We start from the raw sequence: 115,343 nt of genomic DNA, 5'->3' as shown, positions 1-115,343 counted from the left end.
GCGATGAATACCGCGGCCATCCCGATCATGCTGTGCATGAACGCGACCAGTTCCGGCATCTTGGTCATTTCTACGCGCTTGGCCATGATCGAACCGGCGGTGCCGCCGACGAGCAGGCCGACGATGACGTAACCGATACCGGCGGTGGCAAGCTCAGCGCCCAGCTTATAGATGAGGCCCACGGTAGTGAGGATCGCCAGCGCCATGCCGAGCATGCCGTACAGATTGCCGCGCCGCGACGTGGTCGGGTGCGAAAGGCCTTTCAGGGCCTGGATAAAGCAGATGGACGCGATCAAGTAGAGCGTCGTTACAAGGTTCATGCTCATTACTTGGACGCCTCTTCTTTTACCGCTTTCGGGGCTTTTTTCTTGAACATCTCAAGCATCCTGCGGGTGACCAGGAAGCCACCAAAGACGTTCACTGCCGCCAGCGCTACGGCCAGGGTGCCCATGGTCTTGCCCAGAGGTGTGACGGTCAAAGCCGCCGCCAGCATGGCGCCGACGATTACGATCGCCGAGATGGCGTTGGTCACGGCCATCAACGGCGTGTGCAGTGCAGGTGTAACGTTCCACACCACGTGATAACCGACATAAATCGCCAGCACGAAGATGATCAGGTTGTAGATACCGGGGGAGATAAGCTCTTCCATCGTCTGAATCCCTGCTTAGGCGTTTTTGCGGATGACTTGGCCGTCGCGGCACATCAGGCACGCGGCGACGATGTCGTCTTCGAGGTTCACTTCGAACTGGCCTTCTTTGTTGAAGATCAGCTTCAGGAAGTCCAGCAGGTTGCGTGCGTACAGGGCCGAAGCGTCTGCCGCAACTGCACCGGCCAGGTTGGTCGGGCCGCAAATGGTTACACCATTTTCGACCACCACCTGATCCGCCACGGTCAGCGGGCAGTTGCCGCCCTGAGCCGCTGCGAGGTCGATGACCACGGAACCTGGCTTCATTTGCGCCACGGTTTCCGCGCTCAAGAGTGTCGGTGCCTTGCGGCCCGGAATCAGTGCGGTGGTGATGACGATGTCAGCCTGTTTGGCGCGCTCGTGCACGGCCAGGGCCTGGCGCTGCATCCAGCTCGCAGGCATCGGGCGTGCGTAACCGCCGACACCGACGGCGCATTCACGCTCTTCATCGGTCTCGTAAGGCACGTCGACGAACTTGGCGCCGAGGGATTCGATCTGCTCTTTAACCGCAGGACGCACGTCAGACGCTTCGATCACCGCGCCCAGACGTTTCGCCGTAGCGATTGCCTGCAAACCGGCAACACCGGCGCCTAGAATCAGCACGCGCGCCGCTTTCACGGTGCCTGCAGCGGTCATGAGCATCGGCATGAAGCGTGGATAGTGGTGAGCGGCCAGCAACACGGCTTTATAGCCGGCGATGTTGGCTTGCGAAGACAGCACATCCAGGCTCTGGGCACGGGAGGTGCGCGGCGCAGCTTCTAGTGCGAACGCGGTAATGCCGCACTCAGCCAGCTTGGCGATGGTTTCATTGCTGAACGGGTTGAGCATGCCCACCACAACGGTGCCGCTCTTTATCAGAGCGAGTTCGCTGTCGCTGGGGGCGACCACCTTGAGAATCAGCTCGGCACCAAACGCATCGTTGGCGCTGCCAATGGTTGCGCCTGCCGCTTCATAAGCACTGTCGACGACGCTGGCGCTAATGCCGGCGCCGCTTTGAACAGTGACCTTATGACCCTGGCCGATCAGCTTCTTGATGGTTTCCGGGGTTGCAGCAACCCGTGTTTCACCCGTCTGGGTTTCGAGAGGAACACCAATGTGCACGTCAAATCTCCTGCGTGATCTTATTGAGTAAACCCAGGCACTTCGGATGGTGCGGCTGGGGCGGCCGATCAGCACGATCCCGCCAAATTTGGGCGGGGCGCGGCATTTTGCAGGCGAACTTTGTGGCCTTCAAGGGATTATGACGCGTGACGGAAAATTAACTACAAGTCACCCAGTGACCGAATGTCGCACTGACCGGGTCAATCCCTTGCAGGCCGTGCCTTGTAAGGATTTTGGCCGAAATTCAAGAATTTACCCATCGGCACGGTGAATGAGGTGGTATTGCTGCTGAATAGCGGCTCAAGGCCACGTCTTCAGGCGCTTGTGGGACGTTTGTACCTCTTTCGATACAGTCTGCGAATATGCGACAAATACTTATATCTGTAGGGCTTTTGATTTGCTGACTACGAAGTCAATTAATAGCGCTGAGCCTTTATCCCTCTAGGCTGTAGCTTTGTGCCTGATTCACCAGCCAGTCGCGAAATGCCTTCAAAGACGCGGATTCGACCTTTCGCTCGGGAATCATCAGGTAATACGCCTTGATGCTGGACAGCGCCTGAGCGTTGGCAATCACCAGGCGCTTCTCCGCCAGTTCGCGTTGAATCAGGAACGGCGGGATCAAGGCGATCCCCATGTCATGCATCGCCGCTTGGGCAAGCATGGAGAATAGCTCGTAGCGCGGTCCTGTCATGTCGCGCGGGATATTAAGGTTTTGCGAGTTGAACCATTGGCGCCAGGCATAGGGGCGGGTGGTCTGTTGCAGCAGGGGCAGTTCGGCAATTTCAGCGGGTGTGAGGTTTGTCTTTTTGCCGAGTAGGTTGGGGCTGCACACCGGCATCGGATTCTCGCCCATCAGTCTGTGGGATTCAGTGCCTGACCAGTCCGCATCGCCAAAATAGATCGCCGCATCGAAGTCGGTGTCGGCAAACAGGAAGGGGCGGGTGCGGTTGGTGAGATTGACCGTCACTTCCGGGTGCTTTTGCTGGAAGTCTTTGAGCCGTGGCAGTAGCCATTGGGTGCCGAAGGTCGGCACAACCGCCAGTTCAATCACGTTGGTGCCCTGCTGGCCCATCACGGACAGGGTGTCGCGCTCAACGGCATCCAGTTGGGTGGCGACCCGGCGGCTGTAGGAAAGTCCGGCTTCGGTCAGCTTCACTCCGCGTCGTGAGCGTCGGAACAATTCCACGCTCAGGAACTCCTCAAGGCTGGCGATCTGTCGGCAAATCGCGCCTTGGGTGAGTGAAAGTTCCTGGGCTGCCTTGGTAAAGCTCTCGTGGCGTGCGGCCGCCTCAAAGCTGATCAGAGCCGTTGTGCTGGGAATTTTTCTGCGCATGTACATCAACCTCACTAATACGTCGAATAAAACCTGTTTCGCGACGTTTCGGAGTGAGAAATTAGCACAACAGTATGCAAAATCCTCGTTTGCCGTGACGCCGAACCGGGCCTAGGATCAGTCCACGTTATTTGACCCGATTCGAGAGGACACACTCATGGGCGGTAAAGCTAGCTTCAACTGGATTGATCCCCTGCTGCTGGATCAACAGCTCACCGAAGAAGAACGCATGATCCGCGACACTGCCGAGCAATTCGCTCAGCAAAAGCTCGCGCCCCGTGTTCTTGAAGCATTCCGTCATGAGAAAACCGATCCGGCAATCTTCCGCGAGATGGGCGAAGTCGGCCTGCTGGGTGCAACCATTCCCGAGCAGTACGGTGGCAGCGGCCTGAACTACGTCAGCTACGGCTTGATCGCCCGTGAAGTCGAGCGCGTCGACTCGGGTTATCGCTCGATGATGAGCGTGCAGTCCTCTTTGGTGATGGTCCCGATCAATGAATTCGGTACTGAAGCCCAAAAGCAGAAGTACCTGCCAAAACTTGCAACGGGCGAATGGATTGGTTGCTTCGGTCTGACCGAGCCTGACCACGGTTCCGACCCGGGCGCGATGATTACTCGTGCACGCAAAGTGGAAGGCGGCTACAGCCTGACCGGCAGCAAGATGTGGATCACCAACAGCCCGATCGCCGACGTGTTCGTAGTCTGGGCAAAGGACGATGCCGGCGACATCCGTGGTTTCGTTCTGGAGAAGGGCTGGAAAGGCCTGAGCGCTCCGGCGATCCACGGCAAGGTCGGCCTGCGTGCGTCCATCACCGGTGAGATCGTCATGGACAACGTGTTTGTCCCTGAAGAGAACATCTTCCCTGACGTCCGTGGTTTGAAAGGCCCTTTTACTTGCCTCAACTCTGCGCGTTACGGCATTTCCTGGGGCGCTTTGGGTGCTGCGGAGTTTTGCTGGCACACCGCTCGCCAATACACACTGGATCGTCAGCAGTTCGGTCGTCCGTTGGCCGCTACTCAACTGATCCAGAAGAAACTGGCCGACATGCAGACCGAAATCACCATGGCGCTTCAAGGTTGCCTGCGTCTGGGTCGCATGAAAGATGAAGGCACTGCGGCGGTCGAGATCACTTCGATGATGAAGCGCAACTCCTGCGGCAAGTCCCTGGACATTGCTCGTATGGCGCGTGACATGTTGGGCGGTAACGGTATCTCCGATGAATTCGGCGTGGCTCGTCACCTGGTCAACCTGGAAGTGGTGAATACCTATGAAGGTACGCATGACGTCCACGCATTGATCCTTGGTCGTGCGCAGACCGGCATCCAGGCGTTCTATTAATTGGAGAACAGCCATGGGCGCGCTTTCGCATCTACGGGTACTGGATTTATCGCGGGTGCTGGCCGGACCGTGGTCCGGGCAGATACTGGCGGACCTTGGCGCCGAGGTGATCAAGGTCGAGCGTCCGGGCAATGGCGATGACACGCGCGCCTGGGGGCCTCCTTTTCTGAAGGATGCCTATGGCGAGAACACCAGCGAGGCCGCCTATTACTTGTCGGCCAATCGCAACAAGCAATCAGTGACCATCGACTTCACGCGTCCGGAGGGGCAGAAGCTGGTGCGTGAGTTGGCGGCCAAGTCGGACATCCTGATCGAGAACTTCAAGGTCGGCGGTCTGGCGGCTTATGGGTTGGACTATGAGTCGCTCAAGGCCGCCAACCCGAATCTGATCTACTGCTCGATTACGGGCTTTGGTCAGACCGGTCCGTATGCCAAGCGCGCAGGTTATGACTTCATGATCCAGGGCCTGGGCGGCCTGATGAGCCTTACAGGTAGACCGGAAGGAGATGAGGGCGCGGGGCCGGTGAAAGTCGGCGTGGCGCTGACGGATATTTTGACCGGGCTCTATTCGACTGTGGCGATCCTGGCGGCACTTGCGCATCGGGATCATGACGGTGGCGGTCAACATATCGATATGGCGTTGCTGGATGTTCAGGTGGCTTGCCTGGCCAACCAGGCGATGAACTACCTGACGACGGGCAATGCGCCGAAGCGTCTGGGTAATGCACATCCGAACATCGTGCCTTATCAGGACTTTCCTACAGCAGATGGCGATTTCATCCTTACCGTGGGTAATGATGGGCAGTTCCGAAAATTTGCGGAAGTGGCCGGGCAGCCGCAGTGGGTGGATGATCCGCGCTTTGCGACCAACAAGTTGCGGGTGGCGAACCGGGCGGTGCTGATTCCGTTGATCCGCCAGGCTACGGTGTTCAAGACCACTGCTGAGTGGGTAACACAACTGGAGCAAGCGGGCGTGCCGTGTGGGCCGATCAATGATCTGGCTCAGGTGTTTGCCGATCCTCAGGTAAAGGCGCGTGGACTGGCTATCGAACTGCCTCACGTCCTGGCTGGAATGGTGCCGCAGGTGGCGAGTCCGATTCGTCTGTCCGAGACCCCTGTGGAGTATCGCAGTGCGCCTCCTTTGCTGGGTGAGCATACGCTGGAGGTGCTGCAGCGGGTATTGGGTCTGGATGCGTGTGCGGTGGCGGCTTTTAAGGAGGCCGGGGTGCTTTGAGAATTCCTTCTATATAGAGGGCGTGTTTTCGCTCTTCTATATAGAGAGAAACGGGCTGTTTTCCGGGCTTCTGCAAGTTATTGATAGAAAAGTGTAATTAAGGGTTGACGGCAGATTCTGGAAGTCTATAATTCGCCCCACTTCCGGCGCAGTCGAAACGGAAAACTCCTTGGTAAACAAAGAGTTACGCAGTTTTCGACAGTGAGTTGCTTCAGATCATCGAAGCCCAGAAGGAGTTGGTAAGGCAGTGTGTTTTCGCCTTATTGACGTTTCGATCGTCTCGGTCGAAAGCGGAGAAAAAGAGGTGTTGACAGCAGCGAGTAACGCTGTAGAATTCGCCTCCCGCTAACGAGAGATCGGAAGCGCAAGTGGTTGAAGTTGCAAAGGAAACTTTGAAAACTTCTGAAAATAACCGCTTGACAGATGCAGAGGACGCTGTAGAATGCGCGCCTCGGTTGAGACGAAAGATCTTAACCAACCGCTCTTTAACAACTGAATCAAGCAATTCGTGTGGGTGCTTGTGGAGTCAGACTGATAGTCAACAAGATTATCAGCATCACAAGTTACTCCGCGAGAAATCAAAGATGTAACCAACGATTGCTGAGCCAAGTTTAGGGTTTCTTAAAAACCCAAAGATGTTTGAACTGAAGAGTTTGATCATGGCTCAGATTGAACGCTGGCGGCAGGCCTAACACATGCAAGTCGAGCGGTAGAGAGAAGCTTGCTTCTCTTGAGAGCGGCGGACGGGTGAGTAATGCCTAGGAATCTGCCTGGTAGTGGGGGATAACGCTCGGAAACGGACGCTAATACCGCATACGTCCTACGGGAGAAAGCAGGGGACCTTCGGGCCTTGCGCTATCAGATGAGCCTAGGTCGGATTAGCTAGTTGGTGAGGTAATGGCTCACCAAGGCGACGATCCGTAACTGGTCTGAGAGGATGATCAGTCACACTGGAACTGAGACACGGTCCAGACTCCTACGGGAGGCAGCAGTGGGGAATATTGGACAATGGGCGAAAGCCTGATCCAGCCATGCCGCGTGTGTGAAGAAGGTCTTCGGATTGTAAAGCACTTTAAGTTGGGAGGAAGGGCATTAACCTAATACGTTAGTGTTTTGACGTTACCGACAGAATAAGCACCGGCTAACTCTGTGCCAGCAGCCGCGGTAATACAGAGGGTGCAAGCGTTAATCGGAATTACTGGGCGTAAAGCGCGCGTAGGTGGTTTGTTAAGTTGGATGTGAAATCCCCGGGCTCAACCTGGGAACTGCATTCAAAACTGACAAGCTAGAGTATGGTAGAGGGTGGTGGAATTTCCTGTGTAGCGGTGAAATGCGTAGATATAGGAAGGAACACCAGTGGCGAAGGCGACCACCTGGACTGATACTGACACTGAGGTGCGAAAGCGTGGGGAGCAAACAGGATTAGATACCCTGGTAGTCCACGCCGTAAACGATGTCAACTAGCCGTTGGGAGCCTTGAGCTCTTAGTGGCGCAGCTAACGCATTAAGTTGACCGCCTGGGGAGTACGGCCGCAAGGTTAAAACTCAAATGAATTGACGGGGGCCCGCACAAGCGGTGGAGCATGTGGTTTAATTCGAAGCAACGCGAAGAACCTTACCAGGCCTTGACATCCAATGAACTTTCCAGAGATGGATTGGTGCCTTCGGGAACATTGAGACAGGTGCTGCATGGCTGTCGTCAGCTCGTGTCGTGAGATGTTGGGTTAAGTCCCGTAACGAGCGCAACCCTTGTCCTTAGTTACCAGCACGTCATGGTGGGCACTCTAAGGAGACTGCCGGTGACAAACCGGAGGAAGGTGGGGATGACGTCAAGTCATCATGGCCCTTACGGCCTGGGCTACACACGTGCTACAATGGTCGGTACAGAGGGTTGCCAAGCCGCGAGGTGGAGCTAATCCCATAAAACCGATCGTAGTCCGGATCGCAGTCTGCAACTCGACTGCGTGAAGTCGGAATCGCTAGTAATCGCGAATCAGAATGTCGCGGTGAATACGTTCCCGGGCCTTGTACACACCGCCCGTCACACCATGGGAGTGGGTTGCACCAGAAGTAGCTAGTCTAACCTTCGGGAGGACGGTTACCACGGTGTGATTCATGACTGGGGTGAAGTCGTAACAAGGTAGCCGTAGGGGAACCTGCGGCTGGATCACCTCCTTAATCGACGACATCAGCTGCTCCATAAGTTCCCACACGAATTGCTTGATTCATTGAAGAAGACGATAAGAAGCAGCCCTGACGGGTTGTAGCTTGGTTGGTTAGAGCGCACCCCATGCTTTGTGGTAAAGAGCAGGGTGAGGTCGGCCTGATAGCTCAAAATTGGGTCTGTAGCTCAGTTGGTTAGAGCGCACCCCTGATAAGGGTGAGGTCGGCAGTTCGAATCTGCCCAGACCCACCAATTTTTGTGTGGGAACCTGTAGCAATACGGGGCCATAGCTCAGCTGGGAGAGCGCCTGCCTTGCACGCAGGAGGTCAACGGTTCGATCCCGTTTGGCTCCACCACTACTGCTTCTGTTTGTTGAAAGCTTAGAAATGAGCATTCCATGGTGATCATGGTGAATGTTGATTTCTAGTCTTTGGCTAGATCGTTCTTTAAAAATTTGGGTATGTGATAGAAAGATAGACTGGATAGCACTTTCACTGGTGTTTATTCAGGCTAAGGTAAAATTTGTGAGTTTAATCGCGAATTTTCGGCGAATGTCGTCTTCACAGTATAACCAGATTGCTTGGGGTTATATGGTCAAGTGAAGAAGCGCATACGGTGGATGCCTTGGCAGTCAGAGGCGATGAAAGACGTGGTAGCCTGCGAAAAGCTTCGGGGAGTCGGCAAACAGACTTTGATCCGGAGATGTCTGAATGGGGGAACCCACCTAACATAAGTTAGGTATCTTAAGCTGAATACATAGGCTTAAGAAGCGAACCAGGGGAACTGAAACATCTAAGTACCCTGAGGAAAAGAAATCAACCGAGATTCCCTTAGTAGTGGCGAGCGAACGGGGACTAGCCCTTAAGTGGCTTTGAGATTAGCGGAACGCTCTGGAAAGTGCGGCCATAGTGGGTGATAGCCCTGTACGCGAAAATCTCTTGGTCATGAAATCGAGTAGGACGGAGCACGAGAAACTTTGTCTGAATATGGGGGGACCATCCTCCAAGGCTAAATACTACTGACTGACCGATAGTGAACTAGTACCGTGAGGGAAAGGCGAAAAGAACCCCGGAGAGGGGAGTGAAATAGATCCTGAAACCGTATGCGTACAAGCAGTGGGAGCCCACTTTGTTGGGTGACTGCGTACCTTTTGTATAATGGGTCAGCGACTTATTTTCAGTGGCGAGCTTAACCGAATAGGGGAGGCGTAGCGAAAGCGAGTCTTAATAGGGCGTCTAGTCGCTGGGAATAGACCCGAAACCGGGCGATCTATCCATGGGCAGGTTGAAGGTTGGGTAACACTAACTGGAGGACCGAACCGACTACCGTTGAAAAGTTAGCGGATGACCTGTGGATCGGAGTGAAAGGCTAATCAAGCTCGGAGATAGCTGGTTCTCCTCGAAAGCTATTTAGGTAGCGCCTCATGTATCACTGTAGGGGGTAGAGCACTGTTTCGGCTAGGGGGTCATCCCGACTTACCAAACCGATGCAAACTCCGAATACCTACAAGTGCCGAGCATGGGAGACACACGGCGGGTGCTAACGTCCGTCGTGAAAAGGGAAACAACCCAGACCGTCAGCTAAGGTCCCAAAGTTATGGTTAAGTGGGAAACGATGTGGGAAGGCTTAGACAGCTAGGAGGTTGGCTTAGAAGCAGCCACCCTTTAAAGAAAGCGTAATAGCTCACTAGTCGAGTCGGCCTGCGCGGAAGATGTAACGGGGCTCAAACCATACACCGAAGCTACGGGTATCACTTAGGTGATGCGGTAGAGGAGCGTTCTGTAAGCCTGTGAAGGTGAGTTGAGAAGCTTGCTGGAGGTATCAGAAGTGCGAATGCTGACATGAGTAACGACAATGGGTGTGAAAAACACCCACGCCGAAAGACCAAGGTTTCCTGCGCAACGTTAATCGACGCAGGGTTAGTCGGTCCCTAAGGCGAGGCTGAAAAGCGTAGTCGATGGAAAACAGGTTAATATTCCTGTACTTCTGGTTATTGCGATGGAGGGACGGAGAAGGCTAGGCCAGCTTGGCGTTGGTTGTCCAAGTTTAAGGTGGTAGGCTGGACTCTTAGGTAAATCCGGGAGTCTAAGGCCGAGAGCTGATGACGAGTGTTCTTTTAGAACACGAAGTGGTTGATGCCATGCTTCCAAGAAAAGCTTCTAAGCTTCAGGTAACCAGGAACCGTACCCCAAACCGACACAGGTGGTTGGGTAGAGAATACCAAGGCGCTTGAGAGAACTCGGGTGAAGGAACTAGGCAAAATGGCACCGTAACTTCGGGAGAAGGTGCGCCGGTGAGGGTGAAGGACTTGCTCCGTAAGCTCATGCCGGTCGAAGATACCAGGCCGCTGCGACTGTTTATTAAAAACACAGCACTCTGCAAACACGAAAGTGGACGTATAGGGTGTGACGCCTGCCCGGTGCCGGAAGGTTAATTGATGGGGTTAGCTAACGCGAAGCTCTTGATCGAAGCCCCGGTAAACGGCGGCCGTAACTATAACGGTCCTAAGGTAGCGAAATTCCTTGTCGGGTAAGTTCCGACCTGCACGAATGGCGTAACGATGGCGGCGCTGTCTCCACCCGAGACTCAGTGAAATTGAAATCGCTGTGAAGATGCAGTGTATCCGCGGCTAGACGGAAAGACCCCGTGAACCTTTACTATAGCTTTGCACTGGACTTTGAATTTGCTTGTGTAGGATAGGTGGGAGGCTTTGAAGCGTGGACGCCAGTTCGCGTGGAGCCAACCTTGAAATACCACCCTGGCAACTTTGAGGTTCTAACTCAGGTCCGTTATCCGGATCGAGGACAGTGTATGGTGGGTAGTTTGACTGGGGCGGTCTCCTCCTAAAGAGTAACGGAGGAGTACGAAGGTGCGCTCAGACCGGTCGGAAATCGGTCGTAGAGTATAAAGGCAAAAGCGCGCTTGACTGCGAGACAGACACGTCGAGCAGGTACGAAAGTAGGTCTTAGTGATCCGGTGGTTCTGTATGGAAGGGCCATCGCTCAACGGATAAAAGGTACTCCGGGGATAACAGGCTGATACCGCCCAAGAGTTCATATCGACGGCGGTGTTTGGCACCTCGATGTCGGCTCATCACATCCTGGGGCTGAAGCCGGTCCCAAGGGTATGGCTGTTCGCCATTTAAAGTGGTACGCGAGCTGGGTTTAGAACGTCGTGAGACAGTTCGGTCCCTATCTGCCGTGGACGTTTGAGATTTGAGAGGGGCTGCTCCTAGTACGAGAGGACCGGAGTGGACGAACCTCTGGTGTTCCGGTTGTCACGCCAGTGGCATTGCCGGGTAGCTATGTTCGGAATAGATAACCGCTGAAAGCATCTAAGCGGGAAACTAGCCTCAAGATGAGATCTCACTGGGACCTTGAGTCCCCTGAAGGGCCGTCGAAGACTACGACGTTGATAGGTTGGGTGTGTAAGCGCTGTGAGGCGTTGAGCTAACCAATACTAATTGCCCGTGAGGCTTGACCATATAACACCCAAGCAATTTGCATGCTTTGAGCTGAAAAGCAGAAGAGGCACCAGATTGCGGTGTGTGAAGACGAAACGAACCGAAAGTTCGAGTAAAAACACACAAACTATCGCATACCCAATTCGCTGGAACGTCGAAAGACGCGTCAGCTCAAGAATTTCTTGACGACCATAGAGCATTGGAACCACCTGATCCCATCCCGAACTCAGCAGTGAAACGATGCATCGCCGATGGTAGTGTGGGGTTTCCCCATGTGAGAGTAGGTCATCGTCAAGATTAAATTCCGAAACCCCTATCTGCGTATGCAGGTAGGGGTTTTGTTTTAGTAGAAGTCACCAATTTTGCTGGCACGTTACCGCGTAACGGGCTGGTCACAGAATTTCTTGACGACCATAGAGCATTGGAACCACCTGATCCCATCCCGAACTCAGCAGTGAAACGATGCATCGCCGATGGTAGTGTGGGGTTTCCCCATGTGAGAGTAGGTCATCGTCAAGATTGAATTCCGAAACCCCTGTCTGCTAACGCAGACAGGGGTTTTGTCGTTTCGGGCTCGCTAAAAGCCCGATAGCCCGCCTCGGAGAAACAAAAAAGCCAGCCCCTGGAAATCAAGGGCTGGCTTTTTTGCATGCCGAGTATTTAGAACTGGTAACTGATCGTGGCAGCGACGTTGCGCTCCTCGCCCATATAACAGAAGTTCAAACTGGCGCAGGAGGCCACGTAGGACTCGTTGGTCAGATTGTTCGCATTCAGACGTACGTCAACACCCTTCAGGCCAACCTTGCCCAAGTCATAACCGACAGACGCATCGAACAACGTGTAGGAGGGCACCTTCATGGTGTTCTCCGCATCGGCCCAGCTGTAGCCGACATACCGCACGCCACCACCCAGTCGCAGACCATCAAGTGCCGCGCTGTCGAATTTATAGTCCGCCCAGACCGAAGCCATGTGCCGCGGTGCCCGGGTCGGAGAGTTGCCCTTGTTCTCGATTACATCCGTGGTCGTGCTCAAGGTGCTGATCATCGACTTCGAATATTCGATATCGGTAAAGGTGTAGCTCCCGAGCAGTTTGACGTTGTCGGTCAGCTGCAAGTGCGCTTCCAGTTCCAACCCTTGGGAGCGAACAGCGCCAACTGCGCGATAGAAGTTTTCCTGAGGCAGTTTCGTCGCCAGGTTTTCCTGATCGATGCGGAACAGCGATGCCGTGAACAAGTTGTCGGTTCCCGGCGGCTGATACTCCAGGCCGACTTCCCACTGTGTGCCATCGGTGAAGATAGATCAGGTCTACGCCTATGGCTGGACGACTCCGACCAGTAATGAGTTGAACCGCTACTACACTGGCGGTGATGAAAAGCTTCACGCTTTCATTGTCGATAACATGCTGCAAGCGGAGTTCTTCACCGGGGCAACCAAGCACACCGTGCTGATGGGGGCAGATTATCAGCGCCGCAAGACAGTGGTCGACTGGACCAGCGGCGGCCTTGCGTCGATTGATGCGTTCAACCCGGTCTACGGTAATTCGGATATCGAGTTCTATAGCCCGACCAGCTATTTGCGTCGCCTGGAGCAAACCGGCGTCTACCTGCAAGACCTGATAGTGATGGATAAGTGGCGCTTCTCTCTCGCCTGCGACAGGACTGGGTCGAAACCTCGGATGAGAATCGGCTGGCTGAAGCCGGGCGCCCAACGGGCACTGAAATCAGCGACAAACGAACCAAGCTGACGGGGCGTGCAGGTGCGCTTTATTTATTTGAAAGCGGTCTGGCGCCGTACATAAGCTACTCCGAGTCCTTCAACCCAAACTCCTACGCGGACAGCGCCGGTAATCCATTGGCACCACTCACCGTCGGCGCCAACGCGAAGCGCTTCTCCTTGTTGTGGTCGAACTGCGTGTCGGACTGATCCGCCAACCCCGTCAGGCGATAGGCGATGCGTTTGTCATCATCCACCGGACCGCTGAAGTCGAAACCCATGCCGCGCTGGCCTTGCGTTCCCGTCGTGGCTTGAACCTGATGATAGGCCTCGTAGAGCGGCTTCTTGCTGGTCAGCACCACCAGACCGCCCGGTGAACTGCGACCGTAGAGCACCGATGACGGTCCCTTGAGGATATCGACGCGTTCGAGGAAATACGGGTCCACCTGCATCGTGCTGTAGGTGCCGCTGTCACCCATGGATTTGAGGCCGTCGAGGTAGATATTGTCCACCGAGCCGTCGTTGAAACCACGCATCGCCACATAGTCATAACGATGGGTCGCGCCATAGGGATTGGTCAGCACGCCGGGGGTGTAGCGCATGGCCTGGGAAACGGTTTGCGAACCCTGGTCGTCCATTTGCTCGCGAGTTACCACTGACACACTTTGCGAGGTTTCCAGCAGCGCGGTGCTGGTTTTGGTGGCGATCTGGCTGTGTGTCGCGTTGTAGCCGTCCATGCTGCCCAGTGCGTTGCCGAGGGCAAAGCCTTTGATGTCGGTCGTAGGCAGTGCCAGCGCTTCGGTGACGGAGCGCAGCACGTAGCTGCCATCCCTGACTCACCGCCTCCAGGCCCGAACCGCTGAGCAGGTGGCTCAGCGCCTGATCCGCAGAGTATTCTCCTTGCACACCGGGGGACTGAAGCCCCGCCGTTTGCGAAGGCGTGGTCGATAACGTGATGCCCGCTGGCGCGCAAACTGATTGAGTACATCGCTCAATGGCCCGGCGGCAATGTTGTAGCGATGGCTGCTGACCGCGCTGCTCCCTGCCGCTACAGCGGATATCGGCAATAGACCCACACCCAGTGCGGTAGAGAACAACGCTGCGCGAATGGCGTGACGCAAGACGCCGGCATCCGCGGTGAAATTAGGAGAGTTCTTACTGATGTTGCGGACAGTCATTGTAGGTTCCGTAGGAAGTCGCTGAAGTCAGAGTTGATGTGCTTACTGACTAAGCCGGCCTCGCACGGAAAACCCGCCAAAAATAATTCAGGCCTGACGTTCCAGCGTCACCCACCAGCGGGTGCGGTAACGCAATTGCACCGGCAAGGTTTGCGGAAGGATGGCCAGTAGCTTGTCGGTGTTCGCCAATCGAAAAACCCCGGACAGGCGCAGGTCGGCAATGTCCGCCGCGCACGTCAGATATCCGTGCCGATAGCGTCCGACCTCCTGCAGGAAATCGCCCAGACGCATGTTGCGGGTGACGATCAGGCCGTCGACCCAGGCGCCGGCATCCATGTCCAGCGGTGGGGCCAGGCGCGCCTGTTGGTGATCGATCAGATAACTCTGGCCGGCCTGAACCTGAGTCGGCACGCCATCGGCAGGCAGTGGCGAATGGATCGCGACCATGCCGCTGGTCACACTGAGCCGCGTGCAGTCGGCTTCCTGGCGGAGGATGAAACGTGCTGCCACGCCCTCATACACACCCTGTCGACTTTGCACTCGTAGCGGTCGATCAAACGAAGATCCTTCATCGGCACCGCCGCACGTCACGATGATTTCGCCGCGGGCCAGTTTGATCAGTCGCTGCTGCGCGGTGTAGTCCAGATCCACCGCGCTCGCTGTATTCAGTTCCAGGCGCGTGCCGTCCGGTAGCTGGAAACCACGACGCTCGCCCGTAGCGGTGGCGAAATCGGTGGTCCACTGCTGCCAGCCCGTCACATCCCTGCCCAACCATGCAGCCGAACCCAACAACACCGCACCCGACAGTAGCTTCAAGGCCTGACGCCTGCCCAATCCTTGAACACTGTTTTCCAAGGTGTTGAAGGCGACGTGAGTACCGGGCACCGCACGCAGGTTGCTGCTCAGTTCGGCCTGAAGGGACTGCACCCGTTGCCAAGCCACTTCGTGCTCATGGTGTTCCGCCCGCCAGACATCGCATTGCTGACGCAGCCTGGAATTGCTCGCGTTGTTTCGCAGGCGCAGCAGCCAGTGGATGGCTTGCTTGACCACCTGTTGATGAGGCTCGCCACGGCGGCTCACTGGCAGGTTATCCACAGGCATCATGCTTCGTACCGCAGCAGGTAGCGCAGCCACGTGTTGAGCCAGCCGTGATGGCTACCGTAAAGCGCCTGTACTGCAAACTCAGGTGAGGACATGAACGCGACAGCCCGGATGTCACAAATGATAATTAGTCGCATTGTTATCAAGGGTTGGGGAATTTGCAACAGCCGCACGAACAACCGTCATCACAAGAATGCTACTCAGGCGCTCTAGCACGCCGTTCGGCCGGTATCTGACGGAAATGCCGACTCTTTCATGCATACCCCTAAGATTTATCCCGTTTGTGCCGACAGACTGGTGAGTCATGCGTGCACCAAAGTAGAGCGGTAACAGAATGCCGCTCGAACTGTACATGGAATGTTGCAACCCGCATCCCCACTTTCTGCATAGGAAGTCCCATGAAATGAATCTCAAGTTCAGCCATAAAATCCTGTTGGCCGCCTCCGGCGTCGTAGTGCTGGCTTTTGCGTTGTTCACTTTGTACAACGACTATCTGCAGCGAAATACCATTCGGCAAAACCTCGAATCCTCTGTTCAACAGGCTGGCGACCTGACCGCCAGCAGCGTACAGAACTGGATGAGCGGCCGCGTGCTGGTGCTGGAAAACCTCGCGCAGAACGTCGCTCATCAAGGCATCAATGCCGATCTGCCGGGGCTGGTTGATCAGCCGGTCTTCACCTCGAATTTCCAGTTCACGTACGTCGGCCAGACCAATGGCGTGTTCACCCAGCGCCCGGACGCGAAGATGCCGGACGGCTACGATCCGCGTCAGCGGCCCTGGTACAAGCAAGCGGTTACCGCCGACAAAACCATGCTGACCCCGCCTTACATGGCCGCCGTTGGTGGCTTGGTCGTGACCATCGCCATGCCGGTGAAAAAGAACGGTGAATTGCTCGGCGTGGTCGGCGGCGACCTGAGCCTGGAAACCCTGGTGAAGATCATCAACTCGGTGGACTTCGGCGGCATCGGTCATGCGTTTCTGGTCAGTGCCGACGGTCAGGTGATCGTCAGCCCGGACAAAGACCAAGTCATGAAGAACCTGAAGGACATCTACCCCAATGCCGGCCTGCGCATCGAGAAGGGCAATCAGGAAGTCACCCTGAACAACCAGGCGCGCATCCTCTCGTTCACCCCGGTCAACGGTTTGCCGAATGCGGCGTGGTACATCGGTCTGTCGATCGACAAAGCGAAGGCCTACGCGCCGTTGAGCCAGTTCCGCACCTCGGCATTGATCGCGATGTTCATCGCCGTGGCCGCCATTGCGGCGCTGTTGAGCCTGTTGATCAACGTGCTGATGCGTCCGCTGACCACTATGGGCCGAGCAATGCAGGACATCGCCCAGGGCGAGGGTGACTTGACCCGTCGTCTGGCCGTGGAAAGCAAAGACGAATTCGGCGAACTGGGCGGTTCTTTCAACCAGTTCGTGGAGCGGATTCACGCATCGATTTCCGAAGTGTCGTCGGCCACTCGCCAGGTCCATGACCTGTCGCAACGGGTCATGGCCTCGTCCAACGCTTCGATCGTCGGCTCTGACGAGCAAAGTGCGCGCACCAACAGTGTGGCGGCGGCGATCAACCAATTGGGCGCCGCGACTCAGGAAATCGCTCGCAACGCCGCCGATGCCTCGCAGCACGCCAGCGGCGCGAGCGAGCAGGCGGATGACGGTCGTCAGGTGGTGGAGAAAACCATTCTGGCCATGACCGAACTGTCGCAGAAAATCAGCTTGTCCTGCACGCAGATCGAAACCCTTAACGCGAGCACCGACAACATCGGGCACATTCTCGATGTGATCAAAGGCATCTCCCAGCAGACCAACTTGCTTGCCCTCAATGCGGCCATTGAAGCGGCCCGTGCCGGTGAAGCCGGGCGCGGTTTTGCGGTGGTGGCGGACGAGGTGCGCAACCTGGCGCATCGCACGCAGGAGTCGGCGGAGGAGATTCACAAGATGATCACTTCTCTGCAGATCGGCTCGCGCGAAGCGGTGACCACCATGAACGCCAGTCAGGTCTCCAGCGAAGAGAGCGTCGAAGTGGCGAACCAGGCGGGATTGCGCCTGGTCAGCGTGACCCGGCGCATTGGTGAAATTGACGGCATGAACCAGTCGGTGGCGGCGGCGACCGAAGAGCAGACGGCGGTGGTGGAAACCCTCAACGTCGACGTTAACCAGATCAACCTGCTGAACCAGCAGAGTGTGGCCAACCTCAATGAAACGTTGAAGGATTGTGATGCGTTGTCGTTACAGGCGAACCGGTTGAAGCAGTTGGTTGATAGCTTCAAGATTTGATTCAGGTCAGATCTACCGCGTTATCGTTCTTCGTCGGAACGCCGCCCGGACCAAGCCCGCTCCCACAGTTTTACCGCATTCCTGATGAAGGAGCGCGGTCAACCTGTGGGAGCGGGCTTGCTCGCGAAAGCGGTGGACCAGTCACCGCTAAACCTGAGTCCTACGCAAACAACTTCAGCACATTATTCATCGCATCATCGGCAAACCCCTGCACAAAATCCTTGAACCCCGGCAGCGCCTCGGCGCCGCCCTGAGCCGGCTCGGCGACGATGGTCCAGGTCACTCGGGACTTGCTTTCACCAAAAGATTCAACCGTCATCGCTGCCCACAAATTAGCCACGCCCAGCGTGTTGTAAATCGTGGTCCAGGTCATGCTCAATGCCTCGTCATCCCGCGAGTTGAGCTGCTCGACCACCAGGTTGCCGTCCTTGAAGAATTTCTTGCGCAATGAAGACACGCCTTCGCCAGTCATCTCGATGTGCGACAACGCCGGGATGAATTGATCGAAGCCGGCAAAGTTGCCGACCACCGCCCACACTTTTGCGGCTTCCGCCGGTACGTCCACCGAAGCCACGACGTGGCAGCCTTGAGGATTTTTGATCAGGGTATCGGGTTGCAGGGTTTTCATGGTTTTGCTCCGGTTGAGTGAATCAGATGAAGTTGATTTCTTTGAGGTAGTCGCAGCCGCGACGCAGCAGCGCCGGGGATTTTTCTGGGTAGTGCGCGCCCATCTGGCGCACGCCGGCCTGGGCGTTGTCGTGGCCGATCATCGAGATGTCGCCGATGTCTTCCTCGAAGCCGTTCAGGTAGAAACCGAGCACACCGAACAGCGCGTTGTCGCTGTCGACCCGGCCCAGTTGCTGCTGCCAGTCGGCGACGCTGACCATGGAGAATTCCCGGCCGGCCTCACGGAAGGACGCGACGTAATCGTCCCAACTCAAGGGTTCGGGGTTGTGCAGGTTGAACACCGCTTTTTCCGATGAATAACGACTGGCGTGGAACGCGATGAAACGGGCGAGAAAATCCACCGGCATCAGGTCGAAATTCAGCGCGAACTCCGGCACCTGACCGAGCTGAATCGAGCCCTTGAGCATCAGCATCAAACGATTCTTGTGCGGTTGGCAGACGCCGGTGAGGCTGTTGAAACTGATGTTGCCGGGGCGATACACATTGACCCGAACCCCACGCTCCCGCGCTCGTTCCAGAATGCGTTCGCCGACCCACTTCGACAGGTTGTAGCCGTTCTTGATGTAGATCGGCGGGGTCCGCGCGGCGGGCAGTTCAAGCACCCGACCATCGTCGGAAATCGTGCTCGACGCCGACAATGTCGAAACGAAATTGAAGATCTTTTTACTGCGCCCTTCGCACAGTCGCAGGCACTCGAAAATCGGCTCGACGTTGTCCCGCGCCAGCGACTCGTAATCGAGCACGTGATTGACGTTGGCAGCGTTGTGCACCAGCGCGCCGAACTCGCGATCCAGACGCTCGTAAATATCAATGTCGAGCCCCAACGAAGGGCGTGTGATGTCGGCGGGGTAAACCCGCACCCGACTCAGATCTAGATGCTCCAGACGGTTTTCCCGTAACGCGTGAGCGAAGCGTTCTGCCGCCGAGTGCCCACCGCCATCGCGCACCAGACAAGCCACTTCGCTGGCGCCCCAGGCCAGCAACGCCTCGACGATGTGCACGCCGACAAAACTATTGGCGCCGGTGACGATGACCTTGTGCACATCGCCCATGCGGCTGACCGGCAGTGGCTGCACCTCCAGCTCGCGGAACGCATCCGCCATGGCTTGCTGGCTCAGCACTTCTTCAGTGCCGGAGCCGCGCACCAGCGTCGCCAGTTTCGCGATGGTCGGCAGTTCGATGAAGCGATTGATCGAAATGCTGCGCCCGAATTCTTCACGCAGACGCAACAGCATGCGCGACAGCAGGATCGAGTGGCCGCCCAGATTAAAGAAGCTTTCATCGGTGGAAATATCGCTGGCTGGCAGCTCCAGCAACTCGGCCCAGATTTCCAACAGCAACGCTTCATCGGCGTTGGCAGGTAAACGCCGTGACGCGTTTTCGGTCATGCTGACGGGCAATTCCAGCAGCGCTTTGCGATCGACCTTGCCGTTGCTGGCGAACGGCATGCTCGTCAGTTCGGTCCAGGCGGTGGGCTGCATGTAATCCGGCAGAAACTGAGTGGCGTGCGCCTTCAGTGCTTCGCGAGCGGCGCCGGGTTGAGCCTCCTGAGGCTGGGCGAGGAATGCGAGAATCCGCCGTTGGCTGTCGATGATTACGGCCACCTGACGGTACAGCTGACTGTCGCGCAGGCAGCGTTCGATCTCTTCCGGTTCGACCCGAAAGCCGCGAATCTTTACCTGATTGTCCCGGCGTCCGCAGAGCTCGATGCCGGCGCCGGTCCACTTCGCCATGTCGCCGGTGCGATAGGCGCGCAGGCTCTCACCGTTCGGCAGGCTCAGGTTCAGATAGCGTTCAGCGGTCTGTTGCGGGTTGTTCAGATATCCCAGGCAAACGCCCGGCCCGACGATGTACAACTCGCCGACGGTCTGTTCGGCCACCGGTTGAAAATCCTCGTCGAGAATCAGCACCTGACTGTTGGCGATCGGTGCGCCGAGTGTGCGATTGCTGTCGCCGGCGCGCAGTTGCCGCGCGGTGATCAGCACCGTGGCTTCGGTCGGGCCATAGAGGTTGTAGAAATTGCCCTGACGAGTGAGTTGCTCGATGACATAGGGTTCGCAGACATCGCCACCGGTCATCACGTGGTCCAGCACCTGCAACTGATCCAGCGGCAGAATGCTCAGCAAGGCGGGCGGCAAAAATGCGTGGCTCAACTGTTGGTGCCGGATCAGTTCCACCAGTTGCAGCGGGTCACGGCGTTGATCGTCGCTGGGCACGATCAGCTCGGCGCCTTGTAGCAGGGTCGGGAAGATGTCGATCAGCGACGAGTCGAAACTCAACGACGAAAACTGCAATACGCGGCTCTGTTCAGTCAGTTGCACATAGTCGGCGTACCACGCGGTGAAATGCGCGAGGTTGGCCTGGCTGAGCAACACGCCTTTGGGATGACCGGTGGTGCCCGAGGTGTAGAGCGCCATGCACGGCGCGTCGAGATCGGGGCGCTGGCGCATCAACGGTTGATCGAGGTCCACGTCCTCGATGTCGATCACGCTGATGTCCAGGCTGAGCATTTCGCTCGCAAGCGGATGCTGCCCGTCATGCAGCAGCAACACGGCACCTGCATTCGACAGAATGTATTGCTGACGCTGCAATGGGTGGCTCGGTTCCAGCGGCAGGTACACCGCACCGCTGCCGAGAATCGCCAGAATCCCCGCGTACAACGCGCTGCATTTCGGCAGGCAGATTCCGACCACCAACGGCCCGTCGTGCTGTTCGAGCAACGGTTGCAATCGCTGCTGAATGGCGCGGCTGTGAGCATGCAATTGGCGATAGTTGAGGGAGGTGCCGGCAATGTTCAACGCCGGTCTTTCGGCGGACTGAATGAAGCGCTGCTCAAGGCGCTCGATCATCGGCACCTGAGCGAGTTGCAGCAACCGAGGCTCAGCCGTGGCGTTGAGCCGATGGACGAACGCCAGTTTTTCAAGAAACAGCAGACTTTCCACTTTTTCGAAATGGACGGGAGTCGCCGGTTCGGCGAGCAGAAAGTAGTCCGCATCCCGGGAAAAGCGACTGACCAGCAACGCGGCATGGTCCACCAGTTCCGCCACCGCTCGCAGGCGCAGCGCCTGGCCGTTGCCCGAAGGCTCATCGGCAATCGGCACGCGGGTGAGCAGCGTCGAACCGCACAGACACAGCAGGTCCAGCGGCGGCAAGCCTGAATCACCCGGAACACCGACACCCAGGCGCAGCGTCAGTCGCGGTGCATCGCCCAACGGTCGAAACGGCAGACTGGCATCATCAATCAGCAAATCAGTGTTGCCCGACGGCGGCTGGTTGATGGCCGTCAGCCGCACCAGTGAATGACCGTGTTGTTCAAGTTCCAGCGCCAGGTCGGTCAGGGCCTGGCTCTGCCCAATGAGCAGAATGTCGAGACGTCTCATGATGTGCTCCTCGTTAAACCAGGTAGTCGCCCAAGGCTGCTTGAACGCACGGCGAATCGAGCAGCGAACTGCTGTGGAAAAACCGCACGATGTTGGCGACCAGCGGGTGATGGCGGTTGATCGGGAAGGCCAGCCCCGACACTTCGCTCTTGAGTGCGCGGCGCGCGGTATCGCTGATCTGCAAGGACTCGATCAGGCGGAAGTCGAAGGATTTCTGGATGTCGTTGGTCAGGTAATGGCCGATGAACACCGGCAAAATCTGCGCGATGCACTGACGGTCTTCTTCGTTCGCGGTGTGCCAGTAGATGCGCACCAACCGCGCCCAGAACCCGGAGTGACGGCCCTCATCGAGCAAGTGATCGGCCATCAAGCCCTTGATCGATTGCTTGACCGTGTCGTCCTTGGCGAACGCCGCCACGTCGCCGGTCACGGTGTTCTCGGCGATGGCCACGCAGATCAATTCCACGGCGCTGCGCAGGTGCTCCGGTGCCAGTGCAACAGCCGCCGGAATCGCCCGGCTGAGCTCGATTTCATCCGGCAGTTCGATCGGCGTGATGCCGGTCATGGCGACGGTTTGCTGCATGAAATCCATCGCCACCAGCGCGTGGTAGTCCTCGTCCACCACCACGGTCATGGCGTCATAACGACAGGCGAACGGGAAGGCCACCGCAAAGCGGTTCTTGGCGATGCTGCGCGCGGTTTTGTCGACGATCTCGGTTTCGAAAATCACCACGTCGTTGATGAATTTGTAGAGCGTCTGCACCAGGGCGAAATCCCGTTGTTCGGGGCATTCGCGCAGAAAGGTTTCGCTCAACACCAGCGGTTGACGACTGAGCGGGTAGATCAGCTTTTCGTCGTTCTCCAGCACGCGGCGCGGGCGGGTGCGAATGGTCGCGCGGTTTTCCCAGGCGTCGGCGAAGGATTGGTAGTCGGCGGCGTTCATGCGTTCACCTCCGCCACCGGTTCGCTCATGCTCAGGCGCAGGCCGTCCCACAGGGCGATGCGGCTTTCCACGGCCGCCAGGGCGCTGGCGTAGACGTCTTCTTCCCGTTGCGGATCGCCACCGACCAGCTTCGCGAGAAGTTTTTCCGCTGCCGGGCCGTGGTCTTCGGAATCGACTTCGATGTGCCGCTCCAGGTAGTAACGGAAAGTCGGCGCCTGTTCGATCCCGATGCCCCAATCGTCGAGAATGCGCTGGAACATCTGCGGAATAACGCTCTCGCGCCCGTGCAGAAACGCCGCCGCAACGCTGTGGCCGGGTGCATGCAGCGCGGTGTGCAGGGTGTGGCGTACGAATTGCGCGGCGGCCGGGTCGACGTCCACGCTTTGCAATGCCACGTCATAACTCACGCCTTCTTGTTGCAGGGCCACAAAGCGTTCAACGGCGACTGTACTGGCGCCCACTTCGCGCATCGCATCCAGGTACAACTCGAAATGACTGTAGTGACCGTGGGCCGGGCGATCATCGGACTCTTCACCCAGCACGATCTCGTTGATCAGTCGGGCAGCCTGCGGATCTCTCGGCGGCAGCCAGGGCAACTGAACGCAGGTCAGCTCCTGTTGCAGGCGCTTGGTCAGCGACATGAAATCCCACACCGCAAAAACATGGGATTCCATGAAGCGTTGGAGTACCGAAAGCGAATGTATTTCAGAAAAAATCGGGTGCGCACTAAGTTCTTCTTTTTTCTGATTAAGACGGTCTTTAGTCGATTTCATGGCGAGCCTATAAGTTATCTGGAATGATGTGAAATCAATAAGTAACGGGTGCTTAAAGTATTCTGAGGGCGAGCAAGTACCTCAAACGAATTGATCGGTATTAATTGCATGTAAGTCGTGTGGTTGAGGCCTTGCCTTCAGTTTCCAGTGGCGGCGGAGAAAAACTAATATACGAGCAAACTGCTGGGCAAGTTATTTCTATACTATTTTCAAGTTAAACTTTTCCTGGCGCGACAAGTTCCAATAAGACTTCTGATTAAAGTTTTATTTGGGCGTAGTTGCTCCTTCCGGCTTATATAAGTCGAAATCGAAATAAAGAGTGAATGCCTCACTCAAAGCAACTTTCCAAGGGCGATCGTTAGTGTGATCTGAGGGGGTGGAAGTTGGCCGGGACGCCGATGCTTCCTTTCCCGTGGCAAGACTCCTTCCGTAGGTTCTTGATGCGGGGGACTGCGCCGCTCATGCGGTACGTCACCCGTTTATTATTGGTTGGCTGGCCAAGAGTGAGCGTAAATCAAGGCAGCCGCTATCACCGGCATGTCATACGGTCGATGCAATTGTCTGGCTTGGGATAATGGACACGCAGGCGCGGCAAGCGCAGGCGAGCAGGTTGATCTGCTCGCTCCGGTTGCCGGTGAGATTTATTTCGAGGTTTTTCTGCTTTGTGCTTCGGGGCTGTTGAGGTAGCGCGTGATGACCTCGACGCCCCGGTTGAGGTGAAGTTCGAGCAGCTTCACCGAGCGCTCGATGTCGCGGTCTTCCACTGCGCGCAACAGCGCACGGTGATCTTCCTGTGACAGTTTGCCCAGGCCCATGGCTTCTAGGTTGAAGCGCAGGAAGCGTTCTTCTTCGTTCAACCCGTCTTCGACCAGTTTCAACAGCCGACGATTAGGTGCCTTGCAGTACATCGCCATGTGAAACAGGCGGTTGAGCCGGCCAATTTCGGTGTAGTCGTGCTCCGTTTCCAGCTCATCGATGTAGCGGGCCGCCTGCTCAAAATCCTCGGTGGTGAGCAAAGGAACCGACAGACGCAGGGCTTCGGACTCCAGCAGGATCCGCAGCGCGTAAGTTTCGACGGCGTCGCCCTGAACCAATGGCGCGACCACCGCACCTTTGTGAGCGACCACATTTAGCAACGCTTGCGCTTCGAGCTGGCGCAAGGCTTCACGGACCGGCATGCGGCTGACCCCGAACAGGTCGGCCAGGTCTTGCTGACGAAGGGCTGTGCCGCAAGGAATACGGCCGTCGAGAATGGCGGCGCGCAGGGTTTCTTCGATGACCGAGCGGGCCAGATGAGAGGGAATCGGGCCGTTGACCTTGATACTGCTGAGAGGGTTGGGCTTCTGTGGCACTACTACGCACCCTGAACGATTGAAAGAATTTGGATCCAAAAGGACACTAGTGACTGCCTGACAGGTTGTCAAACACGCTTGAAAAACAGCTCACACCCCACAGTTTAGCGCGCTCCCGGTGATCCCACCGTGCCATTGTCTTTTAACCGGTTACCCTTCACCATAATCGATTCCACCTGCCTACCTGGATGCCACGCATTGGCGGTACGTTTCGCGATTCCTCGGACTTTGCGCTGGCTGTGCTGCGCGTTGCTGCTGGCCGGTGTCATGCCGGGCGGTCTGCATGCCGACTGGGATTTTTCCATGATCAGCCGCCGGGCGCAGGCATTGTATGGGGCATTGGGCGCAGGGCAGCAACGCATCGATGCCTGGCAGCATTTGCTGGCCACGCAGAAGCAGATCAGCGAGCCGGAGCAGCTCAACGTGGTCAACCTGTTCTTCAATAAACAGATGCGCTACGAAGAGGACATCGACCTGTGGCACGAGGTCGACTATTGGGAAACCCCGATCGAAGCCTTGTGGAAGGGTGCCGGTGACTGCGAAGACTACGCCATCGCCAAGTATTTCAGCCTGCGCCACCTCGGCGTGTCCAGCGACAAGCTACGCATTACTTACGTCAAGGCCGTGAGCCTGAACCGCGCGCACATGGTGCTGACCTACTACGCCAGCCCGGACGCCATGCCGCTGGTGCTCGACAGCCTGATCGATGCGATCAAACCCGCCAGCCAACGAACCGATTTGCTGCCGGTCTACGCTTTCAATGCCGAAGGGTTGTGGTTGCCCGGTGCCAAGGGCAACAAAAAAGTGGGTGACACCAAACGCTTGTCCCGTTGGCAGGATGTGTTGAAGAAAATGCAGGCCGAAGGTTTTCCGGTCGAGACGATTAACTAGGAGCACATGCTCAGATGTCTTTGTTCAAACAGCTGTTGATCGCAATCTGTCTGTTCCTGGTGGTCGCCTTCACCGGCAGCTTCATGGTCAGCCTCGAGAGTTCGCGCACCCAGTACGTCAACCAGTTGCGCTCCCACGCGCAGGATGCCGCGACGGCGCTGGCGCTGTCGTTGACGCCGAGCATCGACGACCCGGCGATGGTCGAGTTGCTGGTCAGCTCGATTTTCGACAGCGGCTATTACGCGAGTATCCGCGTGGTCGACTTCAAGACCGACCAGACCATCGTCGAGCGCAGGGGCATCCCGGCAGTCAACAACGTGCCGGACTGGTTCGTCAAAATGATCGGCCTGGAACCGGCCGGTGGCGATGCGCTGGTCAGCCGTGGCTGGGAGCAGGCTGCGCGGGTCGAGGTGGTCAGCCATCCAATGTTCGCGTTGGCCAAACTGTGGCAGAGCGCGCTGGGCAGCCTCGGCTGGTTGCTGATCTGCGGAGCGGTGAGCGCGGTGTCAGGTGCGCTGCTGCTGCGTCGACAACTGAAACCACTGGACTACATGGTCAAGCAATCCCACGCTATCGCTCGCCGCGAATTCCTCAGCCTGCCGGAACTGCCGCGCACACCGGAACTGCGTCGTGTGGTGCAGGCCATGAATCAGATGGTCGAAAAGCTCAAGGCGCTGTTTCAGGAACAGGCCGAGCGCAGTGAAAAACTGAGGGTCGAGTCCTATCAGGACAACCTGACGGGCCTGGCCAACCGTCGCTATTTCGAGATGCAATTGAACGCCCGGGTGAGCAACCCGGAGCAGGCGAGCTCTGGCTATCTGCTGCTGTTGCGGGTCAAGGACCTGGCCGGTTTGAACCAGCGACTGGGTGGTCAACGCACCGACCGATTGTTGCAAGCGGTGGGCGAGCAACTGTCCCGCGAGTGCGCCAAGTACCCGGAAACGCAGAACCTCGTCACGCGGATCCGTGGGGGGGAGTTCGCCGTGCTGGCGCCGGGGCTGGTGCGCGAAGAAGCGCTGCAACTGGCGCAGAACCTCGTCAGTGCCTTGGCGAGCCTGCATGCGACCGGCGCCACTGACGTGGCCTCGGTGGCGTCGATCGGGCTGGCGCCGTTTGTTTATGGCGACTCACCGCAAGCGGTGTTGGGGTTGGGCGATCAGGCGTTGGCTCAGGCTGAAGGACAGGGTGAACAGAGCTGGGCGTGCCTCGATCACAGCGCCTCGGCAAGCGTCGGGGATGACCATCACGCCTGGCACAACTTGCTGGATCAGGCGCTGAATCAGCAGCGTTTCCAGTTGTATTTCCAACCGGTGGTGGCCAGCCAGGACACGCAGCTGGTGCTGCATTACAAAGTGCTGTCGCGGTTGATCGACGACGAGGACCAGACCATTCCCGCCGGGCGCTTCCTGCCGTGGCTCGAGCGCTTTGGCTGGACTGCTCGCCTGGATCGGCTGATGTTGGAGCTGGTGCTTGAGCAGATGGCCGAGCATGAAAAGTCGCTGGCGCTGAACCTGTCTTCGGCAACGCTGGCCGATCCGCAGGCGCTGAATAAAGTCTTCGAGATTTTGCGTGCTCACTCCGATCTCGGATCGCGGCTGACCCTGGAAATCGGCGAGGAGCAATTGCCCGAGCAAGCGATGCTGGAAGAACTGACGCGGCGTCTGCGTGAGCTTGGGTTCTCCTTGAGCCTGCAACGGTTTGGCGGGCGCTTCAGCATGATTGGCAATCTGGCGCGGCTGGGGTTGGCGTATCTGAAGATCGACGGCAGTTACATCCGCGCGATTGATCAGGAAAGCGACAAGCGCCTGTTCATCGAGGCGATCCAGCGGGCGGCGCATAGCATTGATCTGCCATTGATTGCCGAACGGGTGGAGACCGAAGGGGAGTTGGTGGTGATTCGGGAGATGGGGTTGTATGGGGTTCAGGGGCAGTTGTTTGGTGAGCCGAAGCCTTGGCAGTGAGGCTGATGCCGCTTTCGCGAGCAAGCCCGCTCCCACAGTGGAGCTGTGTTGACCACTAGATCCGGGCCAACTCAAAACCCTGTGGGAGCGGGCTTGCTCGCGAAGGCGTCAGTACAGACAACAACCATGACGGGACCTTAGATCAACCCCGGCTCATCATCATCAATCAACTGACTCAACCCACCCAGCGCCTCACGGGCCTGGGTCCGGTCCATCAGTTTGGCCTGGGCGGCGGCCGGCAGGTCGGTGACGCGGATCACGCCTTTGCTGGTCAGCACCTGAATCAAGTCGTCGAGCACCCGGATCATTTCCAGGTCGCTCTGCTTGAGCTGTTTGAGGCTGGTGTCCATCACTTCGTTGGCATACCAGGCCTGGATTTCATGGTGGTCGGCCGGCAGCGTTTCCGTGGCCTCAGCATAGGCCGCGGCTTCCACGCGCACTAACTGACCTTGCGCATCGCGTTGCACGTAGAACATTGAGCATCCCTCGGAAATGAACCAGCGTCATGCTGTCAGCAGCATAGGCCAACTGGACGCGAGTATGCGGTGCGGCGACGAAATCGTCACCGGGTTGATGGGCGCAAACGTGACGGCCGCCCCATAAGGGCGGCCGTTTTTCGTTGGATCAGCTGTTGTGATCGATTTTGATGGTCGGGTCACTGCCGGCAATCAACGAATGAAGGTTGGCGCTGGCCCAGTTGTTGCCTTCCAGTTTGATCGTCACATCCGGTGCAGCCGCTGCAGCGTCGGCGCCGTTGAACTTGCCGGCGGAGCTGACTTGCAGGGACGAAACGCCATCCACCGTGGTGATCTTCAGGAAGTTGTCGATGGGGCTGCCGGTTTCGCCTTGCAGCAGATCGCGCAAGTCGATGCGGTCACCTTCACTGGCCTTGAAGTCCTTGATCACGTCACTGCCGGTATCACCAGCCTTCCAGACGAAGGTGTCGGCACCCAAGCCGCCGATCAGCGTGTCGTTGCCAGTGCCACCGAGGAGGGTGTCATTACCGGCGCCACCGTCCAGCGTATCTGTGCCAGTGCCACCGATGAGGAAGTCATTGCCGGCCTCACCGTTCAGCAAATCGTTGCCAGTGCCACCGAGCAGGATGTCGTTGCCGCTGCCGCCGTAGAGTTTGTCGTCACCGCCCTGCCCGAAGATGATGTCGTTACCAGCACCACCCAACAGCGTATCGTCACCATCGTGGGCGCCAGACACATCGAACGTGGAGTAGTGCTCGGTGACGTACTGGTGCACGTTGCTTAAGGTGACTTTGTTGGTTTCGATGCCGGTTTCCTTGCCGACAAAAGCCTGCAGCGCGGTGTAGCCCTCACCCGTCACGCCAGTGAAACTCACCAGATCGCCGAAGATGATGTCGTTGCCATCGCCGCCGTTGATAGTGTCCTTGCCTGGAAGGGTCGCTTCGCTGTGGCCGAGAATTGCGTTGGCCAAATCTTCCGGGTTGATATTGGCCAGCGGTTTTCCATCGGTGGTGTTATACGGCGCGAGGTCGCTTACCGAGACATCGCTGTTCACGCCAATGGCTTGTACCTTGGAGTTTGCGGCAGCAAACAACGCGAGCGCGGTTGCCGCATTACTCGCACTGGTGCTGTCGACAGAGCCGCTGACTGCGTAATCCGACAGTTCATAGGTGCCGTCACCTTGGGCGTGAACTTGCAGGTTGTAGCCGTTGGCGCTGTACTTGTCCGACGACCAGTTGCCGTTCGATTTTTCGCTCCATTTGTACAAAGCCCCCGAGGAATCAACTACCACGCGACTCTCACCACCGATAACCATCCTGAACTCGGTCCCTGGCGTGTAGGAGCCTTGCTTCAACACGTCGTCGAGGTAGAGGTCCTTAACGCTATCGGACTTGAAGTCGACGACCACCGGATTGATTTGTTCTCTTTGCGTATAAGCGGTCGGCTCACCATCGGTGATGAAGTAGGTGAGGTTGATCGCGTTGGGGTTGCTCAGCGCGTCAGGCCCTTTGAACCAGTTCGCGGTGGTTTTGAACACGTCTTCGTAGTTGGTGTAACCACCAGACTGCATGCTGTTGAGGACCCCCTTCAATAGGTCCAGAGCGCCCGCTTTCGACAGATCGATCGAAATCGATTTGTTGACCTGTGTATCGAAGTCCACGAGGAATACTTTCACGGTGCCAGCGCTCGAGTTTTGCGAGGTGGCGCTGGCGATCAGCGAGGTGAACACCGCTATCAGGGAATTCTTCGCCGACGTTACGGAGGAAGCGCTCATGCTGCCCGAGCTGTCGACCATGAACGCGATGTTGTAATTCTGGCCCGGTATTACCGTCAGGCCGCCGATATCTGCCACTACGATGTCATTGCCATCGGTGCCACCGACATTGTCGTTTCCTGCGGTACCAGTGATCGGCTTATAGACCGCCGGATTAATCGTGATCGGAATCTGTGTCGTACTACTGGCCGAATCACCTGAGCTCTCGGTCGAGACTGCCGTAACTGTCAGCGTGTTGGTACCGTTGGCGTACGGTGCCGGGGTGTAGCTCAACTTGCTCACATCCCACCCGCTGAGGTCGACGACAGCGTTACCGGTCGTGCCCGTAAAGGTGTGCGTGCCGTCGGTCAGAGTCGCACCTGCCGGGATACCGCCGATCGCGGTGATGGTCTGGGTTTCAGAGCCATCAGTGTCCAGCGAGGTTACCTTCAAGCCCAGCGCAACGCTGCTGTTCTCGGCCACCTGAGTAGTGGTGGCGGACACAATCGGTGTATCCGCGACCGCGGTCACACTGATATCGAGGGTGGTGCTTGAACCGGTGCTGGTGGTGTAAGTCACAGTCGGAATCTTGCCGCTCCAATTGTTGACCGGGGTAAAGCTGTAGTCACCGTTGGCACCGAGAGTCAGCTTGCCGACGTTTGCGATGGTGGCAGTACCGCCTGCTGTGTACTCGGTGCCACCCACTGTGAACTTGGTCACGCTTAGAACGTTATCCACATCGCGGTCGTTGGTCAGCACGTTACCGGTCGCGTTGTGGTCTTCGTCGACATTGATGTTGTCCGCCTGCAGCACGCTTGCGTCATTGACGGCACCGACGTGCACCACCAACGGCAGCGAGGTGCTGGCGCTTGGGGCATCGCCGTCTTTGGCGGTGGCCGTGACGGTCAGGGGGATGTCGCCGTTGAAGTTCGTCGGCGGTGTCAGCTTGAGCGTGGACAGGTTCCAACCAGTAATGTCCACCGACGTCGAGCCGTCGGCAGCATTGAAGGTGCGGGTGCCGTCGGTGAGTCTGGAACCCGCCGGCAAGCCGTTCAGTGTGAGAGTGAGTGTTTCCGAGCCGTCGGCGTCGTTGGTGTGGGCCTGGATGGTTGACAACAGGATCGCGTTGTCTTCAAGGCCTGAGTTGAGCACCTGAGTGACATTGATGTTGTCCAGCAGGCCGCCCAGGCTGTTAGTGTCCCCGGCGCGGAACTCGAGCTTCTGGTTGCCATCGGCAGTAACAGGAACGTCGAAGTTGTAGTGCCGCATGCCGGTGGTCGAGGTGTTCAGGGTGCCAATGAGTTGGTCGCCCCAGTACACATTGATCAGCGAATTATCCACACCCGCACGCGGTGCATAGTCGAACGACACGTTATAGGTGGTGCCGGCCTTGGCATCGATAGTGGTGTAGAGGTTGCTCGCATCGCCGGGGTTGCGCTCCAGTTCGATGACCTGGTTATCGGCGCCGGCACCATAGACACTGGCCTTGCCGATTTCGACCATGCCACCCCTGTTGTCGGTGTGCCACACGCCGTTGCCGAGCTTGCTGACATCGACGTCGCCATGTGCGCTTTTCAGAGCAACTTCCTGGAAGTCGGTCGAGACGACCATACCGCCACCGGTCAGTGACAGGCTTGGGGTATCGGTTATTGGCGCGACGACGATGGTGCCGGTCGCCGAAGAGGCGGAAGGCATGCCCTGGTTGTCGGTCGAGTTGTAAGTGAAGCTGGTGGTGCCACTCCAGTCGGCGGTGGGCTTGAAGTAAACCGTTGCGCCGTTCGCGGTTGCGGAGATCACGCTGCTGGCGGTCAACGCGATGGTCCCGGCGGCGTTAGCGTAAAACACGCCATTGGCCGGCAGGCTGGTCAGGGTGAAGTGGCCGACGCTGCCATCGACGTCGTTGCCGCCAAGCTGCACGGCGATCAAATGATCTTCATCACCTCTGGCCGAGGTGGTACTGACGGTCGGAGCGTCGTTGACGTCATTGACCGTGGTGGTGACCGGGGTTTTCACCGGGGTGATGGCTTCGAGGTTGCCGCCGTCGGCCGATTTGATCGACTCAGTGACGGTGGTTTGGCCTTTGTAGACGTCGTTGCCCGCCACGACCTTCAGCTCGCCAGCGCTTTGGCCGACGGCGATGGTGATGCTTTTGCCGCTGTCGAGCGTGACAGTCACCGGACCGTTTTGCGCAGTAACCAAGTTGCCTTTGGCATCGTTTAGCGTCGCGGTGTAGGTAATCGTGCCGCCTTCATCCACAGTCGGCGTGGCCGTCAGCTTCACGGTGGTGGGGTCGATGGTGTCGGTAATGTCAGTGGATACCAGAGATTTGTCCGGCACCAGGCTTTCAAATTCGCCGCCGCTGACTTGGTCGATGCTAGCGGTGACTTTGCCGGCGTCCAGGTACACGTCATCCTTCGGCGCAGCTACGCTGACTTGCCCGGAGACGGCATCTTTCAGGATGGTGATGGTCGCGCCGTTGCTCAGTTTTACCGTCATGTCGCTGCCAGCGGCATGGGACAAGGTCGCGGTGTAGACGATCTGCCCACCTTCCTGAACCGAGCCAGTAGCGCTCAGGGTCAGGTTGGTGGTGTCAGCGGTGTCGGTCACTTGGGTGACGACGGCCGAGCGATCGGTGTCCAGTTTTTCGAAGTTGCCGCCAGTGCTGTAGGCGATCGCTGCGCTGACGGGCGAGGCGCCGGTGTAGACGTCATTCGGCACGGTGTACGGCGCTGAACCGCTGGACTCGCCGGCCTTGATGTTGATCACCAGACCGTTGTTCAGGGTCACGGTCATCGCTGTGTCGGCAGGATGGCTCAGGGTCGCGGTGTAGGTGATCTGACCACCTTCGCCGACGGTGCTCACATCGGCACTGAGCTTCAGCGTGGTGGTGTCGGTGGTGTCATTGACGGTGGTGGTGTGGGTGGTATTGCTGACGTCGAGCTTCTCGAGGTTGCCACCGTCGGTGCTGGCGATGCCAACGGTGATCTTGCTGCCGTCCTTGTAGACGTCATCGGTTGGTGCAGGAATGGTGATGAAACCCGACTTATCGCCGGCCTTGATCACGATGCTTTCGCCGTTGCTCAACTTGACCGTCATGTCAGTGCCGGCGGCGTTGCTGAGGTTGACGGTGTAAGTGATCGTGCCGCCCTCGACTACGTAGTCGCTGGCAGTCATGGTCACTTTGGTGGTGTCCACGGTATCGCTGACAGAGGTGTCCGCCGACTTGCCGTTCACTTCCAGCTTCTCGTAATTGCCGCCCTTGGCGTCGTCGATCTTGACGCTCAGCGAACCGCCGCCAGCCAGGGCATCGTTCGGCGCAACAAAGTTCACGCTACCGCTGCTCGATCCAACCGGAATGGTGATGGTCTGTCCGTTGGACAAGGTCACGACAACCGGCGAGCCGGTTACTGGAGCAGTGACGGACGCGGTGTAAACCACGGTGCCGCCTTCGGCCACAGTGCCGTTGGCGGTCAGACTGACTGTCGACGTATTGATCGTGTCAGTCACTTCGGTGACCGCAGCCGCCGGGTTGGTGGCCAGGTTTTCGAAGTTGCCGCCGCTGGCCTCCTTGATGGTGACTTCGACTTTACCGGCATCTTTGTAGACGTCATCGGCCGGTGCCTTGACGGTCACGGAACCGCTGGTAGCGTTGGCGGCGATGGTGATGGTCTCGCCGTTGCTCAGCTTGACGGTCACCGGAGTGCCGGCGGCGTTGGTCAGGGTGGCGGTGTAAACGATCGAACCGCCTTCAGCGACCGAGTTCGTGGCGCTGAGCGACAGGTTGGTCGTGTCGGTGGTGTCAGTCACGGTGGTGCTGACTGGCGTTTTGTCGGCGACCAGGTTCTCGTAGTTGCCGCCGCTGACGTTGGTGATCGAATTGGTCAGCGGAGTGTGACCGTTCAACGCGTCGTTGGGTGCGAGAGTGGTTACGGTGCCGGTGGTTTTACCGACTTCGATGGTGATCGTCTGGCCGTTGGCCAAAGACACAGTCACTGGCGAACCGGTTACCGGCGCGCCGACGGTCGCGGTGTAGGTGACGGTGCCACCTTCAGCGGCCGACTCGGTGGCTTTCAGGGTCACGGTCGAGGTGTCGATGGTGTCAGTGACGCTGGTCACTGCCGGAACCGTGCTCGGCACCAGGTTTTCGAAGTTGCCGCCGCTGGCCTCCTTGATGGTGACTTCGACTTTACCGGCATCTTTGTAGACGTCATCGGCCGGTGCCTTGACGGTCACGGAACCGCTGGTAGCGTTGGCGGCGATGGTGATGGTCTCGCCGTTGCTCAGCTTGACGGTCACCGGAGTGCCGGCGGCGTTGGTCAGGGTGGCGGTGTAAACGATCGAACCGCCTTCGGCGACCGAGTTCGTGGCGCTGAGCGACAGGTTGGTCGTGTCGGTGGTGTCGGTCACGGTGGTGCTGACCGGCGTTTTGTCGGCGACCAGGTTCTCGTAGTTGCCGCCGCTGACGTTGGTGATCGAATTGGTCAGCGGAGTGTGACCGTTCAACGCGTCGTTGGGTGCGAGAGTGGTTACGGTGCCGGTGGTTTTACCGACTTCGATGGTGATCGTCTGGCCGTTGGCCAAAGACACAGTCACTGGCGAACCGGTTACCGGCGCGCCGACGGTCGCGGTGTAGGTGACGGTGCCACCTTCAGCGGCCGACTCGGTGGCTTTCAGGGTCACGGTCGAGGTGTCGAGGGTGTCGGTGACGCTGGTCACTGCCGGAACCGTGCTCGGCACCAGGTTCTCGAAGTTGCCGCCGCTGGCCTCCTTGATGGTGACTTCGACTTTACCGGCATCTTTGTAGACGTCATCGGCCGGTGCCTTGACGGTCACGGAACCGCTGGTAGCGTTGGCGGCGATGGTGATGGTCTCGCCGTTGCTCAGCTTGACGGTCACCGGAGTGCCGGCGGCGTTGGTCAGGGTGGCGGTGTAAACGATCGAACCGCCTTCGGCGACCGAGTTCGTGGCGCTGAGCGACAGGTTGGTCGTGTCGGTGGTGTCGGTCACGGTGGTGCTGACTGGCGTTTTGTCGGCGACCAGGTTCTCGTAGTTGCCGCCGCTGACGTTGGTGATCGAATTGGTCAGCGGAGTGTGACCGTTCAACGCGTCGTTGGGTGCGAGAGTGGTTACGGTGCCGGTGGTTTTGCCGACTTCGATGGTGATCGTCTGGCCGTTGGCCAAAGACACAGTCACTGGCGAACCGGTTACCGGCGCGCCGACGGTCGCGGTGTAGGTGACGGTGCCACCTTCAGCGGCCGACTCGGTGGCTTTCAGGGTCACGGTCGAGGTGTCGAGGGTGTCAGTGACGCTGGTCACTGCCGGAACCGTGCTCGGCACCAGGTTCTCGAAGTTGCCGCCGCTGGCCTCCTTGATGGTGACTTCGACTTTACCGGCATCTTTGTAGACGTCATCGGCCGGTGCCTTGACGGTCACGGAACCGCTGGTAGCGTTGGCGGCGATGGTGATGGTCTCGCCGTTGCTCAGCTTGACGGTCACCGGAGTGCCGGCGGCGTTGGTCAGGGTGGCGGTGTAAACGATCGAACCGCCTTCAGCCACCGACTCAGTCGCGCTGAGGCTGATAGTCGTGGTATCGGCCGTGTCAGTCACCGAGGTGTCCGCCGACTTGCCGTTAACTTCCAGCTTCTCGTAGTTGCCGCCCTTGGCCTCGTTGATCTTGACACTCAGCGAACCGCCACCGGCGAGGGCGTCGTTCGGCGCAACAAAGTTCACGCTACCGCTGCTCGATCCAACCGGAATGGTGATGGTCTGGCCGTTGGACAAGGTCACAACCACCGGCGAACCGGTCACTGGGGCAGTGACGGACGCGGTGTAAACCACGGTGCCGCCTTCAGCCACAGTGCCGTTGGCCATCAGACTGACCGTCGACGTATTGATCGTGTCAGTCACCTCGGTCACTGCCGGGACAGTGCTCGGGACCAGGTTTTCGAAGTTGCCGCCGCTGGCCTCCTTGATGGTGACTTCAACTTTGCCGGCGTCTTTATAGACGTCGTCTTTCGGTGCAGCCACGCTGACATGGCCGGACACTGCATCCTTGAGGATGGTGATGGTCGCGCCGTTGCTCAGCTTCACGGTCATGTTGCTGCCGGCGGCATGGGACAGGGTCGCGGTATAGACGATCTGGCCGCCTTCCTGCACCGTGCCGCTAGCGCTCAAGGTCAAGCTGGTAGTGTCAGCAGTGTCGGTGACTTTGGTGGCGACGGCAGAGCGATCGATGTCCAGTTTTTCGAAGTTGCCGCCGGTGGTTTCCTTGATCGAGGTCAGGACGTCCGCTGCGCCGGTGTAGACGTTATTCGGTACGGTGAAAGACGCAGAGCCGCTGGACTCGCCCGCTTTGATGTTGATCACCTGACCATTGTTCAGGGTCACGGTCATCGCCGTGTCGGCTGGGTGGTTCAGGGTCGCGGTGTAGGTAATCTGACCACCTTCGCCGACGGTGCCCACGTCTGCGCTGAGTTTCAGCGTGGCGGTGTCGATCGTATCGTTGACGGTGGTGGTGTGCGCGGTTTTGTTGACGTCGAGCTTCTCGAAGTCGCCGCCACTGGTGCTGTCGATGCGGACAGTGATTTTGCTGCCGTCCTTGTAGACGTCATCGGCCGGTGCAGGAACGGTAATGGAGCCCGACTTGTCGCCGGCCTTGATCACAATGCTTTCGCCGTTGCTCAACTTGACCGTCATGTCGGTGCCGGCTGCATTCGTCAGGTTGGCGGTGTAGGTGATGTTGCCGCCTTCAAGCACCTGACCGCTGGCGGTCATGGTCACTTTGGTGGTGTCCAGGGTGTCGCTGATGGCGGTCGAGGTAGGGGTCTTGTCGGCGACCAGATTCTCGTAGTTGCCGCCGGTCACATCCTTGATGGCGTTGGTCAGCGGTTCGTGGCCAACCAATGCGTCATTCGGGGCTTTAACGGTGATCGAGGCAGCGCTTTCACCGACAGGGATGGTGATTTTTTCACCGTTGGCCAGGGTGACGACCACGTCCTTGCCGGTGACCTTCGAGGTCACGGAAGCGGTGTACACCACGTTACCGCCTTCGCCTGCGGTGGGCGTTGCCGTCAGGCTGACCGTCGACGTATTGAGGGTGTCAGTCACTTCCGTGACCGCTGCTGCCGGGCTGGTGACCAGGTTTTCGAAGTTGCCGCCGCTGGCGCCTTTGATGGTCGTTTCGACTTTGCCCGCGTCTTTGTACACGTCGTCTTTTGGTGCTGCGACGGTGACAGAACCGCTGGTAGCGTTGGCGGCGATGGTGATCACTGCGCCGTTGCTCAGGGTGACGGTCACCGGAGTTCCAGCCGCGTGGGTCAGGTTCGCGGTGTAAACAATCGAACCGCCTTCAGCGACCGAATCGGTCGCGCTGAGGCTGAGGGTGGTGGTATCGGCAGAGTCAGTCACCGAGGTGTTCGCCGACTTGCCGTTAACTTCCAGCTTCTCGTAATTACCGCCCTTGGCGTCGTCGATCTTGACGCTCAGCGAACCGCCGCCAGCCAGGGCATCGTTCGGCGCAACAAAGTTCACGCTACCGCTGCTCGATCCAACCGGAATGGTGATGGTCTGTCCGTTGGACAAGGTCACGACAACCGGCGAATCGGTCACTGGCGCGGTGACGGACGCGGTGTAAACCACGGTGCCGCCTTCGGCCACAGTGCTGTTGGCCGTTAGGCTGACCGTCGACGTATTGATCGTGTCAGTCACTTCGGTGACCGCAGCCGCCGGGCTGGTGACCAGGTTTTCGAAGTTGCCGCCGCTGGCGTCCTTGATGGTGACTTCGACTTTACCGGCATCTTTGTAGACGTCATCGGCCGGTGCCTTGACGGTCACGGAACCGCTGGTAGCGTTGGCGGCGATGGTGATGGTCTCGCCGTTGCTCAGCTTGACGGTCACCGGAGTGCCGGCGGCGTTGGTCAGGGTGGCGGTGTAAACGATCGAACCACCTTCGGCGACCGAGTTCGTGGCGCTGAGCGACAGGTTGGTCGTGTCGGTGGTGTCAGTCACGGTGGTGCTGACTGGCGTTTTGTCGGCGACCAGGTTCTCGTAGTTGCCGCCGCTGACGTTGGTGATCGAATTGGTCAGCGGAGTGTGACCGTTCAACGCGTCGTTGGGTGCGAGAGTGGTTACGGTGCCGGTGGTTTTACCGACTTCGATGGTGATCGTCTGGCCGTTGGCCAAAGACACAGTCACTGGCGAACCGGTTACCGGCGCGCCGACGGTCGCGGTGTAGGTGACGGTGCCACCTTCAGCGGCCGACTCGGTGGCTTTCAGGGTCACGGTCGAGGTGTCGATGGTGTCAGTGACGCTGGTCACTGCCGGAACCGTGCTCGGCACCAGGTTTTCGAAGTTGCCGCCGCTGGCCTCCTTGATGGTGACTTCGACTTTGCCGGCATCTTTGTAGACGTCATCGGCCGGTGCCTTGACGGCTACGGAACCGCTGGTAGCGTTGGCGGCGATGGTAATCACAGAGCCGTTGCTCAATGTCACGGTGACCGGAGTGCCGGCAGCGTGAGTCAGCGTCGCGGTGTAAACGATCGAACCGCCTTCAGCGACCGAATCCGTAGCGCTCAGGCTAAGGGTGGTGGTGTCTTTGACGTCGGTCACCGACGTGACTGCCGGGGTTTTATCCGCCACCAGGTTTTCGTAGTTGCCACCGGTGGTGCCGTCGATTTTCACGCTCAGAGAACCGCCGCCAGCCAGTGCGTCGTTCGCTGCGGTGAATTTCACGCTGGCGCTGCTCGCGCCGACCGGAATGGTAATGGTCTGGCCGTTGGACAAGGTCACGACAACCGGCGAACCGGTCACTGGCGCGTTGACCGAAGCGGTGTACAACACGGTGCCGCCTTCAGCCACAGTGCTGTTGGCCGTCAGACTGACTGTCGATGTATTGAGGGTGTCGGTCACGTCGGTAACCGCTGGCGTCTTGTCGGCCACCAGGTTTTCGAAGTTGCCGCCGGTGGTCTTGGTGATGCTGGCTTCAACTTTGCCGGCATCTTTGTAGACGTCATCCTTTGGTGCGGCGAAGTTCACCGAGCCGGTGGTGGCGCCCTTGGCAATGTGGATCACGGCGCCGTTGTTCAGCGTCACGGTCATCGCGGTGCCGGCGGCATTGGTCAGGGTCGCGGTGTAGACGATCGAACCGCCCTCGGCGACCGAGCCGGTGGCGCTCAGGCTCAGGCCGGTAGTGTCGGCAGAATCGGTGACCGTGGTGACCGCCGGCGCATGATCGACGACGACTTTTTCGAAGTTGCCGCCGCTCTGGCTGGCGATCGTAGCCTGAACTTTTCCGCCGTCGATGTACGGGCTGTTGGCCGGTGCGGCGAAGTTGACCGAGCCGGTGGTGGCGCCAGCGGCGATGTTGATCACTGCGCCATTGCTCAACTTCACGGTCATGGCCGTGTCTGTCGGGTTGTTCAGGGTGGCGGTGTAGGTGATCTGGCCACCTTCGCTGACGGTATGGCTGGCCGACAGGGACAGAGACGTCGTGTCGACGGTGTCTTTGACGGTGGTGCTCACTGACGCCTTGCTGATGTCGAGTTTTTCGAAGTTGCCACCGCTGGCATCAGTCATCTTCACGGTGAGCTTGCCGGCATCTTTGTAAACGTCATCGCTTGGCGCCGCGATGGTGACCGAACCGCTGGTTTTGCCGGCTTCGATGGTGATGGTCTCGCCGTTGCTCAGCTTGACGGTCACCGGCGTTTGCGCGGCGTTGGTGAGGTTCGCGGTGTAGGTGATGTGCGAGCCTTCGAGTACCGACTTTTCAGCGCTGAGCGTCAGGTGCGTCGTGTTGACTGTGTCGGCGACGTTGGTCACGGCCGGGGTCGGGCTGGTGACCAGGTTTTCAAAGTTGCCGCCAGCGGCGTCCTTGATGGTGACTTCCAGTTTGCCGGCGTCCTTGTAGACGTCGTCTGTCGGTGCGTCGACTTTCACGGTGCCGGTGGTTTTACCGGCATCGATGGTGATGGTCGCGCCGTTGCTCAACGTCACGGTCACGGGTGTGCCGGCCGCATGGGTGAGGGTGGCGGTGTAGGTGATCTGGCCACCTTCTTTGACGTTGCCAGTGGCGCTCAGCGACAGGGTGGTGGTGTCGACGGTGTCGGTCACGCTGGTGCTGACCGGGGTTTGATCGGCAGTCAGGTTTTCGTAGTTGCCGCCGCTGACTTTGGTGATCGAGTTGGTCAACGGCGCATGGTCGCTGAGCACATCGTTGGAGACCACGGCATTGACCGTGCCGCTGCTTTTGCCAATGCCAATGGTGATGGTCTGACCGTTGGCCAGCGTCACGATGACAGGCGAACCGGTGACCGGTGCGCCGACAGAGGCGGTGTAAACCACAGTGCCGCCTTCGGCCACGCTGCTGGTGGCGGTCAGGGTGACCGCCGAGGTGTCGAGGGTGTCGGTGACGGTGGTGACGGCCGCAGCCGGGTCTTTGACCAGGTTTTCAAAGTTGCCGCCGGTGGCGTCCTTGATGGTCGTTTCGACTTTGCCGGCGTCTTTGTAGACGTCGTCTTTCGGTGCGTCGACGGTGACGGAACCGCTGGTAGCGTTGGCGGCGATGGTGATCACAGCGCCGTTGCTCAATGTCACGGTGACCGGAGTGCCGGCCGCGTTGGTCAGGGTGGCGGTGTAAACGATCGAGCCACCTTCAGCCACCGACTCAGTCGCGCTGAGGCTGATTGTTGTGGTGTCGGCCGTGTCAGTCACCGAGGTGTCCGCCGACTTGCCGTTAACTTCCAGCTTCTCGAAATTGCCGCCCTTGGCGTCGTCGATCTTGACGCTCAGCGAACCGCCGCCAGCCAGGGCATCGTTCGGTGCAACAAAGTTCACGCTACCGCTGCTCGATCCAACCGGAATGGTAATGGCCTGGCCGTTGGACAAGGTCACGACAACCGGCGAGCCGGTCACTGGGGCAGTGACGGACGCGGTGTAAACCACGGTGCCGCCTTCGGCCACAGTGCCGTTGGCGGTCAGACTGACCGTCGATGTATTGAGGGTGTCAGTCACTTCGGTGACCGCAGCCGCCGGGTTGGTGGTCAGGTTCTCGAAGTTGCCACCTGCGGCATCCTTGATGGTGACTTCAACTTTGCCGGCGTCTTTATAGACGTCGTCTTTCGGCGCCTCGACGGTGATGGAACCGCTGTTAGCGTTGGCGGCGATGGTGATGACCGCACCGTTGCTCAATGTCACGGTGACCGGAGTGCCGGCCGCGTTGGTCAGGGTGGCGGTGTAAACAATCGAACCACCTTCAGCCACCGACTCAGTCGCGCTGAGGCTAACAGTCGTGGTGTCGGCTGTGTCAGTCACCGAGGTGTCCGCCGACTTGCCGTTAACTTCCAGCTTCTCGAAATTGCCGCCCTTGGCGTCGTCGATCTTGACGCTCAGCGAGCCGCCACCGGCCAGGGCATCGTTCGGCGCAGTGAAGTTAACGCTGGCGCTGCTGGCGCCGACTGGAATCGTAATGGTCTGGCCGTTGGACAGGGTCACAACAACCGGCGAACCGGTGACTTCAGCAGACACGGACGCGGTGTAAACCACGGTCCCGCCTTCAGCCACAGTGCCATTGGCCGTCAGACTGACCGTCGACGTATTGATCGTGTCAGTCACTTCGGTGACCGCAGCTGCAGGGCTGGTGATCAGGTTTTCGAAGTTGCCGCCACTGGCGTCCTTGATAGTGACTTCAACTTTGCCGGCATCTTTATAGACGTCATCGGTCGGTGCCGGGACGGTCACGCTGCCAGTGGTCGCGTCGGCAGCAATGGTGATGACCGCGCCGTTCGAAAGGGTCACGGTGACTGGCGTGCCGGCCGGGTTGGTCAGTGTTGCGGTGTAGGTGATCTGGCCGCCTTCGACGACGCTACCGGTGGCGGTGAGGCTCAGGCCGGTGTTGTCTTTCGAATCGGTGATAGTGGTCAGCGCCGGCTCGGTGCTCGGGGTCAGCTGCTCGAAATTGCCGCCGGTGGTTGCGGTGATGGTGGTGCTGACGGTGCTGCCATTGTTGTAGACGTCATTGGCTGCGGTGTCGACGGTCACGCTGCCGGTGGTCTTGCCTGCTTCGATGGTGATGACCGAGCCATTGCTCAAGGTCACGGTCATCGGCGTGCCGGCCGGGTTGGTCAGTGTTGCGGTGTAGGTGATCTGGCCGCCTTCGACGACGCTACCGGTGGCGGTGAGGCTCAGGCCAGTGTTGTCTTTCGAATCGGTGATAGTGGTCAGCGCCGGCTCGGTGCTCGGGGTCAGTTGCTCGAAATTGCCGCCGGTGGTTGCGGTGATGGTGGTGCTGACGGTGCTGCCATTGTTGTAGACGTCATTGGCTGCGGTGTCGACGGTCACGCTGCCGGTGGTCTTGCCTGCTTCGATGGTGATGACCGAGCCATTGCTCAAGGTCACGGTCATCGGCGTGCCGGCCGGGTTGGTCAGTGTTGCGGTGTAGGTGATCTGGCCGCCTTCGACGACGCTACCGGTGGCGGTGAGGCTCAGGCCAGTGTTGTCTTTCGAATCGGTGATAGTGGTCAGCGCCGGCTCGGTGCTCGGGGTCAGTTGCTCGAAATTGCCGCCGGTGGTTGCGGTGATGGTGGTGCTGACGGTGCTGCCATTGTTGTAGACGTCATTGGCTGCGGTGTCGACGGTCACGCTGCCGGTGGTCTTGCCTGCTTCGATGGTGATGACCGAGCCATTGCTCAAGGTCACGGTCATCGGCGTGCCGGCCGGGTTGGTCAGGGTCGCGGTGTAGGTGATCTGGCCACCTTCGACGACGGTGCCGGTGGCGGTGAGGCTCAGGCCGGTGTTGTCGGCCGAGTCGGTAATGGTGGTGACCGCTGGCGCGGTGCTCGGCACCAGGTTTTCGAAATTGCCGCCGGTGGCGCCAGTGATCGTGGTGCTAACGGTGCTGCCGTTCTGATAAACGTCATTGGCCGGGGTGTCGACGTTCACAGTGCCAGTCGTTTTGCCGGCTTCGATGGTGATGGTCGAGCCGTTGGACAGGGTGACCGTGACCGGCGTTTGAGCCGGGTTGGTCAGGGTCGCGGTGTAAGTGATCTGCCCGCCTTCGGTAACGTTGGCGCCGGCGGTCAAGGTGACCGTGGTGGTATCAACGGTGTCAGTGACCTGGGTCTCGGCCGGGGTCGTCGGCGCGGTGACGATGATGCCGCTGCCGCCCGTGGTGCCGGTGACGGTCACGTCGATCTGGGTCGGGTCGTTATAGACGGTGTCGTTTGGCGCGAGCGGGACGTTGACCGTACCGGTCAACTGGCCGGCCTGGATCACGATCACCGAGCCGTTGGATAACGTGATGATCAGGTCCGTCAGCGGAGCCTGGCTCAGCGTCGCGGTGTAAACCAGCACGCCACCGGCCTCGGTGATGGTCGGCGTGGCGCTCAAGGTCAGGGTCGATTCGCGCTGCACGTTGGCGCTGGTATCGGTAGTCTCGCCGAAGGTGTTCTGTGCAGCCAAAGCGGCAGTGTCGATGCCGGCAGTCGGGAAACCTATGGTCGGGTCGATCCGGGCAGCGGTTGCATCCAGCATCACGAAGTTGTGGCCGCTACCTGCCGAGCCGCCCGAGCCGGCAGCCGTCGGGCCGGCCGCGGTGGCTTCAAGATCGGTGGTCGGGTCGGCACCTGCCGCGATGGCTTGCTGCAGCTCTTCAACCGATGGCGCAGCTTGTGCAGTGGCTTGTGCAAGGTCAGTGCTGGAATCGCTGCCACTCCATTGAGTGTCGCGGCCCAGGTCCAGGGTCCGGCCGTCTGCCAGTTCAAGCGTAATGGCGCCAGCCGCACCGGTGTCTACCTGATCGCCGACAAACAACCGATCGCCTTCAACGAGTACGCGACGGACGCCCTCTGGGGACACCGCGAAAACCTGACCGACAATGCTTTTGACGATGGCCACAACACTGCTCATTGAAGACTCTCCGGGTGTCACATTCAGTAGACGTCCATGGACCTGAGAGCGGTTGATCGCGCTCAGTCGATGTACTTTCAAGGTACTAGAGGCACAATTTTGACGCGGGTATTTGTCAATAACTTGGCTATATTTTTCCGCTATAAACTTTATGCCAAACTATTGACCTTGCGCATGCCATCCTAAACACTCGCCTCCGTAATGTCACATTGATATTTCGGCGCCGCCCTGCTCCACAGAGTGTGATCCAGTTCCAAAATTCAACTTTCCGACAAGCGGTCATTCCAATTGTCATCATCCGTTGCAGCGGTACGTTCTGCAGTGATCCAAGACAAGCAACTCCGGGAAACTCCAATAATGCGTTTGCACTTGCTCAAGGCTTTACCCTTCGTACTTGCCGCCAGTCTTGCTCAGGCGCAGACCCTTCCGGAGGCCATGCAACAGGCACTGGATGTCCATCCGGAAATCCAGGCTGGCGTTAACAGTCGATTGGCCGCGGATTATCAGTTAAAGGCAGCTAAAGGTGGATACCTCCCACGGGTCGATCTGTTGGGCGGTTATGGTCGCGAAGGCACTGACAACGTCACCACGCGGGCTGCCGGCAACAACAATCACTGGGAAAACCTGAATCGCAGCGAGTCGAGTGTGCGGTTGTCGCAAATGGTTTTTGACGGTTTTGCGACGTCGAGTGAAGTGGGGCGTCAACAAGCCACCGTTAACTCTCGCGCCTATTCTTTGCTGGGCACGTCCGAACGCACCGCGCTTACCGTCGCTCAGGTTTATCTCGATGTACTGACCCGCCGTGAGTTCGTGCGTCTGGCGACCGACAACCTGAAGAGCCACGAACGGATTTTCGACCAGATCAAACTGCGTACCCAGCGCGGCGTGGGCAGCGGCGCCGACCTTGATCAGGCCGAAGCGCGTATGGCTCAGGCCCGCAACAACCTGATCACCGAGCAGACCAACCTGGCCGACGCCGAGACCAACTTCCTCAGCGCCGTCGGCCAGATGCCCGATCAGTTGGAGCGTCCTGCCGCTTTCATGGCGCTGTTGCCGGCCAACCTCAATGAAGCCCGGGCGCAGATGCTGGAAAACAGCCCGATCCTGCGTTCCGCCGAGTCTGACATTGCCGCTGCCGAGAAACAGTACGATGCCGCAAAGTCGAGCTTCTACCCGCGCTTCGATGCCGAATTGGGTCGCACTGCCGACAACGATCTCTCCGGCCAGAACGGGCACAGCAATGAATGGCAGGCCATGCTGCGCATGCGTTTCAATTTGTATGCCGGTGGCAGCAACAAGGCTGATCTGGAATCCAAGTCCTACCTGTCCAACCAGGCACTGGATATTCGCAACAACGCCTTGCGTGTGTTGAACGAAGAGCTGGGTCTGGCCTGGAATGCCTTGAACAACGCCAATGCCCAAGTGCCGATCGCCCAGCAATATGTCGATCACAGCACCAGCGTGCGCACCGCCTATCAAAAGCAGTTCAGTCTCGGCGAGCGCACGTTGCTCGACCTGCTCGACAGTGAAAACGAGCTGTTCTCGGCTTCTCGTCGTCTGGCGGAGATCAAGAACATTCAGTTATTTACTCAGTACCGAATCAAGGCGACCATGGGCGAATTGCTCAAGAGCCAGGGAGTGGTCGCACCGTTGGCATCCGTTGTGCAGAACGACGTGAAGCCGAAGGTTCAACTGCCCGGTATGAATTGAGCAGAACCTTCATTGTTCAATTGTTAGCCAAGAGTGCCGAGCGTGGAATCAGAAGTCAGTCGAGTTCAACTCATTCATGATCCACGCGCGCTGCACGACGATCCGTTACTGGACGGCTTGCTGGCTCTCTGCACCCTGCATCAAAAACCGGCCAGCGCCGCGATGTTGACCACCGGCCTGCCGTTGCCCAAGCAGCGTCTGAGCGTTGAACTGCTGCCCCGCGCGGCCGCTCGCGCCGGTCTGCAAGGGCGGGTTCTGGTACGCAAACTGGAGCAGATCCCAGCGATTGCCATGCCGGCACTGTTGCTGCTCAAGGATGGCCGCAGTGCCGTCCTGCTCGGTTGGCTAGGTGACGACCAGGCGCGCCTGCTGCTTAGCGAAAGCGATGGCGGCGAAAGCGTTGTCAGCCGCGAGCTGCTGGCCGATGACTACATCGGCAAAGTGTTCTTCGCTCAACCCCAGCACAAATTCGACGTCAATCACGGCACGCTGATCCCGCGCGCGCGCTCGTGGTTTCGCGACACCCTCAAGCGATCGCGCTGGCTGTACGCCGACGCTATCGCCGCCAGCTTCCTGATCAACATCATTGCCATGGCCGCGCCGCTGTTCGTGATGAACGTTTACGACCGCGTCGTGCCGAACCAGGCCGAATCGACCTTGTGGGTGTTGGCCATCGGCATCACCGGGGCTTACCTGTTCGACCTGATCCTCAAGAGCCTGCGCAGCCTCTGTCTGGACCTGGCCGGGAAGAAAACCGACCTGATCATCTCGGCCACGTTGTTCGAACGCATCGTCGGTATGGCCATGAAGTACCGCCCGGCGCGGGTCGGCAGCTTTGCCCAGAACATCCATGAGTTTCAGAGCCTGCGGGACTTTCTCGCCTCACTGACCCTCACCAGCCTGATCGACCTGCCGTTTACGTTGCTGATCTTCTTGGTCATCGCGATTCTCGGCGGGCATCTGGTGTGGATTCCGGTGCTGGCGTTCCCGATTGCCTTGCTGATTGGCTATGCGCTGCAGAAACCGCTGGTGGCGACGATGGAACGGACCATGGCCCTGGGCGCCGAGCGTCAGTCGAGCCTGATCGAAACCCTCGCCGGCCTTGATGCAGTGAAGGTCAACAACGCCGAAAGCGAACGCCAGTATCAGTGGGAGCAGACCATCGGCACCCTCAGCCGCCTCGAGTTGCGGGTGAAAATGCTCTCCGGCCTGGCGATGAACATCACCTTGCTGATCCAGCAACTGGCCGGGGTGATCATGATCGTCTTCGGCGTGTACCAGATCATCGACGGTCACCTGAGCATGGGCGGTTTGATCGCTTGCTACATGCTCAGCGGTCGCGCCCTCAGCCCGCTGGCCTCGCTGTCTGGCCTGCTGACCCGTTACCAGCAAGCGCGGGTGACCATGACCTCGGTCGATCAGATGATGGAGCTGCCGCAAGAGCGCAACTTCGATGAACGCCCACTGAGTCGCAAGGTCCTGCAAGGCGCCATCGAGTGTCGGCAGATGAGCTTCACTTACCCGAACCAACAGAACGCGGCGCTGAAGAACATCAACCTGATCATCAAGCCTGGCGAGAAGGTCGGCATTATCGGTCGCAGCGGCTCGGGTAAAAGCTCCCTGGCCAAACTGCTCGTAGGTCTCTACCAGCCGGACGACGGCGCGCTGTTGGTGGATGGCGTCGATATCCGACAGATCGACGTCAGCGAATTGCGCCACAACATCGCTTACGTGGCTCAGGACATCCAACTGCTCGCCGGGACCCTGCGCGACAACCTCGTGTCGGGCGCGCGCTATGTAGAAGACGAAATGGTGCTGCAAGCTGCCGAGTTGGCCGGCGTCCACGAATTCGCCCGTCTTCACCCGCAAGGTTATGAGCTGCAAGTCGGCGAGCGTGGGCAGAACCTGTCTGGCGGTCAGCGTCAGAACGTTGCCCTGGCCCGTGCGTTGCTGCTCAATCCACCGATCCTGCTGCTCGACGAGCCGACCAGCGCCATGGACAACACCGGTGAAGAAAGGCTCAAGCAACGCCTCGCGGCGGTGATTGAAAACAAGACTATGGTGCTGGTGACGCACCGGGCTTCGTTGTTGTCGCTGGTGGATCGGCTGATCGTCATCGACCGCGGGCAGATTCTCGCCGACGGTCCGAAAGCCGCTGTGATGGAAGCGTTGAAGAAGGGGCAGATCAGTGTTGCTTAAGTCGGGTTTCAAGAATTCGATCGGCCGTTACTTCAAAGGCTCCGAGTCGCTGCATGGCCAGCCACTTCCCGAGGTCAATAAGGCCCTTATCGAAGACGCCCCGCGTGTGGTGCGGCTGACGATCTGGGGGATCATCGGCTTCTTCGTGTTTCTGATGCTCTGGGCCAATTACGCGGTCATTGACGAAGTCACCAAGGGCGACGGCAAAGCGATTCCGTCGTCGAAGATCCAGAAAATCCAGAACCTTGAGGGCGGTATCGTCTCCGAGCTGTTCGTCACCGAAGGGCAGATCGTCGACGCTGGCGCGCCGCTGATTCGCCTGGATGACACTCGGTTTGCCTCCAACGTTGGCGAGACCGAAGCCGATCGGCTGTCGATGCTGCTGCGCGTGGAGCGTTTGAGCGCCGAGGTCGATGACCGTCCGTTGAATTTCCCCGCCGATGTGCTGAAGGCTGTTCCCGGCCAGGCGGCTAGCGAAGAGTCGCTGTACACCAGCCGTCGTCAGCAACTGCACGATGAGATCGGTGGTTTGCAGGAGCAGTTGATCCAGCGTCAGCAAGAACTGCGCGAATTCACCTCCAAACAGTCGCAGTACCGCAGTGGACTGGCGTTACAGCGTCAGGAAATCAACATGTCCGAGCCGCTGGTGGCCCAGGGCGCGGTGTCGCCGGTCGAGGTGTTGCGGCTCAAACGTGCCGAAGTCGAAACCCGTGGGCAACTGGATGCCACGACGCTGGCGATCCCTCGCGCCGAATCGGCAATCAAGGAAGTGCAGCGCAAGATCGACGAGACGCGCGGCAAGTTCCGCAGCGAAGCCCTGACCCAACTCAACGAGGCGCGCACGGACCTGAACAAGGCCCAAGCCACCGGCAAAGCGCTGGAAGACCGGGTCAGCCGGACGCTGGTGACATCGCCAGTGCGCGGTATCGTCAACAAGTTGCTGGTGAACACCATTGGCGGCGTGATCCAGCCGGGCAGCGACCTGGTGGAAATCGTGCCACTGGACGACACCTTGCTGGTGGAAGCGAAGATTCGCCCGCAAGACATCGCGTTCCTGCACCCGGGCCAGGAAGCGACGGTGAAGTTCACGGCGTACGACTACACCATTTATGGTGGGCTGAAGGCCAGGCTTGAACAGATCGGTGCTGACACCATCACCGATGAAGACAAGAAGACCACTTACTACATCATCAAACTGCGCACCGACCGCAGTCACCTGGGGACGGATGAAAAGCCGTTGCTGATCATCCCGGGGATGGTGGCTTCGGTGGACATCATCACGGGCAAGAAGACCATTCTCAGTTACCTGCTCAAGCCGATTATTCGGGCGCGTGCTGAAGCGCTGCACGAGCGGTAGGACGCTAAACCTGTGGCGAGGGAGCTTGCTCCCGTTGGGGCGCGAAGCGGCCCCCTCTTTATCCCCAAAAAGGGGACTGCTACGCAGTCCAGCGGGAGCAAGCTCCCTCGCCACAGGTTACTCATCGCCTGTTCTGCCATATCGTTATTCGCTAACGGTATTTAAATTTAAATTCTTATACCTATAAAGTCATCCTCCTGCGTACCTGCCGACCAATCGGCGCGCCGCACGACACGAACCAACACGGGACCTCCGTGAGTTTCTGATCGACGCGCGCCCTTGAGCGTGCCGTGCGTGGGAGTGATTTATGTCTGTCGTCTCTGCAATTCAAAGCATCGCGCCACAAACCTTCGAGATCCGCCCGTTCAGCGGCGCCGTCGGTGCCGAAATCATCGGCCTCGACCTGTCACGCCCGGTCAATGATCGGGACTTCGCCCGCATCCATCGCGCGCACCTGGATCACCATGTCGTGGTGTTCCGTGACCAGCGCATTACCCCCGAACAGCAAATCGACTTCAGCCGCCGTTTCGGCGTGTTGCAGATCCACGTGCTCAAGCAGTTTCTGCTGGCCGGGCACCCGGAAATTTTCATCATTTCCAACATCATCGAGAACGGCCAATCCATCGGCCTCGGCGATGCCGGCAAGTTCTGGCACTCCGACCTTTCGTACAAAGAACTGCCCAGCCTGGGCTCGATGCTGCACGCCCAGGAACTACCGTCCGAAGGGGGCGACACGCTCTTCGCCGACATGCACAAAGCCTGGGACAACCTGCCCGAAGCGCTGCGCAAAGCGGTCGAAGGTCGCTCGGCGGCGCACTCCTACACGGCGCGCTATAGCGAGACCAAATTCGAAGGCAACTGGCGTCCGACGTTGACGCCGGAGCAACTGGCTCAGGTCGCCGAAGTCGTTCACCCGATCGTGCGCAAGCATCCGGAAAACGGCCGCAAGGCGTTGTTCGTCAGCGAGGGTTTCACCACTCGCATCGTTGGCTTGCCGGACGACGAGAGCAAGCAACTGCTCGACGAGCTCTACGCCCACAGCGTGCTGCCGCACAACATCTACCGCCATCAATGGCAGCCCCACGACCTGGTGTTCTGGGACAACCGTTCGCTGATCCACCTCGCCACCGGTTGCCCGAGCCATCTGCGCCGCAAGTTGTATCGCACCACCATTCAGGGCGACGCCCCTTACTGATTTGTCGGAGATTGAATCATGTCCAAACGTCTTCCCTTTGCACCGCTGGCCGCCGCTATCGGCCTTGGTTTCAGCCTGATCGCCAGCAGCCTGGTGGCGCCGACCGTGGCCCACGCCGAAGGTGAAATCCGCATTGCCGAGCAGTTCGGCATCGTTTATCTGTTGCTCAACGTGGTGCGCGATCAGAACCTGATCGAGAAGTACGGCAAGCAGGAAGGCATCGACATCAAGGTCGACTGGACGCAGCTCTCCGGCGGCGCAGCGGTCAACGATGCGTTGCTCTCGGGTTCGATTGATATCGCCGGCGCTGGCGTCGGTCCGCTGCTGACCATCTGGGACCGCACCCACGGCAAGCAGAACATCAAAGCCGTCGCTTCCCTCGGCAACTTTCCGTACTACCTGGTGAGCAACAATCCCAAGGTCAAAACCATCGCTGACTTCACCGAGCAGGACCGCATCGCGGTGCCGGCGGTGGGCGTTTCGGTGCAGTCGCGCTTCCTGCAATACGCGGCCGCCAAGCAGTGGGGCGACAAGGAGTTCAACCGCCTCGACAAGTACACCATCGCCGTTCCGCACCCCGACGCGACAGCGGCGCTGATTGCCGGCGGCACCGAGTTGACCGGGCATTTCTCTAATCCGCCATTCCAGGATCAGGCGCTGGCCAACCCCAACGTCCATGTGGTGCTGAACACCTATGACCTGCTCGGCCCGAACTCGCCGACGGTGCTGTTCGCCACCGAGAAATTCCGCAACGAGAACCCGAAAACCTACAAGGCGTTCGTCGAAGCGCTGACCGAAGCGGCGCAGTTCGCGCAGAACGATAAGGGGGCCGCCGCCGATACCTACATTCGCGTGACCAAGGCGAAAATCGATCGCGCCGCGCTGTTGAAAATCATCGACAACCCGCAGTTCGAATTCAGCATCACGCCGAAAAATACCTACCCGCTCGCCGAGTTCCTCTACCGCGTCGGCGCGATCAAAAACAAACCGGATTCATGGAAGGATTATTTCTTCCAGGACGCCAAGCCGCTGCAAGGGAGCTGACCGACATGAACGCCCCTTTGCAAGGCCACACGGTCAGCAAATCGAACACAGCAGCCCAGGCGCTGCTGTCGGTCGACAACGTCAGCCTCGAATACCGCACGCCGCAGCGGGTGGTTCGAGCGACCCATCAAGTCAGTTTTGAAATCGATCCGGCGGACCGCTTTGTGCTGCTGGGTCCGTCCGGTTGCGGCAAATCCACGTTGCTCAAGGCGGTTGCCGGGTTCATCCAGCCTTGCGAGGGCGAGATTCGTCTGCAAGGGCAAACCGTCAACGCGCCGGGGCCGGACCGGATTGTGGTGTTTCAGGAATTCGATCAATTGCCGCCATGGAAGACGGTCAAACAGAACGTGATGTTTCCGTTGCTGGCCTCGAAAACCCTCAAGCGAAAAGAGGCTGAAGAACGGGCGCTGCACTATCTCGACAAGGTCGGTCTGGCGGCGTTTGCCGATGCTTATCCGCACACCTTGTCCGGCGGCATGAAAGCGCGCGTGGCGATTGCCCGGGCGTTGGCGATGCAACCGAAAATCCTGCTGATGGACGAGCCCTTCGCCGCGCTCGATGCACTGACCCGCCGCAAGATGCAGGAGGAATTGTTGCTGCTCTGGGAAGAAGTGCGGTTCACGCTGCTGTTCGTCACGCACTCCATTGAAGAAGCGCTGGTGGTGGGCAATCGCATTCTGCTGCTGTCGCCGCATCCGGGGCGTGTGCGCGCGGAAGTCCACAGCCATCAATACGATTTGCACAGCCTCGGCGGCGTGGCGTTTCAGGAATCGGCGCGACGGATTCATCGGTTGCTGTTCGATGAAGGCCAGTCACCGGAAACCGGGCGCGAGCTGGATTTTTCCGACATTCGCATCGCTTACTGAGCCATTGAGAGGAGTGCCCGATGAGCCCGTTATCATCTGCGCGTGAAGAATTTGAAACCGTTTTGCAGCCGCTGACCAGCGTACCGCTGGAGCGTGAGTTGCCCCTTGGTCAACGCCTGTGGCAACAAGGCTGGATTCGCAAAAGTCTGATCCTGATGTTGCTCGCGGTGCTGTGGGAAGTGGTGGCGCGCATTCAGAACAACGACCTGCTGCTGCCAAGTTTTCTGCAAACCGCCAGTGCGTTGTATGACGGCCTGCTCAGCGGTGAGTTGCTGGGCAAGGTGTGGATTTCGCTGGTGGTGTTGCTCAAGGGTTACCTGATCGGCATCGTCCTGGCGTTTGCCCTGACCACGTTGGCGGTGTCGACGCAGTTCGGTCGCGATCTGCTGAGTACGCTGACCTCGATGTTCAACCCGTTGCCGGCGATTGCGCTGTTGCCGTTGGCGCTGTTGTGGTTCGGCCTGGGGCAGAACAGCCTGATTTTCGTGCTGGTGCATTCGGTGCTCTGGGCGTTGGCGTTGAACACCTACGCCGGTTTCCTGGGCGTCTCGGAAACCCTGCGAATGGCCGGGCGCAATTACGGTTTGAAGGGCATGCGCTTCGTGCTGTTCATCCTGATTCCGGCAGCGCTGCCGTCGATTCTCGCCGGGCTGAAAATCGGCTGGGCGTTTGCCTGGCGGACGTTGATCGCCGCTGAATTGGTGTTTGGTGCGACCAGCGGCAAGGGTGGGTTGGGTTGGTACATTTTTCAGAATCGTAATGAGCTGTACACCGACAAGGTGTTTGCCGGGTTGGCGGTGGTGATTCTGATCGGGTTGCTGGTGGAGAATCTGGTGTTTGATACGTTGGAGCGGGTGACGGTGAAGCGGTGGGGGATGCAGCGGTGAGGGGTACCGCCGTCGCGATCACGTCCTGAACAACTTTCATGAACTACGGATTGAAGACGCAGCGGAATGAAATGAGTCGATGGAAGACTGACGGCTTAATGCGTTTAATCGTCTTACCATTTCGTCCAGGCCCCTGAGTTCTGCGGCTCGTTCGAACGTATCGCTGTTGATACTTCTGCCTGATCCTGCAGTTGTATTGGTTGCATTCGTCCAGCTGGATCCAGTACTTGAAATGGTTTCGTTACTCGGCCAGTGATTTTGACGAGGGAGTACTTCACCACCTTGGAGGGCGTTATGTTCGCGGCGCGGGGCGTATGTCTGCCCCTCCCCTATAACTGCAAGCCGGTTACGATTCGAGCGCGCCCCACCTCCGACCGATTGAGGTCGACGGACAAATCCATCCGCATTGGCCCCTGCTACATACCCCGGGTGGCGCCTCGTCGTGGTAGCACCCCATTCGCCGAATGCCGGAGAACTGGTTCCTCTCGGGCCGGGCGCCCCGCCGACAATAGTGCCTGCACTAATGAGTGATCTGAATTCCCCCGTCTTTTCGGGGCGCATTGGTCCAAGGGGAGCTGACGCGATGAGGCTTTTAGTTCGACTCGGTCCAGTGACTCCTGACCCGCCAAAGAAAAACTTGTCAACACCTGAGACAAACTTGCGCAATCCAAGCGGCAACCCGGGGAAGAGGGGGGCGTGCCCCGTTGGATCCGACCGATTTACCGGATCCCCCGCGCAATACATATACGCATTCACCCCCCCAAAAAAAACGGACTCCAACTGTCCAGACTATGAAAACGCATCAATCGCGGGTTGTAGGCGCGATAGCCATTTCCAAGCAAATACCAACTGGTTTGCATCTCACGCAATTGGCCATTGAAACCCAGCCCCGTCGCGACCTCATGTTGCGCGGGCTGATCGCCGTAGGCGGAATAGCCAATGATGTTGGTCTTGCCATCGACGGTTTCGGCGATGATTGACTGACTTCGGTCAGTGGCCAGCAGTACCGTGCGTTGCCAGGCTGGATCACCGGGTTGGGACAGCGTCATACTGGAACTTCGGGGGGCAGGACAGCGAAATGCCTGTTTGAGCTTGAAACACCTTACAGAACTGAAGGGTCTTCAAGTCGACAGCGACGGTGAGCTGAGATCTACGCACTAATTTGAAGACCTAAGACCAGTGCGAATTACTGCGACAGTATCTCCGGTCCCACGTTCTGCTATCGCAGTGTGCGATCTTGGCAACTGCCCCGAAAGGTAATTCGACCTCACCCCAAATGTAGAAAGTTCAGGTGTCGTGGGCGATGTGTTAGCGCGCCCGCCAGTTGAAGTTTGACGCGTAGTAACTGGATTTTGACTGTGCACTCTTCCAGGGCTAGTTCCTGCATAAGACCCACCCTGTTGCCCCCTGACTGAATCAGGTCTCGATTTTAAATAGTTAGGGCTATTCGATGACGCACTTTTTTTAAAGCGGGGAGGTGGGACAGGAAAAGGTTCAGAACCGAAAAGGTAATTGCTCACCGATGTTTTAGAACGGGCTAAAACATCGTAACCATGAGATGCACCGTGATAGATCATCTTAGACGTATCGCTCACAGTGCTTATGGCAGTGCTGGCAGTTTTATTAACAGTTGCCCGCAGGCCGCCTAGAAATTTGTTAAACCATGGCTTCAGTAGCGCAATTGGAAAGTGCCCCGTCGGATCCGATCTCCTCACCGGCTCCCCACCGCAATACGCATACGCATTGCGCTGGTCCAAATCAAACGGACTCAAACTGTCCGGGCTGTGAAAACGCATCAATCGCGGGTTGTAAACGCGATAACCCTTGCCCAACACATACCATTGGGATTTCACCTCGCGCAAGTCACCGTTGAACCCCAACCCTGTCTTAAGCTCAAGCTGCGCCGATTGCCAGCCGTAGGGTGAGTACGCCATACGGTTTGGATTACCCGCATGGATTTCCGCGAGTACCGAATTTTTGAAATCCGTCGCCAGCAGTACCGTGCACTGCGCAGTCGAGTTCTGTTGATTGGCAGGAGCGGGTTGAGTCATGTCGAAAACCTTTGCAAGACGATCAACGTGAATGTCTGGCTTAGTTTTACGCGCCTTGGCCAGGGTTGAGAACTAGCAGAACTGATAGTGGATCGGGCCAATAATCCGTTCCTCGATGTTGGGCCGGGTGGATTCAAGTTATGAACAAATTGGGCCGATGACAGCGGCGACAGTCAGGACGCCTTCGCGGGCAAGCTGAACTGGCCTAATGATTTTGGACGCCTCAATCGGGCGCTATGATTGCGCCCAAATCTGAGGGTTGTCGATGTAGGCGACATGGCCCAACAAACCTTTTAGATCGAGCCACTTGTATGGGGTGCCTGCGAGCAATCCATAGAACACGTTGTACCTGCCTGGCTGATGGTCAAGGTAATCCTGCACTCATCTATTAATGATTGTGACGGCTTTGTCGTTGAAACTGCGCAGATCGGATTGTCTATTGCCGGTTTCGTTTTTGGTCGTTCCTGATTTGGTGTGTGATTTTGTACCGACACTTGCTGGGTGGTGAATCAAACAACAGCGGCGAGTAATTACTCCTTTTTGAAACATTCCATTTCCACCCAATAACCCCCCTCAACTTGACGCTCACCCACGCTGTCATAGACTCCGCTCATCCGTCAGGGAGTTACGGTTATGTGGCGTGTTCATGTGTGGGTTATCGGATTGACCTTTTTTACGTGTACCGCTCAGGCGCAAACGCCCGTGCCAGACGATCCGCTGTTGGACAACAGCACCGTCGGCAGCAGCACTGCAGTGGCCAGCAGTGAGGCCCGTGGTGTGCTGCGGGCTCGGGATCAGGCGATGCTCGCCAGTGAGTTGTCGGGGCGGATTGTCGAGTTGCCGTTCAGTGAGGGCGAGTCGTTCAAGAAGGGCGATACGCTGGCGCGTTTTGATTGTTCGGCCTATCAGGCGCAGCTCAATGCGGCGCAGGCGGCCAGCCGTGGGGCCGGTGAGGAATTGGCTCACAATAGGCAACTGGCGACGTTGAATTCGGTCGGGCGTTTCGAAGTGGCGCGGGCCGAGGCCAGGCTCAGCGAGACGCAGGCGCAGTCTCAGGTGTATCAGGTGCAGGTCAAACGCTGCAGCGTGGTGGCGCCGTTTGATGGTCAGGTCGTCGAACGCAAGGTTCAGCGTTTTGAAAGCGTCGCCGCTGGCGCGCCATTGCTGGATGTGGTCGACAATCGCACGCTGGAAATCCATTTGCTGGTGCCGTCGCGCTGGATGGGCAAGCTCAAGCCCGGACAGGCCTTCAGTTTTGTTCCCGATGAAACCGGTCGGCCGCTGAATGCGACGGTCAAACAGCTGGGCGCGCGCATTGATGAAGGCAGTCAGACCTTGCTGTTGGTTGCGACGCTGCCCAGCGCCACTGGCCTGTTGGCCGGCATGAGCGGCACGGCGCGTTTCGCGGGGCTCAAGTGAACGCCCCGGTAACCGGCGGCGCGGAACAGGTCTTCGCCCGCTTTCTTGACCTTGAACGTCAGACCCGCGCCGCGCGCAATCCGTCGCAACTGGCCTACGGCCTGGTCAATGATGGTCAGGCGCTGTTTGGTTTTCGCCATGCCGCGTTATTGATCGCCGGCAAGGTCCACGCGGTGACGGGCGTCAGTGCCGTGGACCCGAATGCACCGTTCGTGGCGTTCGTCGAGCAGGCGGTGGCGCAGTTGTTCAAGGGCGATGTGCTGAAAAAGGCGCGGGTGATTGCGCCCGATCTTCTCAGTAAATCGATTCAGGCGGACTGGCAAAGCCTGTCTCCCGCCCAGGTGTTCTGGCTGCCGCTGATCGATCATCAAGGTGAAGTGTTCGGCGGCCTGTGGCTGGCCCGGGATCTGCCGTGGAACCCGCCGGAGCAAGTGCTGCTGTCGCAACTCGGCGACACTTACAGCCACGCCTGGCTGGCGCTGCAGCCGCGCAAACCCTGGCGACTGCGCTGGACCCGAAAACGTCAGGTGGCGCTGGTAGCCGTGCTGTTGCTCGGGCTGTTGATCCCGGTGCGCCAATCGGTGCTGGCGCCGGCGGAAGTGGTGCCATTGGGCGGTCGGGTCGTCGCGGCGCCGCTGGACGGCGTGATCGCCGAGTTTCTGGTCAAACCCAACCAGACGGTGAAAACCGGCGACCTGCTGCTGCGCTTTGAAAGCACCACGCTCAAGGCTCAGGCCGACGTGGCCGAACGCGCCCTGGGCGTTACCGAAGCGGAATTGAAAGCCAATTCCCAGCGCTCGTTTGCCGATGCCGAGTCCAGTTCGAAGATTGATCTGCTGGCCGCGCGCGTCGAGCAAAAACGCGCCGAACGGGATTACGCCCGTGAGCTGCTCAAGCGCAGCGAAGTGCGCGCCGAGCGCAATGGCATTGCCGTGTTCGCCGACGCCGAGCGCTGGACCGGGAAACCGGTGCAGACCGGCGAGCGGTTGATGGAAATTGCCGATCCGACCCAGGCCGAACTGCGCATCGAACTGGCCGTTGGCGACGCGATCTCTCTGGAACCCGGCGCGCAAGTCGCGCTGTTCCTCGACAGCGATCCGTTGCAGCGGCATCTGGCCCGGCTTGAACGCGCGGCGTACGAAGCGCAACCCACGGCCGGCGGGCAGTTGGCCTATCGACTCGATGCCAGTTTCGATCAGGCGCCACCGCGTATCGGCCTGCGCGGCACGGCGAAAGTCTTCGGTGACCGTGCCCCGCTGGCGCTCTACCTTCTGCGCAAACCACTGGCGGGTTTGCGCCAGAGTGTGGGGCTGTAGATGAGTTTGCCGAGCCTGCGCGCGGACTTGCAGCTGACTTCCGCTTCCCCGGCGCTGGACGGCTCGCCGCGCTGGACCCTGGCCGATCCGGTGCGCGGCCGCTATTTCAAACTCGGCGTGGCGGCGATGCGCTTGCTGCGACATTGGTCCCTGGGTGATCCCGATCGGGTCCTGCACGCCGCCAATCGCGAGCCGGGCTTGCCGTTGAGCGGCAGCGATCTGGAGCAACTGCTGGGCTTTCTGCGCGGCCACGATCTGATCAGCGCCCTCGACCCGCAGCAGCGTGACAGTTACAGCCTGAAAGCCGCCGCCCAGCGTCAGTCGCTGTGGCAGATTCTTCTGCATCAATACCTGTTTTTTCGAATCCCGCTCTGGCGTCCAGATGTTTTTCTCAATCGCGCCTGGCCCTGGCTGGCGCGTTTCGGCCCGCGTCTGCTGCGCTTCGGATTACCGGCAACGCTGGGCCTCGGGGTGTTTCTGGTGTCCCGGGACTGGCAGCGATTTATCGCGACCTTCCCGCATTTGTTCAGCCTCGGTGGCGCGCTGGCCTTCGGCGTGGCGTTGTTTTTTGCCAAGCTCTGCCATGAATTCGGCCACGCGTTCATGGCCAAGCGCGCGGGGTGTCGGGTGCAGAGCATGGGTGTGGCGTTCATGGTGCTGTTGCCAATGTTCTACACCGATGTCAGCGATGCCTGGCGGGTCAACGATCGGCGTGCCCGATTGCTGATCGGAGCCGGTGGCGTGCTGGCCGAACTGCTGCTGGCGACTATTGCGCTGCTGGCCTGGTCGCTGTTGCCCGACGGGCCGGCGCGCACGGCGGCATTCATGCTCGCCAGCGCAACATGGATGACCACGCTGGTGATCAACCTCAACCCGTTCATGCGTTTCGATGGTTACTTTTTGCTCAGTGATTTCTGGGAGGTGGACAACCTGCAGGGGCGCGCCTTTGCCCTGTGTCGCTGGCACCTGCGCGAAACCCTGTTCGGCTATGGCGAACCGGCCCCGGAGCCTTTGTCGCCGAGGATGCAGCGACGTCTGTTGGTGTGGGGCTACGGCTCGTGGTTGTGGCGCGCGGTACTGTTTTTCGGGATTGCGCTGGCGGTGTATCACTTGTTCTTCAAGCTCCTGGGCATCTTCCTGATGCTGGTGGAGCTGGTGTGGTTCATCTTTCTGCCGATCGTGCGCGAGTGGCGGGAATGGTGGAGCCGCCGCGATCAGGCCCATGCACCGCGGGTGTTGTTGAGTGCGCTGGGGCTGCTCACCTTCGTGCTGTTTCTGGCATTGCCCTGGCGCAGTGCGGTGGAGTTGCCGTCGATGCTCGAAGCGGGACGGGCCAGTGCGCTGCATGCGCCGGTGGCGGCGCGGGTCAAAGTGGTGAATGTGCACGATGGGCAAAAGGTCGCTCAGGGCGATGTGCTCATCGAACTGGAATCGCCGGACCTGGACTCGCGCCAGGCCATCGTCCGCCGCGAAATCCAGATCCAGCAATTGCAGATGCGTCGCCAGGCGAGTCGCAGCGAGACCGCGGCGGACGCGGGCATCGTCGAACAGCGTCTGGCTGAAGCGGTGGCCGAATACCGCGGATTGGCGGCCCAGCGCGAACGTTTGCTGCTGCGCGCACCCCATGCTGGTAGCGTGCGCGATCTATTGCCGCAATTGGCCGTCGGCCGTTGGCTGGCGACCAAGGAGCCGCTGGCGCGGGTGGTGGAGGACGGTGTGCGGTTGCGGGGCTATCTGGCCGAGGCCGAGTTGTGGCGTGTTGCACCGGGCGCCCGCGGGCGGTTCATCGCCGATGACCCGATGCACCCGGCGATCGCTGTGCAACTGACTGAAGTCGACACCAACGGTGCAGCCTATGTCGATCAGGAAGCGCTGACGTCCGACCATCACGGGCCGATTGCCGTGCGCCGGGATGCGCATCAACGGGCCGAGCCGGTGCAAGGGCAATATGGCGCACGGTTGAGCAGCCTCGATGAGGCGCCGACGCCTGTGCAACCGCTGCGCGGCGTGGTGGTGTTGCAGGGGCGCGGTGAATCGGTGTTGGGCGTTGCGTGGCGGCGCATGGCAGCGCTGGGTGTCAGGGAAAGCGGTTTCTAGGGAGAGCAGCGATGGCGAATACGGATTCTGTGGCGGCCGACGGCTTGGTGGTGCGGCCGTCGCGCGTTAACGATGGGCCTTTTCTACACCGCCTCTATCAAGCGGCACGACCGGATCTGCAATGGATCGACGGCGAGCGGGAAGTCGTCGAACAGGTGGTGTCCCAACAATTCAAGGTACAGGAGCAAGGGCTGGGGGAGCACTTCCCCAATGCCATGCACTACGTGATCGAAAAGCTCGGCACGGCTATCGGTGCGTTGACCACCGATTTCGGTCCCAATGAAATTCGGGTGCTGTACCTGGCGTTCATCCCGCAGGCTCGCGGGCAGGGTTACGGTCGGGCGGTGCTGCAAGGCGTGCAGAAAGCCGCGCGGCAGATTCGTTGCCCGGTGGCCACGGTGGTCTGGGCCAACAATGCCCACGCGCGCCAGCATTACCTGGCGCTGGGGTTTCAGGTTGAAGAGCGTAATCCGGCGGCGGAGCGGTTGGTGTGGTATCCGCAGCATTGAAAACAACACGGACCCTGTGGGAGCGGGCTTGCCCGCTCCCACATTGGGATCTCGTGTGTTCAGTTGAATGCGATGTAGAAGTACCCCACGCCCGGATCACGCCCCATCGCCGGCACCCGGGAGACAAAAATATCCTCTACTTGGCCAAGTTCCGGTAACTCCAGCGCACACAACCCATCTACGAAATCCGTGGGTTGCAGGCTGTTGAATGCGACGCTGAACGGCATGCGCTCGCTGTTTGGCAGCCGCGACCGGGGTGTTTCTTCAAGGCTGTCGATATGGATCGACAGCTCACTGCCATCCGGCAGCCGCAGCGTGCCAGTCTTGCCCAGCAGCGTCTGAAAGTGTTGGTGTTGAACCCGTTGCAGCATGGCGTCACTCCCAATAATGAAAGTGGCCGGGGGATTTGCACCCCCGGCCGAATCTCAACCGCGCGAAGGGAACAGCCCGTTCAGGGCAACGCTGAAGTTGAGCACCAGGAACGGGTTCATCACTTCCATGGGCAGGCCGTTGCCGGCGGACGAGATTTCCCCGGTGACCGTGGTCGCCACACCCTTGAGAGGCACGGCCGCCGCACCTTGCTGATCGGAGTAGATGCTCGCCGAGCCCGGTCCGCCGCCCGAGGCGCCGATGTACGAGTTGGTCGCGGTGGGATTGGTGACCGGGTTGCTCGCCGGGCTGGCCAGTTGCAGGGTGGTGGTGGCCGTCAGCCCGGAGAGGGCATGGGTGTGATTGGGCAGGTTGGTGATGGTCGCGGTGACGCTCTCGGTCCCGGAGAATTCGCCGATGTCCCGGGGTGTCAGGTTCAGACCGTTGCCCATGCCAACCGGCATTCGGCCCTGCAGGTTGGGCAGCATGAAATTGGTGGTGCCATTGCCTCCATAGTAGGTTCCCAGCAGTGAGAAAAGTGCCTGGTATTGCGAGACCCCCAGCGTCTGGCCGTTGCACAGGGCCCAGCCGTTAGGGGCAAAGTTAAAGGCGAAAGACTGAATAGTGCCCATGAATACTTCCATAGTTTCCTCATCCCTCAGGTTAGTTGTCTGGCGCGCTGCAAGCGTGGCCCGGACATCCAGGCCCATCGTTGCGATCAGCCGACTCCGTTCATTTCCCTGGCTGAGTCACGCCAGGCCAGAGCGTAGTTGATCCGCATCACGGCCGAATGTCGTTGGTCGCAAAGCCAGCATCGACGACGAACGTGCGCCGTCCTACAGTGATCAACAGGCGTTGTGGTCGGGGCTCGTTTCAGGGGGAAGCAATGGAGGCGCGCAGAGAAACACCGCTTGGCGGCGCCCAGGAGCCGCACGCAGCGCCCGGCGCCTGGGCGATGGTTCAGCGTTGGTTGCGATGGGCGCAGGAGCATTGGCTGTTGCCGATCCTGGCGTTGGCGGCGCTGGTGCGTTTCTACGACCTGACGGCGGCGGCCATCTGGGGCGACGAAGGGTCCAGCCTGCTGCTGAGCCGGTTTTCACTGGCCGGCATCTGGGTCCATGCGGCGCATGACGTGCATCCACCGCTGTATTTCCTGCTGCTGCATGGCTGGGTCGAACTGTTCGGCGACGGTATTTTTTCGATCCGCAGCCTCAGCGCTTTACCCGGCATCGCCACGGTGTGGCTCGGCGTGTGGCTGATGGACTTGCTCGCCACCCGCCGTGCGGCGCTGCTGGCCGGTTTCCTGCTGGCGCTGTTGCCCACGGCAGTGCGTTACAGCCAGGAAGTGCGCATGTATTCGCTGCTGGGGTTGTGGCTGATCGGCGCCACGATTGCCCTGGTCTACTGGATCAGACGCCCCCATCGCCCGCGATATCTGGTGGCGTATGCGCTGTTGATGACTGCTGCGTTCTACACCCATTACTTCACGGCCCTGTGCGTACTCTGCCACTGGTTGTATCTGGGATTGATCCGCGTACAGCCGGGTTATCGCTTGCGGCATATTCAACGCCCCGGCTGGTGGCTGGCTAACGCGGCGATCGTGCTGTTGTACCTGCCGTGGGTGCCGAGCCTGATCGATCTGCTCCAGCACATGGATCAGCTCAAGGCCAATGGCGATGTGGGCTGGGAAACACCGGTCACGTTCGGCTCGTTGCCTTCGATGCTCTGGTCGTTCCTGATCCAGGACGATGGCGAAAACCTGCCGACGCTGATTTTCATCGCGCTGCCGCTGGCGCTGCTGGTCGTTGCTGGCGTGGGGGTGGCGCGGGACCGCAGTGTCTTTCGGGGTAGCGTGCTGCTGCTGATCTACACGGCGTTGCCGCTGCTGCTGGTGTTCGGGGTGTCATTTATCACGCCGGTGTTTATCGAGCGCTATCTGACGGCCTATGCCTTGGGGCTGCCGATGATTGTCGCGCTGGCGGTTGATCGTCTGTATTCAGGCTTTCGGGTACTGGCCGTGACGGTGTTGGCGCTGTTTGTCGGCGTTGAGCTGGTGGGCCTGAAGAATAACGCCACGGTGGACACCAATGATCAGATCAGCGTCATGGTCGATTATGTCAACCAGCACTTCGTGACCGGCGACCGGATCGTCACCAGCGATATGCTCTGGTATCTCAGCTATGTCTATTACAACCGCACCGACGCCCAGCCGTTGCTGTTCACACCGCCGCTGGCCAATGGTATTTCGAGCCGGCCGAATGCCTATGGTTTTGGCACATTGGTGACCCAGGACACTTACCTCGACAGCCTCGAGAGTTTGCCCAAGGGCGGTGGTCGAGTCTGGCTGATCGGCACCGTCGATGTGCCGGACGAATTCGCGCCGTTGCCCGCCGGCTGGCAGCGTATTGGCGAAACTCAGGCGGGCGGCGCCAACGCACGTTTGTTCATGCGGCCTTGAGGCTGTAACGGGAATTGCATTACCCCGTCGGCTTACTTCGGCTTGATATCAAAACACCATTACCCATAGGGTCACCCATGGTCTACGCTCCCTTACAAAAGGACTTATGATCAGGGTGAAAGGATTGTCACAGTTCCACTTTATTTCCGGCTTGCCGCGTTCGGGCTCGACCCTGCTTTCTGCAATCCTTTTGCAGAACCCGCGTTTCCATGCCGGCATGACCAGCCCCGTCGGCTCACTTTTTTCCGGTGTCCTTGAACAATGCAGCGCCGGCAGCGAGTTCGGCGCGGTGATCGATACCCATCTGCGCCGCCGTTTACTTCGCGGCCTGTTCGATTCCTTCTACGCCGACAAGGCCGACAAACCGGTGGTGTTCGACACCAACCGCTTGTGGAGTTCGCGCCTGCCGGCGATCAGCGATCTGTTCCCTCAAGCCAAGGTCATTGCCTGTGTGCGCAACGTCGCCTGGGTCATGGACAGCATCGAACGTCTTTATCGCGCCAACCCGTTCGAAAACACCAAGCTGTTTGGCGATGCGGTCGAACGCAATACGGTCTACAGCCGCTGCGAAACCCTGGCCCAACGCAATCGCCTGGTCGGTTTTGCCTGGGCTGCGCTTAAGGAAGCCTATTACGGTGAGCACGCCGACTCGCTGCTGATCGTCGATTACGACCTGCTGACCCAGGCGCCTGACCGGGTGATGCGGCTGGTCTACGACTTCATTGGCGAACCCTGGTTCGAACACGATTTCGACAACCTGGCCTACGACGCGCCGGAGTTCGATCAAGCCTTGGGTGTATCGGGCCTGCACAAGGTCAAACCCAAAGTCGAGTTGCAATCGCGGCGCACGATTCTGCCGCCGGATTTGTTCGAGCAGTACGCACAATTGTCCTTCTGGCTCGATGGCTCAGCCAGCGCCGCCAATGTCATTCGCATGAAAGCCGATGCCGCGATCAGTTGATCGCGGCGTTTTCGTTTACGCAGCAAAAACGTTCGAGTCCGGGTGAGCAACATGTGGTGGAGCAACGGCAAGTCACGGATTACCAAAGGCGCACGAGCGCTGGCCTCTCCAATGATCGTGTCCCTGGAGCCGCGCATGCTGTTCGACGGCGCGGTGGCAGCTACTGTGGCCGATACCGCCCAGGCTGACAGCCACACCACGGCTGACGCGGCAAAGCCACCGGTCGCCGAGAAACCGGTCGCCAGTCAGGACACCCACGGCCAGGCCGATGCCACGCCCGCCGTGGCGCCCGTTGCAGTGCCCGGACAAAGCGTGGTGTTCGTCGACTCCCGGGTCAAGGACGCTGACAGCTTGCTCAAGGGTGTGGCGCCCGGCACTCAGGTGGTTCAACTCGACGCCACCAGGGACGGCTTGCAGCAGATAGCCGACTACCTGGACACCCATCAGGGCATCAGTTCGGTGCAGATCATCGCCCACGGCAACGCGGGTGATCTGTGGCTGGGCGACAGTTACCTGTCGGCCGATAACGTCGCGGCCCGCAGTGCGGTGCTGGCGGAAATCGGCAAGGACATGAATGTCGGCGGCGACATCATGATCTACGGCTGCTACACCGCCGAAGGCGAACGGGGTTTGAGCTTCGTCGATTCCCTGGCGCAACTGACCGGCCGTGATGTGGCGGCCTCCAGCAACCGCACCGGCGTGGGCGGCGACTGGGATCTGGAGATCGCTACCGGCAACATCGAAAGCGCCAACGTTCTCTCGACCGCCGCCATGAGCGACTATCAGTGGGGCCTGGCGACCTGGACGGCCACCAACAACGCCAACACGGGCGTCGGCTCGTTGCGCGCCGCCATCGCTTCGGCGCAGAACGGCGATTCCGTCACCTTCAACGCCAGCATGACGGTGCAACTGACCTCCGAACTGCTCATCAACAAGAACATCACCGTTGATGGCGACCTGAACAATGACGGTGCGGCGGATGTGATTCTCGACGGTCAGTACAGGACTCGGGTGATTGAAATTGCGTCGGGCAAAACCGTGACGCTGGATGGTCTGGTGATCACCCGTGGCCTGGTGTCGGGCACGGGCGGCAACGGTGGTTACGGTGCCACGGGTGCGATGGCCGGGGGGATTTTCAACGCAGGGATCCTGACGCTGAACAACGTTAGCGTGACCTCGAACGCCGCTTCCGGTGGCGGTGGTGGTGGCGGTGTCACGGGCGCGTTTTACGGCGGTGGCGGTGGCGGTGGCGGCGGTTTGGGCGGCCAGGGCGGTGGGCATGGCGGTTCGGCCGGGCCGGGCACCGGCACGTTGGGCGGCCAGGCGGGCAGCGGCGGTATCGGCGGTTACGGCGGCGGTTATGACGCGACGCACATGGGCGGTCGCGGTGGCACCAGCACTGGCGGGACTGGCGGCTTGGGCGTTAACTACTACAGCAACGGCGGTAACGGTGCGACGGCTACCAATGGCACGATTTCCATTGGCGGCGGCGGTGGCGGCGCCGGTTGGGACAAGGTCGGTGGCGCCGGCGGTAACGCGGCGGGCGGGATCTACAACGCAAGCAGCGGTGTCATGACCATCATCGGCACGTCGAACATTACCAACAACATCGGCGCCGGTGGTGGCGGCGGCGGTGGGGGTGGCCAAGGTAGCAACGCCTCCAACGGCGGCATCGGCGGCCGGGGCGTCGGTGCGATCTGGAACAAAGGCACACTGCTGATGACGGCCGCCAACTTCGCTGCCCTGGCCGGTAATGCCGCGGGCAGCGGTGCCGGTGGTCCTGCACTGGACGGCGGGACAACCGGCACCTCGCCGACCTCCGTGGCGACAATCTACAACGATGGCGGCGTACTCAACACCGCGTATGCACCGCCGCCGACCGCAACCATTGTGGTCGCTGACACCACGCTGAGCATCGGCGAAACGAGCCTGGTGACGATCACCTTCTCCGAGGCGGTGACCGGTTTCACCAACGCCGACCTGACGATTGCCAACGGCACCTTGACGGCAGTCAGCAGCGGCGATGGCGGCATCACCTGGACGGCAACGTTCACGCCGACCGCCAGTATTTCTGACACGACCAACGTCATCACCCTCGACAACACCGGGGTAATCAACGGTCTGGGCACTGCTGGCGTCGGGACCACCAATTCCAATAACTACATCGTCGACACCGCTCGCCCGACCGCCGGCATCGTGTTTACCGACACGGCGCTCAAAGTCGGCGAAACCTCGCTGGTGACCTTCACCTTCAACGAGGCCGTGACCGGTTTCACCAACGCCGACCTGACGATTGCCAACGGCACCTTGACGGCGGTGAGCAGCAGCGATGGCGGCATCACCTGGACGGCAACCTTTACCCCGACCGCCAGTATTACTGACGCGACCAACCTGATCACCCTGGACAACACCGGCATCAGCGATGTGGCGGGCAACGCCGGTAGCGGCACGACCGATTCGAACAACTACGCCATCGATACCGTGCGGCCGACCGCGACCATCGTCGTGGCAGACACGGCGCTGAGGATCGGCGAAACCTCGTTGGTGACCTTCACCTTCAGCGAAGCGGTCAGCGGTTTCACCAACGCCGACCTGACCATCGCCAACGGTACGCTGACGGCGGTGAGCAGCAGCGACGGCGGCATCACCTGGACGGCGACGTTCACCCCGAACGCCAGCGTCAATGACACGACCAACCTGATCACCTTGAACAACACCGGAGTGAGCGACCTGGCGGGCAACGCCGGGACCGGCACCACCGACTCGAACAACTACGTCATCGATACGCTCCGTCCGACCGCGACCATCGTGGTGGCCGACAATGCGCTGAAAATCGGCGAAACCTCGCTGGTGACCATCACCTTCGCCGAGGCGGTGAGCGGTTTCACCAACGCGGACCTGACCATTGCCAACGGTACGCTGACGGCGGTGAGCAGCAGCGACGGCGGCATCACCTGGACGGCGACCTTCACGCCAACCGCCAGCATCACCGACACAACCAACCTGATCACCCTGGACAACACGGGTGTCAGCGACCTGTCGGGCAACACCGGCAGCGGCACGACCGATTCCAACAACTACGCCATCGACACGGTCCGTCCCACCGCGACCATCGTCGTGGCGGACAGTGCGCTGAGGATCGGCGAAACCTCGCTGGTGACGATCACCTTCAGTGAAGCGGTCAGTGGTTTGACCAACGCCGACCTGACCATCGCCAACGGTACGCTGACGGCGGTGAGCAGCAGCGATGGCGGCATCACCTGGACCGCGACCTTCACGCCGAGCGCCAGCATCAACGACACGACCAACCTGATCACCCTGGACAACACCGGGGTCAGCGACCTGTCGGGTAACGCCGGCAGCGGCACCACCGATTCCAACAACTACGCCATCGACACGGTGCGTCCGACCGCCACGATTGTGCTGGCCGATACTTCACTGGCAGCGGGTGAAACTTCGTTGGTGACGATCACCTTCTCCGAGGCAGTGAGCGGTTTCACCAATGCGGACCTGACGATTGCCAACGGCACCCTGAGCGCCGTCAGCAGCAGCGACGGTGGTATCACCTGGACCGCCACCTTCACGCCAACAGTGGGTGTGAACGACGCGACCAACGTCATCACCCTGAACAACACCGGCGTGGCCGACCTCTCCGGCAACACAGGCAGTGGCACCACCAACTCCGGCAACTACACGATTGATACCGTGGTTCCGACGGCCACCATTATCGTCGCTGACAACGCGCTGAAAATCGGCGAAACGTCGCTGGTGACCATCACCTTCTCCGAGGCCGTGACCGGTTTCACCAACGCGGACCTGACGATTGCCAATGGCACCTTGAGCGCGGTGAGCAGCAGCGACGGCGGCATTACCTGGACGGCGACGTTCACCCCGACCAGCGCCATCACCGATGCGACCAACCTGATCACCCTGGACAATACTGGTGTGCAGGCGGCCAGCACCGGCAACGTGGGCCTTGGCACCACCGACTCCAACAACTACGCGATCGACACCGTGCGGCCAACGGCAACCATTGTCGTGGCGGACACTGCGCTGAAAATCGGTGAAACCTCGCTGGTGACGATCACTTTCAGTGAAGCGGTCAGTGGTTTCACCAACGCGGACCTGACAATTGCCAACGGCACCTTGAGCGCGGTGAGCAGCAGCGATGGCGGCATCACCTGGACCGCGACCTTCACGCCGAGCGCCAGCATCAACGACACGACCAACCTGATCACCCTGGACAACACCGGCATCAGCGACCTGTCGGGCAACGCCGGCAGCGGCAACACCGATTCCAACAACTACGCCATCGACACGGTCCGTCCCACCGCGACCATCGTCCTGGCAGATCCGACCTTGAGTGCCGGCGAAACGTCGCTGGTGACCATCACCTTCAGCGAGGCGGTGAGCGGTTTCACCAACGCGGACCTTTCGATTGCCAACGGCACCTTGACGGCGGTGAGCAGCAGCGACGGCGGCATCACCTGGACCGCCACCTTCACACCAACGGTGGGTGTGAACGATGCGACCAACGTCATCACCCTGAACAACACCGGGGTGGCCGACCTCTCCGGCAACACGGGCAGCGGCACCACCAACTCCGGCAACTACACAATCAATACCGTGGCTCCGACAGCCACCATTATCGTCGCCGACAACGCGCTGAAAATCGGCGAAACGTCGCTGGTCACTATCACGTTCTCTGAGGCAGTGACCGGTTTCAGCAACGCCGACCTGACGATTGCCAATGGCACCTTGAGCGCGGTGAGCAGCAGCGACGGTGGCATCACCTGGACGGCGACGTTCACGCCGTCCGTCAGCATCACTGACGCAACCAACCTGATCACCCTGGACAACAGCGGTGTGCAAAACGCCTCGGGCAACGCCGGCAGCGGCACCACCGACTCCAACAACTACGCCATCGACACCGTGCGCCCAACGGCGACTATCGTTGTGACGGACTCCACGCTGGCGCTGGGTCAAACCTCGCTGGTGACGATCACTTTCAGCGAGGCGGTGACCGGTTTCACCAACGCGGACCTGACAATTGCCAACGGCACCTTGAGCGCGGTGAGCAGCAGCGATGGCGGCATCACCTGGACCGCGACCTTCACGCCGAGCACCAGCATCAACGACACGACCAACCTGATCACCCTGGACAACACCGGCATCAGCGACCTGTCGGGCAACGCCGGCAGCGGCACCACCGATTCCAACAACTACGCCATCGACACGGTCCGGCCCACCGCGACCATCGTCCTGGCAGACCCGACCCTGAGTGCCGGCGAAACGTCGCTGGTGACCATCACCTTCAGCGAGGCCGTGAGCGGTTTCACCAACGCGGACCTTTCGATTGCCAACGGCACCTTGACGGCGGTGAGCAGCAGCGACGGCGGTATCACCTGGACCGCCACCTTCACGCCAACGGTGAGTGTGAACGACGCGACCAACGTCATCACCCTGAGCAATACCGGTGTGGCCGACCTCTCCGGCAACGCGGGCAGCGGCACCACCGACTCCGGCAACTACACGATCGATACCGTGCTGCCGACGGCCACCATTGTCGTCGCCGACAACGCGCTGAAAATCGGCGAAACGTCGCTGGTCACCATCACCTTCTCCGAGGCAGTGACCGGTTTCACCAACGCCGACCTGACGATTGCCAACGGCACCTTGAGCGCGGTGAGCAGCAGCGACGGCGGCATTACCTGGACCGCCACGTTCACGCCGTCCGCCAGCACCACCGATGCGACCAACCTGATCACCCTGGATAACAGCGGTGTGCAAAACGCCTCGGGCAACGCCGGCAGCGGCACCACCGACTCCAACAACTACGCCATCGACACCGTGCGCCCAACGGCGACTATCGTTGTGACGGACTCCACGCTGGCGCTGGGTCAAACCTCGCTGGTGACGATCACTTTCAGCGAGGCGGTGACCGGTTTCACCAACGCGGACCTGACAATTGCCAACGGCACCTTGAGCGCGGTGAGCAGCGGCGATGGCGGCATCACCTGGACCGCGACCTTCACGCCTACCGTGAGCGTCAACGACACGACCAACCTGATCACCCTGGACAACACCGGCATCAGCGACCTGGCGGGCAACGCCGGCAGCGGCACCACCGATTCCAACAACTACGCGATCGACAGCCTGCGTCCGACCGCTACGATCGTGGTCGCCGACAGCACTCTCAGCGCGGGCGAAACGTCCTTGGTGACCATCACCTTCAGCGAGGCGGTGACCGGTTTCACCAACGCCGACCTGACCATCCCCAACGGCACGTTGAGTGCGGTAAGCAGCAGCGATGGCGGCATCACCTGGACCGCCACCTTCACACCGACGGTCAGCGTCAAGGACACCAGCAACGTCATCACCCTGAACAACACCGGGGTGGCCGACGTTGCCGGTAACGCGGGCAGCGGAACCACCAACTCGGCGAACTTTACGATCGACACAGTGCTGCCGACAGCCACCATCGTGGTCGCCGACACTGCGCTGAAGGCGGGTGAAACTTCACTGGTCACTATTACCTTCAGCGAAGCGGTGAGCGGTTTCTCCAACGCCGACCTGACGATTGTGAATGGCACGCTCAGCAGTGTGTCGTCGAGTGATGGCGGCGTCACCTGGACGGCAACGTTCACCCCGACGTCGAGCATCACCGACACCAGTAACCTGATCACACTGGACAAAAGCGGCGTGCAAAACGCCTCGGGCAACGCCGGCACCGGCACCACCGACTCCAACAACTACGCCATCGACACCGCGCTGCCGAGCGCCACCATCGTGGTCGCCGACAATCGCCTGGGCATCGGCGAAACCACCACGGTGACCTTCACCTTCAGTGAAGCGGTGAGCGGTTTCGACCTGTCGGACATCAGCGTCGCCAACGGCGTGCTGTCGAACCTGAACAGCAGCGACGGCGGTATCACCTGGACGGCAACCCTGACGCCGACCGCCAGCATCAACGACGCGACCAACCTGATCGTGCTCGACACCGGTACGGTGCAGGACGCCGCCGGCAACCTCGGCGCGAGTATTGCCATTTCCAACAACTACATACTGGACGCGTCCCGGCCGACGGTCAGCATCGTGGTCGCCAACCCGAGCATGGGCGTCGGTCAGAGCACCGTGGTGACGTTCACCTTCAACGAAGCGGTGAACAATTTCGACCTGTCGGATTTGAGCGTGACCAACGGGGATTTGACCGGCCTGAGCAGCAGCGACGGTGGCAAGACGTGGACTGCCACGTTTACGCCTACTGCCAATGTCAGCGACCCGAGCAACTTCATCGCCCTCGACACCAGCAACGTCACCGATCTGGCCGGTAACGTGGGTGACAGCGTGTCGGTCTCCAACAATTACGCGATAGGCGTCGTCTCGGTGACCCCGGATCCGGAGTTCCTCAGCAGCGACCCGGTGACCGTGTCCGATCAACCCAACGTGCCCCTGCAACCGATCGTTTTCACCGCGCCCACCGGTGACCTCGGTTCCCCGCTGACCTTTGCTCCGTTGTTCGAAAACCGGGACGTCGGCGGCGGCATTCGGCCGCTGGGTGACATTTTCGTGAACAACGGCGCGCTGGCGCAGAGTTATGTCGCGCAAGTGTTCACCAGCAGCGACAGCGGCGGCGGCGAAGGTGCAAGCCACGGTTTCCTCGGCATCGGCGGTGGCGATGGCGGGGTGTTCAGCACCAGCACGTTGTCGAATCTGTTCAATCAGGACGTCGGCAACGAGCAAAGTTCGCTGAACTCATTCGGCAGTCATTCGATCATGGTCAGTGATGCTTCCCAAGGCCTGCGCGGCGTATTTGGCGCGCCCAGTCTCGCGCAGCAACTGCAACAGCTCAAAGACACCGAGCAACGGCAGGTCAACGACCTGGCCGCTGCTTTGAAACAGGCCGGCATCAGCGAAGTGCAGGCCTGACACAACAATTTAATCGTTGCGACACCCAGGGGCGGTCAAGGATGAAGAGAAGTCAGAAGTTGTTCGTCGCGAGCCTGCTCGCGCTGGCAGTCAGTGGATGTGCAGTCAAAAGTGAACCGATCGAACGCAGCGTCAGTGAGCAGCGCGCCAAAAACGATCTGCAAAGCATGTACGAGGGTCAGGAGCCCCTCAGCGGTCCGCTGACCCTGCATCAGGCCATGGCCCGCGCGGTGAAATACAACCTCGAAGGCCGGCTCAAGATCATGGAAGAGGCCTTGGCCAAGCGCCAGCTCGACCTGGCCAGTTTTGACATGCTGCCGCGCATGGCGCTGGACGCCGGTTACGTCGGTCGCAACAACGTCAGCGCCTCCAGCAGCCAGAGTGTGCGGACCGGCACCCAGTCGTTGGAACCGTCGACCTCACAGGACCGTGACCGTGAGGTCGCCGACCTGAACATGGTCTGGAACGTGCTCGATTTTGGCGTCAGCTACATCAGTGCCAAGCAACAGGGCGACCAACGGCTGATCGTTCAGGAACGCCGGCGCAAAGTGATCAACACCATCGTTCAGGACGTGCGCTCGGCCTATTGGCGAGCAGTGGCCGCCGAACGTTTGCTCACGCAGATCGACAGCCTCATGGCCCGGGTCGAGACCGCTCGCGGCAACAGCGAGAGCATGAGCGAACAGCGCGTCGGCGATCCGATCCAGGCGTTGGGTTATCAGCGCTCGCTGATCGAAGCCACACGCCAGTTGGAAGAACAACGCCGCGCGCTGTCGCTGGCGAAAACCGAACTGGCGACCCTGATCAATCTGCCCCTGGGCACCGAGATGACGCTGGCGACTCAGGACGACTACGTCATTCCGGAACTCAAAGTCGACCTCGCCAGCCTGGAACAGGAAGCCCTGGCCAGCCGCCCGGAACTGCGTGAGCAGGATTACCAAAGCCGCATCAGTGCCGCCGAAACCCGTAAAGCCATGTTGCGCCTGCTGCCGGGCCTGGAGTTTTCCGCCGGTGGGCATTACGACACCAACTCGTTCCTGGTGGAGCAGGGGTGGGCCGACTATGGCGTGAAGGTAACCTGGAACCTGTTCAGCGTGATCTCTGCACCGGCGGCGATCAATGTCGCCAAGGCCGGTGAAGAAGTGGCCACGGCGCGTCGTCAGGCGATGTCGATTGCGGTGCTGGCCCAGCTTTACGTGGCCAATGCCAACTTCCACGAGGCGCTGCGACAGTTCAAGACCAATCAGCAACTGTCGGACATTGACGGGCAGATTGTCGGCCAAATGCGCAATCGCTATCAGGCGGCGGGGCTGGGTGAACTGGACTTGATTCAGGGCGAGTTGAACACCTTGCAGGCCGATCTGCGTCGCGATCTCTCGTACGCCGATCTGCGCAATGCTTACGGGCAGATTTTTGCCAGTGCCGGGCTCGATCCGCTGCCGGATCAGGTGCAGTCCACCGAAGTCCAGTCCATCGCCATCGCATTGGCCAATCGCGAAGAGGCGTGGGCGGCGGGCAACATTACGGTGCCGGCTCATGTCCAGGCTCGATAACCTACAGGCGCCGCCGGCGAGCATCAGCCGCGCCCAACGGGAGGCACGCAATGGCCATCGCGGCACGGCGATTCTGTTGACCGGTTTGCCGGCGGCGGGCAAGTCGACGCTGGCCCAGGCACTGCACGCCGAGTTGTTCGGACGCGGCGTGCAGAGCGTCGTGCTCGACGGCGATGGGCTGCGGGTCGGGCTTAATCGCGATTTGGGTTTTTCCGACAGTGATCGCGTGGAGAACATCCGCCGGGCCAGCGAACTGGCGGCGTTGCTGGTGGAGAACGGGCAGGTGGTGATTCTGGCGATGATCGCGCCGCTGCTGGAGTTGCGTGAACTGTTCACCACGCGCTTAGGCGAGGATTATCGCGAGGTTTGGTGCAGCGCTTCCGTGGCGGTGTGTGAGCAGCGCGATCCCAAAGGTCATTACGCTCGGGCCCGTCGCGGTGAACTGCCAGGATTTACCGGGGTTTCTGCGCCTTATGAACCGCCGCCTGCCGCTGCGCTGATACTCGACACCGGGACGCAGTCGGTCGAGGCCTGTCTCGACCGTTTGCTGACCTGGCTCGGCGAATGCGCGGTGCTGCCCAAGTTTTGAACCAAGTGGTTTTTGTGGCGAGGGAGCTTGCTCCCGTTGGGCCGCGAAGCGGCCCCAAACAAGGGACTGCCACGCAGTCCGACGGGACGGTGCGGCGATCCGACAAGCCCCCTCACCACAGGTCATCACCGCTTCAAGGTTTCGCCGACAAATCCGCCATGCCCTTGAGCAACTCGATCGGCAACGGAAAGACGATGGTCGAGCTTTTGTCCCCGGCAATCGAGCTCAGGGTCTGCATGTAGCGCAGCTGCATGGCGCCCGGCTGACGGCCAAGCATTTCGGCGGCCTGCATGAGCTTTTCCGAGGCCTGCAGTTCACCTTCGGCGTGGATGACCTTGGCCCGGCGCTCCCGCTCGGCTTCGGCCTGCTTGGCGATGGCGCGGACCATTGATTCGTTGAGGTCCACGTGTTTGATCTCGACGTTGGCGACCTTGATGCCCCAGGCGTCGGTCTGGGCATCGAGCACTTGCTGGATATCGATGTTCAACCGTTCGCGCTCGGCCAGCAATTCATCGAGCTCGTGTTTACCGAGCACCGCGCGCAAGGTGGTCTGGGCCAGCTGGCTGGTGGCCATGAGGAAATCTTCAACCTGGATAATTGCCTTCTGCGGGTCGAGCACGCGGAAGTACAGCACCGCGTTGACCTTTACCGAGACGTTGTCGCGGGTGATCACGTCTTGCGGCGGCACGTCGAGCACCACGGTGCGCAGGTCGACGCGAACCATTTGCTGCACCACAGGAATCAACAGGATCAGGCCGGGGCCTTTCACTTGCCAGAAACGGCCGAGCTGGAACACCACCCCGCGCTCGTATTCGCGCAGGATGCGAAAAGTCGATCCCGCCAGCGCAATGACCAACAGCAGCAGTGCGGCAAAGCCCAGTTGCAGACCCATGGTTATTCTCCACCCGGCGCCGCGTCAGCCGCGGCCACTTGCAGCAGTAATCCCTTGCGCGCCACCACCCGGACCTGTTGCCCGGTTTCCAGTGGCGTGGCGCTGAGTACTTGCCACTTTTCTCCTTGCAGGTGCACCCAGCCGTTGCAGGCATTGCCGGGCTGTAACGACATCACCGGAGCCACGCTGCCCACGAGCCCGGCATCGCCACTGACTGTTTGGCGCGGACGGGTTTTCAGGGCGTGGATCACCAGGAAAATCAACAACAACGCGCTGATCAGACCCAGGCCGATCATCAACGGGACAGGCACTTCGGTGTTGCTAAGAATCACCGCACCGATGACGAACATCACAATCCCGCCCAACCCGATGACGCCGTAATTGGGCAAGGCAGCCTCGGCGATCAGAAAGGCGATGCCGAACGTGATCAGCCAGATCCCCATGGGGTTGGGAATCAGCACAATGGTGTCCGCCGCGAATGCCGATCCGCTCAAGGCCAACAGCAATGCCACTGCACAGCAACGAGTGTTCACTTGACCCTCCTGTAGGAGCGAGCTCGCTCGCGATGAATCTGAGAGCACCGCGTCGATTCAGGCAGTGCGCGTTACCGTCAGTGCCCATCGCTTCATACAGTTTAGTCGAGCAGCGGATTGTACGAATTTTGCTCAGTTGTCGACGATGTTCCAGTGGGCAGATTTCCCGCGCGATGACGCCAGCAGGCCTAGACTTTTCAATGGAGAAAACGTTTATCCATCGTCCGCCAACGTTGTTGCGGACATCGAGGTGCATCATGCGTATGGCAAAAACCGTGCAGAGCAGCCTGGAAAAGGCGCGCTGCGAATTTGACATCGTTACCCATCCACACTCGGCCAGCAGCCTTGAAACGGCGCGGGTCGCGGGCATTCCTGCCGAACGGGTGGCCAAGTCGGTGATCCTCGACGACCACCATGGTCATTTCCTGATGGCCGTGCTGCCGGCGAGTCGTCACCTGGACCTGACTAAAGTGCGCAGCAGCGGCGAATGGCAAGTCACCCGGGAAAGCACCCTGGCGCGTCTGTTCGAAGACTGCGAACGCGGCGCGGTGCCGGCGTTGGGTGAGTCCTATGGCCTGGAAATGGTCATCGACCCGTTGCTGACTCGGCAGAATGACATCTATCTGGAGGCCGGTAACCACAACAATCTGCTGCACATGAGCATGCCGGAGTATCTGAAAATGGTGCCGCATGCCGAGGTGCGGGAGTTGAGTCAATGAGTTTTGCGGCGTCAGTGACACCGCCATCGCCGGCAAGCCGGTCTCGCTCCCACAGTCGACCGCGTGTCCCTGTGGGAGCGAGACCGGCTTGCCGGCGATTGACCGCGCAGCGGTCACCCAATCATTTGCCTTTACCCAGGAGCCCGACATGGAATCCCCAACCCACAGCCTTCCCTCCCTGTTCAAACAACTCGGCCTGCCGGATGACGCCGAAAGCATCGATAAATTCATCGCGACCCACTCACCGCTCAAACCCGAATTGCATTTGGCCGATGCATTTTTTTGGAGCAAGAGCCAAGCGCAGTTTTTGCGCGACGATATTCTGGATGATGCGGATTGGGCCGAGGTGGCGGATCAGTTGGATGTGCTGCTGAGGAAGGGGCGTGGGGTGTAAAGAACGCAAAACCTGGTCACAGGTTTTTTGGAAGCTTTCAAGCTGACTGGCGTAGCTTTCCATGGCACACATTCAACGATGAGATCGAATCATGCAGCGCGTTTTGGCAGAAAGAGTCATCGGTATCAACGAACTTAAGCAAAACGTGGATGCTGTGATGCGCGAATCGCTAGAGGGTCCTATAGCGGTGGTGGAAAACAACCAAATCAAAGCGTACCTGGTGTCGGCAGATTTATATGACGCGATGCTTGAACGTCTGGAAGTTTTTGATTTGGTGACGCTCATCCATACACGTAGTCGCGAAATCGCCATACCTGTCAGTCTTGATGATCTATAAAAGCTGGCTGATGAGAATTGTTTCAAAACTTGACCAGCTTTCCTCTCAAATGCCATATTGATAGTTAGCAAGCTAACAGTGTGTCTTTTCTCCCGTGTCAAAAAACCTCGACGCTCTCCAGATGAACATCAGCAGTTGCATTCCCTCGAAATGCAGGCCCAAGGCGCCACGCTGATCCAGCGTTTGCGCGATGCGGGGCGTGGCGATGAAACCCAGGTCACCCGCTCACAAACCCAATTCAAATCCCTGCGTGCCGACATGCCGCGTTATGAAGCAGCGCGTCAGGCGGGATTGTTCCGTTTGTCGATGTTGCTGGCCAAACCGGTCGACCAATTGCCGGCCGGCACCAGCGACTGCGCCGAATTACCGAAAATTGCGCAATTGTTGCCGGTCGGTGACGGCGCCACTTTGCTCAAACGCCGCCCCGATGTGCGTCAGGCCGAGCGTCGATTGGCCGCCGCGACCGCCGGTATCGGCATTGCCACCGGCGAGTTGTACCCGGACATCAGCATCGGTGCGACCGTCGGCACCGTCGGTATTCTGGAGAATCTCGGCAAACCGGCGACCAGACACACCGCTTCTTCCAGGCCGGTCGTGAATCGTTCCTGGCAGACCTGCAAGCGACCCGCACCTACACCGATGTGCGGGCGCAACTGGCCTCCGCCAACACGCAAGTTGCCATGAGCCAGATCGATTTGTTCCTGGCACTGGGCGGTGGCTGGGAAAGCGGACGAACGCAAGCGATGAACACCAGCAAACCCTGAGGCCGTTGCTATGCTTTGACTTGATGAGGTCGCGCGTCGAACTCATCAATCAAGGCTCGCGTTGGTCATGGGGATTCCAATAATGAAAAACCCTTATGCTCCTGGCTTCTGGTGCGCTATTGCGGCATTGGTGTTGCTTTCGGCCACCTATTTCTACGGCATCATGCTGGCCCACCAGATCGACAAGGCGCTGGTGTTCCTCGACAGCGCAGCCGCGCTGATCGCCGTGATGGCCATCGTGGTGGTGGCCTGGGCGTCGATACAGGGCCAGCGCATCAAAAAAAGACAACTTGAACAAGGCAAGACGCTGGTGCTGATCTGGGACACCAAGGTCGCTTTGCGTCGGGTCGAAACGGTGTTCGACCGGTATTTCTGGGGCAGTTACTGGCAACCCGGGCGTACCTTTCAGGAAGTCATGGGTGAACTCACCGGCACACCGCTGGAAAAAAGCCTCGAAACGTTGAAGAAGCAATGCCTGGCGCTGGACAAGCAAGTGTCCGACGACGACTGGCATTGGTTGAGCAACGCCCGTGAACTCTCCGATGTCGCCGCCGCCATGGCCCGCGAACGCTATCAGCTGGACTTCTGCGACCCGCGCGCGGATTTGACGGGCGGGGCGGTGATCAATCGGGATTTTGAGGTGCTGGTTTATACATGGACGGCTCGGCTGAAAAGCTTTGATCATCAGTTGGATGAGATGGAAGTTCAGTATTCCTGATGCTGTGTCGTTAGTTCAGACGCCTTCGCGAGCAAGCCCGCTCCCACAGGGTTCAGCGTGATCCTTGTGGGAGCGGGCTTGCTCGCGAAGGCGATCTCATAATCGCCGAAACTCTCGACCAATACCTACGGTCCATAGACACTCTTTAACCTTTAAACATTGGGCCGCCCGGTACGCCTGATGCTAATCTCCATCGCACTTTCAACGCAGTCGTGACCGTAACCCGTCATGGGTTCAGGGAAGACGACCACACCTCAAACAACGGACATTGAACGGGTCATTCATGAATAAATCAGCAGGCGTGCTTCTTGGAATTGTCGTGGCCATCGGTGCAATCAGCGCTGGCGGTGCCTGGTTTACCGGCACCAAACTCGAAGGGGTGCTGAACACCTCGATCGCCGACGCCAACAAGGAACTGCAAGCCGCGCTGGTCGGCTCCAACGGCACCGCGTCGCTGGAGCTGGTGTCGCTTGAGCGCCACGTGTTCAGCAGCACCGCGCACTACCGCCTCAAGGGCCAGGGCGAGATCTTCGGCGAGGCGCCAGTCGAATTGCTCTTCGTCGATCGCATCGAACACGGCCCGCTGCCGTTCTCGCGTCTGGTGTCGCTGAAGTGGTTGCCGGTCATGGCCACCAGTCACTACGAGCTGGAAAAGACGCCGATCACCGAGAAGTGGTTCGCCGCCGCCAAGGACAAATCGCCGCTCACCGGCGTGGTCAACATCGGCTACGACAACGCCACCAACGGCACCCTCGAATTGCTGCCGCTGGACGTGGCGCTGGACGACAAGTCCCACCTGAAATTCTCCGGCCTGAACCTCGATGTCGCGGCCAACGCCAAGGCGCAGAAAGTCAAAGCCAACGGCTACATGGACAACTTCATCCTGACCACAATCGATGAAACCCAGGCCCCGGTAAAAGTCGAATTGAGCGGCCTGACCCTGGCCAGCAACCTGGTGAAAAGTACCTACGGCTACTACACCGGCGAGAACACCGTCGAGCTGACCAACAGCAAAACCACGTTCGGCGCGCAACAGTCGGTGTTGGGCATCAAGAAGTTCGAGATGAAGAACCAGACCGAAGAGTCGGGCACCAGCGCTTCCGGGCGAGCCGATTACAAGATTGGCGAAGTGTCCCTGAACGGCAAGACGGTCGGCTCTGCGCAGATGGCCATGAGCCTGAAGAACCTCGATATCCCGGCGACGATGTCGTTGATGCAGATTTACCAGACCAAACTGCAGCCGTACGAGAAGGCCGCCGCCGAGGCTGCCGCTGCGGGTGAGCCGGCGCCCGAGCTGGTCTTGACCCCGGAAGAAGAGGCTCAGGTAAAAACCGGTCTTGAGAAATTGCTGGCAGCCGGCCCGCAAGTGGCTCTGGAAAACCTGTCGTTCACCACGGCCAACGGTGAAAGCCGCGCCAACCTGGTGCTCGACCTGACCAAGCCACAATCCATGGACCTGCCACCGGATCAATTGACCAAACAATTGATCGCGTTGCTGGACGTCAATATCAAAGTGTCCAAGCCGATGCTGGTTGATTTGCTCAGCGTCCAGGGGCAAATCGACGGTCAAACCGACGCCAAGGTCATCGCCGACCAAGCGACTGCCACCGCTGACATGTTCGGCGCCATGGCAGTCGGCACTCAGTTCGCCAAAGCGGACGGCAATGACATCGTCACCAAACTGCATTACGCCAGCAATCAGGTGGAATTCAATGGCCAGAAAATGACCGTCGAAGAGTTCGTCGGTTTCGTGATGAGCAAGCTCGGTGGTGCTGGCGTCGTCCAGTAAAACCAAGAGCACGTTTCGCACTGACCTGTAGGAGCTGCCGCAGGCTGCGATCTTTTGATCTTCAAAGGCAAAAGATCGCAGCCTGCGGCAGCTCCTACTGGCATTCAGAGCATCAAGGATGGAATTTCAACCTCTGATCAGCCGCCATGCCTCGTCCACAGGCAGCGGCTGTTTCATTCGCTCGGCGAGCATCGCCATCGCCCACTCTTCATCGCAGGCGATGGCGGCGGTCACCACGCCGTTCTTGCCGAACAGTCCGATAAAGGGTGGATGGTACGGATCGCCCTTGAACTCGACCTCGTCCCAGGCTTCGGCGTGACCGAGGTAGTCGTAGTTTTTGCCGAAGTGCCAGGTCCAGAAGTACGGTACGTCCAGGTAATGCTCGTCGCCGCCCAACATGTTCGCCGCTGCAATCCGTGCGTGTTGTTGGGCCAGGCGCCAGTGCTCGATCCGTTGCGGCTGGCCGTTGAGCGGGAAGGTGGCGATATCGCCGGCCGCCCACAGCCCTTCAGTCACGCGCATGCCGCCGTCGACCTTCAAAGAATGGTCTTTTTCCATGGGCAAATCTTTAAACGGTCCGGTTGCCGGGCTGACGCCAATGCCGACCAATACCAGATCCGCCGGAAAACGCTGACCGTTATCCAGACGCACCGCTTCGACCTTGCTCGAACCTTCGATCTGCGCGGCTTCGCCATCCGTATGAAACACCACGCCGTGGGCCACGTGGCGGGCAAGAATCGACTTGCCGACCGTTTCGCCGAACTGTTTGGCGAAAGGCACCGCGTGGCGGGCCAGAACAGTGACGTCCAGGCCGTATTCACGTAGCGCCGCCGCGGATTCCATCGCGATAAAGCTGTCGCCGATGATCACTGCACGCTGGCCTGGCTGGGCGGCGGTCAGAATCTTTTGTGCCTGGTCTTTCGAGCGCAACAAGAACACCTGCGGCAAGTCGGCTCCAGGCAACTCGAGACGGTTGGGTGTGCCGCCCGTGGCGATCAGCGCAGCGTCATAGGTCAATGTTTGGCCATCCTTGAGCTGCACTGTCCGGGCCTTTGCATCCAGGCTCGCCACTTCACCGTTTATGCGATCGATGCGCTGTTCGCGATAAAAATTTTCATCGCGCAGCGGCGGGACTTCTTCCGGCGGCATCTCCCCGGCAATCACGAATTTACTCAACACGGTGCGGTCGTAACCGGCGTCAGGTTCGCGGTCGATCAGCAGTACGCGGCCGCCGAAACCTTTTTCGCGTAACGCCGCCGCACCCGCCGTGCCTGCGGCGCCAGCGCCGATAATCACAAACGTACGTTCATCATCGGCCGGTGGGGTATGAGCATCCGGAAGCGGGTTTTCGTCGACCCAGACTTCGTCATCGCGCACTTCCAGGGGATAGCGCTTGAGACTGTCCAGCGACGGCGGTTCACACAACGCACCGTCCTCTATCCGGTAGGCTGCCTTGTGCCATGGGCAAATCAGATGTCCTTGACACAACGCGCCCTCGGCCAGCGGCGCCCCGGCGTGCGGGCATTCGCCCTGATAGGCGCGCAGTTGATCGCCAACCCGCAGCAAGACGATTTTGGTGCCCCCAATCCGGACTTCCAGGCCTCGATTGTCGGGCACATCGGCGAAACGGGCGACGCGGTGCAGTGCCATGATCGTTCTCCAGGCAAGCGTTTCACTTAAGAGTTTGGCGCTTATCCGCGGGTTCAGCCAATTCCCACTGCCACCGCACGAACGGTCCGGCTATAGTTTGCACGCCGACCACGGCCCCACCCGCACAAGGTGCTCCGGTATGACCCGATTGACCTCTCTGAACCCTTGGCTGGCGGCCGTTGCCGTCGCCCTTTGCGTGCAGTTTCCGGCGCAGGCCGCAGAACGCTTCACCGTCAGCATTCCCGGTGTCACCGACAACCGTCTGTTCACCTCGGCGGCGGCCAGCGATGCGGCCGGTTGTGGCGGCAAGAACCAGTCTCCGGCGCTGAGCTGGACCGCCCCACCGCCGGGTACCTTGAGTTACGCCATCGTCATGCACGACCCGGATGGTCAGAAAGGGTTGGGTTCCGATCACTGGATTCACTACGGCATCAAACCCGCGACCCGCCAGATTCCGCCCGGTGTCGGTGCCAAATCCGCCCTGGAAGGCGTGGCTGGCAGCAACAGCAAAGGCACCACCGGTTACATCGGTCCTTGCCCGCCGGTCGGCGACAGCTCTCATCACTACATCATCCAGCTCTACGCCCTGGACCTCGCCCCGGATGCCTTGCCCGCCGGCCTGACCCGCGCGCAGTTGCTGGAAAAAATCAAAGGCCATGTGCTGAAAAACAGCAGCGTGGTGCGGCGTTATCACCGCTGAAGTTTTTTCAGCGGGTTTAACCCGAACCGGTGGGGCTGCCCGTCTCAGAGGATGAATGGATCAATTTCCTCCTGAGGTCAGCCCCCATGTCCCTCCCTCTGCATTTTCTCCGCCCGGCCGCCCAGGGTTTCGCCGCCGGGTTGCTGTTGGCCGTTGCCGGTTGTGGTGTTTCGTCCAAGCCTGAATCCGCTGCGGTTGCGGTTTCACCTCCGGCGCAAAGTACCTGGGTGCGCAGTGAGGTGGTCATGGCCGATGCGACCATGGCCAAACGCAGGGTAAGTGCGGCGCCCATGGCGAGTTATGCGCCTGAATCTTCGCCGCCGGGTTATCAGGATGAACAGCGTGAGCAATATCAAGCGCTGGCGGATAACCCGATTCACAGCGTCGCGGAGGCGCCGGTCTCCACCTTCAGCGCCGACGTCGACACCGGCGCTTACGCCAACGTTCGCCGCTTGCTCAATCAGGGACGCCTGCCACCCGAAGGCGCGGTACGGCTGGAGGAGATGGTCAATTACTTTCCCTACGACTACGCGTTGCCCACCGATGGCTCGCCGTTTGGCGTGACCACTGAACTGGCGCCATCACCGTGGAACCCGCACACCCGTTTGTTGCGCATCGGCATCAAGGCATCGGACCGCGCAGTGGCTGAACTGGCCCCGGCGAATCTGGTGTTTCTGGTGGACGTGTCCGGTTCGATGGACCGTCGCGAGGGCTTGCCGCTGGTCAAAAGCACCCTGAAATTACTGGTTGATCAATTGCGCGAGCAGGACCGGGTGTCGCTGGTGGTCTATGCCGGCGATTCGCGCGTGGTGCTGGAACCGACTTCCGGACGGGAAAAAGCGAAAATTCGTACAGCCATCGACCAATTGACTGCGGGCGGCTCCACCGCCGGGGCGTCGGGCATCGAGCTGGCCTATCAAATGGCGCAGCAAGACTTTATCCCCAAAGGCATCAACCGCATCCTCCTGGCCACCGACGGCGACTTCAACGTCGGCATCAGCGACTTCGACAGCCTCAAGCAAATGGCTGTGGATAAACGCAAGACCGGCGTGTCCCTGACCACCCTGGGTTTTGGTGTGGATAACTACAATGAACACCTGATGGAACAACTGGCCGATGCCGGCGACGGCAACTACGCCTACATCGACAACTTGCGCGAAGCGCGCAAGGTGCTGGTGGATCAGCTCGGCTCGACCCTCGCCGTCGTGGCAAAAAACGTGAAGCTGCAAGTGGAGTTCAACCCGGCGCAGGTCAGCGAGTACCGGTTGTTAGGGTATGAGAATCGCGCGTTGAAGCGTGAGGATTTCAGCAACGACAAGGTTGATGCCGGTGAAATCGGCGCAGGGCATACGGTCACGGCGTTGTACGAAATTGTGCCTAAGGGTGAGAAGGGCTGGTTGGAGCCGTTGCGGTATGGCGGCGCCGAGTCAGCTGTCTCTGCAAAGTCTGGAGAACTGGCGATGCTGCGTGTGCGATATCAGCTGCCGGAAGGTGGGAATAGTCGCCTGATCGAGCGGCCGATTGCCGGTGGTTCGCAAGGCAAGGCCAGTGATGACCTGCGATTTGCGGCGGCCGTGGCGGCGTTTTCCCAACAGCTCAAGGACGGGCGTTACACCGGTGATTTCAGCCTGAAGGACACGGAGGCTCTGGCTCGTGGTGCCCGGGGCGATGATCCATTCGGCCTGCGTTCGGAGTTCGTGCAATTGGTGGAACTGGCGCAAAGCCTGCGAACCACGACCGCCTCCAACAGCGAGCCGCATAAAGGAGGCTACAACTGACATGTCTGCTCCTGAACTGAGCGACGAATCACTGCTGGCCCGCTATCGCTCAGGCGACGGGCCGGCGTTCGAGATTCTGTACGCCCGCCATCGGCAAGGTCTTTATCGGTTTCTGCTCGGCCTCAGCGGCAAATCCGAGCTGGCCGAAGAGGTCTACCAGGAAACCTGGCTGAGCCTGATCCGCAGCACCAGTCAGCCACAAGGTCGGGCGAACTTTCGTACCTGGCTCTACCAGATCGCCCGCAATCGACTGATCGACCACTGGCGCAAACACGGAATCCACAACCCCTTGCACGACAGCTACGACGAACAGACCCACGCCCTGGCCGATGACGCCGCCGACCCCGAACAACTGCTGAGCCTGAGCCGCGATAACCAGCGCCTTGAAGCTGCTTTGCAAAACCTGCCTGCCGACCAGCGCGAAGTGTTCCTGCTGCGCGCCCACGGCGATCTCGACCTGTCGCAGATCGCCGCCCTCACCGACACACCGCTGGAAACCGTCAAAAGCCGCTTGCGCTACGCCCAGCAAAAACTGCGTCGGCTGCTGGCCGAGGAGGTATTGACATGACTGACGCCCGCAAAACACCGGAAGACCAGGTGCTTCAGCATTTTCGCGAGCATTCGACCAGCGAACCACCGGCCCATCTTGATGCCTTCATTCTGGCTGCTGCACAGCGTGAAGTCCCCGCGCCGAAACCGAACTTGTGGCAACGCTGGGTTAAGGCCTGCCAGAGGCCTCGTTGGCAAGTGGCGTTCGCCAGCCTTGTTGGCGTCGCATTGATGCTGGCACTGGTGCAACGAACTACAGAGGAAGCACCGAGTTACGACTTTGCCCCCAAAGCATCCACCCCGGTGGCTAAAAAAGAGGCAGCGCAAGCACCGTCGTCAGTTGCGCGCTCGTTGGCGGCCCCAGCTCCCGCCGCACCGATGGCGGATTTCGCCGCCCCCGCGCAGAGCGAATCGATCAGCGCCGAAATGGCCGAGGAAGCAAAAGTCAGCAAACGTGCAGCCGCTCCGTTGAAAACCCTGGATGAGCAATTGCTGGAAGTGGTTCGCCTGCAAAACGCCGGTCAGACACGCGAGGCGGATGAATTGTTGGCGACATTGCACAAACGCTTTCCCAAGGAAAACCTCACCGCAAGACTCAAGGAATTGAAGAAAAACTGAGGGCAACGGTGTTCCGCAATTTGGCATCCACCCCCGAAAGCGCGCACTATCGGCCTATAGCCGATGCGTTGGAGGATGCCGTGGCAAAAAAAATCGACCGCATCGCCCAAATGCTCAACTGCCCGGTCAAGGGTGAAGAACTGCGGCGAGCAGTGACGGAGAGTCGTAAGGAGTTTCTTCTGGCTAAGCAGGCAGAAGAAACGCTTGAGGAAGACGTTCTTGATGATGAAGAGTTCGAGGACGACGAAGACGATGATTACGACGAATTCGACTGGACGACTGAGTGACATTCTCTGGTGGAATCATCTCCTGTAGGAGCGAGCCTGCTCGCGATGTTCTTCCAGTCAACGCTGGGCATTCAGACTGCTTGCGTCATCGTTGACGTACTTCGTCGGAACGCCGCCCGGAGCCGGCTCGCTCCGACAGGGAACCTCACAGGCCAGTGATTTTGGGCTTGTTTAAAAGGGCTTTGTTTTACTTCCTGCAAGCTACAAATTCTTGCGCCATTACCTACAGCTACGCCAGAATCCGCCGGCTTGTGCGCTTGGGAGCGGGTCGGTAGTTTGATTCGTGTCACTGGTTGTCAGTGATCGGGTTTAGCAGCCCGCCGTGGTTAGTGAAGTGCATAGCATCCTCTTCAGTCAGGTTACTAACCTGCACGTTATGGTGGCTGTGCGTGGGGCGCCCTCGGGCGCGCCGGTTTGCTAACTCCCCGGTCTGCTAACCCGCGCACAGCCGCCACCCATCGTTTAGCAGCGACGCGTGAACGGCTCCACTTCTGGAGTTAGTCAAATGTCCAAAATAGTCCCCGACCCACCAGCAACGGAAACAGAGCAACCTGAACGCAAAGGCTCGCTCTTCAGCGTCAGTCCCAACATCAACACCGAAACCCTGCTCGCCAATGCCTCGGAAGACCTGCTGTCGATCAGCGCCATCGCCGCCAACCTCGCCGACGATGTGGACGGTTCGCGTCGCTCCAAAGCCCTGGCGCTCAGCCGCATGGCCGATGGCGTGCATTTGTTGGTGGAACGAGCGCTGGATCACCTGGATGAGCCAGAGATGGCGGCGATTTTCGCCAGGCAGCACAACCAAACCGCAGACGCTTAGGCGCCGGCCACAAAAAATGGGCACCGGATAATTGTGAGAGCGAGCCTCCTCGCGATGGTCGTAAACGATAACGCGGGCTGCCTGAATGCCCGCGTTGCCCGGAGGTCGCCATCTTGCGGCTGACCTTGCGCGAACCTTCGGTTTGAACTGTCAAGTTTTCCTTGACGGTTGCTTCGAACCAACCAGTAGTTGATGAGAAGTTCTCAATCCTTATAATCACCTGCAACACGGCCCCTGTCGGTGGATTCGCTTCGGCGCTGATACTGCTCAGGGGTTTTTTGTTGATCGGCTCCCTTCCGATGAGTCATTTTGCTTAAATTATTGATTGATGCGTATCCGTCCAAGCTGAATCCACGAGCAGAACCGCGCGATCTCGCAAACTCTTGGTTCACCAAAGTGTTGGGCGCCATTCTTGGCGTCTGCCGCAGTTGTCAACTTTAAGTTGACAACTGCCTCTTCAGGCACCGGGGTCAAGCCAACTCAAGATGGATTTAGTCCCGCGACCGACTATCTAAAGGTGGTTTGATCGACACCGGTCTGATGGGGTGTACCTCGTCGAATTCCACTACTAATCCCTGCTATGCCCGTACACCGATGAATAGCTCCAATTCTTTCGGTAATGACTGTTGGATCGCAATTTCTATTTGTTGGACCTGCCCGCCGGTTAATGGAAGCTCGCCATTAGCTTCGGCTGCTAAGCTGTCCCAGCCCAATACGTCCATAACGGCTTGCTCAAATTCGGGACTTACGTCGAACTCAAATTTGATCGAATCGTCATCGTTGTCGCCTGCGAGAAAGCCCGTAATCTCTAAAAACATTATTGCTCTCCCATATCACTTTGATGTGGTTCGCCCTGGTTCAGCACCCTTTGTACGTTCTCCCGTATCGGGGTTGAACTCTCCCAAATGCTTACCTTGCTTGTCGTAGAGTTCAATTCTGCCATTCTCATAATCCCATTCATAAATTCTGCCCTTGCGATCTTTCCAACGACTTCGTTTTTTGCCTCCGCCTTGGACGCTCGACATTTGTTTTGCGCGCGTGGCATCTGGAAAGGCCGGCAGTGTTTTGGGGGCGGGATGGTAGCTGTGGTCGCCCCCAATAGGCCGAGCAAACACCACATACATCGACTTCAACCCAGTGTCCGCTGGAAACACCAGAATACAGTCGTCAGTGGTGATGTCTTCACCGGGGAGGCCTTCGAGCTGACTGTCTGTGTTGCCCGGAATCGGGTGGACCAGGATGGTGCCAAGCTGTTCGCCGCTGCTGTCGGGGTAGATCAGCGGGGGCATCTGTCCCAGTGGCCCGCGCTGGGGCGTCCACAAGATAGTGATGCCATTGAGCTTGGCTTCCAAGGCGGTTTTATCGGCGTTCCACGTGGCTTGCACCGTGCGCACCGTGTCGTCGCCTGATGCGGTGGTATGGATGCCGTAAACCTGTAGTGCGCCCTCGGCGTCGCGACGAAACTGAAAACGCACACGGGTGGGGGCGTGGGTCATGCTGCGCAACTGAGTGTCGGTATGGAGCGTCCCGTCAGCCATCCTGGTCGGTAGCATGCCGAGTATGAAAACACTGGCAGGCCCGCCGGCACCGCGAATCGCCCAGTTAAGACGCTGCTGCAGGATGCCGCCACCGGCCATGCGACCTAGTGCCAGATCGGCGCCGAGTGCCGTCGCTACGGCGGTGCTGGCAGACGGAAAAAGCATGGCGCCCGCAACCATTATCTTGCCGAAGTTCGAAGCGGGCTCCGCAGCGGTGCCGGCGTCGGTGCGACACCAGTTATCGGGGATGCAGGATTTGGCAAAGACCTGATCGTCGCGAGGTTTGGCCTGTGGCCATGGATCTTTTGGGGGGATATAGACCGGTTCAGGCGCTGGCGCTGATCTAACCATGAAGCCACCGCCTGAGCTGGCAAAGCGTTCCTTTACCAACAGCAAATCACCCTTGCGGACGGCCTCGACAATTTCGCTGTCGCTGCTGATGCGGGAATGGCTCCCGAAGTTAGCGAGTCCAGCGATGTTGTGGCGACCTCGCATCAGCGCGTCATTGACCAATCGGGCGGCAGTGGTGGGGTTTTCGGTTTGTTCGAGGCCCTTGTCAGCATTCCTTATCAAACGCATGGCGTTCCCCTTGGTTAAGTCCTCGGGGAGGTATTCTGGAGAGCGTGAAGCGCGCCGGGCAAAAAATAGTTTTGCGGAATTTGTCTGTATCGGGGGGTGTTGAGTAGCCCTCCCTGACTACAACACCCACAAAAAAGCCCCAGACCCTACGGCCTGAGGCTTTCTCGTTTCTACGTATGGTGCACCAGGCGGGATTCGAACCCACGACCCCTGCCTTCGGAGGGCAGTACTCTATCCAGCTGAGCTACTGGTGCAAGCGGGCGCCATGATACTCATATGCACTGCGGGCGTCCATGCTGCTGAATCGACAGCGCTTTTCCAAAGCGTAACCTGCGTTTGCTACGCTGATCTGAAATTTGTGGCAAATGCGGCGTTTTCGTTCTTTTTTTCGAACAGCCTATTGTCCTTTACCCCCTTTGATCCTAGGATTCGTTTGAGATTTCAAACGCTCTTGTCTGGGTGCTGAACCGCACGAGTTCATTCCGTGCGCTATTTATGTGCTTCAGCCCGGTGAATGATTTCCCTGACGGCAGCCTTTTGAGGCGCCTTTCTACAATCATAATTTGCTCCGCGCCTGCCGCGGTGCTGTTAAGGAAAGCCGACATGCAGCTTAAAGACACTCAGTTGTTCCGCCAGCAAGCCTTCATCGATGGCGCTTGGGTCGATGCGGACAATGGTCAGACGATCAAGGTCAACAACCCGGCAACAGGCGAAATTCTGGGCACCGTGCCGAAAATGGGCGCTGCCGAAACCCGCCGTGCGATCGAAGCCGCTAACAAAGCGCTGCCGGCCTGGCGTGCACTGACCGCCAAGGACCGTGCGAACAAGCTGCGTCGCTGGTTCGAGTTGATCATCGAGAACCAGGACGACCTGGCTCGCCTGATGACCCTGGAACAAGGCAAGCCATTGGCTGAAGCCAAGGGCGAAATCGTTTACGCCGCTTCCTTTATCGAGTGGTTCGCCGAAGAAGCCAAGCGCGTCTACGGTGACGTGATTCCTGGCCACCAGCCGGACAAGCGCCTGATCGTGATCAAGCAGCCAATCGGCGTGACCGCTGCAATCACCCCGTGGAACTTCCCGGCCGCGATGATCACCCGTAAAGCCGGCCCGGCCCTGGCCGCCGGTTGCACCATGGTGCTCAAGCCTGCTTCGCAAACGCCTTTCTCCGCATTCGCTCTGGCTGAACTGGCCCAGCGTGCCGGTATTCCTGCTGGCGTGTTCAGCGTTGTTTCCGGCAGCGCCGGCGACATCGGCAGCGAGCTGACCAGCAACCCGATCGTGCGTAAGTTGTCCTTCACTGGCTCGACTGAAATCGGTCGCCAACTGATGGCTGAATGCGCCAAGGACATCAAGAAAGTGTCCCTGGAACTGGGCGGCAACGCGCCGTTCATCGTGTTCGACGACGCGGACCTGGATAAGGCTGTCGAAGGCGCGATCATTTCCAAATACCGCAACAACGGCCAGACCTGCGTCTGTGCCAACCGTCTGTACATTCAGGATTCGGTCTACGACGCGTTCGCCGAGAAGCTGAAAGTGGCGGTGGCCAAACTCAAGATCGGCAACGGTCTGGAAGACGGCACCACCACTGGCCCGCTGATCGACGAAAAAGCCGTGGCCAAGGTTCAAGAGCACATCGCTGACGCCGTGAGCAAAGGCGCGACCGTTCTGGCTGGCGGCAAGTCGATGGAAGGCAACTTCTTCGAGCCGACCATCCTGACCAACGTGCCGAACAACGCCGCCGTGGCCAAGGAAGAAACTTTCGGTCCATTGGCGCCACTGTTCCGCTTCAAAGACGAAGCCGACGTGATCGCGATGTCGAACGACACCGAGTTCGGTCTGGCCTCGTACTTCTACGCTCGCGACCTGGGCCGTGTGTTCCGTGTGGCGGAAGCTCTGGAATACGGTATGGTCGGCGTCAACACCGGGTTGATCTCCAACGAAGTCGCGCCGTTCGGCGGCATCAAGGCGTCGGGCCTGGGCCGTGAAGGCTCCAAGTACGGCATCGAAGATTACCTGGAAATCAAATACCTCTGCCTGGGCATCTAAGCTCGAGGGCATAAGCCCGGCAAGGCATTGCTTCAAACGCAAAGGGCACGAGAGCGCTGACCCTTTGCGTGCTTCAACCGGAATTTTCTCTGTGGCCGGGAACGCTGTGGCAGTCGATCATCGCATGCTGTCGCCGTTGCACCCCGCCGCATTTTCCTTGAACCACGCCGCCCGATGAGCGGTGAATGAGGACTTTATGAGCAAGACTAACGCATCCCTGATGAAACGCCGCGAAGCCGCTGTACCACGCGGTGTTGGCCAGATTCACCCGATCTTCGCCGAGTCCGCGAAGAACGCCACCGTGACTGACGTTGAAGGTCGCGAGTTCATCGACTTCGCCGGCGGTATCGCCGTGCTGAACACCGGCCACGTGCACCCGAAAATCATCGCGGCCGTGACCGAGCAGCTGAACAAGCTGACCCACACCTGCTTCCAGGTACTGGCTTATGAGCCGTACGTGGAAGTGTGCGAAAAAATCAACGCCAAGGTTCCAGGTGATTTCGAGAAGAAAACCCTGCTGGTGACCACCGGTTCCGAAGCCGTGGAAAACGCCGTGAAAATCGCCCGCGCCGCCACTGGCCGTGCCGGCGTGATCGCGTTCACCGGCGCTTACCACGGTCGCACCATGATGACCCTGGGCCTGACCGGTAAAGTCGTGCCTTACTCGGCCGGCATGGGCCTGATGCCTGGCGGCGTGTTCCGCGCGCTGTACCCGAACGAACTGCACGGTGTGAGCGTCGACGATTCGATCGCCAGCATCGAACGCATCTTCAAGAACGACGCCGAGCCGCGTGACATCGCTGCCATCATCATCGAGCCGGTTCAGGGCGAAGGCGGTTTCTACGTCGCGCCTAAAGAGTTCATGAAGCGCCTGCGCGCTCTGTGCGACCACCACGGCATTCTGCTGATCGCTGACGAAGTGCAAACCGGCGCTGGCCGTACCGGCACTTTCTTCGCCATGGAGCAGATGGGCGTTGCCGCCGACCTGACCACCTTCGCCAAATCCATCGCTGGCGGCTTCCCGCTGGCCGGTGTGTGCGGCAAGGCCGAATACATGGACGCCATCGCGCCAGGCGGCTTGGGCGGCACTTACGCCGGTAGCCCGATCGCTTGCGCCGCGGCCCTGGCCGTGATGGAAGTGTTCGAAGAAGAACACCTGCTGGATCGCTGCAAGGCAGTCGGCGAGCGTCTGGTCACTGGCCTCAAAGCCATCCAGGCCAAGTACCCGGTGATCGGCGAAGTCCGTGCTCTGGGCGCGATGATCGCGGTCGAGCTGTTCGTTGACGGCGACAGCCACAAACCGAACGCGGCTGCCGTGGCATCGGTTGTGGCCAAGGCGCGCGACAAGGGCCTGATCCTGCTGTCCTGCGGCACCTACGGCAACGTTCTGCGCGTCCTGGTACCGCTGACTTCGCCGGACGAGCAACTGGACAAAGGTCTGGCGATCATCGAAGAGTGCTTCTCGGAGCTCTGATCGATTTGTGAACTGATCGACAAAAAACCCGCTTCGGCGGGTTTTTTTACGCCACCTGAAACACAGCGCACTGTATCGAGTGGCCCGCATTGACTAAGGTGCAAGCATTGAGAGGGAGCTTGTTGCATGACGGCCGTTGATTTACCCGCTGTACCCCGAGTGCTGATTGCCGAGGCCGATCCCTGGTCGCGTGATTTGCTCGAACAAGTGCTGCTGAATGTGCGCTGCGACGCGCGCATGGATCTGTGCGCCGATGGCCAGGACGCGCTGACGCGACTGGCGGAAAACGTTTACGACCTGGTGATCGTCGATTGGGAATTGCCCGGTGTGGATGGTTTGAATGTCTTGCGCAGTGTTCGTCAGCGCAAACGCAATCCGCCATTGCCCTTCATTCTGATGAGCATCCGCAACGACAGTGCCAGCGTGCGCGAAGCCTTGCCTCTGGCGCCTCTGGCGTACCTGACCAAGCCGTTGAACATGGAAAGTCTGACCCAGCGTCTGCAGGATTTACTGCTCAATGCTGGTGAGGAGGTGTTCTGTGATGTACCGGCTTTGGCGCCGGACATGACCTTGTCGGTATTTCTCGAACGTCGACGTGAGCTGACCGATGGTGCACCGCTGATGACCGACGTGCAATTGGCGGTCAAACGCAGTCTCAATCCCAACGGCCTTGATCTGACGCTGCTGGAAGATGAAATCCGTACCGATCCGCAGATTACTGCCGTCCTGATCGCTGCCGCCAACAGCGCGGCCCAGCATCATGGCGTCGCCGTACAAACCCTGTCTCAGGCGCTGCACCGTCTCGGCACCGGGCAAAGCATGAACCTGATTCTGGGGCTTGCACTCAAGCGCAGTGCACGGCTTAGCGATCCGTTGTTGGCGGACTATGCCGAGCGCTATTGGGAGCTGTCGCTGCGCACCGCCGAATATGCCCGGACGCTGGCGCGCTTGCTCGATCTGGATCAGGAACGTTGCTATTGCGCGGGGATGTTGCATCGCCTGGGCGATCTGGCGTTGCTGCGCTGTTTGCAGGAATGGAAACAGGCCGGTGGTGAGCTGGATGAATGGGAGGAGGTGGGTGATGCCCTCGCCGAATTCGGCGCGGCATACGGTTCCGCGCTGCGCACCCGCTGGCGTTTGCCCCTGGAGCTGCGAGAGCTGATTGCGGCGGTGTACCAGCTCGGTGGCGGGGTTTATTCCCGCGAGGCGCTGGTGATGAACATGGCAGCGCAGATGGCACGGCTGACCGAGCATGAGGGCATTGAAGCGCTGGCCAAGAGCCGGACGGCGCGGTTGCTGAAGATTGGTTTACCGGAATTGATGCGACTGCGCAAAAAGTAGGTACTACACAACCCCCTGTGGGAGCGGGCTTGCTCGCGAATGCGATGTGTCAGTCGACATCAACTTTGACTGTCTCACCGCATTCGCGAGCAAGCCCGCTCCCACATTGGGTTTGTGTTGCGCCAGAGGTTGGCATCAGCCGGAAATGATCCGGTTCTTGCCCTGACGCTTGGCTTCATACATCGCCGCATCCGCCCGGGCAAACAGGCTCTCGACGCTTTCATCCTCGGCAGTCAGGCTGGTCAAACCCTGGCTGACGGTGATGCCGAACGTCTTGTGGTCATGGGTGAAGCTCAATCGCTGAATCTCCCGTTGAAGACGCTCGGCCACCTGCATGGCCATGTCTGGTGCACAGCCGGGAAACACCGCGGCGAATTCCTCGCCACCGATCCGTCCGAACACATCGCCCCGCCGCAATGCCCCGCGACCGGCCTCGGCGATGTGTTGCAGTACGTTGTCGCCTTCCGGGTGACCGTAGGTGTCGTTGATCACCTTGAAGTTATCGATGTCCAGCAGCAGAAACGCCAGCGGCGTGCCTTGTTGGCGAGCCAGTTCGAATTCACGATGGGCGCAGTCGAAGAAATGCCGGCGATTGCTGCTCTGGGTCAGGACGTCGGTGGTGGCCAGGCGATGTAGCTCGCTTTCCATCTGTTTCTTGTCGGTGATGTCTTCGGCAATGCCGACGATGATCACCGGTTGGCCCGGTTCGGCCTGACGGTTGATGAAGCATTTGTCACTGAGCCAGCGCACTTGGCCATCGGCGGCGATGATGCGGTATTCCCGGTCTTCGACGGCGCCTTTGACCAGCACTTTGGCGAGGCTGCGCTCGGCGTACTCCAGATCGTCAGGGTAAATGCTGTCACGCCACTGGTTGGCGTCGGAGAGCAACAGGCCTGCGGAGCGGCCGAAAATCCGTTCATAAGCGGGGCTCACGTAGAGCACCTGACGGGTTTCCCAGTTGAATGCCCAAAGTACCGCGTTAACGCTTACCAGCAGGGAACTGAACAACTGTTCGCGTTCGCTCAGGCGCGCGACTTCGCCTTGGGCATGCATCAATGCCATCAGGGTTTGCGCGGCCTCGGGCCACTGGGGTAGGGATGAGTCTTGGAGGTTCTTGGTGACCATCGACACAAATCTCAAAGGGCGTGCCGCGTATTCGACAGCGGTCGCAACAAAGCCCGCCGTAGTGGCGAAGTGTCTTTGAGATAGGGGATTTGGAGCTAAGTTCCCGTCCTTTGTGGCGAGGGGGCTTGCTCCCGCCGGGCGGTACTGGCGACGCGTTTTTTCAGTTGAAACGCGTCGTCAGGTTTTGCGTCTGCTGCGCAGCCGAGCGGGAGCAAGCTCCCTCGCCACAGCAAGCCTCTTAGCAGAGTCAGGCTGAGGCAGGGCGCAGGGAGTAGGTCTTCAACTGATCGGCAAAGTCGCGCAGGGATTGAATCCCGCTGGCTTCGGCTTCATGTACCCAATCCTTGATGGCGGCCAGCATGTCGTGACCATTTGAGCTGGTCTTGACCCAGATCTGCTGCAAGGCCAGTCGTTTCTCGTAAATTACCTTCAGTGCCTGGCTGTGCTCGAGCATGGTCTGGATGCGCAGGTGGTGTTTGTCATCGAGCAGGCTGGTTTCTCGCGAAAGCAGACGTTTGGCCCGGTGGAATTGGTGACGGACCGAGTGATCGACCTTTTCCAGTTCCTGTTTGACCAGCGGCGCGATCACCAATTTGCGGTACTGGGCCATGATCTGGAAGCGGTTGTTGAGGATGGCCATGGCGGTGTCCATGTCCAGGCTGCCTTTGCCTTCGACGCGGTGGGCAATCGGCGCAACCCGCTGAACCTTGGCCAGACGCAGGAAACTGAAGACCTGGATCCAGGCCCAGCCGAGGTCGAATTCCCACTTCTTCACCGACAGTTTTGCCGAATTAGGGTAGGTGTGATGGTTGTTATGCAGTTCTTCGCCGCCGATCAGGATGCCCCAAGGCACCAGGTTGGTCGCTGCGTCGCGGCATTCGAAGTTGCGGTAGCCGACGGCATGGCCCAGGCCATTGACCACGCCGGCGGCCCAGACCGGGATCCACATCATCTGGATGGCCCAGATGGTGATGCCGATGGTGCCGAACAGCAGCAGGTCGATGACGCCCATGATTGCCACGCCCAGCAGCGGGAAACGGCTGTAGAGGTTGCGTTCGATCCAGTCTTCGGGGCAGTTCTTGCCGTAGATGCGCAGGGTCTCGGGGTTTTCCGCTTCGGCGCGGTACAGCTCGGCACCTTTGCGCAGAACGGTGGACAAGCCCTTGATGACCGGGCTGTGCGGGTCATCGACGGTTTCGCATTTGGCATGATGCTTGCGGTGGATGGCGGTCCACTCGCGGGTGTTCTGCGCCGTGGTCAGCCACAGCCAGAAGCGGAAGAAATGTTTCAGGCCGGCATTGAGCTCAAGCGAGCGATGGGCTGAATAACGATGCAGATAGACCGTGACGCCGATAATCGTCACGTGGGTCATCAGCAGGGTGACTGCCACCAGTGACCAGGGCGACAAGCCGAGAATACCTTCGTACCACATAGGCTATAGGGCCCTCGAAAAAGAAAAAAACAGCCGTTGCATTATCACTAAGCCCACAGATAAAACCAGTCGCCCTTTCAGATAAAGGTGGCTGGATGTTTCTTTAACCTATAATTCCAACCCTTTTCAGGGACATGGACGGTCGAATGTCTGCTACCTATCGCGACGCTTTGCGCGCAGCGCTGCTTTATCTGTTGCTATCCGCAGTCTGGCTGCAGTTCAGTGGTTATTTATTGAACAGTTTCTTCGATAACTCCGATGAGTTGCTGCGATGGCAACTGATCAACGGTTATGCCTGGGTCGTGCTCAGCGCAGGGCTGATCTTCCTCGCTCGGGCCCGATTGTTCCGTTGCCTGGGGATCGGCGCAACGTTGCGTGAGCGTGATGGAGACCGGGAGCGTTTGCGTCAGGCGGCCGCCGTGTTCGATTGCACCCGCGAAGGCGTGCTGGTCACCGATAGTAAAGGGGTGATCGTCCACGTGAACCGGGCGTTCATGGAAATCACCGGCTATCAGTGCGAAGAAGTCTTGGGTCAGCAGCCCAGCCTGTTCAAGTCCGGCTATCACCCGGCAGCGTTCTACCAGACGATGTTTGCGATACTGAACAGCTGCGGCGAATGGAGCGGCGAAATCTGGAACCGCCGCAAAAGCGGCGAAATCTACCCGCAATGGCAGACGATCCGCCTGATTCACGACGATCAGGGCCAGATCAGCCATTACGTCGCGGTGTTCTCCGACATCAGCGCGATCAAGAATTCCGAGCACGAACTCAAATACCTGGCTCACCACGATCCGCTGACCGATCTGCCCAACCGCCTGCTGTTCACCGACCGTACCGAGCAGGCCCTGGCGTCGGCGCAGATCCACAAGCGCGGCTGCGCGTTGCTGATGATCGATCTGGACCACTTCAAGATGATCAACGACAGCCTCGGCCACACGATCGGTGACCAACTGCTCAAGGCCGTGGCCGAGCGCCTGAAAGCCATGTTCGGCCCGGGAATCACCCTCGCCCGGTTGGGCGGCGACGAGTTTGCCGTGCTGGCCGAAAGTTGTCCGCAACTGGTGCACGCCGCGGCACTGGCCCAGCGCATCCTCGACGGCCTCAAGGAGCCATTCTCTATCGATGGACATCAACTGTTCATCAACGCCAGCATCGGCATCAGCCTGTTCCCCAGTGATGCCTTGAGCGCGGAACAACTGCTGCGTAACGCCGACTCGGCCTTGTTCAAGGCCAAAAGCGCTGGCCGCGATGGCTACGCCCTCTACACCGAAGAGTTGACCGCTCATGCCCAGCAACGGGTCGAGACGGCATTCGAATTGCGCCGTGCGCTGGAGCAGCAGGAGTTGCGGGTCTATTACCAGCCGGTGCACGATCTCAAGAGCCGTCGCCTCGTGGGCGTCGAGGCGCTGGTGCGCTGGGAGCATCCGCAGCGGGGATTGGTGTCGCCCGCGGAATTCATTCCCGTTGCCGAACGCACCGGGTTTATCGCCGAGATCGATGCCTGGGTCATGCGCCAGGCGTGTCAGCAGATGTGCCGTTGGCAGCAGGCCGGGGTGGTGTTGTCGTTTGTCGCGGTGAATGTTTCGTCACGCTTGTTTGCTCGCAGTGAGCTGTATCAGCAGGTGGCGCAGGTGCTGCATGAAACCGGCCTGGATCCGGCGTATCTGGAGCTGGAGGTCACCGAAAGCGCGGTGATGGACGACCCGGAAGTGGCGCTGGAACAGATGCATCGCTTGCGCGAGCTTGGCGTGCGGCTGGCCATCGATGACTTTGGCACCGGGTATTCGTCGTTGTTGCGACTCAAGCGTTTGCCGGTGCAGAAGCTCAAGATCGATCAGGGCTTCGTGGCCGGATTACCGTGGGATGAGGACGATGGGGCCATCGTGCGCGTGATCATCGCCCTGGCGCAGAGCATGGGGATGCAGGTGCATGCCGAAGGGATCGAGCAGGTCGAGCAGGCGGGTTTCCTGCTTGAGCAGGGCTGCGATCTTGGCCAGGGTTACTGGTTCGGCCGGCCGGTGCCGGCTGAACAACTGGACTGGATGCGTGCGCCGGTTATCGGGTAAGTACGCAATCCGCTTTTTGTGGCGAGGGAGCTTGCTCCCGCTCGGGCGCGAAGCGCTCGTCATCCGGCCGGCGCTTTCTTCGGCGAATTAGCGCTGCAGAAACCGGGGCTGCCCTGCCCGAACGCGGACCGGCCCAACGGGAGCAAGCTCCCTCGCCACAAAGGTTTTGCTGGGTTCGAAAAATCGTAGTTCCCGCACAAACCCTTGCTCTGGCAGATTATTTTTTTTGGTTATATAAACATTCTTAAATAGTCTTTTTAAGAATATCCGCACCTATCTACTATTGGCCTCACGCCGCAAGCAGTGTCGGACACTGCCAGGCAACCTCTCAGTCGAAGGAGCAGTACCATGAGCGCATCCCTACGTAGCGTTGACGGTCAAGACGAAGCCACCATCTTGCGTGAGATCCAGAGCGCCTTGCGCGACCTGCGGTTCGGCGCCGTGGAAATCACCGTGCACAACGCTCAGGTGGTTCAGATCGAACGCAAAGAAAAATTCCGTTTGCAGAGCCCGAGCAACAAACCGAGCTAAGCCAAAGATCAAAAGATCGCAGCCTGCGGCAGCTCCTACGGGGGATTTGTGTAGGAGCTGCCGCAGGCTGCGATCTTTGAGTAGGCAACCCGATTCCAGATCATAAAAAAGCCAATACACATAGAATTCCAGGAGCTTTCACCATGTCGTCGATTCGTCATTTCGCTTTGGCCGCCCTGGCCAGTGCCCTTTTTGCTGGTTCCGCGGTTGCCAAGGATTACGAGCTGCTCAACGTGTCATACGACCCGACTCGTGAGCTGTATCAGGATTACAACGCTGAGTTCGTCAAGTTCTGGCAGAAAGATCACGCTGGCGACACCGTGAAAATCCAGCAGTCCCACGGTGGCTCGGGTAAACAGGGCCGTGCGGTGATCGACGGTCTGCGCGCCGACGTAGTGACCCTGGCCCTGGCCGGTGACATCGACGAAATCGCCAAACTCGGCAAGAGCCTGCCGGCGGACTGGCAGAAGCGTCTGCCGGAAGCGAGCACGCCGTACACCTCGACCATCGTGTTCCTGGTGCGCAAGGGCAACCCTAAAGGCATCAAGGACTGGGGTGACCTGGTCAAGAACGACGTGTCGGTCATCACCCCGAACCCGAAAACCTCCGGCGGTGCGCGCTGGAACTTCCTCGCGGCCTGGGCCTATGGCCTGAAAGCCAACGGCGGTAGCGAAGCCAAAGCCAAGGAATACGTACAAACCCTGTTCAAGCACGTGCCTGTGCTGGACACCGGTGCTCGCGGTTCGACCATCACCTTCGTCAACAACGGTCAGGGCGACGTGTTGCTGGCCTGGGAAAACGAAGCTTTCCTGGCCCTGAAAGAAGACGGCGGTGCTGACAAGTTCGAAATCGTCGTGCCTTCGCTGTCGATCCTCGCTGAGCCACCCGTTGCTGTCGTCGACAAAAACGCCGAGAAGAAAGGCAACGAGCAGATCGCAGAAGCGTACCTCAAGCACCTGTACAGCCCGGCCGGTCAGGAAATCGCGGCGAAAAACTTCTATCGTCCACGTGACAAGGATGTCGCCGCCAAGTACGCCCAGCAGTTCCCGAAACTGGACCTGGTGTCCATCGACAAGGACTTCGGCGGCTGGAAAACCGCGCAACCGAAATTTTTTAATGACGGTGGCGTGTTCGACCAGATCTACTCGGCGCAGTAACCTGACTTAAGCCACACAACGAGCCTAATGCTTAGACGCGTACATTGTGGGAGCGGGCTTGCTCGCGAAGGCGGTGTGTCAGACGACGTAAATGTTGACTGATAGCCCCTCTTCGCGAGCAAGTCGGGACGCCGCATCGCCGCTCCCACATTGATGCGTTCAGCGGATAGCTTTTTAACCAAGGACTTTTATGTCGCGTCGTATCTCCCCCGTCATACCCGGCTTCGGGCTGACGCTGGGCTACACCTTGGTGTACCTCAGCCTGATTGTGCTTATTCCACTGGCGGCGATGTTCGTGCATGCCGCTCAACTCACCTGGGATCAGTTCTGGGCGATCATCTCGGCGCCCCGCGTGCTGGCGGCGTTGAAGCTGAGCTTCGGCACCGCACTGTACGCCGCGATCATCAACGGCATCATCGGCACGCTGCTGGCCTGGGTGCTGGTGCGCTACACCTTCCCGGGTCGCAAGATCATCGACGCGATGATCGACTTGCCCTTCGCTTTGCCCACTGCCGTGGCCGGTATCGCGCTGACCGCGCTGTACACCCCGACCGGGCTGGTGGGTCAGTTCGCGGCGGACCTTGGCTTCAAGATCGCGTATACCCCCCTCGGCATCACGCTGGCGCTGACTTTTGTAACGCTTCCATTCGTAGTACGTACGGTACAGCCGGTATTGGCCGATATCCCCCGTGAAGTGGAAGAGGCGGCGGCCTGTCTCGGTGCAAAACCGCTGCAGGTTTTTCGCCATATTCTGGTGCCCGCGCTGCTGCCCGCCTGGTTGACCGGTTTCGCGTTGGCCTTTGCACGCGGGGTCGGCGAGTACGGTTCGGTGATTTTCATCGCCGGCAACATGCCGATGAAAACCGAGATCCTGCCGCTGCTGATCATGGTCAAGCTCGACCAGTACGATTACACCGGCGCTACCTCCATTGGCGTACTGATGCTGGTGGTTTCCTTCGTCCTGTTGCTGCTGATCAACCTGCTGCAACGCCGCATCGAAACCCCATAAGGAGGCGCAAACCATGTCCCAATCGTCTATTGCGGCCGCCTCTTCGGCCAACGCTGCCCGCCGTGGCAGTGCAACTTCGCGGCGAATCCTGATCAGCCTCGGCTGGCTGATTTTTGCGTTGTTTCTGCTGTTGCCGCTGTTGATCGTGGTGTCCCAGGGCCTGAAAAATGGCCTGGGTGCGTTCTTCACCGCGATCTTTGAACCGGACGCCTTGTCCGCCCTGAAACTCACCTTGATTGCCGTGCTGATCTCGGTGCCGCTGAACGTGGTGTTCGGCGTCAGCGCCGCGTGGTGCGTGAGCAAGTACTCGTTCCGTGGCAAGAGCATGCTGGTGACGCTGATCGACCTGCCGTTCTCGGTGTCGCCGGTCATCGCCGGTCTGGTGTATGTGCTGATGTTCGGCGCGCAGGGTTTGTTCGGCCCGTGGTTGCAGGATCACGACATCCAGATCGTCTTCGCTCTGCCGGGCATCGTGCTGGCGACGATATTCGTCACCGTGCCGTTCGTGGCGCGCGAGCTGATTCCGCTGATGCAGGAACAAGGCACTCAGGAAGAGGAGGCCGCGCGTCTGCTCGGCGCCAATGGTTGGCAGATGTTCTGGCACGTCACCGTTCCCAATATCAAATGGGGCCTGATCTACGGCGTGGTGCTGTGCACGGCGCGGGCGATGGGTGAGTTCGGTGCGGTGTCGGTGGTTTCCGGGCACATTCGCGGGGTGACCAACACCTTGCCGTTGCACGTCGAGATCCTCTACAACGAATACAACCACGTGGCCGCGTTCGCCGTGGCGAGCCTGTTGCTGATCCTGGCGCTCTTCATCCTGCTGCTCAAGCAGTGGAGCGAAAACCGTATTAACCGCCTGCGCGCCAGCGCCGCGGAGGAATAATTCATGTCGATCGAAGTGCGTAACGTCAGCAAGAATTTCAATGCGTTCAAGGCGCTTAATGACATCAGCCTGGACATTCACAGCGGCGAACTCGTGGCGCTGCTCGGCCCGTCTGGGTGCGGCAAGACCACGTTGTTGCGGATCATCGCCGGGCTGGAAACTCCGGATAAAGGCAGCATCGTGTTCCACGGCGAGGACGTTTCCGGCCATGACGTGCGGGATCGCAACGTCGGTTTCGTGTTCCAGCATTACGCGTTGTTCCGCCACATGACGGTGTTCGACAACGTCGCGTTCGGCCTGCGCATGAAACCGAAAAACCAGCGTCCGACTGAAAGCCAGATCGCGGTGAAAGTCCATGAGCTGCTCAACATGGTTCAGCTTGATTGGTTGTCGGATCGCTACCCGGAACAACTCTCCGGCGGCCAGCGTCAGCGCATCGCGTTGGCCCGTGCCCTGGCGGTGGAGCCGAAAGTCCTGCTGCTCGACGAACCCTTCGGTGCTCTCGACGCCAAGGTCCGTAAAGAACTGCGCCGCTGGCTCGCGCGGCTGCACGAAGACATCAACCTGACGTCGGTGTTCGTGACCCACGACCAGGAAGAAGCGATGGAAGTGGCCGACCGTATCGTGGTGATGAACAAGGGCGTGATCGAACAGATCGGCTCACCGGGTGACGTTTACGAAAACCCGGCCAGCGATTTCGTTTATCACTTCCTCGGTGATTCGAACCGTCTGCATTTGGGTGAGGACAACCACGTGCTGTTCCGTCCACACGAAGTGTCGCTATCGCGGCATGAGCTGGACGACCACCACGCGGCCGAGGTGCGGGATATCCGTCCGCTGGGCGCGACGACCCGGGTGACGTTGAAGGTTGAAGGCCAGAGCGAACTGATCGAAGCTGAAGTGGTGAAGGATCACGACAGCCTGATCGGGTTGGCGAAGGGCGAAACCTTGTTCTTCAAGCCGAAGGTCTGGCAGAAGGTCGCCAACATCTAAAGCAAAAGCTTCGCGAGCAAGCCCGCTCCCACATTTGAAATGCGTTCCAATGTGGGAGCGGGCTTGCTCGCGAAAGCGGTCTACGCCGCAGCGTTTTTCTGACGCAGACGCACCCCCCCAACCCGCGCCTCGATCTGCTCTTTCAAATCCCGCCGCATCCCCAGCAAAAACGCCAGCTCCACCACCACAAACAGCGGCCCGACAATCAAGCCCGTCACATCATCGACAAACGCCGGCTTGCGTCCTTCATAGTGATGCCCGACAAACTGAATCGCCCAGCCGATCACAAACATCCCGATACCGCTCGCCAGCCACACCAGCGTGCTTTGCTGTGCCAGCGCTTGCCCAGCCCAAATGCACAGACCGAGCAACACTGTCATCAGGACCCCGAGGCGCAATTCCAGGCGCAGGTAGAACCAGGCTGACGCCAGCGCCACCAGCACCGCCGGTGAAAGCCAGCCCCCGGCCCATTGCGGACGGGACAGCAGCACCGCCACCGCCACGACAATCAGCGGAATACCGATAAAGTGGCTGGCAATATTGCGCGGGTCACGGTGGTAAGCGGCGTATTGACTGAGATGGTCAACGAGGCTTTTCATTGTTATTCCTCCTGTAGGGTGATTGATCATGCCCCGGGTTCACCTCTCGCTCTGTCAGCCAGGCGACAATCTCCAGGAGTTTTGATGGACATGCAGGTTTGGCGTTCGCGTCTGATGACGGGGCAATGGTTCAGCCATTTACCGGCTCACTTACAGAATAGTCTGCTGGCCGCGGCCAAGGTGCGGCGCCTGTCGTCGGGGCAGCGGCTGTTCAAGCGCGGTGATCCGCCGTGCGGCCTGTACGCCGTGCTCGAAGGCGCGGTGCGTATCGGCGCGGTGAGCGAGCAGGGCAAGGAGGCGCTGCTGAGCCTGGTGGAGTCGCCGCACTGGTTTGGTGAAATCTGCCTGTTCGACGGCCAGCCACGCACCCACGATGCGTTCGGTCTGGGTCAGTGCATTCTGTTGCACATCCCGCAAACGGCGCTGTTGGCAATACTGGATGAGCAACCGGTGTACTGGCGGCAATTGGCGTTGCTGATGAGCCAGAAACTGCGCCTGACCTTCATCAGCCTCGAGCAGCTGAGCCTGATGCCGGCGCCTGCACGGCTGGCGCATCGCTTGCTGATGATCGCCAAGGGTTACGGCGAAATCGACCCGCCGAGGCGTGTGCTGCAACTGCCGCAGGAACAGTTGGCGTCGATGCTGTCGCTGTCGCGCCAGACCACTAACCAGATCCTCAAGGAGTTGCAGGGGTTGGGGATTTTGAATTTGAAGTACGGCGAGATCGAGATTCTTGATGCGGAGCGGTTGCGGGCGTTGGCGATTTTTTGAAACGTGGCGTTATTGGTGGGCTTTGTCTGCGAAGGCGCCTAGCCTGTGGCGACGACAATCGAGGTGTGCCATGCGTGTGCTGTTAGTGGAAGACGAACCGGAAACTGCAAAGCTCCTCGCCAACGGCCTGAGCGAGGCGAGTTATTCGGTGGATGTGGCGCTCAACGGAATGGACGGCCGTCGCTTCATCGAGTCCGGCGAATACGATCTGATCATTCTTGACGTCATGCTGCCAGGGTTGAATGGCTGGCAGTTACAGCAACAGATCCGCAAGCTTGGCGAGACACCGGTCCTGTTCCTCACCACCAAGGACGGCATCGAGGATCGCTTGCGCGGGTTGGAGCTGCATGAGGATGATTATTTGCTCAAGCCGTTTACTGTAAGTGAACTGGTGGCGCGGGTGCGCAAGTTGTTGCGGCGGGATCGGGGGCGGTGAGGTTTCCACAGCCAGGTTAAAAAATGATCTGGACTTCAGATTAAATCTGCACTAAATACAATGCATATCCACAATTTGTGGGAATTTTGCACGGTATCCGATGCAGGTGAATGCATGGAAAACATTGGTGAGTTAATCCGGTCCCTGCGTAAAGAGCAAAAACTCTCCCAGCAGTCGCTGGCTCAACAGTACGGCATGAGCCGCTCCACGATTTCTGGGATCGAGAACAACACCCTCCCTGAAATCGGCCTGCGCAAGGTCGAGGCGATCCTGAACGGTTTCGGGTACGAGCTCACGGCTGTGCCCCGTCAGTCGAAGCGTCCCACTCTGGACACTCTGAAAAAGGTCAATTTCCATGGCTGAGCCTCAGGAAATGGACCGGCTGCACATCAGCGTCTCTGCCGGCGACGTCGGCACTCTCGGTCGTGGACAGTCTCGCGGCGATTCAGTCTTCACTTACGCCGCAGACGCGCCTGAAGAAAACGCCGTTTCGCTGACGATGCCGGTGCGCCTTGAAAGTTACACGTGGGATCAAGGTGTACTGCCGATTTTTGAAATGAACCTGCCGGAAGGTTCTCTGCGCGATGAGTTGGTACGTCGTTTCAGTAAAGCGGTTCGTGGGTTTGATGATTTTTCGATGCTGGCGATCGTAGGTCCGTATCAGCTTGGGCGGATCGGTATTGCAAGCGGGCAGGATGCGAACAATTGCCCGCCTGAAACCAGTCTCGCAGACCTGCTTGTTCATGACGGTGCCCGAGGTTTGTTCGATGATCTGCTGCACACCTATGGCCAGTACTCGGGCGTTTCCGGCGTGCAGCCGAAGGTGCTTGTCCGCGACAGTGCGACATCGATAGACCGGCTGACCCATCGAGGCGCAACGCATCTGGTCAAATCCTTTCGCCCGGAGGAATACCCTGAACTCGCGGCCAACGAATATTTTTGCATGCGGGCTGCGCTGCATTCGGGTCTTGAGGTGCCGAAGTTCGAACTCAGCGAGCACGGTAAATTTCTGATCGTCGAACGCTTCGATCTGAATGAAAAAGGTTACTTGGGGTTCGAGGATTTCTGCGTGCTCAACGGCTGGCCGTCGAAGGCCAAATACGATGGGTCTTACGAAGGTGCCGCGAGGCAGATCAAAGGGTTTGTCTCCCCCCCACTGCTCAACCACGCCCTTGAGTCGTTTTTCAAAATCGTTGCGTTGTCGTCCGCTCTGCAGAACGGCGATGCGCACCTCAAGAATTTCGGCGTGCTGTATGAGGATTGCGGTGCCGATGCGCAAATCAGCCTCGCTCCGGCGTACGACATCGTCACGACGTCGGTCTACATCAAGTCAGACAGCATGGCGTTGCTGTTGGGTGGATCGAAAGCATGGCCCAAATACAAAATGCTGATGCGTTTCGGCCGCTCGGCCTGCAATTTGACTGAGGGGCGCTGCAATGAACTGCTGCAGCACGTCGCCCATGGGGTGGATGTAGCAATGGGTGAGATGGCTGATTACGCCAAGGCCAATAACGCTTTTGCCGAGGTTGGCGATGCGATGATGGAGCAGTGGAAATCCGGTGTAGCGCGCAGTCTGAACAAAAGCTGATTAGCGCAACCCATCCCGAAACTGCCCCGGCGTCATCCCGGTCCAGCGCTTGAACGCGCGGCTGAAGCTGCTCGTATCCGCAAACCCCAACAAGTAACTGATCTCGCTCAATGAGCATTGCGGATCTCGCAGGTGCAGCAGCGCCAGGTTTTCGCGGCTTTCATTGAGCAGCGTATCGAACCGGCAACCCTCGTCCGCCAGATGCCGCTGCAGGCTGCGCAAACTCAGGTGCAAGGCCAGGGCGATGTGCTCGGCGCTGGGCTCGCCTTCGGGCAATTGCTCTTCGATGGCGTCGCGAACCTTGCGCTCCCAGGTCAGGGGTTTGAGTTGCGCCAGGGTGCGTTTAAGCACGGTTTCGTTGTGTTCCGCCAGTTCCGGGTTGGCGTCGTCCAGGTGACTGTCGAAATCCATCAGAGAAAATTCCAGGCGGTCTTCGTCGGCCGAAAAGTACACCGGTGCGCGGAAGACTTTGTGCCATTGATGCGCGTCGGCCGGTTCCGGGCGGCGCAGGTACACCGCCAGTGGCGCATAGTCACGGCCAAGGCGATTGCGGCAGGTGCGCACGTAAATCGCGGTGAAGGCGTCGATGGCTTCGAACGCCGGCGCCGGATTGCCTGGCGGGACTTTCAGGCGAAAGCGATAGCGATCCTCGGCGCGGCTCAATTCAAGCTCTAACGCATCGCTGACCACCTGGTGATAACGCACGATGCGCTCGAACACTTCCCGCAAACTGCCGCTGGCCACCAGGGCATAACCGAGCGCGTGAAACGTGGTCGGGCTGACGAACCGCGATACGCGCAAGCCGATCGCCGGATCGCCGCTGACTTGCACGGCGATTTCCCACAGGCGCGTGGTGCCGGACAACGGGTAACGGGCGTTCGGGTCGTCCATCAACTGCGGGTCGAGCCCCGCCTGGTGACATAGGGCGGTGCTGTCGAAGCCCAGCGCATCGAGTTGCTTGCGCAGGGCGCGGGTCCAGCTGGCGAGGGAGGTGGGTTCAGTCATGCTGATTGGCGCTTCCGGTCAACAGGTTGGCGTCCACGGCTACCGTGTTGTGAAGTTTCACAAGGCAGGATGCGAACATCAATAACCAGAGGATGGAAGCATGGAAGGTACTTCTGCAAGCCCCCAGCGACTGAATGCAGCCCAACGATCTGCGCATATTCGCGAAGTGGTATTGGCCAAAGGGGGCGAACTGCGTAAACGCTACCCGATTCTCAACCATCAGGACGCCTTGGGCGCGGGCATCCTGGCCTTCGCCCTGGCCGGAATGGTCGGCTCTGTGGCGCTTTACCTCACCGGGCATATGGCCTGGTGGGTGTGCCTGCTGCTCAACGCGTTCTTTGCCTCGTTGACCCACGAGCTGGAACACGACCTGATTCATAGCATGTACTTTCGTAAACAGCGGGTGCCGCACAACCTGATGATGGGCCTGGTCTGGCTGGCGCGGCCAAGCACGATCAACCCATGGATTCGTCGGCATCTGCACCTCAACCACCACAAGGTTTCCGGCACGGAAACCGACATGGAAGAACGGGCGATCACCAACGGCGAACCCTGGGGTTTTGCTCGGCTGTTGATGGTCGGCGATAACGTGATGTCGGCGTTCATCCGCATGCTGCGGGCCCAGACGTGGGAACACAAGTTCAGCATCATCAAGCGCGCATTGAAGGTCTATGCACCACTCGCGCTGGTGCATTGGGGCGCGTGGTACGTGTTCCTCGGCTTCCACGCCGCCAACGGCATCGCACATCTGCTGGGAGTACCGATTGAATGGTCGGCGACCACACTCTCGGTGATGCAGGTGATCGACATCGCGGCGGTGGTGATCATCGGCCCGAACGTGTTGCGCACGTTCTGCCTGCACTTCGTCAGCTCGAACATGCATTACTACGGCGACGTGGAACCGGGCAACGTCATGCAACAGACACAAGTGTTGAACGCTTGGTGGCTGTGGCCGTTGCAGGCGTTCTGCTTCAACTTCGGCAGCACTCACGGCATTCATCACTTTGTGGTGAAGGAGCCGTTTTACATCCGCCAGATGACGGCGCTGGTGGCGCATAAAGTGATGCGCGAGATGGGGGTGCGCTTCAACGATATCGGTACGTTCGGTCGGGCGAATCGGTTTGTGCGCACCGAAACGACAGAACCTCAGCAGGTGCGTGCCGCTCAGGTCTGAGTAATGCACCCGGAAACTCAAATGCGAAAACGTTCGTCATCAATCTGACCCAAAGGGACGCTAAGTTGTGATCCAGGCAACGATGACTTGGCGGTTGCTGTGGGGTGATCGGTATATTCGATCAAGGTCTATTAAAGTAATTAAATATTCCTTTATTGGATAACAGATTTCGCCAATGATCGGCTCAAGAGTTGTTGATCAGCGCTGACAGATTTCGAGTTTCCGGGGCCGTCTCCTTGGCAGGGTGCGGTCCCTTTTTTATTCCTTTTAAACAACGCAAATCCCCTGTAGGAGCGAGCCTGTGTGGTGAGGGGATTTATCCCCGTTCGGCTGCGAAGCAGTCGCAAACCCGGTGGATGCGTTCTATCTGACGTACTGCGATTACAGAACTTGGGGCCGCTTCGCGACCCAACGGGGATAAATCCCCTCACCACACAGGCTAGGTCCCACACGGAAAATCTATATTCGATATAGGTCTTAATAAATAGCTTCTTATTCCTTAACGAATATAACTCTCCTCCCTATACTCGATCAGGAACAGACACGCAGCAGGAGAGTTCCCCATGCGCAACGAATCAATTCGCTACCTGATTGTGCCGGGCTGGCAAGGATCGCCAGACGATCATTGGCAAAGCCACTGGCAGAACAGCCTGCCGAACAGCGCACGGGTGGAGCAGGCCGACTGGCTGACACCACGTCGTGAAGACTGGGTCGCGGCGCTGGCCGAGGCGATTGCCGCCGACAGCACGCCGGTGATTTTGATTGCCCATAGCCTGGGTTGCATCACGGTCGCGCATTGGGCGGCCACTGCACCGCTGAATTTTCTGCGTCAGGTGCGCGGCGCCTTGCTGGTCGCGCCGTCGGACGTCGAGCGCCCGGCCTGCGCGCCGGCGCTGCGCAACTTCGCACCGATTCCGACGACCCTTTTGCCGTTTCCGAGCCAGGTTGTCAGCTCCGACAACGACAGTGCCGTCAGCGCACCACGTGCCATGGAGCTGGCACGTAACTGGGGCGCCGAGGCGGGGATTCTGTCGGGTGCCGGGCACATCAACGTGAAGTCCGGTCACCAGCGTTGGGAGCAGGGTTTTGCTTATCTCTATCGCCTGCAAAACCGCATGGAACACAACGCCCTGCGCCGCGCTTGAACCTTTTCTTTTTTTAACATCGCCCCCGTCTCCCGGCGGTTTTGGGCGGGAGCCTGCCATGAGTTTTGAAGCCTTCGGTCAGCCGCTGCTGACTTTTCCCGACGCAGAAAAAAGTCCACTGAGCATCCGCGCCAAGGCGCTGGTGTTCGTCGATCCGCGCTCGCGTCAGTTGCGCGAGGAGCTGGAGCAACTGGCGCCGCGTTCGATTTCCGTATTGATCCGTGGTGAAACCGGTAGCGGTAAAGAACTACTGGCGCGGCACATCCACCGCGCCAGTGATCGTGGCGGATTGTTCGTGTCGGTCAATTGCGGCGCGATCAGCCCGACTTACGCCGACGCCGAATTGTTCGGCTATGCAGCCGGCAGTTACAGCGGTTCGGCGAGCAGTCGTGCCGGTTGGTTCGGTTCGGCCAATGGCGGCACGCTGTATCTGGACGAGATCGGCGACTTGCCGCTGCCGATCCAGATCAAGTTGCTCGCCGCGTTGGAAAACCATGAAGTCACCCGTGTCGGCGCGCATCAGCCGAGCCCTGTGGACGTGCGTCTCGTGGCTGCAACCAGCATTGATCTGGCGCAAGCCGTGGCTGCCGGTAAATTCCATGAGCGGCTTTATCACTACCTCAGCGAAGGTCAGCTCGAACTGCCGGCCTTGCGCGAACGGGTCGGCGATATCCTGTCTCTGTCCGAGTACTTCCTCGGCATCTACAGCCAGCGACTCGATTTGCCGGTGCCGCTGATCAGCGAAGCGGCGCAACATTTGTTAGAGGCGCATAGCTGGCCCGGCAACACCCGAGAGCTGGAGAACGTCATTCATTTTGCGTTGTTGGTGAGTACCGGCGACGAGATTTTGCCCGAGCATTTGAATCTGCCTGAGGTGCCTGCGCCGTTGACGCAGATTGAGCAGCAACTCAAGCAAATCCTCAGCAAAGGCTCTGCCACCGAGCAAGCAGCCCTGAAGCAGCTCCTGAAGCAAGCTGGATCCCTGTAGGAGCGAGCTCGCTCGCGATGGACGTCAACGAATACGCAGGCTTCCTGAATGTACGCGTCGCCCCTGGGTTTTTCGCGAGCAATCGAGCGTCGACCGGCTGCTCCTACAAGGCTCGGCGCAGGTCTGAAGCTGTATGAACAAAATGGAATATGAAAGTGAATAAAAGATATTATTCGGGAATAAAAAATCCCGGTATTGTCCGCTTCACGCCAGCGATAGCACTTCACTGGCACTCGTACTAAACAAGCCGTCGTCGATGACGACCGTGATTTTCGATAAGGACACTGCATGAAAAAGGTTCTGTTGTTCACCGCATTGGCGGCTGCCCTGACCGCGGGCCTGGCCCAGGCTGGCGAGAAACTGGTGGTTGCGGCGACCCCGGTTCCACACGCCGAGATTCTGGAACTGATCAAGCCAACCCTCGCCAAAGAAGGCGTGGACCTGGAAATCAAAGTCTTCACCGACTACGTTCAGCCGAACGTGCAAGTTGACCAGAAGCGTCTGGACGCCAACTACTTCCAGACCCTGCCATACCTGAAAAACTTCAACGAAGGCAAAGGCACCAACCTGGTGACCGTGATCGGTGTTCACGTTGAACCGTTCGGCGGCTACTCGAAGAAGTACAAAAAACTGGCTGATCTGCCAAACGGCGCGACCATCGCTCTGCCGAACGAAGGCAGCAACAGCGGCCGGGCTCTGCTCCTGCTGCAGAAGGCTGGCCTGATCGAGTTGAAAGACCCGAAAAACGCCCTGGCCACCCCGAAAGACATCGCCAAGAACCCGCACAACTTCAAGTTCAAGGAGCTTGAGTCCGCGATGTTGCCGCGCGTTCTGGATCAGGTCGACCTGGACCTGATCAACACCAACTACGCGCTGGAAGCCGGTCTGAACCCGGCTAAAGATGCGCTGCTGATCGAAGGTGCCGATTCGCCGTACGTGAACTTCCTGGTAGCCCGTCCGGACAACAAGGACAGCGCGGCCATCCAGAAACTGGCCAAGGCCCTGACCAGCCCTGAAGTGAAAGCCTTCATCGCCAAGAAATACAGCGGCGCGGTACTGCCGGCGTTCTGATTCGACGCAGCATCGAACCCTTCAAGTTCAAACGCCGACGGCTAGCAATAGCGTCGGCGTTTTTTATTGCGCAAAAAAAATCTAAAGATCGCAGCCTTCGGCAGCTCCTACAGGTGTACACAAATCCCTGTAGGAGCTGCCGAAGGCTGCGATCTTTTGCTTTAGGCCACCCTGGCCTTCAACGCCCTGCGCAACGCCACCAACAACTTCACTATGTCCTGCGGATCCAGTCGCTGCGGTACTTTTGCGTCAGCCATGTTCTCTTCCTTGTGATGGTTCAGCCGGGGAGTCTGGCCAAAAGCTGTACGTCCTTGGAGGGGTCTTCTGAAAAAAAGATCCTTCCTACAGCTCAAAGGGAAATAGTCGTCTTCCTCTTCCTCTTCCTCTTCCTCCTTCTTCGCAGCAAATCCTGGTCGGGTTTGCTCAAGCTGTACGACCAGTATGTGCGCAAGGAATTGAGCGATGACACCAAGCCTGAGAGCGTGATTGTCGAGGGTGGGAAGTGGCAGGGGTGATTCACCCAGTCTGATCGTTCCCACCTGTGGCGAGGGAGCTTGCTCCCGCTGTGGCGAGGGAGCTTGCTCCCGCTGGGGCGCGCAGCGGCCCTAAAACCTGTGTATGCGATTTGTCTGAGGCAACTCATCGCGGCTGCTGCGCAGCCGAACGGGGGCAAGCTCCCTCGCCACAGAGGGTAGGACGATCAATCCGGCCAATACCACGCCGGCTCATCCAGCAGCCGCTGCCCGACAATCCCGGTCTGGCCCAGGTTTTTCTCCAGCACGATGCAGTTGCATTCCGGGTCCTCCTGCAATGCCGAGATCAGCCGCCGTGCATGGGACACCACCCACACCTGACACTGCTCCGACGCGCGGATAATCAACCGCGCCAACGCCGGCAGCAGGTCCGGATGCAGGCTGGTTTCCGGCTCGTTCAACACCATCAACGTCGGCGGGCGCGGCGTCAGCAGCGCCGCCACCAACAGCAAATAACGGAGCGTCCCATCGGACAACTCCGCCGCCGACAACGGCCGCAACAACCCTTCCTGATAAAACTCGATGGCAAACCGGCCACCGGCCAGCGGCTCGATATGCAGCCGTGCCCCGGGAAACGCGTCGCTGATGGCGTTGCGCAAAGCGTCGGGGTCACCAATTTCGATAATGGTCTGCAACGCCGCCGCGAGATCTCTGCCGTCGTGGTGCAGCACGGGGGTGCGGGTGCCCAGTTGTGGCTGACGCACCGGTGCGTCGGCGTCGCTGCGAAAGTGATCGTAGAAGCGCCAGCGGCGGATGAACTCACGCATCTCCAGAACCTCCGGCGAAGTACGCAGGCTGCCCACCTGATCGAACAGGCTGTCGAAAGTCGGCGTGTGTTGCGCCAGCACGTCCCAGCTGCGGTTGGCTCGGGTGCGGATCATCGGGCCGTCGCGATCCACCAGCAGGCTCGCTGGACGATAGAACGCCCCGGCCCACAGGCATTCGCGCTTGATTTGCGGGTCGAGACTGAACCGTGACGGAATGGGTGAGCTGTGCCCGGGTAACATGAAATGACCGTTGGATTCGGGTAAACCCAGGCTGATCGAGTAACCGAAGTCTTCGCCGGCAAACCCCAGGCGCAGGCGTTTGACGCCGTGACGCACGGTCGCCTCGATCGGCACTTCGCCGTTGCGCATGCGTCGGGTGATGTTTTCCGGTCCGGCCCAGAACGTCGAATCCAGACCGCCTTCGCGGGCCAGCGCATTGACCACGCCGCCCTGAGCGGTTTCCGCCAGCAGGCGCAACGCGCGGTAGAGGTTGGATTTACCACTGCCGTTCGGCCCGGTGATCAGGTTCAAGCGACCCAGCGGGATTACCAGTTTATTGATCGAGCGGTAATTGGCCACCGCGAGGGTTTTGAGCATGGGAAGCTTCCTGCTGCATGGTCCGCCAGTTTGCCTTATTGCCGAAAACACTGTGACCCCCTGTGGGAGCGGGCTTTTGTGGCGAGCGAGCTTGCTCGCGCTGGGCTGCGAAGCAGACCCAAAGCATTCCATGAGGTGTGTCAGGCAAAACGCGATTGCAGGGTTTGCGAGCGCTACGCACTCGAGCGGGACGGTGCGGCGTTCCGACGAGCTCCCTCGCCACAGGGTTCGCCGTAAACCTGTGCACCTGTTGAACCCTGTTCTAAGCTCACAGACGTATCGCCATTGGCCCGTTCGTACAACGCAAAGGAGTCTGTATGGCTGGTCCCGGATTGAAAAGAGTGGTTGGCCTGAGCCTTCTTGTCCTGTTGAGCGCCTGTGGCGAGAAACCCCAGATCGAAAAGGACCGTCCGCGGGTTTTCGTGCAGGCCGTCAAATCGACTGATTACGCGGCGTCCGTGACACTTACCGGTGATGTTCAGGCGCGCGTCCAGACTGAGCTGTCGTTCCGCGTCAGCGGCAAGATTGTCCAGCGCATGGTCGATGTCGGTGACCGGGTGTCGGCCAAACAAGTGCTCGCCAAACTCGACCCGAAAGACCTGCAAACCAATGTCGACTCGGCCCAGGCGCAAGTCGTCGCCGAACAGGCGCGGGTCAAACAGTCGGCGGCCGCCTTTGTTCGCCAGCAAAAACTCCTGCCCAAGGGTTACACCAGTCAAAGCGAATTCGACTCCGCCCAGGCCGCATTGCGCAGCAGCCAAAGTGCGCTGACGGCCGCCCAGGCGCAACTGGCCAACGCCCGTGAGCAACTGAGTTACACCGCGCTGGTCGCCGATGCGCCGGGGGTCATTACGGCCCGTCAGGCCGAAGTCGGCCAGGTGGTGCAGGCCACGATGCCGATTTTCAGCCTCGCCCGGGACGGTGAGCGTGACGCGGTGTTCAACGTCTACGAATCGCTGCTGACGGAGGCACCCGAAGACAAAGCGATCGTGGTCAGCCTGCTCGGCAACCCGGCCATCAAGACCACGGGGACGGTTCGGGAAGTCACCCCGGCCGTGTCCGCGCAAACCGGCACGGTGCAGGTCAAAGTTACCCTGGACGGTTTGCCGGAAGGCATGCAGCTCGGCTCGGTGGTCAGTGCCACGGCGAAGATACCGGGCAAATCAGCAGTCGAACTGCCGTGGTCGGCGCTGACCAAAAACCTCAGCGACCCGGCTGTGTGGCTGGTGGACGACGAAGGCAAGGCGCAGCTGCACATGGTCACGGTCGGTCGTTACCTGACCGGCAAAGTCATCATCAGCGACGGCCTGAAGGGCGGCGAAAAAGTCATCATCGCTGGCGGCCAGTTGCTGTACCCCGGCGTGAAAGTGGAAATCGCCGAAAATACCTATAAAGACCTGACCGAAGGAGCCCAGCCATGAAGCGCATGTTGCTGGTGTTCGCCGGTGTGATGCTGGTGGCCTGTTCGGAAAAAGAGCCGCCGCCGGAGCCGGTTCGCCCGGTGCTGTCGATCAAGGTCCAGGCGCTGGACGAGGAAAATCTCGGCCGTTTCGCCGGCAGCATCCAGGCCCGTTACGAGACCAATATGGGATTCCGTGTGCCGGGGCGTATCGCCAGCCGTATCGTCGATGTCGGCGCCGAAGTGACGAAGGGCGCCTTGCTCGCCACGCTCGATCCCACGGATCAGCAAAACCAGCTGCGCTCGGCCCAGGGCGATCTGGCGCG

General features: G+C 59.4%; 77 protein-coding genes, 3 tRNA genes, 4 rRNA genes and 7 pseudogenes (2 of these 91 only partly in view). 60 read left to right on the top strand and 31 right to left on the bottom strand.

Going from position 1 to position 115,343, the window contains the following annotated elements:
- The 4 genes from ACYZTL_RS14910 to ACYZTL_RS14895 form a co-directional block, all read right to left on the bottom strand.
- Positions 1 to 326 carry the 5' end (the start) of an NAD(P)(+) transhydrogenase (Re/Si-specific) subunit beta gene (locus ACYZTL_RS14910; protein ID WP_461952430.1) on the bottom strand. 1,108 nt of this gene lie to the left of the window's left edge, so the window shows 326 of its 1,434 coding nt (coding positions 1-326); the start codon lies at positions 324 to 326; its stop codon lies beyond the left edge, outside the window.
- Entirely contained in the window at positions 326 to 649 is a 324-nt protein-coding gene (locus ACYZTL_RS14905) for an NAD(P) transhydrogenase subunit alpha part 2 (protein ID WP_017335806.1), read from the bottom strand. Before ACYZTL_RS14905 ends, ACYZTL_RS14910 begins: the two co-directional genes overlap by 1 nt.
- A 15-nt stretch (positions 650 to 664) precedes the next feature.
- The gene (locus tag ACYZTL_RS14900; RefSeq protein WP_461952429.1) at positions 665 to 1,786 is read right to left on the bottom strand and encodes a Re/Si-specific NAD(P)(+) transhydrogenase subunit alpha; all 1,122 of its coding nucleotides are present in this window, start codon (positions 1,784 to 1,786) and stop codon (positions 665 to 667) included.
- A gap of 433 nt (positions 1,787 to 2,219) precedes the next feature.
- Positions 2,220 to 3,119 carry a LysR family transcriptional regulator gene (locus tag ACYZTL_RS14895; RefSeq protein ID WP_461952428.1) on the bottom strand — a complete coding sequence of 300 codons (900 nt, stop codon included), beginning with the start codon at positions 3,117 to 3,119 and terminating at the stop codon, positions 2,220 to 2,222.
- Positions 3,120 to 3,276: 157 nt separating this feature from the next.
- Here ACYZTL_RS14895 and ACYZTL_RS14890 point away from each other — a divergent pair, with 157 nt between their 5' ends.
- The 8 genes from ACYZTL_RS14890 to rrf (ACYZTL_RS14855) all read left to right on the top strand — a co-directional run bounded on the left by ACYZTL_RS14890 (position 3,277) and on the right by rrf (ACYZTL_RS14855) (position 11,838).
- Positions 3,277 to 4,458, top strand: coding sequence for an acyl-CoA dehydrogenase (locus ACYZTL_RS14890; protein ID WP_461952427.1), 1,182 nt, complete (start codon positions 3,277 to 3,279; stop codon positions 4,456 to 4,458).
- A 13-nt stretch (positions 4,459 to 4,471) separates the two neighbouring features.
- Entirely contained in the window at positions 4,472 to 5,692 is a 1,221-nt protein-coding gene (locus tag ACYZTL_RS14885) for a CaiB/BaiF CoA transferase family protein (protein ID WP_461952426.1), read from the top strand.
- A gap of 641 nt (positions 5,693 to 6,333) precedes the next feature.
- Positions 6,334 to 7,870: ribosomal RNA gene (locus tag ACYZTL_RS14880) — 16S ribosomal RNA — on the top strand.
- 161 nt (positions 7,871 to 8,031) lie between these two features.
- A tRNA-Ile gene (locus ACYZTL_RS14875) sits at positions 8,032 to 8,108 on the top strand.
- A gap of 28 nt (positions 8,109 to 8,136) precedes the next feature.
- Positions 8,137 to 8,212, top strand: a tRNA-Ala gene (locus ACYZTL_RS14870).
- Positions 8,213 to 8,448: 236 nt separating this feature from the next.
- A 23S ribosomal RNA gene (locus tag ACYZTL_RS14865) occupies positions 8,449 to 11,340 on the top strand.
- Positions 11,341 to 11,500: 160 nt separating this feature from the next.
- Positions 11,501 to 11,616 (top strand): 5S ribosomal RNA (gene rrf, locus ACYZTL_RS14860).
- A 106-nt stretch (positions 11,617 to 11,722) separates the two neighbouring features.
- Positions 11,723 to 11,838 (top strand): 5S ribosomal RNA (gene rrf / locus ACYZTL_RS14855).
- The 16S, 23S and 5S rRNA genes sit together here with 2 tRNA genes alongside, the layout of an rRNA operon.
- A gap of 141 nt (positions 11,839 to 11,979) precedes the next feature.
- On the opposite strand, the pseudogene ACYZTL_RS14850 reads toward rrf (ACYZTL_RS14855), so the two are convergent.
- Positions 11,980 to 12,609 (bottom strand): annotated as a pseudogene (locus ACYZTL_RS14850) (TonB-dependent siderophore receptor); the annotation flags it as partial.
- Between ACYZTL_RS14850 and ACYZTL_RS14845 the strand changes: the two are divergent.
- Positions 12,608 to 13,179 (top strand): annotated as a pseudogene (locus tag ACYZTL_RS14845) (TonB-dependent receptor domain-containing protein); the annotation flags it as partial. The pseudogenes ACYZTL_RS14850 and ACYZTL_RS14845 overlap by 2 nt on opposite strands.
- On the opposite strand, the pseudogene ACYZTL_RS14840 reads toward ACYZTL_RS14845, so the two are convergent.
- The 3 genes and pseudogenes from ACYZTL_RS14840 to ACYZTL_RS14830 all read right to left on the bottom strand — a co-directional run.
- Positions 13,179 to 14,210, bottom strand: a pseudogene (locus ACYZTL_RS14840) (TonB-dependent siderophore receptor); the annotation flags it as partial. The pseudogenes ACYZTL_RS14845 and ACYZTL_RS14840 overlap by 1 nt on opposite strands.
- A gap of 87 nt (positions 14,211 to 14,297) precedes the next feature.
- The gene (locus tag ACYZTL_RS14835; RefSeq protein WP_461954313.1) at positions 14,298 to 15,311 is read right to left on the bottom strand and encodes a FecR domain-containing protein; all 1,014 of its coding nucleotides are present in this window, start codon (positions 15,309 to 15,311) and stop codon (positions 14,298 to 14,300) included.
- A 23-nt stretch (positions 15,312 to 15,334) separates the two neighbouring features.
- Positions 15,335 to 15,448: pseudogene (locus ACYZTL_RS14830) on the bottom strand (sigma-70 family RNA polymerase sigma factor); the annotation flags it as partial.
- A 266-nt stretch (positions 15,449 to 15,714) separates the two neighbouring features.
- Between ACYZTL_RS14830 and ACYZTL_RS14825 the strand changes: the two are divergent.
- Positions 15,715 to 17,595, top strand: coding sequence for a methyl-accepting chemotaxis protein (locus tag ACYZTL_RS14825; protein WP_461952425.1), 1,881 nt, complete (start codon positions 15,715 to 15,717; stop codon positions 17,593 to 17,595).
- Between the two features lie 160 nt (positions 17,596 to 17,755).
- On the opposite strand, the gene ACYZTL_RS14820 is transcribed toward ACYZTL_RS14825, so the two are convergent.
- The 5 genes from ACYZTL_RS14820 to ACYZTL_RS14800 form a co-directional block, all read right to left on the bottom strand.
- Positions 17,756 to 18,223 carry an SRPBCC family protein gene (locus ACYZTL_RS14820; RefSeq protein WP_461952424.1) on the bottom strand — a complete coding sequence of 156 codons (468 nt, stop codon included), beginning with the start codon at positions 18,221 to 18,223 and terminating at the stop codon, positions 17,756 to 17,758.
- 22 nt (positions 18,224 to 18,245) lie between these two features.
- On the bottom strand, positions 18,246 to 21,662 hold the full coding sequence (locus tag ACYZTL_RS14815) for an amino acid adenylation domain-containing protein (RefSeq protein ID WP_461952423.1): 3,417 nt from the start codon (positions 21,660 to 21,662) through the stop codon (positions 18,246 to 18,248).
- A gap of 13 nt (positions 21,663 to 21,675) precedes the next feature.
- Positions 21,676 to 22,605: a diiron oxygenase gene (locus tag ACYZTL_RS14810; RefSeq protein WP_461952422.1), complete on the bottom strand. Its 930-nt coding sequence runs from the start codon at positions 22,603 to 22,605 to the stop codon at positions 21,676 to 21,678.
- Positions 22,602 to 23,378, bottom strand: a complete 777-nt coding sequence (locus ACYZTL_RS14805; protein WP_461952421.1) for a DUF3050 domain-containing protein — start codon at positions 23,376 to 23,378, stop codon at positions 22,602 to 22,604. Before ACYZTL_RS14805 ends, ACYZTL_RS14810 begins: the two co-directional genes overlap by 4 nt.
- A gap of 641 nt (positions 23,379 to 24,019) precedes the next feature.
- A complete protein-coding gene (locus ACYZTL_RS14800; RefSeq protein WP_461952420.1) occupies positions 24,020 to 24,730 on the bottom strand; it encodes a GntR family transcriptional regulator in 711 nt (236 codons plus the stop codon).
- A 198-nt stretch (positions 24,731 to 24,928) separates the two neighbouring features.
- On the opposite strand from ACYZTL_RS14800, the gene lapG reads away from it, so the two are divergent.
- Both lapG and lapD read left to right on the top strand, forming a co-directional pair.
- Complete coding sequence (gene lapG, locus ACYZTL_RS14795) at positions 24,929 to 25,621, top strand: cysteine protease LapG (protein ID WP_461952419.1); 693 nt, start codon at positions 24,929 to 24,931, stop codon at positions 25,619 to 25,621.
- 14 nt (positions 25,622 to 25,635) lie between these two features.
- Entirely contained in the window at positions 25,636 to 27,582 is a 1,947-nt protein-coding gene (gene lapD, locus ACYZTL_RS14790) for a cyclic di-GMP receptor LapD (RefSeq protein WP_461952418.1), read from the top strand.
- Positions 27,583 to 27,719: 137 nt separating this feature from the next.
- Here lapD and ACYZTL_RS14785 read toward each other — a convergent pair whose 3' ends face one another.
- The gene (locus ACYZTL_RS14785) at positions 27,720 to 28,058 is read right to left on the bottom strand and encodes a tryptophan synthase subunit beta (RefSeq protein WP_461952417.1); all 339 of its coding nucleotides are present in this window, start codon (positions 28,056 to 28,058) and stop codon (positions 27,720 to 27,722) included.
- 148 nt (positions 28,059 to 28,206) lie between these two features.
- Entirely contained in the window at positions 28,207 to 43,710 is a 15,504-nt protein-coding gene (locus ACYZTL_RS14780) for a retention module-containing protein (protein WP_461952416.1), read from the bottom strand.
- A gap of 357 nt (positions 43,711 to 44,067) precedes the next feature.
- Here ACYZTL_RS14780 and ACYZTL_RS14775 point away from each other — a divergent pair, with 357 nt between their 5' ends.
- The 7 genes from ACYZTL_RS14775 to ACYZTL_RS14745 all read left to right on the top strand — a co-directional run bounded on the left by ACYZTL_RS14775 (position 44,068) and on the right by ACYZTL_RS14745 (position 52,968).
- On the top strand, positions 44,068 to 45,420 hold the full coding sequence (locus tag ACYZTL_RS14775) for a TolC family outer membrane protein (protein WP_461952415.1): 1,353 nt from the start codon (positions 44,068 to 44,070) through the stop codon (positions 45,418 to 45,420).
- Between the two features lie 42 nt (positions 45,421 to 45,462).
- A complete protein-coding gene (locus ACYZTL_RS14770; RefSeq protein ID WP_461952414.1) occupies positions 45,463 to 47,619 on the top strand; it encodes a type I secretion system permease/ATPase in 2,157 nt (718 codons plus the stop codon).
- Positions 47,609 to 48,976, top strand: a complete 1,368-nt coding sequence (locus ACYZTL_RS14765) for an HlyD family type I secretion periplasmic adaptor subunit (protein WP_461952413.1) — start codon at positions 47,609 to 47,611, stop codon at positions 48,974 to 48,976. Before ACYZTL_RS14770 ends, ACYZTL_RS14765 begins: the two co-directional genes overlap by 11 nt.
- 307 nt (positions 48,977 to 49,283) lie before the next feature.
- Positions 49,284 to 50,171 carry a TauD/TfdA dioxygenase family protein gene (locus tag ACYZTL_RS14760; protein ID WP_461952412.1) on the top strand — a complete coding sequence of 296 codons (888 nt, stop codon included), beginning with the start codon at positions 49,284 to 49,286 and terminating at the stop codon, positions 50,169 to 50,171.
- A gap of 18 nt (positions 50,172 to 50,189) precedes the next feature.
- Positions 50,190 to 51,215 (top strand): ABC transporter substrate-binding protein, encoded by a 1,026-nt coding sequence (locus ACYZTL_RS14755; protein ID WP_461952411.1) that lies wholly within the window; start codon positions 50,190 to 50,192, stop codon positions 51,213 to 51,215.
- A gap of 5 nt (positions 51,216 to 51,220) precedes the next feature.
- Positions 51,221 to 52,081 carry an ABC transporter ATP-binding protein gene (locus ACYZTL_RS14750; protein ID WP_461952410.1) on the top strand — a complete coding sequence of 287 codons (861 nt, stop codon included), beginning with the start codon at positions 51,221 to 51,223 and terminating at the stop codon, positions 52,079 to 52,081.
- Positions 52,082 to 52,101: 20 nt separating this feature from the next.
- Positions 52,102 to 52,968, top strand: coding sequence for an ABC transporter permease (locus ACYZTL_RS14745; RefSeq protein ID WP_461952409.1), 867 nt, complete (start codon positions 52,102 to 52,104; stop codon positions 52,966 to 52,968).
- A 752-nt stretch (positions 52,969 to 53,720) separates the two neighbouring features.
- Here ACYZTL_RS14745 and ACYZTL_RS14740 read toward each other — a convergent pair.
- The 3 genes and pseudogenes from ACYZTL_RS14740 to ACYZTL_RS14730 all read right to left on the bottom strand — a co-directional run.
- The gene (locus tag ACYZTL_RS14740) at positions 53,721 to 54,017 is read right to left on the bottom strand and encodes an RHS repeat-associated core domain-containing protein (RefSeq protein ID WP_461952408.1); all 297 of its coding nucleotides are present in this window, start codon (positions 54,015 to 54,017) and stop codon (positions 53,721 to 53,723) included.
- 108 nt (positions 54,018 to 54,125) lie between these two features.
- Positions 54,126 to 54,902: an RHS repeat-associated core domain-containing protein gene (locus ACYZTL_RS14735; protein WP_461954312.1), complete on the bottom strand. Its 777-nt coding sequence runs from the start codon at positions 54,900 to 54,902 to the stop codon at positions 54,126 to 54,128.
- Between the two features lie 369 nt (positions 54,903 to 55,271).
- Positions 55,272 to 55,400 (bottom strand): annotated as a pseudogene (locus ACYZTL_RS14730) (6-hydroxy-3-succinoylpyridine hydroxylase); the annotation flags it as partial.
- 252 nt (positions 55,401 to 55,652) lie between these two features.
- Between ACYZTL_RS14730 and ACYZTL_RS14725 the strand changes: the two are divergent.
- From ACYZTL_RS14725 to ACYZTL_RS14710, 4 genes are read left to right on the top strand one after another with little or no spacing between them, the layout of a single operon-like run.
- Positions 55,653 to 56,438: an efflux RND transporter periplasmic adaptor subunit gene (locus ACYZTL_RS14725; protein WP_461952407.1), complete on the top strand. Its 786-nt coding sequence runs from the start codon at positions 55,653 to 55,655 to the stop codon at positions 56,436 to 56,438.
- On the top strand, positions 56,435 to 57,754 hold the full coding sequence (locus tag ACYZTL_RS14720) for an efflux RND transporter periplasmic adaptor subunit (protein ID WP_461952406.1): 1,320 nt from the start codon (positions 56,435 to 56,437) through the stop codon (positions 57,752 to 57,754). The genes ACYZTL_RS14725 and ACYZTL_RS14720 overlap by 4 nt, the downstream gene beginning before the upstream one ends.
- Complete coding sequence (locus ACYZTL_RS14715; RefSeq protein WP_461952405.1) at positions 57,755 to 59,851, top strand: efflux RND transporter periplasmic adaptor subunit; 2,097 nt, start codon at positions 57,755 to 57,757, stop codon at positions 59,849 to 59,851. It begins immediately after the preceding gene.
- A gap of 11 nt (positions 59,852 to 59,862) precedes the next feature.
- A complete protein-coding gene (locus ACYZTL_RS14710) occupies positions 59,863 to 60,360 on the top strand; it encodes a GNAT family N-acetyltransferase (protein ID WP_461952404.1) in 498 nt (165 codons plus the stop codon).
- 59 nt (positions 60,361 to 60,419) lie between these two features.
- On the opposite strand, the gene ACYZTL_RS14705 is transcribed toward ACYZTL_RS14710, so the two are convergent.
- Together ACYZTL_RS14705 and ACYZTL_RS14700 are read right to left on the bottom strand one after the other, a co-directional pair.
- On the bottom strand, positions 60,420 to 60,731 hold the full coding sequence (locus ACYZTL_RS14705; RefSeq protein ID WP_461952403.1) for a DUF6916 family protein: 312 nt from the start codon (positions 60,729 to 60,731) through the stop codon (positions 60,420 to 60,422).
- Positions 60,732 to 60,785: 54 nt separating this feature from the next.
- Positions 60,786 to 61,373 carry a phage tail protein gene (locus tag ACYZTL_RS14700; protein WP_461952402.1) on the bottom strand — a complete coding sequence of 196 codons (588 nt, stop codon included), beginning with the start codon at positions 61,371 to 61,373 and terminating at the stop codon, positions 60,786 to 60,788.
- 242 nt (positions 61,374 to 61,615) lie between these two features.
- Between ACYZTL_RS14700 and ACYZTL_RS14695 the strand changes: the two genes are divergently transcribed.
- From ACYZTL_RS14695 to cysC, 5 genes are all read left to right on the top strand, one after another.
- Positions 61,616 to 63,187 (top strand): glycosyltransferase family 39 protein, encoded by a 1,572-nt coding sequence (locus tag ACYZTL_RS14695; RefSeq protein WP_461952401.1) that lies wholly within the window; start codon positions 61,616 to 61,618, stop codon positions 63,185 to 63,187.
- 115 nt (positions 63,188 to 63,302) lie between these two features.
- Positions 63,303 to 64,148, top strand: coding sequence for a sulfotransferase family protein (locus ACYZTL_RS14690; protein ID WP_461952400.1), 846 nt, complete (start codon positions 63,303 to 63,305; stop codon positions 64,146 to 64,148).
- Between the two features lie 51 nt (positions 64,149 to 64,199).
- Positions 64,200 to 72,077 (top strand): Ig-like domain-containing protein, encoded by a 7,878-nt coding sequence (locus ACYZTL_RS14685; protein ID WP_461952399.1) that lies wholly within the window; start codon positions 64,200 to 64,202, stop codon positions 72,075 to 72,077.
- Positions 72,078 to 72,118: 41 nt separating this feature from the next.
- Complete coding sequence (locus ACYZTL_RS14680) at positions 72,119 to 73,630, top strand: TolC family protein (RefSeq protein WP_461952398.1); 1,512 nt, start codon at positions 72,119 to 72,121, stop codon at positions 73,628 to 73,630.
- Positions 73,614 to 74,219, top strand: coding sequence for an adenylyl-sulfate kinase (cysC, locus tag ACYZTL_RS14675; protein ID WP_461952397.1), 606 nt, complete (start codon positions 73,614 to 73,616; stop codon positions 74,217 to 74,219). Before ACYZTL_RS14680 ends, cysC begins: the two co-directional genes overlap by 17 nt.
- Positions 74,220 to 74,352: 133 nt before the next feature.
- Here the strand turns inward: cysC and ACYZTL_RS14670 are convergent, their stop codons facing one another.
- Positions 74,353 to 75,111 (bottom strand): slipin family protein, encoded by a 759-nt coding sequence (locus ACYZTL_RS14670; protein ID WP_392893172.1) that lies wholly within the window; start codon positions 75,109 to 75,111, stop codon positions 74,353 to 74,355.
- A 2-nt stretch (positions 75,112 to 75,113) separates the two neighbouring features.
- The gene (locus tag ACYZTL_RS14665; protein ID WP_461952396.1) at positions 75,114 to 75,644 is read right to left on the bottom strand and encodes an NfeD family protein; all 531 of its coding nucleotides are present in this window, start codon (positions 75,642 to 75,644) and stop codon (positions 75,114 to 75,116) included.
- Positions 75,645 to 75,901: 257 nt separating this feature from the next.
- Between ACYZTL_RS14665 and ACYZTL_RS14660 the strand changes: the two genes are divergently transcribed.
- The 6 genes and pseudogenes from ACYZTL_RS14660 to ACYZTL_RS14635 all read left to right on the top strand — a co-directional run bounded on the left by ACYZTL_RS14660 (position 75,902) and on the right by ACYZTL_RS14635 (position 80,365).
- Positions 75,902 to 76,363, top strand: coding sequence for an aminoacyl-tRNA deacylase (locus tag ACYZTL_RS14660; protein ID WP_461952395.1), 462 nt, complete (start codon positions 75,902 to 75,904; stop codon positions 76,361 to 76,363).
- Between the two features lie 148 nt (positions 76,364 to 76,511).
- A complete protein-coding gene (locus ACYZTL_RS14655) occupies positions 76,512 to 76,757 on the top strand; it encodes a DUF2789 domain-containing protein (protein WP_461952394.1) in 246 nt (81 codons plus the stop codon).
- A 91-nt stretch (positions 76,758 to 76,848) separates the two neighbouring features.
- The gene (locus ACYZTL_RS14650) at positions 76,849 to 77,094 is read left to right on the top strand and encodes a type II toxin-antitoxin system prevent-host-death family antitoxin (protein WP_461952393.1); all 246 of its coding nucleotides are present in this window, start codon (positions 76,849 to 76,851) and stop codon (positions 77,092 to 77,094) included.
- A 141-nt stretch (positions 77,095 to 77,235) separates the two neighbouring features.
- Positions 77,236 to 77,858 (top strand): annotated as a pseudogene (locus ACYZTL_RS14645) (TolC family protein); the annotation flags it as partial.
- An 82-nt stretch (positions 77,859 to 77,940) separates the two neighbouring features.
- Positions 77,941 to 78,576, top strand: coding sequence for an NADH:ubiquinone oxidoreductase subunit N (locus ACYZTL_RS14640; RefSeq protein WP_461952392.1), 636 nt, complete (start codon positions 77,941 to 77,943; stop codon positions 78,574 to 78,576).
- Between the two features lie 283 nt (positions 78,577 to 78,859).
- On the top strand, positions 78,860 to 80,365 hold the full coding sequence (locus tag ACYZTL_RS14635) for a YdgA family protein (RefSeq protein ID WP_461952391.1): 1,506 nt from the start codon (positions 78,860 to 78,862) through the stop codon (positions 80,363 to 80,365).
- A gap of 126 nt (positions 80,366 to 80,491) precedes the next feature.
- Here ACYZTL_RS14635 and ACYZTL_RS14630 read toward each other — a convergent pair whose 3' ends face one another.
- Positions 80,492 to 82,015, bottom strand: a complete 1,524-nt coding sequence (locus tag ACYZTL_RS14630; RefSeq protein WP_461952390.1) for an FAD-dependent oxidoreductase — start codon at positions 82,013 to 82,015, stop codon at positions 80,492 to 80,494.
- Between the two features lie 139 nt (positions 82,016 to 82,154).
- Here ACYZTL_RS14630 and ACYZTL_RS14625 point away from each other — a divergent pair, with 139 nt between their 5' ends.
- From ACYZTL_RS14625 to ACYZTL_RS14600, 6 genes are all read left to right on the top strand, one after another.
- Positions 82,155 to 82,715 (top strand): YbhB/YbcL family Raf kinase inhibitor-like protein, encoded by a 561-nt coding sequence (locus ACYZTL_RS14625; protein WP_461952389.1) that lies wholly within the window; start codon positions 82,155 to 82,157, stop codon positions 82,713 to 82,715.
- Between the two features lie 86 nt (positions 82,716 to 82,801).
- Entirely contained in the window at positions 82,802 to 84,493 is a 1,692-nt protein-coding gene (locus ACYZTL_RS14620) for a vWA domain-containing protein (protein ID WP_461952388.1), read from the top strand.
- Position 84,494: 1 nt separating this feature from the next.
- Positions 84,495 to 85,061: an RNA polymerase sigma factor gene (locus ACYZTL_RS14615; RefSeq protein ID WP_461952387.1), complete on the top strand. Its 567-nt coding sequence runs from the start codon at positions 84,495 to 84,497 to the stop codon at positions 85,059 to 85,061.
- Positions 85,058 to 85,660, top strand: a complete 603-nt coding sequence (locus tag ACYZTL_RS14610) for a hypothetical protein (RefSeq protein ID WP_461952386.1) — start codon at positions 85,058 to 85,060, stop codon at positions 85,658 to 85,660. The genes ACYZTL_RS14615 and ACYZTL_RS14610 overlap by 4 nt, the downstream gene beginning before the upstream one ends.
- A 20-nt stretch (positions 85,661 to 85,680) precedes the next feature.
- On the top strand, positions 85,681 to 85,947 hold the full coding sequence (locus ACYZTL_RS14605; protein WP_461954311.1) for a hypothetical protein: 267 nt from the start codon (positions 85,681 to 85,683) through the stop codon (positions 85,945 to 85,947).
- Between the two features lie 505 nt (positions 85,948 to 86,452).
- Positions 86,453 to 86,767, top strand: coding sequence for a DUF6124 family protein (locus ACYZTL_RS14600; protein WP_461952385.1), 315 nt, complete (start codon positions 86,453 to 86,455; stop codon positions 86,765 to 86,767).
- Between the two features lie 578 nt (positions 86,768 to 87,345).
- On the opposite strand, the gene ACYZTL_RS14595 is transcribed toward ACYZTL_RS14600, so the two are convergent.
- From ACYZTL_RS14595 to ACYZTL_RS14585, 3 genes are all read right to left on the bottom strand, one after another.
- Positions 87,346 to 87,585 carry a pyocin S6 family toxin immunity protein gene (locus tag ACYZTL_RS14595; RefSeq protein ID WP_461952384.1) on the bottom strand — a complete coding sequence of 80 codons (240 nt, stop codon included), beginning with the start codon at positions 87,583 to 87,585 and terminating at the stop codon, positions 87,346 to 87,348.
- 15 nt (positions 87,586 to 87,600) lie between these two features.
- Positions 87,601 to 88,884: an S-type pyocin domain-containing protein gene (locus tag ACYZTL_RS14590; protein ID WP_461952383.1), complete on the bottom strand. Its 1,284-nt coding sequence runs from the start codon at positions 88,882 to 88,884 to the stop codon at positions 87,601 to 87,603.
- A gap of 177 nt (positions 88,885 to 89,061) precedes the next feature.
- Positions 89,062 to 89,138: transfer RNA gene (locus tag ACYZTL_RS14585), tRNA-Arg, on the bottom strand.
- A 349-nt stretch (positions 89,139 to 89,487) separates the two neighbouring features.
- On the opposite strand from ACYZTL_RS14585, the gene gabD reads away from it, so the two are divergent.
- The 3 genes from gabD to ACYZTL_RS14570 all read left to right on the top strand — a co-directional run bounded on the left by gabD (position 89,488) and on the right by ACYZTL_RS14570 (position 93,745).
- Complete coding sequence (gene gabD / locus ACYZTL_RS14580; RefSeq protein ID WP_461952382.1) at positions 89,488 to 90,930, top strand: NADP-dependent succinate-semialdehyde dehydrogenase; 1,443 nt, start codon at positions 89,488 to 89,490, stop codon at positions 90,928 to 90,930.
- Positions 90,931 to 91,126: 196 nt separating this feature from the next.
- Positions 91,127 to 92,404 (top strand): 4-aminobutyrate--2-oxoglutarate transaminase, encoded by a 1,278-nt coding sequence (gabT, locus tag ACYZTL_RS14575; RefSeq protein ID WP_461952381.1) that lies wholly within the window; start codon positions 91,127 to 91,129, stop codon positions 92,402 to 92,404.
- Positions 92,405 to 92,530: 126 nt separating this feature from the next.
- Positions 92,531 to 93,745: an HDOD domain-containing protein gene (locus ACYZTL_RS14570; protein ID WP_461952380.1), complete on the top strand. Its 1,215-nt coding sequence runs from the start codon at positions 92,531 to 92,533 to the stop codon at positions 93,743 to 93,745.
- Between the two features lie 135 nt (positions 93,746 to 93,880).
- Here ACYZTL_RS14570 and ACYZTL_RS14565 read toward each other — a convergent pair whose 3' ends face one another.
- Complete coding sequence (locus ACYZTL_RS14565) at positions 93,881 to 94,870, bottom strand: GGDEF domain-containing protein (RefSeq protein WP_461952379.1); 990 nt, start codon at positions 94,868 to 94,870, stop codon at positions 93,881 to 93,883.
- A gap of 247 nt (positions 94,871 to 95,117) precedes the next feature.
- The gene (gene desA / locus ACYZTL_RS14560) at positions 95,118 to 96,302 is read right to left on the bottom strand and encodes a delta-9 fatty acid desaturase DesA (RefSeq protein WP_461952378.1); all 1,185 of its coding nucleotides are present in this window, start codon (positions 96,300 to 96,302) and stop codon (positions 95,118 to 95,120) included.
- Between the two features lie 146 nt (positions 96,303 to 96,448).
- Here desA and dibA point away from each other — a divergent pair, with 146 nt between their 5' ends.
- From dibA to ACYZTL_RS14530, 6 genes are all read left to right on the top strand, one after another.
- Positions 96,449 to 98,368: a phosphodiesterase DibA gene (gene dibA / locus ACYZTL_RS14555; protein ID WP_461952377.1), complete on the top strand. Its 1,920-nt coding sequence runs from the start codon at positions 96,449 to 96,451 to the stop codon at positions 98,366 to 98,368.
- A 348-nt stretch (positions 98,369 to 98,716) separates the two neighbouring features.
- Complete coding sequence (gene oscA / locus ACYZTL_RS14550; RefSeq protein WP_134419279.1) at positions 98,717 to 98,899, top strand: sulfur starvation response protein OscA; 183 nt, start codon at positions 98,717 to 98,719, stop codon at positions 98,897 to 98,899.
- 143 nt (positions 98,900 to 99,042) lie between these two features.
- The gene (locus tag ACYZTL_RS14545) at positions 99,043 to 100,056 is read left to right on the top strand and encodes a sulfate ABC transporter substrate-binding protein (RefSeq protein ID WP_461952376.1); all 1,014 of its coding nucleotides are present in this window, start codon (positions 99,043 to 99,045) and stop codon (positions 100,054 to 100,056) included.
- Between the two features lie 190 nt (positions 100,057 to 100,246).
- The gene (gene cysT, locus ACYZTL_RS14540) at positions 100,247 to 101,065 is read left to right on the top strand and encodes a sulfate ABC transporter permease subunit CysT (RefSeq protein WP_030131597.1); all 819 of its coding nucleotides are present in this window, start codon (positions 100,247 to 100,249) and stop codon (positions 101,063 to 101,065) included.
- 13 nt (positions 101,066 to 101,078) lie between these two features.
- Positions 101,079 to 101,951 (top strand): sulfate ABC transporter permease subunit CysW, encoded by an 873-nt coding sequence (gene cysW / locus ACYZTL_RS14535; protein ID WP_461952375.1) that lies wholly within the window; start codon positions 101,079 to 101,081, stop codon positions 101,949 to 101,951.
- A 3-nt stretch (positions 101,952 to 101,954) separates the two neighbouring features.
- The gene (locus tag ACYZTL_RS14530; RefSeq protein WP_461952374.1) at positions 101,955 to 102,944 is read left to right on the top strand and encodes a sulfate/molybdate ABC transporter ATP-binding protein; all 990 of its coding nucleotides are present in this window, start codon (positions 101,955 to 101,957) and stop codon (positions 102,942 to 102,944) included.
- Positions 102,945 to 103,024: 80 nt separating this feature from the next.
- On the opposite strand, the gene ACYZTL_RS14525 is transcribed toward ACYZTL_RS14530, so the two are convergent.
- Positions 103,025 to 103,543, bottom strand: a complete 519-nt coding sequence (locus ACYZTL_RS14525; protein ID WP_461952373.1) for an Mpo1 family 2-hydroxy fatty acid dioxygenase — start codon at positions 103,541 to 103,543, stop codon at positions 103,025 to 103,027.
- Between the two features lie 84 nt (positions 103,544 to 103,627).
- On the opposite strand from ACYZTL_RS14525, the gene ACYZTL_RS14520 reads away from it, so the two are divergent.
- The 4 genes from ACYZTL_RS14520 (at position 103,628) to ACYZTL_RS14505 (ending at position 106,338) form a co-directional block, all read left to right on the top strand.
- Entirely contained in the window at positions 103,628 to 104,314 is a 687-nt protein-coding gene (locus ACYZTL_RS14520; protein WP_461952372.1) for a Crp/Fnr family transcriptional regulator, read from the top strand.
- Between the two features lie 70 nt (positions 104,315 to 104,384).
- Positions 104,385 to 104,750, top strand: a complete 366-nt coding sequence (locus ACYZTL_RS14515) for a response regulator (RefSeq protein ID WP_461952371.1) — start codon at positions 104,385 to 104,387, stop codon at positions 104,748 to 104,750.
- Positions 104,751 to 104,864: 114 nt separating this feature from the next.
- Positions 104,865 to 105,113: a helix-turn-helix domain-containing protein gene (locus ACYZTL_RS14510; RefSeq protein WP_461952370.1), complete on the top strand. Its 249-nt coding sequence runs from the start codon at positions 104,865 to 104,867 to the stop codon at positions 105,111 to 105,113.
- Positions 105,106 to 106,338, top strand: a complete 1,233-nt coding sequence (locus ACYZTL_RS14505) for a type II toxin-antitoxin system HipA family toxin (protein ID WP_461952369.1) — start codon at positions 105,106 to 105,108, stop codon at positions 106,336 to 106,338. Before ACYZTL_RS14510 ends, ACYZTL_RS14505 begins: the two co-directional genes overlap by 8 nt.
- Here the strand turns inward: ACYZTL_RS14505 and ACYZTL_RS14500 are convergent, their stop codons facing one another.
- Positions 106,339 to 107,343: an AraC family transcriptional regulator gene (locus ACYZTL_RS14500; protein WP_461952368.1), complete on the bottom strand. Its 1,005-nt coding sequence runs from the start codon at positions 107,341 to 107,343 to the stop codon at positions 106,339 to 106,341.
- Positions 107,344 to 107,443: 100 nt separating this feature from the next.
- Here ACYZTL_RS14500 and ACYZTL_RS14495 point away from each other — a divergent pair, with 100 nt between their 5' ends.
- The 5 genes and pseudogenes from ACYZTL_RS14495 to ACYZTL_RS14475 all read left to right on the top strand — a co-directional run.
- A complete protein-coding gene (locus ACYZTL_RS14495) occupies positions 107,444 to 108,517 on the top strand; it encodes a fatty acid desaturase (RefSeq protein ID WP_461952367.1) in 1,074 nt (357 codons plus the stop codon).
- Between the two features lie 563 nt (positions 108,518 to 109,080).
- The gene (locus tag ACYZTL_RS14490; RefSeq protein WP_461952366.1) at positions 109,081 to 109,662 is read left to right on the top strand and encodes an alpha/beta hydrolase; all 582 of its coding nucleotides are present in this window, start codon (positions 109,081 to 109,083) and stop codon (positions 109,660 to 109,662) included.
- A 58-nt stretch (positions 109,663 to 109,720) separates the two neighbouring features.
- Complete coding sequence (locus tag ACYZTL_RS14485) at positions 109,721 to 110,650, top strand: sigma 54-interacting transcriptional regulator (protein WP_461952365.1); 930 nt, start codon at positions 109,721 to 109,723, stop codon at positions 110,648 to 110,650.
- 288 nt (positions 110,651 to 110,938) lie between these two features.
- Positions 110,939 to 111,721 (top strand): MetQ/NlpA family ABC transporter substrate-binding protein, encoded by a 783-nt coding sequence (locus tag ACYZTL_RS14480; protein WP_461952364.1) that lies wholly within the window; start codon positions 110,939 to 110,941, stop codon positions 111,719 to 111,721.
- Between the two features lie 419 nt (positions 111,722 to 112,140).
- Positions 112,141 to 112,236, top strand: a pseudogene (locus ACYZTL_RS14475) (glutamine ABC transporter substrate-binding protein); the annotation flags it as partial.
- A 185-nt stretch (positions 112,237 to 112,421) separates the two neighbouring features.
- Here ACYZTL_RS14475 and ACYZTL_RS14470 read toward each other — a convergent pair.
- On the bottom strand, positions 112,422 to 113,618 hold the full coding sequence (locus ACYZTL_RS14470) for an AAA family ATPase (RefSeq protein WP_461952363.1): 1,197 nt from the start codon (positions 113,616 to 113,618) through the stop codon (positions 112,422 to 112,424).
- 317 nt (positions 113,619 to 113,935) lie between these two features.
- On the opposite strand from ACYZTL_RS14470, the gene ACYZTL_RS14465 reads away from it, so the two are divergent.
- Both ACYZTL_RS14465 and ACYZTL_RS14460 read left to right on the top strand, forming a co-directional pair.
- Entirely contained in the window at positions 113,936 to 115,039 is a 1,104-nt protein-coding gene (locus tag ACYZTL_RS14465) for an efflux RND transporter periplasmic adaptor subunit (protein WP_461952362.1), read from the top strand.
- Positions 115,036 to 115,343 carry the beginning of an efflux RND transporter periplasmic adaptor subunit gene (locus ACYZTL_RS14460; protein WP_461952361.1) on the top strand. 760 nt of this gene lie beyond the right edge of the window, so the window shows 308 of its 1,068 coding nt (coding positions 1-308); its start codon is at positions 115,036 to 115,038; its stop codon lies beyond the right edge, outside the window. Before ACYZTL_RS14465 ends, ACYZTL_RS14460 begins: the two co-directional genes overlap by 4 nt.

Source organism: Pseudomonas sp. LB3P81, from assembly GCF_054897965.1.
The sequence above is the reverse complement of the archived record's forward strand: the minus strand, read 5'-3'. Positions and strand labels throughout refer to the sequence as shown.

What these genes read in the sequence shown, in the direction of transcription:
- ACYZTL_RS14905 (WP_017335806.1), bottom strand. Translation starts at nt 649, where the DNA reads ATGGAAGAGCTTATCTCCCCCGGTATCTACAACCTGATCATCTTCGTG.
- ACYZTL_RS14895 (WP_461952428.1), bottom strand. Translation starts at nt 3,119, where the DNA reads ATGCGCAGAAAAATTCCCAGCACAACGGCTCTGATCAGCTTTGAGGCG.
- ACYZTL_RS14890 (WP_461952427.1), top strand. Translation starts at nt 3,277, where the DNA reads ATGGGCGGTAAAGCTAGCTTCAACTGGATTGATCCCCTGCTGCTGGAT.
- ACYZTL_RS14885 (WP_461952426.1), top strand. Translation starts at nt 4,472, where the DNA reads ATGGGCGCGCTTTCGCATCTACGGGTACTGGATTTATCGCGGGTGCTG.
- ACYZTL_RS14835 (WP_461954313.1), bottom strand. Translation starts at nt 15,311, where the DNA reads ATGCCTGTGGATAACCTGCCAGTGAGCCGCCGTGGCGAGCCTCATCAA.
- ACYZTL_RS14825 (WP_461952425.1), top strand. Translation starts at nt 15,715, where the DNA reads ATGAATCTCAAGTTCAGCCATAAAATCCTGTTGGCCGCCTCCGGCGTC.
- ACYZTL_RS14820 (WP_461952424.1), bottom strand. Translation starts at nt 18,223, where the DNA reads ATGAAAACCCTGCAACCCGATACCCTGATCAAAAATCCTCAAGGCTGC.
- ACYZTL_RS14815 (WP_461952423.1), bottom strand. Translation starts at nt 21,662, where the DNA reads ATGAGACGTCTCGACATTCTGCTCATTGGGCAGAGCCAGGCCCTGACC.
- ACYZTL_RS14810 (WP_461952422.1), bottom strand. Translation starts at nt 22,605, where the DNA reads ATGAACGCCGCCGACTACCAATCCTTCGCCGACGCCTGGGAAAACCGC.
- ACYZTL_RS14805 (WP_461952421.1), bottom strand. Translation starts at nt 23,378, where the DNA reads ATGAAATCGACTAAAGACCGTCTTAATCAGAAAAAAGAAGAACTTAGT.
- lapD (WP_461952418.1), top strand. Translation starts at nt 25,636, where the DNA reads ATGTCTTTGTTCAAACAGCTGTTGATCGCAATCTGTCTGTTCCTGGTG.
- ACYZTL_RS14785 (WP_461952417.1), bottom strand. Translation starts at nt 28,058, where the DNA reads ATGTTCTACGTGCAACGCGATGCGCAAGGTCAGTTAGTGCGCGTGGAA.
- ACYZTL_RS14780 (WP_461952416.1), bottom strand. Translation starts at nt 43,710, where the DNA reads ATGAGCAGTGTTGTGGCCATCGTCAAAAGCATTGTCGGTCAGGTTTTC.
- ACYZTL_RS14775 (WP_461952415.1), top strand. Translation starts at nt 44,068, where the DNA reads ATGCGTTTGCACTTGCTCAAGGCTTTACCCTTCGTACTTGCCGCCAGT.
- ACYZTL_RS14760 (WP_461952412.1), top strand. Translation starts at nt 49,284, where the DNA reads ATGTCTGTCGTCTCTGCAATTCAAAGCATCGCGCCACAAACCTTCGAG.
- ACYZTL_RS14755 (WP_461952411.1), top strand. Translation starts at nt 50,190, where the DNA reads ATGTCCAAACGTCTTCCCTTTGCACCGCTGGCCGCCGCTATCGGCCTT.
- ACYZTL_RS14750 (WP_461952410.1), top strand. Translation starts at nt 51,221, where the DNA reads ATGAACGCCCCTTTGCAAGGCCACACGGTCAGCAAATCGAACACAGCA.
- ACYZTL_RS14745 (WP_461952409.1), top strand. Translation starts at nt 52,102, where the DNA reads ATGAGCCCGTTATCATCTGCGCGTGAAGAATTTGAAACCGTTTTGCAG.
- ACYZTL_RS14740 (WP_461952408.1), bottom strand. Translation starts at nt 54,017, where the DNA reads ATGACGCTGTCCCAACCCGGTGATCCAGCCTGGCAACGCACGGTACTG.
- ACYZTL_RS14735 (WP_461954312.1), bottom strand. Translation starts at nt 54,902, where the DNA reads ATGGCGTACTCACCCTACGGCTGGCAATCGGCGCAGCTTGAGCTTAAG.
- ACYZTL_RS14725 (WP_461952407.1), top strand. Translation starts at nt 55,653, where the DNA reads ATGTGGCGTGTTCATGTGTGGGTTATCGGATTGACCTTTTTTACGTGT.
- ACYZTL_RS14715 (WP_461952405.1), top strand. Translation starts at nt 57,755, where the DNA reads ATGAGTTTGCCGAGCCTGCGCGCGGACTTGCAGCTGACTTCCGCTTCC.
- ACYZTL_RS14710 (WP_461952404.1), top strand. Translation starts at nt 59,863, where the DNA reads ATGGCGAATACGGATTCTGTGGCGGCCGACGGCTTGGTGGTGCGGCCG.
- ACYZTL_RS14705 (WP_461952403.1), bottom strand. Translation starts at nt 60,731, where the DNA reads ATGCTGCAACGGGTTCAACACCAACACTTTCAGACGCTGCTGGGCAAG.
- ACYZTL_RS14700 (WP_461952402.1), bottom strand. Translation starts at nt 61,373, where the DNA reads ATGGAAGTATTCATGGGCACTATTCAGTCTTTCGCCTTTAACTTTGCC.
- ACYZTL_RS14695 (WP_461952401.1), top strand. Translation starts at nt 61,616, where the DNA reads ATGGAGGCGCGCAGAGAAACACCGCTTGGCGGCGCCCAGGAGCCGCAC.
- ACYZTL_RS14685 (WP_461952399.1), top strand. Translation starts at nt 64,200, where the DNA reads ATGTGGTGGAGCAACGGCAAGTCACGGATTACCAAAGGCGCACGAGCG.
- ACYZTL_RS14680 (WP_461952398.1), top strand. Translation starts at nt 72,119, where the DNA reads ATGAAGAGAAGTCAGAAGTTGTTCGTCGCGAGCCTGCTCGCGCTGGCA.
- cysC (WP_461952397.1), top strand. Translation starts at nt 73,614, where the DNA reads ATGTCCAGGCTCGATAACCTACAGGCGCCGCCGGCGAGCATCAGCCGC.
- ACYZTL_RS14670 (WP_392893172.1), bottom strand. Translation starts at nt 75,111, where the DNA reads ATGGGTCTGCAACTGGGCTTTGCCGCACTGCTGCTGTTGGTCATTGCG.
- ACYZTL_RS14660 (WP_461952395.1), top strand. Translation starts at nt 75,902, where the DNA reads ATGCGTATGGCAAAAACCGTGCAGAGCAGCCTGGAAAAGGCGCGCTGC.
- ACYZTL_RS14655 (WP_461952394.1), top strand. Translation starts at nt 76,512, where the DNA reads ATGGAATCCCCAACCCACAGCCTTCCCTCCCTGTTCAAACAACTCGGC.
- ACYZTL_RS14650 (WP_461952393.1), top strand. Translation starts at nt 76,849, where the DNA reads ATGCAGCGCGTTTTGGCAGAAAGAGTCATCGGTATCAACGAACTTAAG.
- ACYZTL_RS14640 (WP_461952392.1), top strand. Translation starts at nt 77,941, where the DNA reads ATGAAAAACCCTTATGCTCCTGGCTTCTGGTGCGCTATTGCGGCATTG.
- ACYZTL_RS14635 (WP_461952391.1), top strand. Translation starts at nt 78,860, where the DNA reads ATGAATAAATCAGCAGGCGTGCTTCTTGGAATTGTCGTGGCCATCGGT.
- ACYZTL_RS14630 (WP_461952390.1), bottom strand. Translation starts at nt 82,015, where the DNA reads ATGGCACTGCACCGCGTCGCCCGTTTCGCCGATGTGCCCGACAATCGA.
- ACYZTL_RS14625 (WP_461952389.1), top strand. Translation starts at nt 82,155, where the DNA reads ATGACCCGATTGACCTCTCTGAACCCTTGGCTGGCGGCCGTTGCCGTC.
- ACYZTL_RS14620 (WP_461952388.1), top strand. Translation starts at nt 82,802, where the DNA reads ATGTCCCTCCCTCTGCATTTTCTCCGCCCGGCCGCCCAGGGTTTCGCC.
- ACYZTL_RS14615 (WP_461952387.1), top strand. Translation starts at nt 84,495, where the DNA reads ATGTCTGCTCCTGAACTGAGCGACGAATCACTGCTGGCCCGCTATCGC.
- ACYZTL_RS14610 (WP_461952386.1), top strand. Translation starts at nt 85,058, where the DNA reads ATGACTGACGCCCGCAAAACACCGGAAGACCAGGTGCTTCAGCATTTT.
- ACYZTL_RS14600 (WP_461952385.1), top strand. Translation starts at nt 86,453, where the DNA reads ATGTCCAAAATAGTCCCCGACCCACCAGCAACGGAAACAGAGCAACCT.
- ACYZTL_RS14595 (WP_461952384.1), bottom strand. Translation starts at nt 87,585, where the DNA reads ATGTTTTTAGAGATTACGGGCTTTCTCGCAGGCGACAACGATGACGAT.
- ACYZTL_RS14590 (WP_461952383.1), bottom strand. Translation starts at nt 88,884, where the DNA reads ATGCGTTTGATAAGGAATGCTGACAAGGGCCTCGAACAAACCGAAAAC.
- gabD (WP_461952382.1), top strand. Translation starts at nt 89,488, where the DNA reads ATGCAGCTTAAAGACACTCAGTTGTTCCGCCAGCAAGCCTTCATCGAT.
- gabT (WP_461952381.1), top strand. Translation starts at nt 91,127, where the DNA reads ATGAGCAAGACTAACGCATCCCTGATGAAACGCCGCGAAGCCGCTGTA.
- ACYZTL_RS14570 (WP_461952380.1), top strand. Translation starts at nt 92,531, where the DNA reads ATGACGGCCGTTGATTTACCCGCTGTACCCCGAGTGCTGATTGCCGAG.
- ACYZTL_RS14565 (WP_461952379.1), bottom strand. Translation starts at nt 94,870, where the DNA reads ATGGTCACCAAGAACCTCCAAGACTCATCCCTACCCCAGTGGCCCGAG.
- desA (WP_461952378.1), bottom strand. Translation starts at nt 96,302, where the DNA reads ATGTGGTACGAAGGTATTCTCGGCTTGTCGCCCTGGTCACTGGTGGCA.
- dibA (WP_461952377.1), top strand. Translation starts at nt 96,449, where the DNA reads ATGTCTGCTACCTATCGCGACGCTTTGCGCGCAGCGCTGCTTTATCTG.
- oscA (WP_134419279.1), top strand. Translation starts at nt 98,717, where the DNA reads ATGAGCGCATCCCTACGTAGCGTTGACGGTCAAGACGAAGCCACCATC.
- ACYZTL_RS14545 (WP_461952376.1), top strand. Translation starts at nt 99,043, where the DNA reads ATGTCGTCGATTCGTCATTTCGCTTTGGCCGCCCTGGCCAGTGCCCTT.
- cysT (WP_030131597.1), top strand. Translation starts at nt 100,247, where the DNA reads ATGTCGCGTCGTATCTCCCCCGTCATACCCGGCTTCGGGCTGACGCTG.
- cysW (WP_461952375.1), top strand. Translation starts at nt 101,079, where the DNA reads ATGTCCCAATCGTCTATTGCGGCCGCCTCTTCGGCCAACGCTGCCCGC.
- ACYZTL_RS14530 (WP_461952374.1), top strand. Translation starts at nt 101,955, where the DNA reads ATGTCGATCGAAGTGCGTAACGTCAGCAAGAATTTCAATGCGTTCAAG.
- ACYZTL_RS14525 (WP_461952373.1), bottom strand. Translation starts at nt 103,543, where the DNA reads ATGAAAAGCCTCGTTGACCATCTCAGTCAATACGCCGCTTACCACCGT.
- ACYZTL_RS14520 (WP_461952372.1), top strand. Translation starts at nt 103,628, where the DNA reads ATGGACATGCAGGTTTGGCGTTCGCGTCTGATGACGGGGCAATGGTTC.
- ACYZTL_RS14515 (WP_461952371.1), top strand. Translation starts at nt 104,385, where the DNA reads ATGCGTGTGCTGTTAGTGGAAGACGAACCGGAAACTGCAAAGCTCCTC.
- ACYZTL_RS14510 (WP_461952370.1), top strand. Translation starts at nt 104,865, where the DNA reads ATGGAAAACATTGGTGAGTTAATCCGGTCCCTGCGTAAAGAGCAAAAA.
- ACYZTL_RS14505 (WP_461952369.1), top strand. Translation starts at nt 105,106, where the DNA reads ATGGCTGAGCCTCAGGAAATGGACCGGCTGCACATCAGCGTCTCTGCC.
- ACYZTL_RS14500 (WP_461952368.1), bottom strand. Translation starts at nt 107,343, where the DNA reads ATGACTGAACCCACCTCCCTCGCCAGCTGGACCCGCGCCCTGCGCAAG.
- ACYZTL_RS14495 (WP_461952367.1), top strand. Translation starts at nt 107,444, where the DNA reads ATGGAAGGTACTTCTGCAAGCCCCCAGCGACTGAATGCAGCCCAACGA.
- ACYZTL_RS14490 (WP_461952366.1), top strand. Translation starts at nt 109,081, where the DNA reads ATGCGCAACGAATCAATTCGCTACCTGATTGTGCCGGGCTGGCAAGGA.
- ACYZTL_RS14485 (WP_461952365.1), top strand. Translation starts at nt 109,721, where the DNA reads ATGAGTTTTGAAGCCTTCGGTCAGCCGCTGCTGACTTTTCCCGACGCA.
- ACYZTL_RS14480 (WP_461952364.1), top strand. Translation starts at nt 110,939, where the DNA reads ATGAAAAAGGTTCTGTTGTTCACCGCATTGGCGGCTGCCCTGACCGCG.
- ACYZTL_RS14470 (WP_461952363.1), bottom strand. Translation starts at nt 113,618, where the DNA reads ATGCTCAAAACCCTCGCGGTGGCCAATTACCGCTCGATCAATAAACTG.
- ACYZTL_RS14465 (WP_461952362.1), top strand. Translation starts at nt 113,936, where the DNA reads ATGGCTGGTCCCGGATTGAAAAGAGTGGTTGGCCTGAGCCTTCTTGTC.